Annotated in this window: 107 protein-coding genes and 4 tRNA genes (2 of these 111 cut by a window edge); 37 read left to right on the top strand and 74 right to left on the bottom strand. The window is 68.0% G+C overall.

The annotated features are described in order from the left end of the window. The 3 genes from JOF46_RS14520 to JOF46_RS14530 form a co-directional block, all read right to left on the bottom strand. A protein-coding gene (locus JOF46_RS14520; RefSeq protein ID WP_209908201.1) for a bifunctional hydroxymethylpyrimidine kinase/phosphomethylpyrimidine kinase crosses the window boundary here: on the bottom strand, positions 1–756 show its 5' portion. Its footprint begins 171 nt before the window's first position; only the first 756 of its 927 coding nucleotides appear in the window; the start codon lies at positions 754–756; the stop codon falls past the left edge of the window. A gap of 12 nt (positions 757–768) precedes the next feature. Then, positions 769–1584, bottom strand: a complete 816-nt coding sequence (locus tag JOF46_RS14525; protein WP_209908203.1) for a YggS family pyridoxal phosphate-dependent enzyme — start codon at positions 1582–1584, stop codon at positions 769–771. A 103-nt stretch (positions 1585–1687) separates the two neighbouring features. Further along, positions 1688–2812 (bottom strand): flavin-containing monooxygenase, encoded by a 1125-nt coding sequence (locus tag JOF46_RS14530; protein WP_209908206.1) that lies wholly within the window; start codon positions 2810–2812, stop codon positions 1688–1690. A gap of 82 nt (positions 2813–2894) precedes the next feature. Between JOF46_RS14530 and JOF46_RS14535 the strand changes: the two genes are divergently transcribed. Beyond that, positions 2895–3524 carry a TetR/AcrR family transcriptional regulator gene (locus tag JOF46_RS14535; RefSeq protein ID WP_209908208.1) on the top strand — a complete coding sequence of 210 codons (630 nt, stop codon included), beginning with the start codon at positions 2895–2897 and terminating at the stop codon, positions 3522–3524. Between the two features lie 91 nt (positions 3525–3615). Here JOF46_RS14535 and JOF46_RS14540 read toward each other — a convergent pair whose 3' ends face one another. The 3 genes from JOF46_RS14540 to JOF46_RS14550 form a co-directional block, all read right to left on the bottom strand. Beyond that, positions 3616–3966, bottom strand: a complete 351-nt coding sequence (locus JOF46_RS14540; RefSeq protein WP_209908211.1) for a zinc ribbon domain-containing protein YjdM — start codon at positions 3964–3966, stop codon at positions 3616–3618. A 249-nt stretch (positions 3967–4215) separates the two neighbouring features. Beyond that, the gene (locus tag JOF46_RS14545) at positions 4216–4416 is read right to left on the bottom strand and encodes a hypothetical protein (RefSeq protein ID WP_209908212.1); all 201 of its coding nucleotides are present in this window, start codon (positions 4414–4416) and stop codon (positions 4216–4218) included. Then, complete coding sequence (locus JOF46_RS14550; RefSeq protein ID WP_209908214.1) at positions 4413–4577, bottom strand: hypothetical protein; 165 nt, start codon at positions 4575–4577, stop codon at positions 4413–4415. The genes JOF46_RS14545 and JOF46_RS14550 overlap by 4 nt, the downstream gene beginning before the upstream one ends. A gap of 241 nt (positions 4578–4818) precedes the next feature. Between JOF46_RS14550 and JOF46_RS14555 the strand changes: the two genes are divergently transcribed. Next, on the top strand, positions 4819–6795 hold the full coding sequence (locus tag JOF46_RS14555; protein ID WP_209908216.1) for an ABC1 kinase family protein: 1977 nt from the start codon (positions 4819–4821) through the stop codon (positions 6793–6795). 40 nt (positions 6796–6835) lie between these two features. Here JOF46_RS14555 and JOF46_RS14560 read toward each other — a convergent pair whose 3' ends face one another. Both JOF46_RS14560 and JOF46_RS14565 read right to left on the bottom strand, forming a co-directional pair. Beyond that, positions 6836–7387, bottom strand: a complete 552-nt coding sequence (locus tag JOF46_RS14560; RefSeq protein WP_209908218.1) for a hypothetical protein — start codon at positions 7385–7387, stop codon at positions 6836–6838. Further along, positions 7384–7989 (bottom strand): helix-turn-helix domain-containing protein, encoded by a 606-nt coding sequence (locus JOF46_RS14565; protein ID WP_209908220.1) that lies wholly within the window; start codon positions 7987–7989, stop codon positions 7384–7386. Before JOF46_RS14565 ends, JOF46_RS14560 begins: the two co-directional genes overlap by 4 nt. Before the next feature lie 190 nt (positions 7990–8179). Here JOF46_RS14565 and JOF46_RS14570 point away from each other — a divergent pair, with 190 nt between their 5' ends. The 3 genes from JOF46_RS14570 (at position 8180) to JOF46_RS14580 (ending at position 12408) form a co-directional block, all read left to right on the top strand. After that, positions 8180–8947, top strand: a complete 768-nt coding sequence (locus JOF46_RS14570) for an alpha/beta fold hydrolase (protein WP_209908222.1) — start codon at positions 8180–8182, stop codon at positions 8945–8947. A gap of 367 nt (positions 8948–9314) precedes the next feature. Beyond that, positions 9315–10685 (top strand): FAD-binding oxidoreductase, encoded by a 1371-nt coding sequence (locus JOF46_RS14575; protein ID WP_209908223.1) that lies wholly within the window; start codon positions 9315–9317, stop codon positions 10683–10685. Between the two features lie 235 nt (positions 10686–10920). Next, complete coding sequence (locus tag JOF46_RS14580; protein WP_209908225.1) at positions 10921–12408, top strand: amino acid permease; 1488 nt, start codon at positions 10921–10923, stop codon at positions 12406–12408. A 33-nt stretch (positions 12409–12441) separates the two neighbouring features. Here JOF46_RS14580 and JOF46_RS14585 read toward each other — a convergent pair whose 3' ends face one another. The 12 genes from JOF46_RS14585 to JOF46_RS14640 form a co-directional block, all read right to left on the bottom strand. Then, on the bottom strand, positions 12442–13458 hold the full coding sequence (locus JOF46_RS14585) for an NADP-dependent oxidoreductase (protein WP_209908226.1): 1017 nt from the start codon (positions 13456–13458) through the stop codon (positions 12442–12444). 486 nt (positions 13459–13944) lie between these two features. Then, positions 13945–14017 (bottom strand) — tRNA-Ala (locus JOF46_RS14590). A 73-nt stretch (positions 14018–14090) separates the two neighbouring features. Further along, positions 14091–14504, bottom strand: coding sequence for a ribosome silencing factor (gene rsfS, locus JOF46_RS14595; RefSeq protein WP_209908227.1), 414 nt, complete (start codon positions 14502–14504; stop codon positions 14091–14093). 42 nt (positions 14505–14546) lie between these two features. Further along, entirely contained in the window at positions 14547–16133 is a 1587-nt protein-coding gene (locus JOF46_RS14600) for a superantigen-like protein SSL4 (protein ID WP_209908228.1), read from the bottom strand. Positions 16134–16154: 21 nt separating this feature from the next. Continuing rightward, the gene (gene nadD / locus JOF46_RS14605) at positions 16155–16784 is read right to left on the bottom strand and encodes a nicotinate-nucleotide adenylyltransferase (RefSeq protein WP_281070177.1); all 630 of its coding nucleotides are present in this window, start codon (positions 16782–16784) and stop codon (positions 16155–16157) included. 4 nt (positions 16785–16788) lie between these two features. Further along, entirely contained in the window at positions 16789–17010 is a 222-nt protein-coding gene (locus tag JOF46_RS14610) for a hypothetical protein (RefSeq protein WP_209908229.1), read from the bottom strand. 104 nt (positions 17011–17114) lie between these two features. Continuing rightward, positions 17115–18434 carry a glutamate-5-semialdehyde dehydrogenase gene (locus JOF46_RS14615; RefSeq protein ID WP_209908230.1) on the bottom strand — a complete coding sequence of 440 codons (1320 nt, stop codon included), beginning with the start codon at positions 18432–18434 and terminating at the stop codon, positions 17115–17117. Positions 18435–18514: 80 nt separating this feature from the next. Continuing rightward, complete coding sequence (proB, locus tag JOF46_RS14620) at positions 18515–19654, bottom strand: glutamate 5-kinase (protein ID WP_209908231.1); 1140 nt, start codon at positions 19652–19654, stop codon at positions 18515–18517. Positions 19655–19664: 10 nt separating this feature from the next. After that, positions 19665–21236, bottom strand: coding sequence for a GTPase ObgE (obgE, locus tag JOF46_RS14625; protein WP_209908233.1), 1572 nt, complete (start codon positions 21234–21236; stop codon positions 19665–19667). Between the two features lie 152 nt (positions 21237–21388). Beyond that, positions 21389–21643, bottom strand: a complete 255-nt coding sequence (gene rpmA, locus JOF46_RS14630) for a 50S ribosomal protein L27 (RefSeq protein ID WP_071216447.1) — start codon at positions 21641–21643, stop codon at positions 21389–21391. Between the two features lie 48 nt (positions 21644–21691). After that, positions 21692–22000 carry a 50S ribosomal protein L21 gene (gene rplU, locus JOF46_RS14635; RefSeq protein WP_007272816.1) on the bottom strand — a complete coding sequence of 103 codons (309 nt, stop codon included), beginning with the start codon at positions 21998–22000 and terminating at the stop codon, positions 21692–21694. 194 nt (positions 22001–22194) lie between these two features. Continuing rightward, positions 22195–25581, bottom strand: coding sequence for an Rne/Rng family ribonuclease (locus JOF46_RS14640; protein ID WP_209908235.1), 3387 nt, complete (start codon positions 25579–25581; stop codon positions 22195–22197). 570 nt (positions 25582–26151) lie between these two features. On the opposite strand from JOF46_RS14640, the gene JOF46_RS14645 reads away from it, so the two are divergent. Beyond that, complete coding sequence (locus tag JOF46_RS14645) at positions 26152–26781, top strand: vitamin K epoxide reductase family protein (RefSeq protein ID WP_209908237.1); 630 nt, start codon at positions 26152–26154, stop codon at positions 26779–26781. A gap of 4 nt (positions 26782–26785) precedes the next feature. Further along, positions 26786–27238, top strand: a complete 453-nt coding sequence (locus JOF46_RS22315) for a ribosomal maturation YjgA family protein (RefSeq protein ID WP_209908239.1) — start codon at positions 26786–26788, stop codon at positions 27236–27238. Positions 27239–27525: 287 nt separating this feature from the next. Here the strand turns inward: JOF46_RS22315 and JOF46_RS14655 are convergent, their stop codons facing one another. From JOF46_RS14655 to ileS, 5 genes are all read right to left on the bottom strand, one after another. After that, entirely contained in the window at positions 27526–28107 is a 582-nt protein-coding gene (locus JOF46_RS14655; protein ID WP_209908241.1) for a dihydrofolate reductase family protein, read from the bottom strand. 394 nt (positions 28108–28501) lie between these two features. Next, positions 28502–28918 (bottom strand): nucleoside-diphosphate kinase, encoded by a 417-nt coding sequence (ndk, locus tag JOF46_RS14660; protein ID WP_209908243.1) that lies wholly within the window; start codon positions 28916–28918, stop codon positions 28502–28504. Positions 28919–28968: 50 nt separating this feature from the next. Next, complete coding sequence (locus tag JOF46_RS14665; RefSeq protein ID WP_209908245.1) at positions 28969–29430, bottom strand: DUF4233 domain-containing protein; 462 nt, start codon at positions 29428–29430, stop codon at positions 28969–28971. Between the two features lie 5 nt (positions 29431–29435). Further along, positions 29436–30800: a bifunctional folylpolyglutamate synthase/dihydrofolate synthase gene (locus JOF46_RS14670; protein WP_209908247.1), complete on the bottom strand. Its 1365-nt coding sequence runs from the start codon at positions 30798–30800 to the stop codon at positions 29436–29438. Then, positions 30797–34102 carry an isoleucine--tRNA ligase gene (gene ileS, locus JOF46_RS14675; RefSeq protein WP_209908249.1) on the bottom strand — a complete coding sequence of 1102 codons (3306 nt, stop codon included), beginning with the start codon at positions 34100–34102 and terminating at the stop codon, positions 30797–30799. Before ileS ends, JOF46_RS14670 begins: the two co-directional genes overlap by 4 nt. 407 nt (positions 34103–34509) lie before the next feature. Here ileS and JOF46_RS14680 point away from each other — a divergent pair, with 407 nt between their 5' ends. Next, complete coding sequence (locus JOF46_RS14680) at positions 34510–36204, top strand: HNH endonuclease signature motif containing protein (protein WP_209908251.1); 1695 nt, start codon at positions 34510–34512, stop codon at positions 36202–36204. Positions 36205–36610: 406 nt separating this feature from the next. Here JOF46_RS14680 and JOF46_RS14685 read toward each other — a convergent pair whose 3' ends face one another. From JOF46_RS14685 to JOF46_RS14750, 14 genes are all read right to left on the bottom strand, one after another. Next, the gene (locus tag JOF46_RS14685) at positions 36611–36985 is read right to left on the bottom strand and encodes a DUF898 family protein (RefSeq protein WP_245348141.1); all 375 of its coding nucleotides are present in this window, start codon (positions 36983–36985) and stop codon (positions 36611–36613) included. A 331-nt stretch (positions 36986–37316) separates the two neighbouring features. Beyond that, on the bottom strand, positions 37317–37463 hold the full coding sequence (locus JOF46_RS14690) for an alpha/beta-hydrolase family protein (RefSeq protein WP_342592553.1): 147 nt from the start codon (positions 37461–37463) through the stop codon (positions 37317–37319). 123 nt (positions 37464–37586) lie between these two features. Next, a complete protein-coding gene (locus JOF46_RS14695; RefSeq protein WP_209908255.1) occupies positions 37587–39098 on the bottom strand; it encodes an FAD-dependent oxidoreductase in 1512 nt (503 codons plus the stop codon). An 85-nt stretch (positions 39099–39183) separates the two neighbouring features. Next, on the bottom strand, positions 39184–40437 hold the full coding sequence (cobA, locus tag JOF46_RS14700; RefSeq protein ID WP_209908257.1) for a uroporphyrinogen-III C-methyltransferase: 1254 nt from the start codon (positions 40435–40437) through the stop codon (positions 39184–39186). Between the two features lie 64 nt (positions 40438–40501). Next, on the bottom strand, positions 40502–41440 hold the full coding sequence (locus tag JOF46_RS14705; protein ID WP_209908259.1) for an ABC transporter permease: 939 nt from the start codon (positions 41438–41440) through the stop codon (positions 40502–40504). Then, a complete protein-coding gene (locus tag JOF46_RS14710) occupies positions 41430–42152 on the bottom strand; it encodes an ABC transporter ATP-binding protein (RefSeq protein WP_209908261.1) in 723 nt (240 codons plus the stop codon). Before JOF46_RS14710 ends, JOF46_RS14705 begins: the two co-directional genes overlap by 11 nt. Next, positions 42149–43279 (bottom strand): ABC transporter substrate-binding protein, encoded by a 1131-nt coding sequence (locus JOF46_RS14715; RefSeq protein WP_245348142.1) that lies wholly within the window; start codon positions 43277–43279, stop codon positions 42149–42151. The genes JOF46_RS14710 and JOF46_RS14715 overlap by 4 nt, the downstream gene beginning before the upstream one ends. 43 nt (positions 43280–43322) lie before the next feature. Further along, positions 43323–44720 carry a sulfate adenylyltransferase subunit 1 gene (locus JOF46_RS14720; protein ID WP_209908262.1) on the bottom strand — a complete coding sequence of 466 codons (1398 nt, stop codon included), beginning with the start codon at positions 44718–44720 and terminating at the stop codon, positions 43323–43325. Further along, positions 44720–45679, bottom strand: a complete 960-nt coding sequence (gene cysD / locus JOF46_RS14725) for a sulfate adenylyltransferase subunit CysD (protein WP_209908264.1) — start codon at positions 45677–45679, stop codon at positions 44720–44722. The genes JOF46_RS14720 and cysD overlap by 1 nt, the downstream gene beginning before the upstream one ends. A 61-nt stretch (positions 45680–45740) precedes the next feature. Continuing rightward, complete coding sequence (locus JOF46_RS14730; protein ID WP_209908266.1) at positions 45741–46463, bottom strand: phosphoadenylyl-sulfate reductase; 723 nt, start codon at positions 46461–46463, stop codon at positions 45741–45743. After that, positions 46460–48193, bottom strand: a complete 1734-nt coding sequence (locus JOF46_RS14735) for a nitrite/sulfite reductase (protein ID WP_209908268.1) — start codon at positions 48191–48193, stop codon at positions 46460–46462. The genes JOF46_RS14730 and JOF46_RS14735 overlap by 4 nt, the downstream gene beginning before the upstream one ends. 77 nt (positions 48194–48270) lie before the next feature. Beyond that, positions 48271–49008, bottom strand: coding sequence for a sirohydrochlorin chelatase (locus JOF46_RS14740; protein ID WP_342592461.1), 738 nt, complete (start codon positions 49006–49008; stop codon positions 48271–48273). Continuing rightward, the gene (locus tag JOF46_RS14745) at positions 49005–49775 is read right to left on the bottom strand and encodes an SDR family oxidoreductase (protein WP_209908270.1); all 771 of its coding nucleotides are present in this window, start codon (positions 49773–49775) and stop codon (positions 49005–49007) included. The genes JOF46_RS14740 and JOF46_RS14745 overlap by 4 nt, the downstream gene beginning before the upstream one ends. 90 nt (positions 49776–49865) lie before the next feature. Further along, a complete protein-coding gene (locus tag JOF46_RS14750; protein ID WP_209908272.1) occupies positions 49866–50231 on the bottom strand; it encodes a DUF488 domain-containing protein in 366 nt (121 codons plus the stop codon). A 176-nt stretch (positions 50232–50407) separates the two neighbouring features. Between JOF46_RS14750 and JOF46_RS14755 the strand changes: the two genes are divergently transcribed. After that, entirely contained in the window at positions 50408–52120 is a 1713-nt protein-coding gene (locus tag JOF46_RS14755; RefSeq protein WP_209908274.1) for a glycoside hydrolase family 13 protein, read from the top strand. A 146-nt stretch (positions 52121–52266) separates the two neighbouring features. Continuing rightward, a complete protein-coding gene (gene valS, locus JOF46_RS14760) occupies positions 52267–54894 on the top strand; it encodes a valine--tRNA ligase (protein ID WP_209908276.1) in 2628 nt (875 codons plus the stop codon). A 438-nt stretch (positions 54895–55332) separates the two neighbouring features. On the opposite strand, the gene JOF46_RS14765 is transcribed toward valS, so the two are convergent. The 11 genes from JOF46_RS14765 to JOF46_RS14815 form a co-directional block, all read right to left on the bottom strand. Beyond that, a complete protein-coding gene (locus JOF46_RS14765) occupies positions 55333–55980 on the bottom strand; it encodes a mycothiol-dependent nitroreductase Rv2466c family protein (RefSeq protein WP_209908278.1) in 648 nt (215 codons plus the stop codon). Between the two features lie 87 nt (positions 55981–56067). Further along, complete coding sequence (gene clpX / locus JOF46_RS14770; RefSeq protein ID WP_209908280.1) at positions 56068–57360, bottom strand: ATP-dependent Clp protease ATP-binding subunit ClpX; 1293 nt, start codon at positions 57358–57360, stop codon at positions 56068–56070. A gap of 164 nt (positions 57361–57524) precedes the next feature. Further along, positions 57525–58187 carry an ATP-dependent Clp protease proteolytic subunit gene (locus JOF46_RS14775; protein ID WP_209908281.1) on the bottom strand — a complete coding sequence of 221 codons (663 nt, stop codon included), beginning with the start codon at positions 58185–58187 and terminating at the stop codon, positions 57525–57527. 44 nt (positions 58188–58231) lie between these two features. Next, a complete protein-coding gene (locus JOF46_RS14780) occupies positions 58232–58825 on the bottom strand; it encodes an ATP-dependent Clp protease proteolytic subunit (RefSeq protein ID WP_209908284.1) in 594 nt (197 codons plus the stop codon). Positions 58826–59100: 275 nt separating this feature from the next. Continuing rightward, positions 59101–60483 carry a trigger factor gene (gene tig, locus JOF46_RS14785; RefSeq protein ID WP_209908286.1) on the bottom strand — a complete coding sequence of 461 codons (1383 nt, stop codon included), beginning with the start codon at positions 60481–60483 and terminating at the stop codon, positions 59101–59103. Between the two features lie 83 nt (positions 60484–60566). Continuing rightward, positions 60567–60641 (bottom strand) — tRNA-Pro (locus JOF46_RS14790). 320 nt (positions 60642–60961) lie between these two features. After that, positions 60962–61035, bottom strand: a tRNA-Gly gene (locus tag JOF46_RS14795). Positions 61036–61355: 320 nt separating this feature from the next. Continuing rightward, on the bottom strand, positions 61356–62324 hold the full coding sequence (locus JOF46_RS14800) for an Fpg/Nei family DNA glycosylase (RefSeq protein WP_209908288.1): 969 nt from the start codon (positions 62322–62324) through the stop codon (positions 61356–61358). Between the two features lie 17 nt (positions 62325–62341). Next, positions 62342–62815 (bottom strand): ribose-5-phosphate isomerase, encoded by a 474-nt coding sequence (locus tag JOF46_RS14805; RefSeq protein WP_209908290.1) that lies wholly within the window; start codon positions 62813–62815, stop codon positions 62342–62344. Positions 62816–62884: 69 nt separating this feature from the next. Next, positions 62885–63925, bottom strand: a complete 1041-nt coding sequence (locus tag JOF46_RS14810; protein ID WP_209908292.1) for a DUF1648 domain-containing protein — start codon at positions 63923–63925, stop codon at positions 62885–62887. A 100-nt stretch (positions 63926–64025) separates the two neighbouring features. Continuing rightward, complete coding sequence (locus JOF46_RS14815; RefSeq protein ID WP_209908294.1) at positions 64026–64877, bottom strand: aspartate dehydrogenase domain-containing protein; 852 nt, start codon at positions 64875–64877, stop codon at positions 64026–64028. Between the two features lie 194 nt (positions 64878–65071). Here JOF46_RS14815 and pepN point away from each other — a divergent pair, with 194 nt between their 5' ends. The 4 genes from pepN (at position 65072) to JOF46_RS14835 (ending at position 69570) form a co-directional block, all read left to right on the top strand. Continuing rightward, complete coding sequence (gene pepN / locus JOF46_RS14820; RefSeq protein ID WP_209908296.1) at positions 65072–67630, top strand: aminopeptidase N; 2559 nt, start codon at positions 65072–65074, stop codon at positions 67628–67630. 66 nt (positions 67631–67696) lie between these two features. After that, positions 67697–68170, top strand: a complete 474-nt coding sequence (locus JOF46_RS14825) for an OsmC family protein (RefSeq protein WP_209908298.1) — start codon at positions 67697–67699, stop codon at positions 68168–68170. A gap of 3 nt (positions 68171–68173) precedes the next feature. Continuing rightward, positions 68174–68866: a DNA alkylation repair protein gene (locus JOF46_RS14830; RefSeq protein ID WP_342592463.1), complete on the top strand. Its 693-nt coding sequence runs from the start codon at positions 68174–68176 to the stop codon at positions 68864–68866. Between the two features lie 125 nt (positions 68867–68991). Further along, positions 68992–69570, top strand: a complete 579-nt coding sequence (locus JOF46_RS14835; protein ID WP_425355061.1) for a globin — start codon at positions 68992–68994, stop codon at positions 69568–69570. Between the two features lie 37 nt (positions 69571–69607). On the opposite strand, the gene JOF46_RS14840 is transcribed toward JOF46_RS14835, so the two are convergent. Next, a complete protein-coding gene (locus tag JOF46_RS14840) occupies positions 69608–70267 on the bottom strand; it encodes a DUF8185 domain-containing protein (RefSeq protein WP_209908300.1) in 660 nt (219 codons plus the stop codon). 167 nt (positions 70268–70434) lie between these two features. Here JOF46_RS14840 and JOF46_RS14845 point away from each other — a divergent pair, with 167 nt between their 5' ends. Continuing rightward, positions 70435–71322 carry an acyl-CoA thioesterase gene (locus JOF46_RS14845; RefSeq protein WP_209908302.1) on the top strand — a complete coding sequence of 296 codons (888 nt, stop codon included), beginning with the start codon at positions 70435–70437 and terminating at the stop codon, positions 71320–71322. 129 nt (positions 71323–71451) lie between these two features. Here JOF46_RS14845 and ettA read toward each other — a convergent pair whose 3' ends face one another. The 3 genes from ettA to JOF46_RS14860 form a co-directional block, all read right to left on the bottom strand. Continuing rightward, a complete protein-coding gene (gene ettA / locus JOF46_RS14850) occupies positions 71452–73134 on the bottom strand; it encodes an energy-dependent translational throttle protein EttA (RefSeq protein WP_209908304.1) in 1683 nt (560 codons plus the stop codon). Between the two features lie 150 nt (positions 73135–73284). Then, entirely contained in the window at positions 73285–73779 is a 495-nt protein-coding gene (locus tag JOF46_RS14855; RefSeq protein ID WP_209908306.1) for a single-stranded DNA-binding protein, read from the bottom strand. Positions 73780–73900: 121 nt separating this feature from the next. Then, positions 73901–74836: a CPBP family intramembrane glutamic endopeptidase gene (locus tag JOF46_RS14860; RefSeq protein WP_342592464.1), complete on the bottom strand. Its 936-nt coding sequence runs from the start codon at positions 74834–74836 to the stop codon at positions 73901–73903. 307 nt (positions 74837–75143) lie between these two features. On the opposite strand from JOF46_RS14860, the gene JOF46_RS14865 reads away from it, so the two are divergent. Beyond that, a complete protein-coding gene (locus tag JOF46_RS14865) occupies positions 75144–75371 on the top strand; it encodes a hypothetical protein (protein ID WP_209908310.1) in 228 nt (75 codons plus the stop codon). Positions 75372–75626: 255 nt separating this feature from the next. On the opposite strand, the gene JOF46_RS14870 is transcribed toward JOF46_RS14865, so the two are convergent. Beyond that, positions 75627–75699 (bottom strand) — tRNA-Arg (locus tag JOF46_RS14870). 95 nt (positions 75700–75794) lie between these two features. Further along, positions 75795–76001, bottom strand: coding sequence for a hypothetical protein (locus tag JOF46_RS14875; protein WP_209908312.1), 207 nt, complete (start codon positions 75999–76001; stop codon positions 75795–75797). A 28-nt stretch (positions 76002–76029) separates the two neighbouring features. Here JOF46_RS14875 and JOF46_RS22765 point away from each other — a divergent pair, with 28 nt between their 5' ends. Beyond that, entirely contained in the window at positions 76030–77142 is a 1113-nt protein-coding gene (locus JOF46_RS22765) for an MFS transporter (RefSeq protein ID WP_209908314.1), read from the top strand. Here JOF46_RS22765 and JOF46_RS14885 read toward each other — a convergent pair. Continuing rightward, a complete protein-coding gene (locus JOF46_RS14885) occupies positions 77139–77984 on the bottom strand; it encodes an aldo/keto reductase (protein ID WP_209908316.1) in 846 nt (281 codons plus the stop codon). The genes JOF46_RS22765 and JOF46_RS14885 overlap by 4 nt on opposite strands. 57 nt (positions 77985–78041) lie before the next feature. Next, positions 78042–78488 (bottom strand): Lrp/AsnC family transcriptional regulator, encoded by a 447-nt coding sequence (locus JOF46_RS14890; protein WP_209908318.1) that lies wholly within the window; start codon positions 78486–78488, stop codon positions 78042–78044. Positions 78489–78670: 182 nt separating this feature from the next. On the opposite strand from JOF46_RS14890, the gene JOF46_RS14895 reads away from it, so the two are divergent. Further along, positions 78671–79447, top strand: coding sequence for a LysE family translocator (locus JOF46_RS14895; protein ID WP_209908320.1), 777 nt, complete (start codon positions 78671–78673; stop codon positions 79445–79447). Positions 79448–79535: 88 nt separating this feature from the next. Further along, entirely contained in the window at positions 79536–80984 is a 1449-nt protein-coding gene (locus tag JOF46_RS14900; RefSeq protein WP_209908322.1) for a DUF5129 domain-containing protein, read from the top strand. 111 nt (positions 80985–81095) lie between these two features. On the opposite strand, the gene JOF46_RS14905 is transcribed toward JOF46_RS14900, so the two are convergent. From JOF46_RS14905 to soxR, 3 genes are all read right to left on the bottom strand, one after another. Beyond that, positions 81096–81725 (bottom strand): superoxide dismutase, encoded by a 630-nt coding sequence (locus JOF46_RS14905; protein WP_209908324.1) that lies wholly within the window; start codon positions 81723–81725, stop codon positions 81096–81098. Positions 81726–81783: 58 nt separating this feature from the next. Then, positions 81784–82302, bottom strand: coding sequence for a flavin reductase family protein (locus JOF46_RS14910; protein ID WP_209908325.1), 519 nt, complete (start codon positions 82300–82302; stop codon positions 81784–81786). Between the two features lie 75 nt (positions 82303–82377). Beyond that, the gene (gene soxR, locus JOF46_RS14915) at positions 82378–82857 is read right to left on the bottom strand and encodes a redox-sensitive transcriptional activator SoxR (RefSeq protein WP_209908327.1); all 480 of its coding nucleotides are present in this window, start codon (positions 82855–82857) and stop codon (positions 82378–82380) included. 96 nt (positions 82858–82953) lie between these two features. Between soxR and JOF46_RS14920 the strand changes: the two genes are divergently transcribed. From JOF46_RS14920 to JOF46_RS14940, 5 genes are all read left to right on the top strand, one after another. Continuing rightward, entirely contained in the window at positions 82954–83988 is a 1035-nt protein-coding gene (locus JOF46_RS14920) for an AI-2E family transporter (RefSeq protein ID WP_209908329.1), read from the top strand. Between the two features lie 19 nt (positions 83989–84007). Further along, complete coding sequence (cls, locus tag JOF46_RS14925) at positions 84008–85462, top strand: cardiolipin synthase (protein ID WP_209908331.1); 1455 nt, start codon at positions 84008–84010, stop codon at positions 85460–85462. A 154-nt stretch (positions 85463–85616) separates the two neighbouring features. Continuing rightward, positions 85617–86231 carry a biotin transporter BioY gene (locus JOF46_RS14930; protein ID WP_209908333.1) on the top strand — a complete coding sequence of 205 codons (615 nt, stop codon included), beginning with the start codon at positions 85617–85619 and terminating at the stop codon, positions 86229–86231. Between the two features lie 56 nt (positions 86232–86287). Next, on the top strand, positions 86288–87001 hold the full coding sequence (locus tag JOF46_RS14935; protein ID WP_209908334.1) for an energy-coupling factor ABC transporter ATP-binding protein: 714 nt from the start codon (positions 86288–86290) through the stop codon (positions 86999–87001). Then, positions 86998–87624, top strand: a complete 627-nt coding sequence (locus tag JOF46_RS14940) for a CbiQ family ECF transporter T component (RefSeq protein WP_209908336.1) — start codon at positions 86998–87000, stop codon at positions 87622–87624. The genes JOF46_RS14935 and JOF46_RS14940 overlap by 4 nt, the downstream gene beginning before the upstream one ends. A gap of 5 nt (positions 87625–87629) precedes the next feature. On the opposite strand, the gene JOF46_RS14945 is transcribed toward JOF46_RS14940, so the two are convergent. Continuing rightward, on the bottom strand, positions 87630–88514 hold the full coding sequence (locus JOF46_RS14945) for an SDR family oxidoreductase (protein WP_209908338.1): 885 nt from the start codon (positions 88512–88514) through the stop codon (positions 87630–87632). Then, the gene (locus tag JOF46_RS14950) at positions 88511–89026 is read right to left on the bottom strand and encodes a nuclear transport factor 2 family protein (RefSeq protein ID WP_342592465.1); all 516 of its coding nucleotides are present in this window, start codon (positions 89024–89026) and stop codon (positions 88511–88513) included. The genes JOF46_RS14945 and JOF46_RS14950 overlap by 4 nt, the downstream gene beginning before the upstream one ends. Between JOF46_RS14950 and JOF46_RS14955 the strand changes: the two genes are divergently transcribed. Further along, positions 89019–89675, top strand: coding sequence for a TetR/AcrR family transcriptional regulator (locus JOF46_RS14955; RefSeq protein WP_209908339.1), 657 nt, complete (start codon positions 89019–89021; stop codon positions 89673–89675). The genes JOF46_RS14950 and JOF46_RS14955 overlap by 8 nt on opposite strands. A gap of 82 nt (positions 89676–89757) precedes the next feature. Beyond that, complete coding sequence (ypfJ, locus tag JOF46_RS14960) at positions 89758–90672, top strand: KPN_02809 family neutral zinc metallopeptidase (RefSeq protein WP_209908340.1); 915 nt, start codon at positions 89758–89760, stop codon at positions 90670–90672. Positions 90673–90765: 93 nt separating this feature from the next. Here the strand turns inward: ypfJ and JOF46_RS14965 are convergent, their stop codons facing one another. The 5 genes from JOF46_RS14965 to JOF46_RS14985 form a co-directional block, all read right to left on the bottom strand. Next, positions 90766–91110, bottom strand: coding sequence for a metal-sulfur cluster assembly factor (locus JOF46_RS14965; protein WP_071216770.1), 345 nt, complete (start codon positions 91108–91110; stop codon positions 90766–90768). Between the two features lie 2 nt (positions 91111–91112). Then, positions 91113–91871: a Fe-S cluster assembly ATPase SufC gene (gene sufC, locus JOF46_RS14970; protein ID WP_209908341.1), complete on the bottom strand. Its 759-nt coding sequence runs from the start codon at positions 91869–91871 to the stop codon at positions 91113–91115. Positions 91872–91948: 77 nt separating this feature from the next. Next, positions 91949–93226: a Fe-S cluster assembly protein SufD gene (gene sufD, locus JOF46_RS14975; RefSeq protein ID WP_209908342.1), complete on the bottom strand. Its 1278-nt coding sequence runs from the start codon at positions 93224–93226 to the stop codon at positions 91949–91951. Between the two features lie 2 nt (positions 93227–93228). Next, positions 93229–94689, bottom strand: a complete 1461-nt coding sequence (gene sufB / locus JOF46_RS14980; RefSeq protein ID WP_245348143.1) for a Fe-S cluster assembly protein SufB — start codon at positions 94687–94689, stop codon at positions 93229–93231. After that, entirely contained in the window at positions 94686–95474 is a 789-nt protein-coding gene (locus JOF46_RS14985; RefSeq protein ID WP_342592467.1) for a helix-turn-helix transcriptional regulator, read from the bottom strand. The genes sufB and JOF46_RS14985 overlap by 4 nt, the downstream gene beginning before the upstream one ends. Positions 95475–95663: 189 nt before the next feature. On the opposite strand from JOF46_RS14985, the gene JOF46_RS14990 reads away from it, so the two are divergent. The 3 genes from JOF46_RS14990 to JOF46_RS15000 are packed head-to-tail and all read left to right on the top strand — an operon-like array spanning position 95664 to position 98296. Next, positions 95664–96584, top strand: coding sequence for an ABC transporter ATP-binding protein (locus JOF46_RS14990; RefSeq protein ID WP_425355062.1), 921 nt, complete (start codon positions 95664–95666; stop codon positions 96582–96584). Then, complete coding sequence (locus tag JOF46_RS14995) at positions 96574–97344, top strand: ABC transporter permease (RefSeq protein ID WP_209908344.1); 771 nt, start codon at positions 96574–96576, stop codon at positions 97342–97344. The genes JOF46_RS14990 and JOF46_RS14995 overlap by 11 nt, the downstream gene beginning before the upstream one ends. A gap of 19 nt (positions 97345–97363) precedes the next feature. Continuing rightward, positions 97364–98296: a COX15/CtaA family protein gene (locus tag JOF46_RS15000; protein WP_209908346.1), complete on the top strand. Its 933-nt coding sequence runs from the start codon at positions 97364–97366 to the stop codon at positions 98294–98296. Between the two features lie 42 nt (positions 98297–98338). Here JOF46_RS15000 and JOF46_RS15005 read toward each other — a convergent pair whose 3' ends face one another. Further along, positions 98339–98899: a phosphotransferase family protein gene (locus JOF46_RS15005; RefSeq protein WP_342592554.1), complete on the bottom strand. Its 561-nt coding sequence runs from the start codon at positions 98897–98899 to the stop codon at positions 98339–98341. Here JOF46_RS15005 and JOF46_RS22770 point away from each other — a divergent pair. Both JOF46_RS22770 and JOF46_RS15010 read left to right on the top strand, forming a co-directional pair. Further along, on the top strand, positions 98809–99060 hold the full coding sequence (locus JOF46_RS22770; protein WP_342592568.1) for a hypothetical protein: 252 nt from the start codon (positions 98809–98811) through the stop codon (positions 99058–99060). The genes JOF46_RS15005 and JOF46_RS22770 overlap by 91 nt on opposite strands. 182 nt (positions 99061–99242) lie before the next feature. After that, entirely contained in the window at positions 99243–99731 is a 489-nt protein-coding gene (locus JOF46_RS15010) for a GNAT family N-acetyltransferase (protein ID WP_209908348.1), read from the top strand. Between the two features lie 102 nt (positions 99732–99833). Here JOF46_RS15010 and JOF46_RS15015 read toward each other — a convergent pair whose 3' ends face one another. Beyond that, positions 99834–100817 (bottom strand): heme o synthase, encoded by a 984-nt coding sequence (locus tag JOF46_RS15015; RefSeq protein WP_209908350.1) that lies wholly within the window; start codon positions 100815–100817, stop codon positions 99834–99836. A gap of 316 nt (positions 100818–101133) precedes the next feature. On the opposite strand from JOF46_RS15015, the gene tkt reads away from it, so the two are divergent. The 6 genes from tkt (at position 101134) to pgl (ending at position 109364) form a co-directional block, all read left to right on the top strand. Continuing rightward, positions 101134–103245 carry a transketolase gene (gene tkt / locus JOF46_RS15020; RefSeq protein ID WP_209908352.1) on the top strand — a complete coding sequence of 704 codons (2112 nt, stop codon included), beginning with the start codon at positions 101134–101136 and terminating at the stop codon, positions 103243–103245. Positions 103246–103272: 27 nt separating this feature from the next. Next, the gene (tal, locus tag JOF46_RS15025; RefSeq protein WP_209908355.1) at positions 103273–104385 is read left to right on the top strand and encodes a transaldolase; all 1113 of its coding nucleotides are present in this window, start codon (positions 103273–103275) and stop codon (positions 104383–104385) included. Then, entirely contained in the window at positions 104385–106016 is a 1632-nt protein-coding gene (locus tag JOF46_RS15030; RefSeq protein ID WP_209908357.1) for a glucose-6-phosphate isomerase, read from the top strand. Before tal ends, JOF46_RS15030 begins: the two co-directional genes overlap by 1 nt. 96 nt (positions 106017–106112) lie before the next feature. Beyond that, positions 106113–107672: a glucose-6-phosphate dehydrogenase gene (gene zwf / locus JOF46_RS15035; protein ID WP_209908359.1), complete on the top strand. Its 1560-nt coding sequence runs from the start codon at positions 106113–106115 to the stop codon at positions 107670–107672. Beyond that, positions 107669–108610: a glucose-6-phosphate dehydrogenase assembly protein OpcA gene (locus JOF46_RS15040; RefSeq protein ID WP_209908361.1), complete on the top strand. Its 942-nt coding sequence runs from the start codon at positions 107669–107671 to the stop codon at positions 108608–108610. The genes zwf and JOF46_RS15040 overlap by 4 nt, the downstream gene beginning before the upstream one ends. Continuing rightward, positions 108600–109364 carry a 6-phosphogluconolactonase gene (gene pgl, locus JOF46_RS15045; protein ID WP_425355063.1) on the top strand — a complete coding sequence of 255 codons (765 nt, stop codon included), beginning with the start codon at positions 108600–108602 and terminating at the stop codon, positions 109362–109364. Before JOF46_RS15040 ends, pgl begins: the two co-directional genes overlap by 11 nt. Before the next feature lie 97 nt (positions 109365–109461). On the opposite strand, the gene secG is transcribed toward pgl, so the two are convergent. The 4 genes in view from secG to gap are tightly spaced (at most 28 nt apart) and all read right to left on the bottom strand, a layout consistent with a single transcriptional unit that may run on beyond the window. After that, positions 109462–109713: a preprotein translocase subunit SecG gene (gene secG / locus JOF46_RS15050; protein WP_209908364.1), complete on the bottom strand. Its 252-nt coding sequence runs from the start codon at positions 109711–109713 to the stop codon at positions 109462–109464. Between the two features lie 28 nt (positions 109714–109741). After that, positions 109742–110557, bottom strand: a complete 816-nt coding sequence (tpiA, locus tag JOF46_RS15055) for a triose-phosphate isomerase (protein WP_209908366.1) — start codon at positions 110555–110557, stop codon at positions 109742–109744. Continuing rightward, positions 110554–111786 (bottom strand): phosphoglycerate kinase, encoded by a 1233-nt coding sequence (locus tag JOF46_RS15060; protein ID WP_209908368.1) that lies wholly within the window; start codon positions 111784–111786, stop codon positions 110554–110556. The genes tpiA and JOF46_RS15060 overlap by 4 nt, the downstream gene beginning before the upstream one ends. Before the next feature lie 27 nt (positions 111787–111813). Then, positions 111814–112353: the 3' portion of a type I glyceraldehyde-3-phosphate dehydrogenase gene (gap, locus tag JOF46_RS15065; RefSeq protein WP_209908370.1), read on the bottom strand. Its footprint extends 474 nt past the window's final position; the window shows 540 of its 1014 coding nt (coding positions 475–1014); its start codon lies off the right edge, out of view; its stop codon occupies positions 111814–111816.

Here is a 112353-nt window from a genome sequence, read left to right on the forward strand (position 1 = left end):
TGGTGTCTCAACCAATCTTGTGCCCGCATCCGTGACCAGCAGCGTGTCCACGGTGGCAGCACCGGTGCCGGAGGAGGGTGCGGCGCCGGTGCCGGAGGAGGGTGCGGCGCCGGTGCCGGAGGAGGGTGCGGCGCTGGTGCCGGAGGAGGGTGCGGCGCCGGTGCCGGAGGAGGGTGCGGCGCTGGTGATTGCAACCCATCTGAGCGTTGGGGTCAGCAGCGACCGCGCCCTTTCTTCCGCCGAGTGGCCGTCGTGCCCCTCGGTGAGCAATCCAAGCTCAAAGTTGTTGGGCGTGACCGCGCTGGCCAACGGCATCAAATGCCTGATGTAGCCCTCCACGACCTCGGGGGCCGTGTAAAGGCCCACGTCGTCATCACCCATGGCCGGATCCACTACCAGCTGGATGCCCGGGTTGCTTCCGCGCACCCTGGAAAACCATTCGCCGATGATTCGTGCCTGGCCCGGATGCGCCAGGTACCCGACACAGACGAATCTTGCTTCCCCGAGGACCGCACGCGCCAGAAGGTCATCAAGGATCCCGCCCAGCCAGCCGTCGTCCAGCGCTCCCCCGGCCAGCGAGTGGTAGTGGGGCAGGTTGCTGAACATGACGGTCGGGATGCAGATGACCCGGTGCCCGGCTCGTTCAATCACCCTGCCGATCACATTGTTCCCCACCGAGCCGAAGGCCAGTTGGGAGCTGATGACGACGGCGGCAACCGGGCGTTGGTCCAATTCGTAGGGCAGGTCCGGGCTCATGGGACTGGCGGCCTACTGCGCGGCGGGCTTGGGCGTGGCGGGCTTCTCTCCGGCGAACCCGGGCCAGTAGTGGCTGTCGGGCAATGCCCGTGCACCGAAGATGCCCTGGCCCACGCGGACGACGGTGGCGCCTTCCTGGATGGCGAGTTCGAAATCGCCGCTCATGCCCATGGACAGCTCTTCGATCTCCATGCCTTCCGGTGCGCTCTCGCGCAGCATGTCGCGCAGCTCCCGCAGGCGCACGAAGCATGCCCGCACCGCTTCCTTGTCGTCGCTGAACAGGGCCAGGGTCATCAGGCCCTTGACGTGGAGCCGGTCAAATTGCGGGAGCTGGTCGACGAATTCCTGCACCTCGGCCGGCGGGAGCCCGAACTTGCTTTCCTCGTTGGAGGTATTGACCTGGACGAAAACATCGAGCTGGCGGTCCTCGGCCTCGAGTCGGCGTTGCAGGGCCGCGGCCTGGCGGATGTTGTCCAGCGCCTGGAACTCGTCGGCAAATTTCGCCACGAACTTCGCCTTGTTGGTCTGCAGGTTGCCAATGACCGAGAACTTCAAACCCGGGATGTCGGCAAGGTTCTCGGCCTTGCGCGCGGCCTCCTGGACCTTGTTCTCTCCCAGGAAATCCATTCCCGCCGCAACGGCCAGGCGCAAACGGTCCTCGGGCACGGTCTTGCTGACCGGCAGCAGGCGGATCGAGGCCGGATCGCGTCCCGCGTTGCGCGCGGCGGCATCGATGCGGGCCTTGATGGAGGCGAGGTTGTGCTTGAAATCCTCGATGGAGCTGGCGTGGGCTGCGGCAGGTTCGGGGGTGTTCACGGGCAATGTCATGGCGGGGGCAGAGTCTTTCACGATGAGGAACTTCGGATGCTTCAACGCAGGGCCCAAGCGGGTCGATGCGCCACCGCCAACATAGCACGACGATACTGGGCCCCTAGTCACGATCGGGTGCAAGTTCATTGGCGCCATGCTCGGAAGCGTGCGGCGAGGCAGTTGCCCCATGGTGCGGCATCCGGCGCGCCAGGTGGCGGGCATCGCGTCCCGCGCCACCGATGATCCCGGACGTCAGCCCGTACTGGAACGGGAGGCCCAGGAACCCCAGCCCGGGGACCCGGGTGCTGATCCCCCGGTGGTGGAAGGGATAGCCCGCCTCGTCCACTTCCAGGCCGTGGATCCAGGAGAAGTCGGGCCGGTACCCTGTCGCCCAGATGATCGTGGAGGCCTCGATTACCGCCCCGTCTTGCGCCACCATCACACCGTCGCGCACTTCGGCGATCTTTCCGGCGCGGATGACACCGGCGGAGTCGACGTCGTCCGCCGTCAGCCCGATCAGTGGTGCACCGTGGGCGAGGAATCCCTTGGCGACCTTGCGTCCGGCCGGCGTCCGACGCGTCAGGATGCGGTGGACCAGCAGCCAGTACAGCGCCGGCGCGAAATGGATGAGGGCGTCGGGCACATGGGCGGTGGGCTTCCCGCACAGCGTGACCTGCCTACTGGCGGCCAGCTCGCAGGCGATCTGGGCCCCCGAGGTGCCGAATCCCACCACGGCAACCGGGCCTTCGGGAAGCATCTGCGGGTTCCGGTACCCGCTCGAATGCAGCTGGGTCGTGGCGGCGGAAACCCGGGCGGCAAATGCCGGGATCTTCGGCGCCTGGTGGACGCCCGTGGCCACGACCACGCGGTCCGCGGTGAAGATCCCGTCGGTGGTGTGCACCGTGAATCCCCCGGCTGCGCCGATGTCCATGCCCGTGACCGTGGTCGAGGAATGGATCGGCATGCCAAAGGCCTCGGCGTATGACTCCAGGTAGTCGGCGACGGCGCCCGCGGCCGGAAGCACCGAGCGCCTTGCCGGGAACCGGCGTCCGGGCAGCCCGTCGTGTGCGGCGGGCGTGAAGAGTTGCAGGGAGTCCCAGCGTGATCGCCAGCTGCTGCCCGGTGCCGGCCCGGAATCCAGCACGATAAGGTCCTCGCCTGATTTCCCCAGCTGGTGGGCCATGGACAACCCGCAGTGGCCGGCTCCCACGATGATCGTGCGGTGGTTGTTGGTCTGGCCTTGCATGGTGGACTCCTCGTTCCGCGCGTAGCGACCCCCCCTATTCATTAGAGTACGCTTCCAGTCAGTGGAGCGCTATTCTTTTGTCATGGAATCCACCCCGCGGCCCAAGCCCAACCGCCGGGCGCAGCAGAGCGCCGAGACGAGTAGGTTGATCATTTCGACGGCACGCCGACTCTTCATGGAGCGGGGCTTCGTCCCCACCACCGTCGAGAAGCTGGCACGAGAGTGCGGGGTCGCGGTCCAGACCATCTACAACTCGGTCGGCAACAAGACGCAGATCCTGTCCCGGATCATCGACCAGGCAGCCTCGGGAGAACGCGCGCCGGCGTCCCCGCTTGAGTTCCTCGCCGCCGAGCTGGAGCGCACCACCACGCCCGACGACGTTGCCACGGTCCTCTCGGCGTGGTTTGCCGATGTCAACGGGCGCATGGCCCCGGTCTACAAGGTCCTCAGTGAGGCCGCGGCGGTGGATCCCGCGGCGGCCAGCTTGCAGCGGGCCCGCGATGCCCAGCGCTTTGAGCGCTACCTGGCGACCCCGGGCCTGCTGCGGGATCGGGGCGGACTGCAACGCGGACAGGATGATGAGGATGTCGCGGCACTCATCTGGAATACGGGGCATCCCGAGACCTACCGCTTCCTGGTCGCCGGGCGCGGCTGGTCATCGGAGCGCTACGAACGCTGGTGCCATGCGACACTGGCTGGCGCATTTTCCTGAGGGACCCGCAATCGCCTCGACCGCGGGCACGACAAGGCGCCGCCCTCCCCTTGGGGGAAGGACGGCGCCGGGAGTCTGCATCCGGGTGCTGCTAGACCTTCTTGACGACGGAGGATTTCAGGTGCATCGGCCCGAAGCCGTCGACCTTGCACGAGATGTCGTGGCCGTCGATGGGGTCGACCAGGCGGATGTTGCGCACCTTGGTGCCGACCTTGATGGACTGGGCCTGGCCCTTGACCTTCAGGTCCTTGACCACCGAGACGGTGTCGCCGTCCGCCAGCACGTTGCCGACCGAGTCCTTGATGACTGTTTCCTGCGGCTCCTCGACGGTTTCCGCTTCGGCGGTCCACTCATGGGCACACTCGGGGCACACCAGCAGGGCGCCCATTTCGTAGGTGTAGGGACTTGAACACTGTGGGCACGATGGCAAAACGTCACTCATGGCACCCATTCTAGGCGGCGGGTACAAATCGGTGGTGCCACCGGCCGGAACCACCGTCGAGGCCGGATCGCTATGCCCCATGGAACGCAAGACCGTTGCCGCCCGGACCGACCAACGCTCGCGCACCGCTCCGGGCCCTGGCCGGTCCCCCAATGAAAGGCCACGGTGTCTTCACCAACGGACCACGAGCGGTCCAAGGACGAGGCGTACGGTCGCATGCCAAAGCCCACGGTGCTCGACGGAGACGGCTCACCCGCCGTTCCAGCGGAAGTACCGGATGCCGATGAACGCAAACACGATGGTGTAGCCAACGCAGGCAAGCAGCGCATAGGGAGCCAGCCCATGCAGGATCGAACCTACAACGACCACGATGCCCGACACCACGAGGTGTGCAACGACCTGCACCGGGTTCCGGCTTCCCCCGATCACCGAGGTCGGCGCCGGTGTCACCCGCGGCCGCTGCAGGATTCCCGCTTCGCGGTCCTGGGCCCGAGCAGCCCGAAGATCACGCCACGTTCGATGCTGAATCCGATCCCGTCCACCGCGACGCGTGAACCAGAGGCGACCGTCAAATCCACGACTTCAAGCATCGGTGTCGGTTCCTGGCCCATGCCGCCCCTCCAAACCCATCCCCCACGACCCGTGGAGCCGACCTGCGCGGCGGCGTGCCGCCCCACCCTGAATGCAGGCTTCGGCAATGTCGATGGCCAGGGCGGCGGCTGTGCCCGGGCTGTGGCTTCCCCGCCGGTTCCCGCAGGGCGTTGCGGCACGGGGCACCCGGCGGGCAAGTCGCGTCAACTAGAGTTTGAGACGCAAGGGCAGGTCACCGGCAGGGCAAGGGAGCACACCACCATGGAATTCGCCGAGATCCTGGGCCGCATCTTGATCAGTGCCGTCATCGCCGTGGCATTCATCGTGGTGCTGGCCATGTTTGTGCGCCGGCTGCTGGGCGTGGCCGTGGGCCTGGGCCGGATCATCGTGGCCGGCGTGCTCGGGCTGGGCGCGGAGGTGGCCTTCGAGTCACGCTTCGTGTGGCCCGACCCCAACGCCAGCCTGGCGTTGGTGCCCGTGCAGATCGGCATCGTGCTGATCATTGCCTCGCTCTTCCTGATGCTTGCCGAGCTCGTGGTTCCCACCGGGACGATCCTTCGGCCCGACAAATGGGTGGGCGCTGCCAGGGCCCGGTTTGCCCGGACAAGGCGCTACACCCAGGTCACCCGCATAGCCCTGTCGCACGGGATCCTGCCGGCCAAGCGCCCCGCCGAGGGCCACACGCCCCAGGCCGCGGCCGAACGAACCGCTGCGGGCCGCTCCCTGCGACTGGCGCTCCAGGAATCCGGGGTGACCTTCGTGAAGTTCGGCCAGGTGCTCTCCACCCGCGCGGAGCTGCTTCCCGCCGAATACATCGACGAGCTGGCCAAGCTGCAGCAAGAGGTGGCCCCCGAACCCTGGGAGAACATCCGCACGCTGATCGCCGGCGAACTCGGGCGGGAAGTCGAAGAGGCCTTCGCCGAGTTCGACCCGGTGCCGCTGGCCGCCGCCTCCATCGGGCAGGTGCACCGGGCACGGCTGCACAGCGGGGAAGTGGTCGCGGTCAAGGTCCAGCGCCCGGGTGTCGTTCCGCTGGTTGAACGCGACCTGGACATCGCCCTGCGCATGGCCCGGACCCTGGAACGATCCACCGACTGGGGCAGGTCCCTGGGGATCGCCAAGGTCGCCGACGGCTTTGCCGAGTCCCTGCGCGACGAGCTCGACTACGAGCTGGAGGCCATGAACATCCAGGCGCTGCGCACCACCCAGCTCAAGCACCCGGCCTCCGAACGCGTCGGGATCCCCGAGCACTACCCGCATTTGAGCACCCGGCGGGTGCTGGTCATGGACCTGGTTGCCGGCAGCACGCTCGGTTCCGCGGGCAGCGTCGAGGGCCACCCGCCCGAGGTCCGGGCGGCCCAGGCCGTTGCGCTGTTCAGGTCGCTGATGCACCAGATCATGGACGACGGCGTCTTCCACGCCGACCTGCATCCGGGAAACATCGTGCTGGCTCCCGACGGGACGGCCACGCTGCTGGATTTCGGGTCGGTCGGGCGCCTCGATGCCGAATTGCGCGAGCTGGTCTCCGAGGTGCTGCTGGCCTTCTACCGCGGCGACTCGCGCGCCATCGCCGACGCGCTGCTGGGCATGGTCCCGGTCCCCGAATCGTTCGACGAGACGGCGCTGCGCCGCGAGCTCAGCCACTTCATGTCCCGGCACATGGGTCCCGGCGCGGAACTGAAGGCGGAGGTCTTCACGCTGATGGTGGCGCTGCTGGCCAGGCACCGGCTATCGATCCCCGGCGAGCTCACCCTGGCCTTCCGCGCGGTTGCCGTGCTGGAAGGCACGCTGCGCCGGCTCGATCCCGGTTTCGACCTGCTCGCCGCCGCCAAGGACTACGGCCAGGCGCGGATGCGCTCGGGCCTGCGCCCCTCCTCGGTCGCCGAGGCCCTCAACAACGAGGTGCTCTCGCTGCTGCCGATGCTCAGGCGCCTGCCGCGACGGCTCGACGCGATCACCGGGGACCTGGAAGCCGGACGCCTGGGCATCAACATGCGGCTGCTGGCCCACCCGCAGGACAGGAAGATGCTCCTGTCCCTGGCCCACGAGGCCATCCTCACGTTCCTGGCAGGCGTCACCGGGATCATGGCCACCATCCTGCTGGTCAGCGGCGGCGGCCCCATGGTCACCTCCACGATGAGCCTCTACCAGCTCTTCGGCTACACGCTGGTCGTCGTGGCCTCGGTCTTCATCCTGCGCGTGGTCTTTGACCTCTTCCGGCGGCGAAAGAACGACTAGCGGCGCATCGCGGGCCCCGGAAACCGGCCCGGGTCCGCCGCTAGGAAGAGATAAGCCGGCCAACGCCAACCGCGGCACAGGCCCACAGGACACTGACGAAGGTCCCCAGGATGAATTGCTCGGCGGCGGCATGCTGCTTGAGTTCGGAGAACCTGCCAAGCCCCTTCACCGCCAGGACCACGGCCAGGCCCTCGGGCCAGGAGGCCCAGAGCGTCGCGGCAATCGCCGCGCGTTCCAGCAGTCCGATCCACATGCCCCCGCGCAGCGGGCTGGCATCCGGGTCGCGGTCTTCACCGGCATGGCCCCGTGCCCGCTTGAATGCCGCGAGCCGGAAGACGGTCTCGGTGACGGGCCCGCCGCCTAGTGTTGCCGCGGCCACGCTGGCAACGATGACCAGCTCGGGCGGAACCTGCCAGGCGCCGGGGGCATGGTTTCCAAGTGCGGCGAGGATTCCGGCGAGCGCCAGCGCCGCCACCAGCAGGGCGCTGGTCAGCGACTGCTTCAACGGCCAGCGGAAGCCCGATGCGGCGAAGTACCGCGGGGCGCCCAGGGCAAGTACCGCCAGGAGCAGTACCCAGGCAATCCAGTTCATGTGCGTCGGCTTCCTTCCGTGATCAGGGCATATTCGTGCAGGGCCAAACCCGCCGCGGCGGCCAGCCGGGTGGCTTCGTACCAAAGTCCGGAGGCCAGCCGTGCCGAGACCGCCTGCTGCGAGATGCCCAGCTTGGCCGCGACCTGCTGTTGGGTCAGGCCCCGGGAGACCAATATGCCAGCTTCGGCCGACGATTCGGTGCGGCGCGCGTTGACCATCGCGACCAGTTGCAATTCGGCTTCCAGGCGCTCTGCCCCGTCCCCGGGCCCGGACAGTGCCAGGGACCCGCTGGAACCCTTGGCCCGTTCCACGGCGTCGCGGGCATGTTCGAAGGCGGGGCCGCGGCCGGCGCGCGTCTGCTCGGGCATCGGGGTCTCCACAGCCCCGACGCCGATGCCCACGCTCCACTCCCCCGTGCGCGCCACCTCGAGGGCCAGGTCGACCGCGGCTGCCCCGTCCCGGAGCACGCCCTGGATCTCGTCGCCGGCGGTTCGCTCGAATCCGCGCACGGCCTCGTAGTCGTTGGCCAGCCGATGCAGCAGGGCTTCGACCTTGTCCGGCCCCGATCGGGAGCGGCGCTGGTCTATGGTGATGACGATCATGCCACAAACTTACAGACTTGTACTGATCTTCACAAGCCCTACGGCTTGTATCTCGATCCACAAGGGAACGACGGGTGCGGCAGCGCCGTTGCCTGGTCCCGCCCCGGGGGCATAGCATCCAAGGGATGAGGATAGTTGCGATGGACCGCGGGAGTTGCGCCGGGTTCCCCACCGGCGGCATGGAACATCCATGTCCAGCCACCTGATCGTCCACGGTGCCGGCTCCCGCCTGTCCTGCACCGTCTCACCCGGCACCGGTCCCGAGGTGCTCTTCCTCAACGGTGCATTTTCCACCGGGCACGATTGGAAGCAGGTCCTGCGCGATCTTTCCCCCGACCACCACACCGTGACCTTTGACGCCCGCGGCCGGGGCCACTCACCAAGCCACGCGGACTATTCGTTTTCCGGGGCGCTGGAGGACGTGGCAAGCGTGCTCACCGCCACGAAGCTGCAACACCCCATCCTGGTCGGCTGGTCGCACGGGGCAACCCTGGCCCTGCGCTACGCCGCCACCCATCCGGGCGCGGTCGCCGGGATCGTGCTCATTGACGGTGCCTTCCCCGTGCGGGTCTTCCACGAAAAGGCACAAAGACGCATCCGCAGGCAGTACCGGCTGCTCAAGGCACCGATGGCAGTGCTGGGCTCCCTGGGGATCATGTCCCGACTGGCGCACCACCGGGCCGCCGATCTGGTGGTGGAGCTCGATGAGATCGACGCGGGGCTGCTGCCCGACTACCGCTCCCTTGACTGCCCGGCGTTGATCATCGCCGGCTCGGGGCCGCACCCGGGCTCCCCCGCGGCGGAGATGCGCACCATGCGCGCCGCTGCGGCACTGGCCTGCGAGGCCAATGCGCGGGTGCGGCTGTTCTCCACGGTTCAGGCCAACCACCTGCGGATCCTGCCCAGGCACGCCACCGTCATCATCTCCGCCATCCACGCCCTGGCGCCCCGCACCTAGCCACCGCACCCTTGCCGGAGGACCGCGTGGTCCGGAGGTGCACCCGCCGCCCCTTGACTTGCCGGCATTTGCGGCGACACTTTAGTCAGGAGCACCCCGGAACCACCGCCCGGCATCGAATGGGGACCAGCAACGCCGGGCACACCACCGGCTTCCGGGAAACACTCGCCTGATATGCGCCCCCAGGGGGTGCCTTGGGGCTCACGCCATCGGCCCGATGGTGCCGTTGGGGGCACCCGCCGGGATGGCGAAACGGTGCCGCGAAGCCGCGGCACCTCCCGATCCGGCGCCGTCCTCCCGGATGCCGGCATCGCCGCCACGCACGGGGCCGCCACCCGCACACCCGCTTCCCAAGGAGATCCCACCCATGGCCACCAACGGCATCGCCGCCTCCGCATTGCGCTCCGCGATCGACGGCGAGGTATTCGATTCCACCGACCCCGGGTTCGAAGCCGCCTGCCTCGGATTCAACCTGGCCCACGAGTTCCGGCCGGACATCGCGGTGCTGCCGCGCTCAAGCAGGGACGTCGCCGCCGCGGTGCGCCATGCCGCCGACCACGGGCTGGAGGTCCACGTGCAGGCCACCGGCCACGGGCTGGGCACCCAGGCCCACGGCGGGCTGCTCGTCAACACCGCGGGGCTGCAGGAACTGGACCTGGATCCGGAGGCCCGCAGCGTGCGCGTCGGGGCCGGGGTGCGCTGGAGCAAGGTCATTGCCGCAGCCGCACCGCACGGGCTGGCCCCGCTGAACGGTTCCTCCCCGGAGGTCGGGGTCGTCGGCTACACGATGGGCGGTGGCATCGGGCCGATGGGGCGCACCTTCGGGTTTGCCGCGGACCATGTCACCGCCCTGCGGATGGTCACCGCCTCCGGCGACACGCTCGAGGTCGACGCCGTGCGGGAGCCGGAACTTTTCTGGGCGCTGCGCGGCGGCAAGTGCTCCGTCGGCATCGTCACGCAGCTGCAGTTCGCCCTGCAGCCCGTCGCCGAGGTCTACGGCGGCGGCATCTTCTTTGCCGGGCAGCACGCTCCGGAGCTGTTCCACGCCTTCGGCCCATGGGCGCGCTCCCTGCCCGAGTCCACGACCGCCTCCATCGCCTTGCTGCGGCTGCCCGACGCCCCGGAGTTCCCCGAACCGTTGCGCGGCAAGACAACGGTGCACCTGCGCTATGTCCACGTGGGCGGCGAACAGCAGGGTGCTGCGTTGCTCGCCCCCATGCGCGGCACCGCCGGTGCACTGGTCGACATGGTGGCGATGATGCCGTACTCCCTGATCGGGTCCGTCCACCAGGACCCCACCGACCCGATGCCCGCCTGGGACGCCTCGCTGCTGCTGGGCTCCCTGGACGCCGACGCCATCGACGCCCTGCTGGAAACGGCCGGGCCCCAGCTGCAGGTCCCGCTCATCCTTGCCGAGCTGCGCCACCTGGGCGGCGCCTTTGCCCGCCAGCCCGAGCATCCCAACGCCGTGGGCAGGCGGGATGCCGCCTTCGCGGTGAACGTGGTCGGCCCCTACGCCCCTCCGCTGCAAGAAGCGGTGGCGGCCAGTGGCCAGGCGGTGCTGGACGCCATGGAACCGTGGTCCCACGGAGGACCCTCGATCAATTTTCGCGGCTTCTCCTGGGCCCCGGAGGATGTGCGCAAGGCCTGGGAGCCAGGGCACGTCGAGCGCCTGCGCCGGATCAAGGCCGACCGGGACCCGGATTCGCGATTCCGCTTCGGCTACCTGCTGGACTGAGCACCGGGACCCTCCCCCCTTGGCGCACGGGGGCCAGCTGGCGGCGGCACCAACTCCCGGCCATGCAGGGGTTCGATGCCCACGGCATTCCGAATGCGAAATTTCGGGACCGGCACTTCCACCTTCCCGCAGGCCACGTCCACGGGGGGACTATTTGCCCTATCGGCCACCGATTCCCGGGCGTACGTTGGTGCCCAGCACGGCGGCTCGCGTTCCCACCCCGAGGAGGCACATCATGTCATGGGGAATTTTCCGCACGAAAACCATTGAGCAGACGATGGCCGAAACCGAGGAGCCCGAACACAAGCTCAAGAAAAACCTCGGCGCGCTGGATTTGATCGTCTTCGGCGTCGGGGTGAGCATCGGAGCCGGCATCTTCGTGCTCACCGGCCAGGCCGCGGCGTCCAATGCCGGGCCGGCCATCTCGATCTCCTTCCTCATTGCCGGGCTCGGCTGCGGGCTGGCGGCCCTGTGCTATGCGGAACTGGCCTCCAGCGTCCCGGCCGCCGGCAGCGCCTACACCTACACGTACGCGACCATGGGCGAGCTGCTGGCCTGGATCATCGGCTGGGACCTGATCCTGGAATTCACCGTCGGGTCCGCCGCGCTGGCCACCTCCTTCAGCCAGTACCTGGGCGTGGTCCTGGATGGCACCCCCTTCGCCATCCCCGAGGCCATCGCCACCGCGGAGAACGGCGTATTGAACCTGCCCGCGGGATTGCTGGTCGTGGGCCTGGCCGTCGTGCTGATCTCCGGGGTGAAGCTCTCCAGCCGCATCAACCAGGTCGTCACGGCCATCAAGATCCTTGTCGTGCTCGCGGTGATCTTCGTCGGGGCGTTCTTCATCAACCTCGCCAACTGGTCCCCGTTCATTCCGCCGGCCTCGACCCCTGCGGCGTCCTCGGGAGGGGCGCTGCACCTGCCGCTGGTGCAAACGATCTTCGGGCTCGATCCCAGCGTCTTCGGCATCGGCGGGGTCTTCGCCGCCGCCGCCATGGTGTTCTTCGCCTTCATCGGCTTCGACGTCGTGGCAACCACGGCCGAGGAGACCCGCAACCCGCAACGCAACATGCCCATCGGCATCTTCGGTTCCCTGGCCATCGTCACGGTGCTCTACATGGCGGTGTCCCTGGTGATCACCGGCATGCAAAGCTACAAGGACATCGATCCCGACGACGGGGCGCCGCTGGCCACCGCGTTCGTGAACGCCGGGCTGCCGGTGATGGGCGACCTGATCGCGATCGGCGCCTGCATCGGGCTGGTGGTGGTGTGCATGATCCTGTTCCTGGGCCAGACCCGCGTGGGCTTCGCCATGGCCCGCGACGGCCTGTTCCCGGCCGCGCTGGCCAAGACCCACCCGCGCTTCGGCACCCCCTACCGGTTCACGATCCTTGCCGCCATCCCGATCGCCATCCTGGCCACCTTCGTGCCGCTGTCCACGCTCGCGGAACTGGTCAACATCGGCACCCTGGCCGCGTTCGTGCTCGTGTCCATCGGGGTCATGGTGCTGCGCCGCACCCGCCCCGACCTGCCGCGCGCCTTCAAGGTGCCGTGGGTCCCGGTGCTCCCGATCGCCTCGGTCATCGTCTGCTTCTACCTGATGCTGAACCTGGCCCTGGAGACCTGGATCCGCTTCGTGATCTGGCTGGCCATCGGCTTCATCGTCTACTTCGCCTACTCGCGGAAACACAGCCGGCTAAACCAGCCAACTTCCGTCCCCTGAGCTTCCCCACCGGCGCGCCGGGTCCCCGCCGTCTCAGGAAGGCATCACGATGATGACCTTGCCCTTCGCGCGCCGTGATTCAAGGCGCGCGAAGGCGCTGGCGAAATCATCCAAGGGGTAGGTGCTGTCGATGCCGAGCTTCAGCTTCCCCGCGTCGACCAACCCGCAAAGCAGCGCCAGCCCGCCGGCATCTGGCTCCATGAAGAAGAAGTCGTACGTGGCACCGGCCGCGGCGGCCGCCTTCCTGGCCTTGCGGCTCATGGCTGCGGCGACCGGGCGCACCAGCGCCCGGCGCAGGCCCGAGACCTCCGCCGGGATCCCCTCGGGTGTCAGCGGCCCGCTGATGGACACGACCTTTCCGCCGGCGCGCACGCGGGTGAACACGTCGTGGTCGGTTTCAAGGCCAACCAGGTCCAACACCTTGTCGAACCGCTCCGCGTAATCGGAAACCTTGGACTCGCGGTAGTTGATCACGAAATCCGCACCGGCCTGCTCGACGACCTGGCGTCCCTCCGGGGAGGCGGTTGTGGTCACGTGTGCCCCGGCCAGCTTGGCCAGCTGGATTGCCAGCAGGCCCACGCCTCCGGCTCCTCCTGTCACCAGCAACCGTTCCCCGGATTGCAGGTCCAGGTGGTTGGCGCCCAGCGCCTGCTGAGCGGTAAGGCCCGCCAGGGGCAGCGCCGCGGCATTGACCAGGGCAACGGACTTCGGCGCGGGGGCCACCAGGAATTCGTCGATGGCCAGGTACTGGGCCAGGGCGCCCAGTGCCGTCTTGCCCACGCGTGAGACCACCCTGTCCCCCACCGCAAAGCGGGAGGCCCCGGGACCCAGCGCGGTGATGACCCCGCTGAGTTCGTTCCCGGCGATTTTCGGGAACTTGTAGGGGTGCAGCATCTTCATGGTTCCGGCCCGCTGCATCGCGTCGACCGGGTTCAGGCCCACTGCGGCGACCTTGATGAGAACCTGGTTCTCCGCAGGTCGTTGTTCGGGCAACTCCAGGACCGTCATGACGTCCGGGCCGCCGTACCTGGTGTAGGCAATGGCTTTCATGTTATTCCTCCGTTGCACCAAGGATCACTGCGCTTAACGGTGAACACGTCAAGCGATCATCCGGCGGGATAGGTGCACCTAGAATCTACACGCCCACCACGGGCAAGCCACCGTGAGCCCACTCTCAGTGTCCGGCGACCGCGCGTCCGCCCGGGAACCGGCACGGAAATCCACCACCTCCCGATTCCGGAGTTCGTTCTTCCGTGCAGCGGGCGGCCGAACCGGCTTCCCGCGGTTGCAACGCACGGTGGCGGTTGGCGAGACTGAACGCCGCCACGCCCGCTCCGGCGGCCACGGGATCGACGGCAACACCGAAATGCGGTTCGGCAGGTGGCGCGGCCACCCACCACCAAGCAGCACAATGGATCGCCAGCGGGGTTGCAGGCCGCCTCTGCTGCGCTGGAGCCCCGGCTCGGTCCGGTCGCATCGGGGCACAAAAAAGGCCTCCGACCTGAGTCGGAGACCTTTCCTGTTCACTTATTTCTGTGGAGGTAAGGGGATTCGAACCCCTGACCTTCTGCATGCCATGCAGACGCGCTACCAACTGCGCCATACCCCCAGATGAGAGCCGCCCTTGCGGGCAACTCAACCATCATAGGCCACACAAAACGCGTGGCGCAAATCGGGTGTTCCTAGAGCGAGTCCGGGAGCGTTTCGATGTGCGACATGTCCGTGGCGGGCTCGCCGGTGGTAGGCAGCTCGATGAGCGGGCAGTCGCCCCAGAGGCGCTCCAGGGCGTAGAAGACGCGGTCTTCGTTGTGCTGGACGTGGATGACCACATCCGCGTAGTCGAGCAGGACCCAGCGGCCGGCGCCGCGGCCTTCACGGCGGACCGGACGGATGTCGAACTGCTCGGCCAGCTTGTCTTCGATCTCGTCAACGATCGAGTTGACCTGGCGTTCGGAAGCTGCCGAGGCGATCAGGAAGGCGTCGGTGACACCGAGGCGTTCGGAAACGTCCAGGGCGATCAGGTTTTCGGCCTGCTTCTCGGCGGCGGCCAGGGCTGCGACCTTGACCAGGTTGATGGAATGTTCGTGGGCGCTCATAGGGGGTTCTCCTTGAGGGAATTGTGGCGTCGCAAAAGCGCGCTAGTTGGAGTTCAGGAACATGATGAGGCCGGCCACCAGGGCCGCGCCTCCAACGGACAAGGCCGCGATGACCATCAAGTACATGTTGTTGGCACGGCGCATTCCGGCGGTCTGCACGTCCAACGGTTCGAGTCCCTGGGCGCGCACGGCACGCACGGGAGGACGAGCCGTCGAGGGCCCAACATCTTCGGCGCGGGCATCCCTGGATTCGGGTGCAACCACCGCCTTGCCGGCGGCCGGGGCCACGGGGGCCTTGGCCGGTGCTGCTGCGGCAGCTTGTTTCGCGGCCGGTGGCTTGGAGCCACCAGCCGATGCCTGGGCCGGAGTAGCAGCCTTTGGCTTGTGCGCAGGTGTGACCGCCGGGGCTTTCGCTGCCGGGGTCGTCGGCTGGGGCGCCCGGGGCGCCGAAGCCGGAGTCTTGGTGGCCGGGGCCGCATCGGTTTGCGGTTCCTCGACGATGGTGCCCTGGTCGGTCATGGCAATGCTGTAGCCACGTGTCAGCGGACCGGAGATGCCGGTGTTGACCAGCTTCTTCTCAATGTCCTCTTCGACCAGGTGGTTCATGGCGCCGGTGAAGGGGTCCGAGCGGCGGGCACCGGCACGCTGGGTGTTTTCCTCCTGCATGCGCAGGCGTTCGGCGGCGCGGCGGGAAATGATCGCGGCACGCGCGGCAAGCTCGCGCTGCTGGGCCAGGACCTCCAGGTCCACGTCGGCCAGGTCTTCCTCGGGCGCGATGAGCAGCGGCTCGCTCGGGGCGGCGCCGCCGGAGCGCCGGCGCAATGCCAGGGCTTCCTCGACGCTCATCTGCGGCGAGGGGGCTTCCGAATCGGATTCCGGCTGGGCCGCGGCAGGCTTGGCCGATGCCGGCTTGGCCGGTGCCGGCTTGGCCGGTGCCGCCTTGGCCGGTGCCGCCTTGTCCTTGGTGGCGAGCGGGGACGGCGCGGCGGCCGGGACCTGCGCGGCTCCTGCGTCCTTCGCGGCACCCAGTGCCTGCAGGCGCATCTGCTTGCGCGTCAGCGGTGCCGGGTCCTCGGCGGGGGCCGGGTCCTTGGGTGAAAGTTCGGAAACTTCCTGTTCCAGGCGGCGGCGGGTGCGCAGGGCCTCGCGGTCGCGGGCACGCTGCAGAGAGGTGCGCTCGGTGCGCTCCGGCACCGCGTCTACCTCACCGGTGGTGGCGCGACGGCTGCGCGCAGGTTCCGCCGGAGCCGGCACGGTCTGGGCCGCCGGCTTGGCGGCCACGGGATTCTGGACGGGAGTGGCGGCCGGCTTTGCCGCAGCCGGCTTCTCAACCGGCTTGGCGACAGCCGGCTTTTCCACCGGCTGGGCAGCGGGCTTGGCGACCGGTTTGGCGACGGGCTTGGGAGCGGGTTGCGCCGCCGGCGCGGCGGCCTTGGGCGCAACAACCTCGGCCGCGGGCTTGGCGACCGCGGGCTTGGCTGCGGCAGGCTTGGCCGCCTCGGGCTTCGGCGCGGGGGGCACGGGCTTTTGGCCCGCCGCCGCCTCGCGGTCAAGCTGGGCTTCGGCCTCGGCACGTCGCGCCTCCCGCAGGGCACGCCTGCTGAGCGCGGGCCCGGTCTCGTCGCTCATCTTGTCCATTCCCGGCCGTCTCTATTCCTGGCCGTTGCTTACTGCGTTATTCTTGTCGTTGTACAGCTTGTACTTGGCGATGTACTGCACCACGCCGTCGGGCACCAGGTACCAGACCGGGTGTGCGGTCCGCACGCGTTCGCGGCAATCCGTGGAGGAAATCGCCATCGCCGGGACCTCCATCAACGACACGTCGTTGCGGTCCAGCACCGGCAGCTCGTGGCCGGGCCTGGTGACCCCCACGAAATGCGCGAGCTGCCACAGCTCCTCGGCGTTCTTCCACCCCATGATCTGCGCCATGGCGTCCGCACCGGTGATGAAGAACAGCTCCGCCTCCGGACGCTGTGCGCGCAGGTCCCGCAGCGTGTCGATGGTGTAGGTGGGGCCAGGGCGGTCGATGTCCACCCGGCTCACCGTGAAGCGCGGGTTTGCCGCCGTGGCGATCACCGTCATCAGGTAGCGGTGCTCGGCCGGGGCCACGTCGCGGTCCGACTTCTGCCAGGGTTCCCCGGTGGGCACGAACACTACTTCGTCAAGGTCGAAGACCGAGGCGACTTCGCTGGCTGCCACGAGGTGCCCGTGGTGGATCGGATCGAAGGTGCCGCCCATGACGCCTAGGCGAAACGGGCGGTCCGTACGTTCGGCCGTCAGACGACTACTGATGGCCGTGCTTGTTGGTGTGCGTACGGTGGGTGTCCTCGGGTTCCGGCTTGACCTGGTGGCGGTTGCCCACGTTGGAGTAGGACATGGTGATCAGCAGCATCAGCATGAACAGCAGGAAGATTCCGCCGCCGACGAGCAGCGCCTGCGTGCCGGTGGACATTCCGCCGGTCGACTCGGAAGCCAGGATAGCCGCGTTCAGGGACTGGGTAAACATGTTTCTCCAGGTTGTTATGTGTGCCGGGCCCGCGCAGGCGTGCCCGGCACGAAATTGTAACTATTTTTCTCGTTAGCCTCTATCGTACCCACCTTGGCACGCGGCTACGAACGAACATGCCCATCGCCTTGCACAATCCACTTGGTCGTGGTCAGCTCGCGCAGGCCCATGGGACCGCGGGCGTGCATCTTCTGCGTCGAAATGCCGACCTCGGCGCCAAGGCCCAACTGCCCGCCGTCGGTGAAGCGGGTGGAGGCGTTGACGATCACCGCGGCCGAGTCGACCTCGGCGATGAAGCGTTCGGCATGGGCAAGGTTGTTGGTCAGGATCGCCTCGGTGTGCCCGGTGCTGTGCGCACGGATGTGCTTGATCGCACCATCCAGGTCATCGACAACGGCCACGGCCAGGTCCAGGTCCATGTACTCGGTGTCCCAGTCCGCCTCGACGGCGTCGATGGTCGGGATGCCCCCGGCCAGCGCCTTGGCGCGGGCATCGACGTGCAGGCGCACCCCGGCCTTGGCCAGCGCGGCAAGCACCTCGGGGGCCGCGGCGGCCTTCGCGTTGAGAAGCAGGGTCTCGACGGTGTTGCACACCGAGGGGCGCTGGGTCTTGGCGTTGAGCAGGATCGGGACGGCCATCGCCGTGTCGGCGGACTCGTCGAGGTAGATGTGCACGTTGCCCTCGCCGGTCTCGATGACCGGGACGCTGGCGGTGGTGACCACGCGCTGGATCAGCTCGCGCCCTCCGCGCGGGATCAGCACGTCGATCTTGCCGCGTGCCCCCATCATCGCGTCGGCACCGTCACGTCCCCAGGGATCGACCGAGGCCACGGCGTCGGCGGGCAGCCCCACGGATTCCAGGGCGTCGCGGATCAGTTCCAGCAGCGCCACGTTGGAGTGCGCCGCGGCGCTTCCGCCGCGCAGCAGCACGGCGTTGCCGCTCTTCAGCGCCAGCCCGGCGATGTCGACGGTGACGTTGGGGCGGGCCTCGTAGATGGCGCCGATGACGCCCATGGGCACGTGGACCTGGCGCAGCCGCAGGCCGTTGGGCAGGGTCTGGCCGCGCAGCACGGTGCCCACCGGGTCCGGCAGCCCGGCCAGTTCCTCCAGGGCCGCAATCAGCGCGTCGACGCGTGCGTCGTTCAGGCGCAGCCGGTCAAGCAGCGCCTCGGTGGTGCCGTTGGCACGCCCGGCCTCGATGTCCTTGGCGTTGGCCTTGATCACTGCCTTGCGGTTGGCATCCAGCGAGGCTGCAATGGCCAGCAGCGCCCGGTCCTTCCAGTTGCGGTCCGCCCGGGCCAGCACGCGCGAGGCGGCGCGGGCGCGGTCGGCCAGCCTGGCCACCGCGAGGGTGGCGCCCTCGGGTCCGCCGGCGTCCTGGGCGGCATCGGTCAGGGTCAGGGCTGCATCAATGTTCTGGCTCATAATCCCTTATTCTACGGTGGATGCGCCGAAGCCCGCCCCCATGTTAAGCACGGGGGCGGGCTTCGGTCGCGGCTGCGGTGCTAGACCACGACCAGGTCGTCGACGTGCACCACGGCACGTTCGTAGGAGCTGCCCAGGTCCTCGCCGAGCTCGTGCGTGGAGCGCCCGAGCATCTGCGGCAGTTCCGCCGAGGAGAAGTTGACCAGGCCGCGGGCAATGACCAACCCGGAGCCGTCGGTGATCTCCACCGCGTCCCCGGCCTCGAAGGAGCCGTTGATCCCGGTGATCCCGGCCGGCAGCAGCGAGGCGACCCCGGAGGCCACGGCGCGCACGGCACCGGGATCCAGCAGCAGCCGGCCCTGGGTGGTGGCCAGGTGCGCGAGCCACAGCATCCGGGTGGACCGCCGCCCGCCGCGGGCGGAGAACCACGTTCCCACGTCCTCCCCGGCCAGCGCCGCGGCGGCGTTGGCAGTGGAGGTGACCAATGTGGGGATGCCCGATTCGGCGCTCATGGTGGCGGCCTCGACCTTGGTGGCCATGCCCCCGGTGCCCAGGCCCGCGGATCCGGTGGACCCGATGCGCAACGCCTCGAGGTCCTCCGCGCGCTCGATCGACGGCACGCGCACTCCCCCGGCATTCGGCGGGGCGTCGTAGACCGCGTCGATGTCCGAGAGCAGCAGCAGCGCGTCGGCCTTGACCAGGTGCGCCACCAGGGCCGCGAGCCGGTCGTTGTCCCCGAAGCGGATCTCGTGGGTGGCCACGGTGTCGTTTTCGTTCACGATCGGCACCACGCCCAGGGCCAGCAACCGGTTCAGCGCGCGGAACGCGTTGGCGTATTGCTGGCGGCGGATCAGGTCGTCGGCGGTCAGCAGGACCTGGCCGACGGTGATCCCGTGGGCGGAAAACGCCTGGGTGTACTTGGCCATCAGCAGCCCCTGTCCCACCGAGGCCGCAGCCTGCTGGGTGGCCAGGTCGCGCGGCCGGCGCCCCAGGTCAAGGGGCGCCAGGCCGGCGGCGATGGCGCCGGAGGAGACCAGGATCAGCTCGGTCCCGGCGGTGTTGACCGCCGCGAGGCGGTCCACCAGGGAACTGAGGGCCTCCTCGGAGATGCCCCCGGCCAGCGTGGTCAGGGACGATGAACCGACCTTGACCACGATGCGCGATGCGCGGGGCAGGTCTTGGCGTTGCGTGATGCCCGAGGGCTGGTGTGTGGCGCGCACGGTTCCTCGGTTACTCCCCGGACTTGGGTAGCTGGTGCTTGTAGTTGACCGACTCCGTCCAGATTCCGGCCTTGCGCTCGGCTTCCAGGTCTTCGCGGGCAGCGGCCTTGGCGCCCTTGCGCGCCTCGTGCAGCGCCTTCTTCTCGTCGCGCGAGGGGCGTGCACCGTATTCGGCCAGGCGCTCGTCCTGTCCGCGGCGCGAGCCCAGAAGCTCGGCGCCTGCGGCCATGGTCGGCTCCCAGTCGAAGACCACGGCGTCGACCTCGGAGCCGATGACCACCGCGTCCCCGGGCTTGGCACCGAGCTTGTACAGCTGGTTTTCGACGCCCAGCTTGGCCAGGCGGTCGGCCAGGTAGCCCACGGCCTCGTCGTTGCGGAAGTCGGTCTGCATGATCCAGCGCTCGGGCTTTTCGCCGATGACGCGGTAGAGCGGCTCGAGGTTGCGCTCCTCCTTGCGGATGATGAACCCTGCCCGGCTGGCCTTGGTGGCGCGCGGACGCAACACCTCGACGGGAACGGGCAGCGGGGCGGCCTCGATCTTGGCGCGTGCCTCGGTGACCAGTTCGGCCATCGCGAAGGACAGCTCGCGCAATCCCTCGCGGGTCATTGCGGAGACCTCGAAGACGCGGTAGCCGCGCTTCTCCAGTTCCGGGCGCACGAATCCGGCCATGTCGCGCCCGTCGGGCATGTCGACCTTGTTCAGGGCGATCAGGCGCGGGCGCTCGTTCAGCGGGATGATCTGTCCGTCGGCGCCGGCGAACGAGGAGTCGACCTCGTAGGCGTCGAGTTCGGCCTGGATGATGTCCAGGTCGGAGACCGGGTCGCGGTCCGCCTCCAAGGCGCCGCAGTCAAGCACGTGCACCAGGGCGGCACAGCGCTCGACGTGGCGCAGGAACTCCAGGCCCAGGCCGCGGCCCTCGGAGGCGCCGGGGATCAGGCCCGGGACGTCGGCCACGGTGTAGCGGACCTCTCCGGCCTGCACGACGCCGAGGTTCGGGACCAGGGTGGTGAAGGGGTAGTCCGCGATCTTGGGGCGCGCGGCGGACAGCGAGGCGATCAGCGAGGACTTGCCGGCCGAGGGGTAACCCACCAGGGCGACGTCGGCGACGGACTTGAGTTCGAGGATGACCTCGGCGGACGCGCCGGGGGTGCCCAGCAGCGCGAATCCGGGGGCCTTTCGGCGCTGGCTGGACAGGCCTGCGTTGCCCAGGCCGCCCAAACCGCCGGCGGCAATGATGTATTCGGTTCCGTCACCGATCAGGTCGGCAAGGATCTCGCCGTCACGGGTCTTGACCACGGTGCCCTCGGGCACCGGAAGGGTGAGGGTCTCGCCGTTCTTGCCCGGGCGCAGGTCTCCCTTGCCGCCCTCTCCGTTGCCGGCGTGGCGGTGCGGCGAGTGGTGGTAGGACAGCAGCGTGGTCGTCTGGGCGTCGACGCGCAGGATCACGTCTCCGCCGTTGCCGCCGCTTCCGCCGTCAGGACCGCCCAGGGGCTTGAACTTTTCGCGTTTGATGGAGACACAGCCGTGCCCACCGGTACCACCGGAGACATGGAGGACCACTCGGTCGATGAAGGCTGCCACGGTTGAAAGCTCCTAGCAAAAAAGGGTGGCGTTCCGCGCGCTGCTCCCGGGGGCGGGAGGCGGCAAAACACAGGGGGGTTTTGGAAAAACACATAGAGGGTGAGCCGTGCGGCCCACCCTCTACAGTGTAATGAATGCGGTTACGCGCTTAGTTAGCCAGCGGTAACGATGTTCACGACTTTACGGCCGCGGCGAGTGCCGAATTCGACAGCTCCGGCTTCCAGTGCGAACAGGGTGTCGTCCTTGCCGATTCCCACGCCGGCGCCCGGGTGGAAGCGGGTGCCGCGCTGGCGAACGATGATTTCACCGGCGGAAACAACCTGACCACCGAAGCGCTTGACGCCCAGGTACTGGGGGTTGGAGTCGCGACCGTTGCGAGTGGAACTCGCGCCCTTCTTACTTGCCATTGAATATGCCTACCTTCAGGTAATGAGAATTCTTGGAAACAACCGCAATTAAGCGATCGAGGTGACCTTGACCTTGGTCAACGAAGCGCGGAAACCCTGGCGCTTCTTGTAACCGGTCTTGTTCTTGTACTTCTGAATGACAATCTTCTGGCCGCGAAGGTTCTCAACGACCTCAGCGGTCACCGTAACCTTGGCCAGCTCGTCGGCAGCCGAAGTTACCTTCTCGCCGTCAACCAGCAACAGGGCCGGCAATTCAATGGAGGCGCCTGGGGCAGCCTTCAGACGGTCAAGGGTAACGAGGTCTCCAACAGAAACCTTTTCCTGGCGGCCGCCAGCGCGGACAATTGCGTACACCACGTGGGTACTCACTTCTACTCGACGTTCAATATGTCTTGCTGCGCATCACTACCCCAAAACGAGCCTGGGGATTGCGCTGTGCTGGCACGCCGAGCGGAAGAATCCGATAGCTGGCGTTCGCACCGAGGATCTAGACTACGCTAAAAAGCGCTGCGGGGGCAAATACAACCTGACCCCGCGAGTCGTCAAGACCCCTACTCTTTCAACTCGTTGACCGGTACCCCGACACCCAGCATAATCGGCGCATTCGCGGCGTTTAGCGGCTTTTCGGCCTTGGTTTGGTCAGCGAGCGAAGCAACATGGGATGTACCCGATGCCGCAAGCGTGTCCGATGCCACAGAAACTGCGGCGTCGGATCCACCCTGCGGGCTCGTGGCACGGCGGCTGCGCTTGACGCGCGCCACCGGCTCGAGGCCCGAAGTCTTTTTGGTTGCCGTGGCCGCAGGCTCCGCCACGGGGGCGTCGTCCGAGGCCTGGCCGGCAACACCGGAGATGACCGGTGCGGCGGCTGGGGCAGGTGCCTCGGCGGTCGGCTCGGCGGTTGCCGGCTCGGTTGCCTTGGCGCGGGCCTTGCGGCGGGTCCGGGTGCGGGCCGGACGTGCATTGCCCGACTCGTCCTCGTCCCCTGCCGCGGAGGCCTCGGCCGGCTCGGCGACCGGGGAGTGGTCCGGAAGCGCGGCTTCCAGGTTCTCCAGGGTCAGCGAGGGGGCTGCGGCGGCGGAGCCGGCACGGCGGTTGCGCCGTGCGGCGGGAACCGACACGGACTCCCCCGCCACGGTCAGCGTGGCGCCCTCGTCCGACGACTCGGCGTCCTCGTGCTCGTGCGCTGCGTGTGCCGCGGCGGCGATGTTGGCAAAGGCAGTGCGTGCGGCGTCGGCCTTGGCGGCGTCCTCCGGCTCCCTGGCCTCGACCGGGGTCGCGGCGGGTGCCTGCTCGGTGTGGGGCTCGTCCGAACCGCGGTTGCGGCGTCGGCGTTCGGCACGCGAAGGCTTCTCGGCGGCGCGGTTGCCCGAGCCGTGCGGCTCGCCGGCCGAGTTGAAGGAACGGCGGTGCTCAACGGGCTCGTCGTGGGTGATCACGCCGCGGCCGTTGCAGGCCTCGCAGTTTTCGCCGAAGACTTCCAGCAAACCGGTTCCCATGCGCTTGCGCGTCATCTGCACCAGCCCGAGGCTGGTGACCTCGGCAACCTGGTGCTTGGTGCGGTCCCGGCCCAGGCACTCGACCAGGCGGCGGAGCACCAGGTCGCGGTTTGACTCGAGGACCATGTCGATGAAGTCGATGACGATGATGCCGCCGATGTCACGCAGGCGCAGCTGGCGCACGACCTCTTCGGCCGCCTCCAGGTTGTTCTTGGTGACGGTTTCCTCGAGGTTTCCGCCCGAGCCGGTGTACTTGCCGGTGTTCACGTCGACCACGGTCATGGCCTCGGTGCGGTCGATGACCAGCGAGCCGCCCGAAGGCAGGAAGACCTTGCGGTCCAGGGCCTTGTGGATCTGCTCGTCCATGCGGAAGTGGCCGAAGATGTCCTCGTCGGACTCCCACTTCTCCAGGCGCGAGACCAGATCCGGTGCCACGTAGGTCACGTAGGCCTCGATGGTGTCCCAGGCTTCGTCGCCGGAGACGATCAGCTTCGTGAAGTCCTCGTTGAAGACGTCGCGCACGACCTTGATGGTCAAATCCGGTTCGCCGTAGAGCAGTTCCGGGGCCAGGGTCTTGGTGGAGGTCGAGGCGGCCTCGATGCCTTCCCACTGGGCGCGCAGGCGGTTGATGTCGTTCATCAACTCTTCCTCGGAGGCGCCCTCGGCGGCGGTGCGGACGATGACGCCCGCGTTTTCCGGCAGGTGGTCCTTGAGGATCTTCTTCAGGCGGTTGCGCTCCACGTCGGGGAGCTTGCGCGAGATGCCGGTCATCGAGCCACCGGGCACGTAGACCAGGTAGCGTCCCGGCAGGGAGATCTGGGAGGTCAGGCGGGCGCCCTTGTGTCCGATGGGGTCCTTGGTGACCTGCACCAGCACGGTGTCCCCGGACTTCAGGGCGTGCTCGATGCGGCGCGGCTGGCCGTCCAGGCCCGCTACGTCCCAATTGACCTCGCCGGCGTAGAGCACGGCGTTGCGTCCGCGTCCGATGTCGACGAAGGCGGCTTCCATCGACGGGAGCACGTTCTGCACCTTGCCGACGTAGACGTTGCCGATCAGGGAGTCCTGCTGGGTCTTGGAGACGAAGTGCTCGGCCAGGATGCCGTCCTCGAGGACGCCGATCTGGATGCGGTCCTCGCGCTGGCGCACGACCATCTGGCGGTCGACGGATTCGCGGCGGGCCAGGAACTCGGCCTCGGTGATGACCTGGCGGCGGCGGCCGGATTCACGTGAGTCGCGGCGGCGCTGGCGCTTGGCTTCCAGGCGGGTGGAACCGCGCACGGCGGTGACCTTGTTGGAAACGACCGGTTCCAGGGTGGCGCGCGGGGCACGGACCCGGGTGATGGTGTTCGGCGGGTCGGTCTCCGACCCTCCGGTCAGCTCGAGGTCGGCCTCGCCGCGGCGGCGGCGGCGACGTCGGCGGGAGACGACGCCCGTCTCGTCCCCGTGCTCGTCGTCGGAATCGTGGCGGGAGTGGCGGCCGTTGTCGGCGTGGCCCTCGTCTTCGTCCTCGTCGCCATCCTCGGCAGCGACCGGGAGGGTCGGCGCCTGGAAGATCAGCGAGAGTGCGGATTCGGGGATGGCGAACGGGTCGGTGATGGCGACCGGCTCGAGTTCGGCGGCTGCTTCCCCGGCCACGTCGGCTTCGCTGTCCGCGGCTTCGGCCGCGGGCCGGGCCGGGGCATCCTGGGCTTCGGTGTCCTGGGTGGCGCGGGTGCCGCGTCCGCCGCGGGTCGGGCGGCGGCGAGCGGTCTTGGCCGGCTCGGCATCCTGCGCCGGTTCCTCGGCGGCTTCGGTCGCGGGCTCGACGGAGGCAGGTGCCTCGACGGACGCGGCGGGAGCCGCCTCTTCCGGGCTGGCGGCAGGGGAGGTGGCCTTGCGGCTGCGGCCGCGGGCCGGGCGCTTGGCGGCGGCCTTGGTCGCTGCGGCTTCCGCGGCGGGGGCCTCGGCCTTTTCGAGAATGGGTTCGGTCTTGGCCTCGGCGGCGGCATGCGCTGCGGGGGCCTCGATAACGGCATCCGGCTCAACGGCCCTGGCGCCCGGGGAGGTGACCCCGGAGGTGGCGCGGCGCGGGCCCCGGCGGGCCGGTGCCTTCACGGCTTCGGCGGCAGGTGCCTGGGCCGATGCCTTGGCGGGTGATTGGGCCGATGCCTGGCCGGTGGCTGCAGCCACGACCGATTCAACTGTCGCGTCGCTGCCCTGGCGGGCCGGGGCGTTGCGGGGGGCCGAACCACGGCGGGCGGTGGCGGCGCGCGGGGAAACGTTGGCGCGCACCTTCCTGGTAGGTGCGGCTGCCGCGTCGTTGAGCTCTGCCAGGGTCATGGCCCGGCGCGGTGGCGGCGGTGAGGGTTCGTTGAAGTTGCCGCGCGGTGGGCGGGTGGTGCGGGTGCGGCCCTTGGGGCCCTGGCCCATCGCTGCCTTTGATTCGTCGCGATTCAGTGCCATGTTAAAAGAGTGCTCCTCGGCGGGTCGAACGCTCCCACAGATAGCTGCTCGCCCCTGGTTGGTTCGCTGGACCGGGCCTTGTGGCCGCGTGTCCCAGCGGAAGTCCTTTGATATGCCCGGCCCGGGTGCGCCTACCCAACTATGGGGGGCGCGGCATCCGTGCAAGACCAACGGCGCTTTTCCAAGCAAGCCGCTTTACGTTGCGGCGACCATATTGCGGTATTCGCTGAAGACCTTCGTATAGGCGGTCTCTTGGCAGCAGATGCATCGCAATCGGGCTTGAAAGCCTGTCGTTGGGTTGAAAGCAGACTGTGGATCCACGAACAACCACTGCAATTGTCTCATACCGACACGCCGAAGGATGCCGCCGACCCGAACACCGGCGACACACGGCGCCCGGCGGCATTGCCCCGCCGGTTGTCCCACGCGCGGCGCGGGGCATGGGCGCGGGCGGCGGCGGCCACTAGACTTCAAACGGGGCCAGCAACAAATCCCGGCCCGGCGTGGCACGTGTGCCGGATGCCGGTGGCCGCGCCGGGGGAAGAACCACCAGCCACGAGGGAGCACACGATGAGCAAGTCCGACACCGCAGCGCCGCCAAGCGACGAGCAACAGCTGCCCCGCCTGGCCCGGGCACGGGGCTTCGGCCTGTTCCTGGTGCTCACCGGCGCGGTGGCATGGATCGCCTCGGGCATCCTGGTGCTCGAGCGCATCGCGCTGTACAAGAACCCCGACTACGTCACCTCCTGCGACTTCAATCCCTGGGTCTCCTGCGGCACCGTGATGAAATCCTCCCAGGCCGCGCTGCTGGGCTTCCCCAACCCGTTCCTGGGCATCGTGGGCTTCGGCATCGTGATCACCATCGGCATGGCGCTGCTGGCCGGGGCGCGTTTTGCCCGCTGGTACTGGGTCGGCGTGCAGGTCGGGGTGTCCCTGGCGATGTTGTTCATTATCTGGCTCTGGTCCCAGGCGCTGTATGAGATCAACGCGCTGTGCCTGTACTGCATGGTCGTGTGGGCGATGATGATCCCGATGTTCCTCTACACCACCGCACGCAACATCGCCCACGGGGTGATCCCGGCGTCGGTTCCGGTGCGCAAGGCCGTCGCCGAGTGGACCTGGGTCGCGGTCATCGTGCTGCTGGTGCTTACCGCGGCCAGCGTCGTGCTGCGATTCCCCGGCGCCTTCTTCGGGGCCTGACCCGGTGCCCGAAACCCCCGCACCGGTGGCGGCGCGCTGCTCCCCCGCGACCCGCGCCCGCACCCGCCGGCTGGCCGCCGCCGGCTGCGTGCTGCCGGTCGTGGCGCTGGGCCTTGGCGCCAGGTTCCTGGGTGCCGGCCTGCCCGCCGATATCGCCGGAGGAGCGATCTACGCGGTGCTCATCTACGTGCTGGCGACCTTCCTGCGCCCGGGTGCCGCCCGGACCGGCAATGCGCTGGCCGCCTTGGTCTTCTGCGTGCTCATCGAGCTGCTGCAGCTCACCGACCTTCCGGCGAGCCTTGGGCAGGTGTTCCCGCCGGTGCGGCTGGTGCTGGGCTCCACCTTCGTCCCGCTGGACCTGCTGGCCTACCTGGTGGGAACCGTGCTGGCGTTGGGCGCGGATGCCGGGTTCGCGCGTCTCGCTCGTGCCCGCCGCGGCTCCGCGCCCCGCCCCTAGCGCCCCGCCCCTAGCGCCACGGTCCGCGTGCCGGGGCCTACCGGAGCGCGGCGCTCCAACCCGTCCCCGCGGAGTCCCGGCTGAACCCGATCTGACGGGTCGAAGCGATCCCGCCCGCTGCGGCACCGGCGGAACAGAAGTCCAGCTCCGCCCGATCCAGCGGAACGATCCCATCGACGGCATCGCCGCGGGCCAGCAGCAACGCCGCGGCTCCCTCGCTGCCCAGCGGCAGGGCCGGCCCGGCGTGCCATTCGCAGCGGACTTCGTTGGCTACCCGCTCGGAATGCTCAACGGCGCACCGGAAAGCGCAGGTGAAGCACCCGGTTGCCCTGGATCACCGCGTCGGGATCCTCCAACAGCTGCTGCGCGTGGACCGATCCGAAGAATCGCTTGCCGGAGCCGAACACGACGGGGGCGACGTCCATGCGCACCTCGTCGACCAGGCCCGCGGCAAGCACCTGGCCACCGACGTCGCCGGCGGCGACCTCGACAATGCGCCCACCGGCAAGCTCCTGCGCCTTGGCCACGGCCGCCTCGATGCCCTCGACGAAGTGGAACGGCGCCTCGGGGTCCCAGCCCTCGGGCGGCGGCCGGTGCGTCACCACAACCACGTTCTCGACCCCAGCCGGCGGCTTCCCGTCCCAGCCGTCCGTCAGGTCGAAAACGCGACGGCCGGCGATGGTCACCCCGATCTGGTCCCAGTACGTCCGGGTGTAGGCGTAGGACACCTGCGACACCTTCAGCACGCCGCTATCGTCCAACGGAACGTCCCCGCCGACCAGCCAGTCGAACAGCTCTCCGGGGTCGTCTTTCTCGTCCGCGATGAAGCCGTCCACCGACACCGTCGCGTACATGACCACCTTGCCCACGGGGCCCTCCTTTGCCTTGGGGGGCCCACATTAGCATTGCTTCACCGGGTTGGGGACGTAGCGGGCGCATGGATTCCTCCACGGCGGCAGTCGTCGCGTCGGTGGCCGGGTGGGGGCCGCTGCATCCCGGAAACGGCTGGTCCGCACCAGGCCATGATGAGGACCTCGAGTCGCCGGACGCCACCCCAGGGCGGGCCTTGCTCCGAGCGCGTTCTTCCGAATTGGCGGGCCCAGCGGGTCCGCGGGAGGCGGGGCCGTCAACGCGCATGCGAGGGTTCGCCGCCTACCGCAACCCGGATCATGACGAGCCGAAAAAGGCCCGGCCGGTGTCCCGCCCCCGAGGGGAGGGACACCGGCCGGGCCCGTGCTTCACGCGCCGGTGCGGCGCAGCGGCCTAGGCGAACCAGATGCCGATTTCGCGGGTGGCCGATTCGACCGAGTCCGAACCGTGGACCAGGTTCTGCTGGACCTTCAGGCCCCAGTCGCGGCCCAGGTCGCCGCGGATGGTGCCAGGGGCGGCGGTGGTCGGGTCGGTGGTGCCGGCCAGCGAGCGGAAGCCGGGGATCACGTTCTGGCCCTCGGCGATGATGGCCACGACCGGGCCGGAGAGCATGAACTCGACCAGCGGCTCGTAGAACGGCTTGCCCACGTGCTCCTCGTAGTGTGCCTCAAGCAGTTCGCGGGTCGCGGAGACCTGCTTGAGTTCGGAGATCACGTAGCCCTTGGCTTCGATGCGGGAAAGGATCTGCCCGGTCAGCTGGCGCTTGACGCCGTCGGGCTTGATCAGGATCAGGGTGCGTTCAATGGCCATGGAGGCGGCTCCTTCGTTCTGTGTGCTGCAAATTGTCGTTGGTCTTGATTCTACGGTTGGGCACTCGGGGCGCCGGGACCTTCCGGCGGGTGCGCCGCGTCCCAGGCTTCCTGCTCGCGCGCCCGGCGTGCCGTTTCCAGGTCCAGGGCCCGGCCCTTGGTGACCGCGTACCACCAGGTCGCGGCGAAGGCCGCGCCGATGAAGAACATCGAGGTCATCAGGAACCCGGAAAGGATCAGCAGCAGCTGCAGGCCCCATCCAATCGCGTATCCCAGCGGTTTTTTCAGCAGCGCACAGGTGAAGATGCACGCCAAAGCGACCACCGCGCCGATGCCGAAAACCAGCACAGGGGAGAGCGTGTCGCGGTTCAGCCCGTGGAACGCCAGCGCCACGAAGACCACCAGGAAGGCCTCGAGCGTGAGCACCGTGGAGGCGAACATCACACGCGTCGAGCGGGGTTTCTTGGGCATTCCGGGGCGCCATTCGCGTTGCGTCTTGGTCATTTTCGCCATGGTTCCTACTTTCCTCCCAGCAGCATGCGGGCCTCGCCGACCAGCGTGATGGACCCGGTGACAAGCACCCCGCCGCCGAAGTCCTCGGAGGCCTCGGCGCGCCCGACGGCCCATTCCAGGGCGTCGTCAAGGCGTTCGGTCACGAAGATGTCCTCCTCGTTGAACCCGGCTTCCAGCGCCATGGTGGCCAGTTCCCCGGCGGGGATGGCGCGCGGGGAATTGGACTGGGTGATGCAGATGTCCTCGGTGAGGTCCAGGTAGTCTTCGCGCAGCTGCGCCAGCATCGCCGGGGCGTCCTTTTCGGCCAGGATCCCGATGACCAGCACCAGCTTGGAGAACCCGAAGGACTCCTTCACCGCCTTCGCGGAGGCGCGGATGCCGTCGGGGTTGTGCCCGGCGTCGAGCAGCACCGTCGGGGCCTTGCGGATGACTTCCAGGCGCCCGGGGCTGGTGGCGGCGCCGAAGCCCTCCATGACCAAATCGTGGTTCAGCGCGGTTTCCCCGCCGCCGATGAATGCCTCCACCGCGGCCAGGGCGACTGCGGCGTTCTGCGCCTGGTGCTCGCCGTGCAGCGGCAGCAGGATGCCCGGGTATCGCCCGGCCAGGCCCTGGAGGTCCAGCTGCTGGCCGCCGACGGCGACGGTGCGGTTCTCGACGCCGAATTCGACGCCCTCGAAGCGGTAGGGCACCTCGAGTTCGAGGGCCTTCTCCAGCAGCACCTGGGCTGCATCGGCCGGCTGCGCGGAGGAGACCAGGAATCCGCCGGGCTTCAGGATCCCCGCCTTCTCCTGCGCGATCAGCTCGGTGGTGTCGCCCAGCAGGTCGGTGTGGTCAAGGGAGATCGGGGTGAACACCGAGACCTGCCCGTCGCCCACGTTGGTGGCGTCGGTGATCCCGCCCAGCCCGACCTCGATGATCGCCACGTCCACCGGGGTGTCGGCGAAGATCGCGAACCCCAGGATGGTCACGGCCTCGAAGTAGGTCAGCCGGTTCTCGCCCTTGGCGGTGAGCTCGTCGTCGACGATCTGCAGGTAGGGGCGGATCTCGTCCCAGATCCGCACGAACGTCTCATCGTCCACCGACTCGCCGTCGATCGCGATGCGTTCGGTGACCGAGACCAGGTGCGGGGAGGAGTAGCGCCCGGTGCGCAGGTCGTGGGCGCGCAGCAGGGACTCGATCATCCGTGCGGTGCTGGTCTTGCCGTTGGTGCCGGTGACGTGGATGATCGGGAAGGCCTTGTTCGGCTCCCCCAGGATCGCCATGGCCCGGCGCATCGGTTCCATGCGCGGCTCGATCTTGTTCTCCGGGGCGCGCGCCAACAGCTCGGCGTACACGCTCTGGACCGAGAACCTGTCAAAGGTGTTGCTCATGTGGTGGGTCCCATTTCCTTGTCGGCGGCTTCGGCCTCGGCCACGGTTTCGACGCTGACGGCGGGCGCCATCCCGTCGTCCCCGGTGACCAGGACCAGCCCGGTGCTGAGCGTTTCGCCCTTGATCAGCTCGGCGTTGGCGTGCAGCGCGGCGACGGTTGCGGCGTCGGCGGTGATTTCGGTGCGGATGCGGTCGCTGACCTGCAGGTCCGCGTCCTTGCGGGCGGACTGGATGGCGCGGATCATGTCCCGGGCCGTGCCCTCGGCGGCAAGTTCCGGCGTGACCTGCGTGTCAAGCACCAGGAAGCCCCCGCCGGGCAGCACCGCCGCGGCGATAGCGTCCTCGCCCTCGGTGGCTTGAACGACGGTTTCGAGCGTGTATTCGTGTTCCTCCAGCCCCAGGCCGCCGGCGGTGACGGTTCCGGCGTCGTCCACCGACCAGTCCCCGGACTTGGCGCCCTTGATCGCCACCTGCACGTTCTTGCCCAGGCGCGGGCCGGCGGCCCGGGCGTTGACGACCAGGCGCTGGCTGATGCCGTACTCGGAGGCGTCGGCGTCGGCCGCGTCGAGGAGCGTGAGCGAGCGCAGGTTCAACTCGTCGGCGATGATGCTTGCGAAGGTGCCCTCCAGGGCCGCGGCGTTCGGCACCGCTACGGTCATCCCGGCCAGCGGCAGACGCACGCGCAGGTTCGCGGCCTTGCGCAGCGAGGAGCCGACCGAGGCGATCTTGCGGGTGGTTTCCATCGCGGCAATCAGCTCGTCGTTGTGGCCGAAGAGGTTGGCGTCGGGCCATTCGGCCAGGTGCACCGAGCGTCCGCCGGTGAGCCCGCGCCAGATTTCCTCGCTGGCCAGCGGCAGCAGCGAGGCGCTCACGCGGGTCAGGGTCTCCAGGGCGGTGTACAGGGTGTCGAACGCGCTGGTGTCCTCGTCGAAGAAGCGCTGGCGGGATCGGCGCACGTACCAGTTGGTCAGCGTGTCCATGTATTGGCGGATGGTTTCGGCGGCGTCGGAGATGTCGTAGGCATCCAGCTTCGCCGTGACCTCGCGGACCAGGTCCCCGGTGGCCGCGAGCATGTACGCATCCAGCGGGTCCTCGGCGGAATAGGTCAGCTTCGCCTGGTATCCGGCGCCGTGGTTCGCGGCGTTGGTGTACAGGCAGAAGAAGTGCCAGACGTTCCACATGGGCAGCAGCACCTGGCGCACGCCCTCGCGGATGCCCTGCTCGGTGACGACCAGGTTGCCGCCGCGCAGGATCGGGGAGGCCATCAGGAACCAGCGCATCGCATCGGAGCCGTCGCGGTCAAGGACCTCGTTGACATCCGGGTAGTTCTTCAGCGACTTGGACATCTTCTGCCCGTCGGAGCCCAGGACGATGCCGTGGCTGATCACGTTCTTGTACGCGGGGCGGTCGAAGAGCGCGGTGGAGAGCACGTGCATGGTGTAGAACCAGCCGCGGGTCTGCCCGATGTACTCGACGATGAAGTCCGCCGGGTGGTGGGTGTCGAACCACTCCTTGTTCTCGAACGGGTAGTGCGCCTGGGCGTAGGGCATCGACCCGGAGTCGAACCACACATCCAGCACGTCCTCGACGCGGCGCAGCGTGCCGTTTTCGGCGCAACCCCCATGCTCCTTGGTGAGGTCGTCGATGAACGGGCGGTGCAAATCCGGCTGGCCCTCGTGGTTCAGCGGCAGGCGCCCGAAGGCGGCCTTGATCTCTTCCAGCGAGCCGTAGACCTCGCGGTGGGTGCATTCGGCGCCGTCGCATTCCCACACCGGGATCGGGGAGCCCCAGTAGCGGTTGCGGGAAATCGACCAGTCCCGCGCGTTGGCCAGCCACTTGCCGAACTGGCCGTCCTTCACGTTCTCCGGGATCCAGTTGATCTGCTGGTTCAGTTCCAGCATGCGGTCCTTGACCTTGGTGACCTCGACGTACCAGGAGGAGATCGCGCGGTAGATCAGCGGGGTGCGGCAGCGCCAGCAGTGCGGGTAGGAGTGCTCGAAGGAGGCCTGCTTGATGAGCCGGGCGTCGTCCTTCAGGATGTTGGTGATGGCCTTGTTGGCCTCGAACACCTGCACGCCGACGATTTCGGCCAGCTCGCCGCCCTTGAACACCGGCAGGAACTTCGCGCCCTCGTCGATCGAGAGGATCACCGGGATGCCGGCGGCCTCGCAGATCTTCTGGTCCTCCTCGCCGTAGGCCGGGGCTTGGTGGACGATGCCGGTGCCGTCGGTGGTGGTGACGTAGTCGGCGACCAGCAGCTGCCAGGCTTGCGCGGTGTTCCAGTTCTCCACATCGGTGAAGGTGTCCCACAGCGGGGTGTACCTGATGCCCGCCAGGTCCTTGCCGGTGAAGCGCTTGGTGACCGCTTCCTTGGCGGCGGCGGCATCGGCGTAGCCCAGGTCCTTGGCGTAGGCACCCAGAAGATCCTCGGCGAGCATGAAGTCGCCGGTGGCGTTCGATGCCTTCACGCCGTTTTCGCCGGCCGGCAGCACCGCATAGACGACGTCCGGGCCGACGGCCAGGGCCAGGTTGGTCGGCAGCGTCCACGGCGTGGTGGTCCAGGCCAGCGCCTGCACGCCGGCGAGCTCCTTGGAGATCTCGGACTCGCCGGCAAGCAGCGGGAAGGAGACGGTGACGGTCTGGTCCTGGCGGTCCTTGTAGACGTCGTCGTCCATGCGCAGCTCGTGGTTGGACAGCGGGGTTTCGTCCTTCCAGCAGTACGGCAGCACGCGGAAGCCCTTGTAGGTCAGGCCCTTGTCGTGCAGTTGCTTGAAGGCCCAGATGACCGATTCCATGTACTCGACGTTCAGCGTCTTGTAGTCGTTCTCGAAGTCGACCCAGCGTGCCTGGCGGGTGACGTAGTCCTGCCACTCGTCGGCGTACTTCATCACCGAGGTGCGGCAGGCGTCGTTGAACTTGTCGATGCCCATGGCCTCGATCTGCGCCTTGTCGCTCATGCCCAGCTGTTTCATGGCCTCGAGCTCCGCCGGCAGCCCGTGGGTGTCCCAGCCGAAGCGGCGCTCCACGCGCGACCCGCGCTGGGTCTGGTAGCGGGCGACCAGGTCCTTGACGTAGCCGGTGAGCAGGTGGCCGTAGTGCGGCAGGCCGTTGGCGAAGGGGGGGCCGTCGTAGAAGACGAACTCGTTGGCCCCGTCGACGCCGGCATCGCGGGCATCGATGGAGGCCTGGAAGGTTCCGTCGTTCTTCCAGTAGGAAAGGACCCGTTCCTCGATCTCCGGGAAACGGGGAGAGGATGGCGTCGTGCCATGGGGGTCGGTCGAGGCCTTGGGGTAGCTGGTCATCTGCGGCAGTCCTGGTGATCGAAGGCGCGTGTTCGCGCTTAGGCGTTCTCCAACACAGGGACGATGGTCAAGTATGCGGATACTTCACCTCGCGGTACCACCCCGCTTGCCTTCTCCGCCCGGGATGCCCCGGGGCCGGATCCGGCCGCTCGTTGACTGCTGTGACGGGCTTACCCGCTTGGTTCTACTTGGCTGCGCGCACGAGGGCGAAGCTGCCGTTCTTCCAAGGACTCGCCGGTGATTGCCGGGTCGACGTCGTGATGCCTCCCAGTCTAGCGCCCCTGCTCCCCCATTGGGGAATCCGCAGGGGCGTTCGTCCGGGCACCGATTCGGCACCGGCCAAAATACTTATCCACAGATCTTCGACGTTGCCCCCACGGCCGGGCAGTGCGGGGCATGCTTGAACCATGTCCAGCACCCCAGCCCTCGCCACCGAGGCGCTCACGATCCTCTCCGGACTCGTGAAGCACACCTCGGGAACCCCGGAAGACCCGGTCACCGCGACCGGGTCCCGGGGCGGCTCGCTGCGCACGCTGGCACTTCTGATCCCCGTGCTCAGGTTGGCGATCGACGAGGCAGCGGCCGATGTCGGTTCATCCCCGTTGCGGGCAGCGGCCTTCCTGTCCTTGGCTGAAGCCGCTTACCGGGAGGCGGGATACGGACAGCTGCTGGCGGCATCCCGTGCCGGCGACGCGCAGGTGCACACCATCTCCGAGGAACCGCTCGCTGCTCTCAATGCCTGGCTTCGGGATCCCGAAGCGGCTGCCACCAGCCCGCTGCCTGCCGATGTCCCGACTCCGGCGGGCTGCAAGCCGCTCTTCCGCGAGGATGCCGATTTCCTCGAGGCGCAGCTGAACCTCACGCACTTCCAGGCGCAGCACCGGGTGCTCAGCGCCGAGAACCTGCTCCCGCACACCGGGTTCAACGGCCGAACGGTCCCGGCGAAGTTCCCGCTGTTTGGCCAGGTACTCTCCGACGGCGCGGCGGATCCCAAGTCGCTGGCCACGCTGGCCAAGAAGTTCGAGGGGCTGGGGCCGGAGGCGGGCGCCGCCATGGAAGCCGAGCTGGCCGAGGCCGCCCGCACCCGCAACACCAAGGGCACCGGCAAGCTGCTCAAGGACCAGGCCAAGCGGCTCGACGGCTCGGCCGCAGCAACGGCGCGCGAGGCCGTGGAAGACCTCTTTGTCGGCGCCTACTACCTGGGCCACACGCGCAAGGGCTACGAGTACAAGGTCATCACCACGGCCGAGGGCCACGAACTGCTGGCCACCGCCGCGGACATCCTCAACAGCCCCAGGACCAAGGCGGGCACACCGGCCGAACCGACGTCCCAGGCCGGCCCGCCGATCCCCGACTGGGCAGTGGATCCCGGCACGCCGCCGGAAGAACGCCCCGCCGCCGGATTCACCGACCTCGGCGTTGCCCCGGAGCTGGACCCCATGATGGAAATGCACCCGGGGGAAACCATCGAACAGGCACTGACGCGGCAGCGGGCACGCCGCCTGCACCAGCTCATCATCGATTCGGTGCGCATCGTCACCAGCCCGGCGGAATCCGGTTCCGGCGACGACCGCGTCGGGGACCGGCAGATGCCGCTGGCGCCGAACGTGACCCTGAATGTCACCATCGACCTGCAGACCTTCCTGGGGCAGCTCGAAGCGGCCGGGGTCACCGACCGCGGCGAAGACATCTCCGCGGCCAGCTGCCGGCGAATCGCCTGCAACGCCGGGATCATCCCGATCGTGCTTAACGGTGCGAGGGTGCCGCTGGAACTTGGCCGCAGCCGAAGATACTTCAACCGGGCCCAGCGCCGGGCGATCGCGGTCCGCGACAAGGGCTGCATCAACCCGGGTTGCACCATGACCATCGGCCGGTGCGAGGCGCACCACCTGGATCCGTGGAATTGCGGAGGCCGCACCGACGTGTCGCGCGGGTGCCTTTTGTGTCCGTCATGCCACCAGGCGTACCACGCGGGCAGGTTCAGGATCGAGATGATCGGCGGGCACCCGCACGTGATCCTGCCCAGGTCCCGGGACCCGCTGCAGATCCCGCGGCGGAACTGGATCTTCCATCCCGCGGCCGCACCGGCCGAGGCCGCCTGAGCCTTCCACGCATCGGGAACCTGCGCTTGCCGGGCGCGCCTTGGCCCATGCTCGTGGCATGGAGATTCCCCGGTGGATCGGGTTGGTGCCCAGCGCGGCGGTCCCGCTGTTGCTGCTCTTTTGGGCGGTGGTCCGCTTCCGGCAGCGCAGGAAGAACCCATCGATGAACGCCGCGGGGCTCGACGGAGGCATGTACCAGCCCAACGCCGTGGCGGCGTCAATCGCCTGGCAGCAGCACGCGAGCCGCGTGGCGGATGTGCCGATCACCCTTGACCTCGATGCCGAGGGCGGCACCCCGCCCCGGGGCGGCACCGGGCAGCCCGCGGACCAGGAGCCGGAGCCGGACACCGGGAGCTGGTTTCCGGGGCACCGGCGCCCCGATGCGGCCGTCGGACCCGGCCAGCGGCTAGGCGAGCACCGTGTGCTCGACCTTCCAGGCCGTCAGCCGCGGGTACACCCAGAAGCTGTAGATGCCCAGGGTGATGATGCACAGCAGGAACCACTTGATCCACAACCCGAAGATGCCCCACCCGGTTCCGGTGAATTGCAGCGGCCGCCCGAGCAGGAACGTGTTGCCGGCGCGCCAGCGTTCCACCAGCACCACGGCGAACGGGTAGCAGATCCCCAACGTCAGCACCGTGATGAGCACCCCGAGCAGCTGGGTGCCGAACCAGGTCGCAGCTCCGCCGCGGAAGACGAAGATCGGGGTGCCCGGCGGGATGTTCCCCAATGCCGCGAGACCCGGCCCCGGTTGGTTGTTTCCACTGACGTACATGCTCATGATGAGTCTCCCCCTGGATGGTGCACGGCTGCCGGCCGGATGCCGGAAGTGCCGTGGCGGTCCTTGGAGCCTATCCGGGCACACCCACGTTTTGCGGCCCGGCCGCCCGGGGCCGGGCCCGTGGCGGGACGGGGCGGCTACTCCCCGAGGTGGTTGGGTGTCGATCGATTCGATGATGAACGTCTGGATGGCGGCCAGCCGGGCGTCGCCGCGTTCGTAGCCGGGCAGGAACGAGACGCCCGGGGATCCGGCGCAGCGCATCGCCCACTTCGCTCCCCCGCCCTCCCGCGTCGGCGGGACCGGCCAGCGAATCGGGCCACTGGAGGATCACCTACGGGTCCAGCCAGGTGATCGGGTCGGTGGCATGCTGCAAGTGGCCGATGCGCGGCTTCTCCCAGGTCAAGCCCGGTGCCGCGAAGTCCCCCGGGCTGGATTGCCAGCGCACCGCGATCCCCCCATGGTGGGACGGCCGCCGGATCGGAGGGCGCCGCGCTGGCGTCGGTGGACAGCGACTGTTCGAAGAGGAACGAGACCCAGCCGGGCTGGAAAGAGCACTGCATCGAGGCGGTGGCGGTGTCCCCGGCGCCCGGTCCGCACTGCCTCAGGCGCGGGCGCCGGCGGTCTGGTCCACCGTGCGCGAGACGGCGACCATCTCCTCGCGGTCCACGACCTTGACGCGCTCGCGCACCACGGGACCTGCCGGGGTGGGTGCCGGGGCGGCGGCCGCACCGAGGGCCTGCTCGTGCGCATCCAGCGCGAGCCAGCCGTCCCAGCTGGTGTAGGCGACGTCCTTGGCGGCCAGCAGGGCCGGCACGGCCTCGGGCGCGGGGTTCGCGGCCACCGGCAGCCCGTGCAGGTCCGCCAGCAGGTGGGCGATGGTTTCGGCGGCGTCGGACTTGGTGTGGCCGATCAGGCCGACCGGTCCGCGCTTGATCCAGCCGGTGGCGTAGAGCCCGGGAACCTGGGTGCCGGCGGCGTCCAGCACCTTGCCCTCGAGGTTCGGCACGGTGCCGGTGCGCCCGTCGTACTCGATCTCCGGCAGTGCCGAGCCGAAGTAGCCGATGGCGCGGTAGACGGCCTGCACGGGGTAGTCGACGAGCTCGCCGGTGCCGCGCGCGTTGCCGGTGCCGTCCAGCTCCTGGCGCTCGAACCTGATGCCGGCGACCTTGCCGTCGGTGCCGGTGACCTCCACCGGGGAGTGCAGGAAGTGCAGGTGCAGGCGGCGGCGCGGGCGCCCGGACCCGGTGGCGGCCGCAGCCTCCCCGCGCTCCTCGCGCTCTTCCTGCTCGATGAGCCAGTTGGTCAGCGTGCCGACCATGGTCTTGACCTGGTTGTTGGTCTTGATCGCGGTATCGGAGGCAGCGTCGAACTCGAAGTCCTCCGGGTAGAGCACGATGTCCACGTCCTGGCTGTGGCTCAGCTCGCGCAGCTCCAGCGGGGTGAACTTGACCTGGGCCGGGCCGCGGCGGCCGAAGACGTGCACGTCGGTGACCGGGGATGCGGCCAGGCCGCGATACACGTTCTCCGGGATCTCGGTGACCAAAAGGTCCTCGGCGTGCTTGGAGAGCACGCGGGCCACGTCCAGGGCCACGTTGCCGTTGCCCAGCACCGCGACCTGCGTGGCTTCGAGCGGCCAGGTGCGCGGCACGTCCGGCTGGCCGTCGTACCAGGAGACGAAGTCCGCGCCGCCGTATGAGCCGTCCAGCTCGATGCCCGGGATGTTCAGGTCCGCGTCGTTGATGGCGCCGGTGGCGAAAATGACGGCGTCGTAGTGCTCGCGCAGCTCCGCGATCGACAGGTCGGTGCCGTAGTCGACGTTGCCGAAGAAGCGGATGTCGCCGCGGTCCAGCACCTTGTGCAGCGCCTTGACGATGCCCTTGATGCGCGGGTGGTCCGGGGCGACGCCGTAGCGGATCAGCCCGTACGGTGCCGGGTAGCGGTCGAAGAGGTCGATCGCGAGCTCGAAGTCGCGATCGGCCTTGGTGAGGATGTCCGCGGCGTAGACGCCGGCCGGGCCCGCGCCGATGATGGCCACGCGCAGCGGGCGCGAAGTGAAGGCGGCGGGGGTCGGGACGGGCGTCGCGACGGGGGCCGGCGTGTTTTTTTCGGTCATGGGGGTCCTCCTGGGCGTGTATCTGGGCGTCTAGCTGGGGGTGTAGCTGGATGAAAGGTGTTCGGGGGTGTTCTCGGCCGGCTAATCAGCCGACGTTCAGCAGCTGCCGGGTGCGGGCGCCCGGAGCCAGGGCCGCTGCGGCATGTGGGCTGATGCGCACCACGTCTCCGATGACGATCACCGCCGGGTTCTGAACGCCGATCCGCGCCGCGGTGGCGGCGATGGAGTCCAGCCGGTCGATGGTGATGCGCTGGTCCGGGCACCAGCCGCGCTCGATGATCGCGACGGGGGTGTGGGCTGGCAGCCCGCGGCCCAGCAGCGTGGCGGTGTTGCGTGCCAGCCGGGCCACGCCCATCAGCAGGACCAGGGTGTGATCGGGCCGGGCAGGAAGCTCGGAGAGTTCCTCGTGGCCGGTGGCCATCGAGAAGCCGGTGGCCACCCCGCGGTGGGTGACGGGGATGCCGGCGGCGGCCGGGACGGAGATGGCGCTGGTGACCCCCGGGACGACGGAAACCTCGACGCCGTGCTCGCGGCAGTAGGCCGCTTCCTCGCCGCCGCGGCCCAGCACGAACGGGTCCCCGCCCTTGAGCCGCACCACGCGGTTGCCCGCCTGTGCCTCGGCGACCAGCACCGCGTTGATCTGATCCTGCGTGGCCAGGTGGTCACCGGGGGCCTTTCCGACCTCGATGACGCGCACGGACGGGTCGAGCTCGGCCAGCAGCTCGCGCGGGCCCAGCCGGTCGGCGACCACCACGTCGGCGGCGGCCAGCAGCCGGCGCCCGGTGACGGTGATCAGCCCGGGGTCTCCCGGGCCTCCGCCGACCAGGGCCACGGATCCGGCGCCCGAGCGGCGCCGGCGCAGCGGCAGCAGCCCGGTGTCTGCGGCCAAGGCGATGGCGTTGCGCAGCCCTGCGGCGCGGCGCGGGTCACCGCCGGCGGTGACAGCCACGGTGGTTCCCTCCCCGGTCCGCGCGACGGCGGGGGTCCAGGCGCTGGAGGCTGTTTGGTCCGAGGCGTTGACGCACCAGGTCTGCCGCGCGTCGGCGTCGGCCGAAACCCGCGCGTCGATCTCCTTGTTGCCGGTGGCGGTGTGGGCCAGCCACATGCCGTCCAGGTCCCCGGGCTCGTAGCCGCGGCGCAGCCAGAGAAGCCGGCCCGCGGCCGCTGCCTCGGCGACCGGTGCGACGGCATCCGGCGCGATCACTGTGATCTTCGCCCCGGCCTCGAGCAGCTGCGCCACCCGGCGTGCGGCCACCTTGCCGGCGCCGACGCAGAGCACGTCCTTGCCGGCCAGGCGCAGGGCCAGCGGGTGGATGGGTGCCTCGTGGGATGTGGTCATGGCCTGCTCCTTCGGGTGGATGTGGTGCTGGGTGCGGTGGTGCGGGTGGCGGAATTCGGGTGGCTCATCGCCCGGCCCCCGGGGCCAGGCCGCGGCGGCGCAGCAACCGGCGTTCGGCCGGGGCGAAGACCAGCAGCTCGATCACGATGCCGACCACCAGGATGGCCAGGATCGCGCAGGAGACCACCGCCATCGAGGACAGGTCCCGGCCCTGCTGGAGCAGCGAACCCAGGCCGAAGCCGATGGACCCGCCGACCGCGATGATCTCCGCGGCCATCAGCGAGCGCCAGGAGAACGCCCAGCCCTGCTTGAGCCCTGCAAGGTAGCCGGGCAGTGCGGCCGGCAGCACGATGCGCAGCAGGCCCTGGGCGCGGGAGGCCCCGAGCACCGTGCCGAGCCGCCGGTACTGCGGCGGGACGGTGTCGACGCCGGAGAGCAGCCCGTTGATGATCGAGGGGGTGGCACCCATGACCACCACGAAGTAGACCGTGGCGTCGGTCAGGCCGAACCAGATGATGGCCGCCGGCACCCAGGCGACACTGGGCAGCACCTGCAGGCCGGAGACCAGCGGGCCCACGCCGCGGCGCAGCAGCGGGGAAGCGGCAAGCAGCAGACCCAGCGGGGTGCCGATGCCCAGGGCCAGCAGGAAACCGAACACGCCGCGCTGCAGCGAGGTCGCCACCGCCTCGGCCAGCCGGCCGTCGGCGGCCAGCGCCGCGGCGGTGCCGAACACCTCGATCGGGCCGGGCACCAGGTCCACCCGCGGGGAGGCGAACCAGGCGAAAAGCTGCCACAGGCTCAGCAGGGCCGCGAGCGTGCCCAGCGGCAGCAGCGCCCGGGTGGCGACGGGCCGCCGCGCGGGGGCGGTGTCCTCCTGCAGGTGGTCCAGTCCGGCCTCGAGTTCCTTCAGGTTGTCGAGCCGGTTGTCGATCGGGGTGTCGGTCGGGGCGTCGGTCGGGGTGTCGACGGCGGCAGAGGCGGTGGCGCTCTGGCTAGTGGGCATGGTGGCGGATCTCCTCGCGCAGACGTGCGGTGATGTCTTGGGTGAGCTTCGCGGCCGCGGCCGGGTCGCTGCGCACCGATTCGTCGATCTCCCATTGGGCGGCGATGCGGCCGGGGCGCGAGGAGAGCAGCAGCACGCGCTGGCCCAGGCGCACGGCCTCGCGGACGTTGTGGGTCACGAACACCACGGTGCGCCGGTGGGCGCGCCAGAGCCGTTCGAGCTCGTCGTGCAACAGGTCGCGGGTGATCGCATCCAGTGCGGCAAACGGTTCGTCCATCAGCAGCACCTCCTTGTCCTGCCCGAGTGCGCGGGCCAGCGAGGCGCGCTGGCGCATGCCGCCGGAGAGCTCGTGCGGGCGCTTGGCCCCGGCGTCGCCCAGGTGGACCAGCTCCAGCAGCCCGTCGGCCCGTTGGCGGCGTTCGGCGCGCGGGATCCCGCGCAGTTCCAGGGCGAGTTCGATGTTGGCGCGGGCGGTGAGCCAGGGCAGCAGCGCGGCGTCCTGGAACATGAACGCGGCACCTCCCGCCGGGACTGACACGGATCCGGCCGTGGGCGGCTCGAGCCCGGCGATCACGTTCAGCAGCGTGGACTTGCCGCAGCCCGAGGCCCCGAGCACTGCCACGAACTCGCCCGTGGCGATCACGGTGCTGATGCCGGAGAGCACCGGGGCCGCGCCGTAGTCCTTGGAGAGGTTCTCGATGACGATGCTCATGCCCCGGCCCCCGTTCCGGAAGCGGTGCGTGCGGCCCGGGCCTTCTCCAGGAACGAGGTGTCCACGAGCCCGTCGAGGCTCGCCGGTTCGGCCAGGGACGCGGCGGCGGCGTTGGCCAGCAGCCGCGGGTAGGCGCCGGACAGCGGGTCGGGCGTGAAGGAAAGCTTGCCCAGCGCGCGCTCGAGCACGGCCGGGGAAAGCGCGGCCCCGGCGAGCTGTTCCAGCGCGGTGTTCAGGGTGTCCAGCACCGAGTCCCGCTTGGCGGTGTTGATCCAGTCGAGCGCGGCCAGGTGCCCGCGCAGCAGGTCGTCGATGGTTTGGCGGTGGCGTTCGGCGAAGTCCGGGGACACCGCCAGCACCGTGGTGGGGAACTTGCCCGGCGCACCGGTGTCGGTGCCCTCCCACAGGTCCGCCTCGTCCACCAGCACGCGCGCACCGGCCTCCAGCACCAGCCGGGAGGCCCACGGCTCGGGCAGCCAGGCCCCGTCGATGGTCCCGGAGCGGAAGAGCTCCAGGGTCTGCGCGTTGGCCGTCGGGGTGATGGAAACCGCCCCTCCGCGCAGGTCGGTTTCCATCCCCTGGGCGGCCAGCCAGGTGCGCAGGGCGACGTCCTGGGTGCCGCCGAGCTGCGGGGTTGCCAGCGTCGTGCCGCGCAACGCGGCGGCGTCGGTGATCCCGGGGCGGACCACCAGCTGGGCGCCGCCCGCGGCGGCCCCCGCCACCACGCGAAGCCCGCGCCCGCCGCTGGAGGTGAAGGCCGCGATCGCCGGGTTCGGCCCCAGGTAGGCCGCGTCGATGGCCCCGGCATTCAGCGCCTCGACGGCGGCCGGTCCGGCCCCGAAGATGCTGGTTTCAAGCGTCGTGCCGGAAGCGGCAAGCTCGCGGGCGAACAGCCCGTTGGCGGTGCCGACCAGCGCCGGTGCGTGGGTGAGGTTGGCGAAGAAGCCCAGCCGCAGGGTGCCCGCGGGCCCGGTGGCCGAAGTGCCGGCCGTCCCGGGGCGCGGCACCGTGGTGGTGGCGGCGGCGCCGAGCATCAGCAGGCCCAGCAGCCCGGTGCCGCCGGCGAGCAGCGCCCGCCTCCCGGGGCCGCGGTGCGGCCCGTCGGCGGTGTACCGGATGGTGTCCATGAAGAAGGTGTCCTTGTCTGTGGGTGTGGTGCGGGCGGCGCGGCTAGGCTGCGGAGGTGCGCTCGCCGACCAGTCCGGCGGCAAGCGTGTTGCCCGATTGCGGGTCGATGACCAGGAACGCGCCGGTGCGGTGGTGGCGCGCATACGGCTCGGTGGGAAGCTCGCCGGCCAGGCGGAGCACCACGGTGCCGATGTCGTTCAGTTCCAGGCTGGCCGCGGGCAGCAGCCCGAAGTCCTCCAGGTCCAGTACCCCGGCGATGGAGCCGACCTTCGCCCGCAACGTGGCGGTGCCGTGCTTGACGAGCACCGTGGCCCCGGGGAGCAGCGGGGCCGGGGAGAGCCAGCACAGCTGGGCGTGGAGGTCCGCCGAGGATTCGGGCAGCGTGCCGGTGGCTGCGATGGTGTCCCCGCGGGCGATGTCCAGCTCGGCGGCAAGCCGCAGCGCCACCGAGGCGGGTGCCGTGGCGGTGTCGAGACTGACCCCGGCGGCGTCGATCCCGATGACCGTCGTCTCCCGGCGCGGGGCGCCCGGCGAGGCGACGGTGACCGGATCCCCCACGGAGACGGAGCCCGCGGCGATGGACCCGGCATAGGCGCGGTAGTCGCGGAACGCCTCCGGATCCAGGCACGGCGCCAGCGCGCCCTGGGGGCGCAGCACCAGCTGGACCGGGAAGCGGAAGTCCTCGGCCGCGGTGTCCGCCTCGTCGCGGGTCGGCAGGGATTCGAGCAGCCCCAGCAGCGTGGCCCCGGTGTACCAGCCGGTGTGCGCGGAGCGTTCCACCACGTTGTCGCCGACCAGCGCGGAGACCGGCAGGACGTGCGGTGCCGGCAGGCCCAGTCCTGCGGCGACGCGCGCCACGTCGGCGGCGATGTCCGCGAAGCGTGCCTCGTCGTAGTCGACCAGATCGATCTTGTTCACCGCGACGATGACGTTTGGCACGCGCAGCAGGCCGATGACGCCCAGGTGCCGGCGGGTCTGCTCGAGCACGCCCTTGCGGGCGTCGATGAGCACGATCGCGGCGTCCGCGGTGGAGGCCCCGGTGACGGTGTTGCGCGTGTACTGCACGTGTCCGGGGCAGTCGGCGAGCACGAAGGAGCGCTCACCGGTGGAAAAGTAGCGGTAGGCCACGTCGATGGTGATGCCCTGCTCGCGTTCGGCGCGCAGCCCGTCGGTGAGCAGCGCCAGGTCCAGGGTGCCGTCCCCGCCGCCGAAGCCGGTCGCCGCGGAGGTGCGGGCCAGCGACTCGAGGGTGTCGGCGAGCACGACCTTCGCGTCGTGCAGCAGCCGGCCGACGAGCGTGGACTTGCCGTCGTCGACGGAACCGGCGGTGGCGAAGCGGAAGAGCCCGCGCGTTCCCAGCGCCCGTGCGGCGTGGCCGAGTGCGGCCCCGTCAAGTACGGTGGTGTCCGCCGCGGCGGTGTCCAGGTTCGTGGTGCTCATTAGAAATACCCGTCCTTCTTGCGGTCTTCCATGGCCGCCTCGGAGATGCGGTCATCGGCGCGGGTGGCCCCGCGTTCGGTGATGGTGGTGGTGGCGACCTCGGCGATGACCTTCGCGGTCGTGTCGGCCTCGGAAAGCACCGCCCCGGTGCAGGACATGTCCCCCACGGTGCGGTAGCGCACGGTGCGTGCCTGGACGGGAACGCCGGGCCCTGGCTGGCTGAACTCCCCGACGGCCCGCCACATGCCGGAGTGCTCGAAGACCTCGCGCTGGTGGGCGTAGTAGAGCGGGGGCAGCGCGATGTTTTCGCGTTCGATGTAGCGCCAGATGTCCAGTTCGGTCCAGTTGCTGATCGGGAAGGCCCGCACGTGCTGGCCCTGGGTGTGGCGCCCGTTGTAGAGGTTCCACAGCTCGGGGCGCTGGTTGCGCGGGTCCCACTGGCCGAACTCGTCGCGCAGGGAGAGGATGCGTTCCTTGGCCCGGGCCTTGTCCTCGTCGCGGCGTCCGCCGCCGAAGAGCACGTCAAAGCGGTTCTCGCCGATGGCATCGAGCAGCGGGGTGGTCTGCAGCGGGTTGCGGGTGCCGTCGGCGCGCTCGGTGAGCCGGCCGTCGTCGATGTAGTCCTGCACGCCGGCGACCACCAGGCGCAGGCCCAGCTTTTCGACGGTCTCGTCGCGGAAGGCGATGACCTCTTCGAAGTTGTGACCGGTGTCCACGTGCAGCAGCGGGAAGGGCACGGTGCCGGGCCAGAACGCCTTGGTGGCCAGGTGCAGCATCACCACGGAGTCCTTGCCTCCGGAAAAGAGCATCGCGGGGCGCTCGAACTCGGCGACGACCTCGCGCAGGATGTGGATGGATTCGGCCTCCAGCGCGTCGAGCACGTCGATCTGGTGCGCGCTGCCGGGTGTGCCGGGTGCGGCGGGGACCGGACGCGCGGGGGCGGGTGCGGTGGTGCTCATCTCTGGCTCCTTCGTGGGTGTGTTGTGTCGGGAATGCGGCTCGGTGCCGCCGGGCCGGGGCTCATCGGTGGATGCCGCATTCGGTCTTGGCGACCCCGGCCCAGCGGCCGGCGCGCGGGTCCTGCCCCTCGGCCACCGGAGAAGTGCACGGGGCGCAGCCGATCGACGGGTAGCCGTTGGACAGCAGCAGGTTCACCGGGACGCTGTGCGTGGTGGCGTGGGAAATCAGCTCGTCGAAGCTCCATCCGGCCAGCGGGTTGACCTTGACCAACCCGTGCGCCGCATCCCAGGTGACCAGCGGGGTGTTGGTGCGGGTGGGGGCCTCCTCGCGGCGGACCCCGGTGAACCAGAGCCGGTAGCCGGACAGCGCCTTGGCCAACGGCTCCATCTTGCGCAGCCGGCAGCACGTACCCGGGTCGCGCTCGTGCAGCTTCGGCCCGAACTCGGCGTCCTGCTCTTCGACGGTGCGCTCCGGGAGCACGTCGACGATCCGCACGTCCAGGGAGGAAGCGACCTCGTTGCGCGTCGCACGGGTCTCGGGGAAGTGGTAGCCGGTCTCCAGGAAGAGCACGTCGACCCCGGGCAGCTGCTCCGCGACGACCGCCGGAAGCACGGCGTCGGCCATCGAGCAGGCGACGGCGACCTCGGCGACCAGGAAGTTGCGTGCCACCCAGGCGATGACGTCGGTGGCGCTTGCGTCGAAGCCCAGCTCCGCGGCACCCGCCTCGGCCAGCGCGCGGTCCGCGGCGATCCGGTCCTGGGTGGCCAAGTCCGCGGCGCTCACAGCACGTCCTCATCCGCGGCGCGGTGCGACCACTGCGCGAAGGACTCGCCCTCGACACTGCCGGCCGAGTAGCTTTCCAGCACCCGTTCGACGTAGTCGGGCAGCTCCTCGGCGGTGACCTTCAGGCCACGCACGGTGCGGCCCAGGCCTGCCTCGCCGCGTTCGGTGGAGGCCAGTCCCCCGCCCAGGTGGACCTGGAAACCGGGGGTCTGCCCGCCGTTGCCATCGGGCAGCAGCTGGCCCTTGAGCCCGATGTCCGCGGTCTGGATGCGGGCGCAGGAGTTCGGGCAGCCGTTGACGTGCAGGCTCAAGCTCGGCGGCAGCCGCACCGCCGACTTCTGCGCGAAGCGGGTCTCGAGCTCGGCGACCGCGGCGATGGTCGTGTCCTTGGTGTCCACGATCGCCAGCTTGCAGAACTCGATGCCGGTGCAGGCGATCGCGGAGCGGCGGAAGATGCTCGGCGCGGTGGCCAGGCCCAGCGCGTCGAGTTCCGCCGCGGCAGCCTTCACCGAGGCGGCCGGGATGTCCAGGGCCAGCAGCTTCTGGTGCGGGGTGGTGCGCAGCCGCTTGGAGCCGTGGCGCTCGAGCAGGTCGGCCAGTTCAAGCAGCAGCGTGCCGGAGAGCCTCCCGGCGTTGGGGGACGCGCCGATGTAGTAGCGTCCGTCCTTCTGCTCGTGGATGCCCACGTGGTCCCCGGGGCTGGTGGGCTTTTCGGGTGCGGGCCCGTCGGGCAGCGCATAGCCCAGGTACTCGGTTTCCAGCACCTCGCGGAAGCGCGCCGGGCCCCAGTCGTTCATCAGGTACTTCAGCCGCGCCTTGTTGCGCAGGCGGCGGTAGCCGTAGTCGCGGAAGATCGAAACCACGCCCAGCCACACCTCGGCGGTGCGCTCCTCGGACACGAACGCGCCCAGGCGCTCGGCCAGCCGCGCGCTGGTGGACAGGCCGCCGCCGACCCACAGGTCGTAGCCGGGCCCGTGCTCGGGGTGGATGACCCCGACGAGGGAAATGTCGTTGATCTCGTGCACCACGTCCTGGGACGGGTGCCCGGTGATCGCGGTCTTGAACTTGCGCGGCAGGTTCGCCAGCTCCGGGTCGCCGATGAAGCGCTCGCGGATTTCCTGGATGGCGGGCGTCGGGTCCAGGATCTCGTCCTTGGCGATCCCCGCGACCGGAGAGCCGAGGATCACCCGGGGCACGTCCCCGCAGGCCTCGGTGGTGTCCAGGCCCACGGCCTCGAGCCGGCGCCAGATCTCCGGCACGTCCACGATGTCGACCCAGTGCAGTTGGATGTTCTGCCGGTCGGTCACGTCCGCGGTGTCGCGGGCGAAGTCGCGGGAAATCTCCCCGATGGTGCGCAGCTGCTCGGTGGAAAGGGTGCCGCCGTCGATGCGCACGCGCATCATGAAGTAGCGGTCCTCGAGCTCGTGCGGCTCCAGGGTGGCGGTGCGCCCTCCGTCGATGCCGGGCTTGCGCTGGGTGTAGAGGCCCCACCAGCGGAAGCGCCCGTGCAGGTCGGTGGGGTCGATGGAGTCGAAGCCGCCCTGGGCGTAGATGGTTTCGATGCGTTCGCGCACGTTCAGCCCGTTGTCGTCCGCCTTGACCGCCTCGTTGGCGTTAAGCGGGGCGGGCCCGTCGATCTTCCACTGTCCGTGCGGCTTGGCCGCCGGGCGGGCCGGGCGGGCTGGCCGGGCGGTGCCGGTGCTTGCCGGGGTGTCGGTTGCCTGTGTCATGGCTACGACATTAGGGCGGGTCGGAGGCGGCCCGCCAGCCGCCGCCGACCCGAAACGTCATGCCGTAACGCGGCGACCTATTCGGTGTCGGAGGGCCCCTTTGCACGGGCCTCGGCGAGTCTTCCGGCGACACATTTCGCAATTGTGACGCCCGGCAGCAGCGCCGCCGTCACATGGTCGGCGCCGGCTCCGGCCAGCCTGTCGTGGAAGAATCCGGGTGCCAGCAGGAAGGCGGCAACGCCCACGCGCTTGGCGCCGGCGGCGCGTGCCGCGGCCACCGCGTCGGGCACCGACGGGGCGGCGGCGGAGCAATAGGCCACCGTGACATCCTGGCCCAGTTCCCCGGCGAGGGCCGCGGCCATCCGGGCCGCCTGCCGCTGTCCGGCCTCGATGCGTGTTCCGGCCGCGGCCAGCACCACCGCGTCCCCGGGCCGGTGTCCGGCCTCGGCCAGCCGCACGGCAAGCACAGCGGCCAGGCGCGGGTCCGGTCCAATGGGTGCGCACACGCCGGTGTTCGGCCGGAGTGCCGCCGCCTCGGCAATGTCCACCGAGGTGTGGAAGCCCTCGGAGAGCAGCAGGGGGGCGACGATGGCTTCCACGCCGGGCGGCAGTGCGGCGAGCACCGAGTCCAGCCGGGGTTCCTGCACATCGACGTAGGCCTCGTGGATGACCGCGTCGATGCCGTCGGCCGCGAGCTGTGCGGCCAGGTCCTCGCGCAACCCGTTCACGAGCAGGCGGCCTTCGGGGTTGTCGGTGCCGTGGGCGCAGGCCACCACGTGCAGCGGCCGTGCCCCGTCTCCGGCGGCCGGGCTCACGCCTGGCCGCGGATCAGCTTGTGGGCAGCGGCCTGCGCGACGGGGCGGACGACGATCTCGTCGAGGTTCACGTGGTGCGGGACGTTGACGGCGTAGGAGATGATGTCTGCAACATCCCCGGCGGTCAGCGGCTTGGCCACCCCGGCGTAGGCCTTTTGGGCCAACTCGCGGTCCCCGCCCATCCGGCGCAGGGCGAATTCCTCGGTGTGCACCAGGCCGGGCAGCACCTCGATGACCCGGATGTTGTGCTCGACTTCCTCCAGGCGCAGGGCCTGGGTGAGCGCGCGCTGGGCGGCCTTCGCGGCGTTGTAGCCGGAACCGCCCTCGTAGCTGACCAGCCCGGCGGTCGAGGTCAGGTTCAGCACCGTGCCTTCGCCGTGGGCGCGGAGCATCGGCAGGAAGGCGCGGGTGATCTTCATGGTGCCCATGACGTTGGCCTGGAGCATGAATTCCCAGTCCTCGTTCTTGGCCTCGGCCAGGTAATCGGCGCCGCGGGCACCGCCGGCGATGTTGATCAGGGTGTCGATGCCGCCGGCGGCCCCAACGGCTGCCAGCAGCGCCGCGACCTGGGCGTCGTCGGTCACGTCGGCGGCGACGGGGATCGCGCCGGTTTCATGGGCGAGCTTCGCCAACCGATCGGCGCGCCGGGCCACGGCGAAGACCTTCCATCCGGCCGCGGCCAGGGTGCGCGCGGTGGCCTCCCCTATTCCGCTGGAGGCTCCGGTGACGACTGCTGCATGCTGGGGGTGTGAATTCGTTGGCGACATGGATAAATCCTATCCAGCGGGGGCACCGGGCCCCAACCACGATGTCGTTTCATGGCTCCGGGGTCTCCCGGGGCGCCCCGGACCGCGGCCTCATGATTCCTGCTGCGCCCCGGCCAGGAAATCGATGAGCACCACCGCGTGGTTGTGCACGGTATCGCGGGCGCCGTAGACCAGTACGACGTCGACTTCCTCGCGGGCGATCTCCAACAGCCGCTCGGCACCCTCCGCGGCGGAACCCACCTCCAGCTCCTGGCGGTAGTGGTCGCTGAACTCGGTGAACCGCTCGGCCTTGTGGCTGAAGGCCACGCGCAGCTGGGGCGAGGGGGCCACATCCTTGGCCCAGTCGTCGATCGCCGCACGTTCCTTGCTCAGTCCCCGCGGCCAAAGCCGGTCCACCAGGATCCTGTAGCCACCGTCGGCAGGTTCGTACGCACGCAATAATCGAAAACTTCCCATGCTTCAATTTTAGGCTTGTTTAGGCACTTCTTCCAGAGGAACGGCGCAGCGACGGTGTCCCCCGCACCCCGGGCGCCGCCCCGCCGGGACCGGGGGCGAAATGCGGGTGATCCACGCCACGCCACGGCATACTTGAAGCACCGCAGCACCCGATGCCCCGAGAGGATTCCCCGCCCATGGACAGCCAGTTCAGCCCGCCCCGTCCGGCCGATGACCCCGGGGCCCGGCCGCGGGCCGATTGGTGGCGCCAGGCGGCCGTCTACCAGATCTACCCGCGCAGTTTCGCCGACGCCACCGGCGACGGCCTGGGCGACTTGCCCGGGGTGACATCACGCATGGGCTACCTCTCCGAGCTGGGCATCGACGCCATCTGGCTCTCGCCGTTCTACCCCTCGGCCCTGGCCGATGGCGGGTACGACGTGGACGACTACCGCAACGTGGACCCTCGTCTGGGAACCCTGGAGGACTTCGATGCCATGGTCGCGGCCGCCCATGCGGCGAACATCAAGGTCATCGCCGACGTGGTGCCCAACCACTCCTCCAACCGCCATGAATGGTTCACCGCCGCCCTTGCCGCAGCCCCCGGCTCCCCCGAACGGGCCCGCTACCATTTCCTCGACGGACTGGGCGAGAACGGCGAACTGCCGCCCTCGGACTGGCCCTCGCACTTTGGCGGGCCGGCCTGGACCCGCATCACCGAATCCACCGGCGAAAACGCCGGGGCGCCGGGCCAGTGGTACCTGCACCTTTTCGCCTCCGAACAGCCGGACTTGAACTGGGACAACCCCGAGGTGCGCGAAGACTTCCACACCACGTTGCGCTTCTGGGCCGACCGCGGCGTGGATGGTTTCCGCGTCGACGTTGCCCATGCGCTGGTCAAGGACATGTCCCTGCCGCTGCGCTCCAAGCCATCGCTGGAGATCACGGTCGACGACGGCACCGACGCGCTCTTTGACCGCGACGAGGTCCACGAGATCTTCGCCGGCTGGCGCAGCGTGCTCAACGAATACGACCCGCCGCGCATCGCCGTGGCCGAGGCCTGGGTGCCGTTTACCCACCGGCGCCTGCTCTACGCCCGTCCCACCGGGCTCGGGCAGGCCTTCAACTTCGACCTTTTGCAGGCGCCCTTCGCGGCCGGGGAGTTCCGCAACATCGTGGCCCGGTGCCTTTCCGAGGCGGAAACCTCGGGGGCATCGTCCACCTGGGTGTTCTCCAACCACGACGTGGTCCGCCACGCCTCGCGCTATTCCCTGCCCGACGGCACCGACGCCGCGGCCCAGGACGCGTGGCTGCTCTCCGGTGGCCGGGAACCTGCCGGCGATCCGGAACGCGGGCTGCGCCGGGCCCGGGCGGCAACGCTGTTCATGCTGGGGCTGCCCGGCTCCGCCTACCTCTACCAGGGCGAGGAACTTGGCCTGTTCGAGGCCGCGGACCTGCCCCTGGAATCGCTGCAGGACCCCACGTGGTTCCGCACCGGAAGGAAGGCCAAGGGCCGCGACGGCTGCCGCGTGCCGCTGCCGTGGAACTCCACCGAGGAGCACCTCGGGTTCGGCGGCTCGCCGTGGCTGCCCCAGCCCGGGTGGTTTGCCACCCACGCCGTCGACACCCAGGACGGCGTGGCGGGTTCCACCCTGGAGTTCTACCGCAGCGCCCTGGCCTGGCGGCGCAAGCTGCAAACCACCGAGGCCCTGCAGTGGGTTTCGGCGCCCGATGCCACGCTCGCGCACTACCGCCGCCCCAACGGCTGGGAGGTGCTGACCAACTTCGGCACTACGCCGGCGGACCTGCCCGCCGGCCTCGATGCGGCACGGATCGTCGTTGCAAGCGGCGGGATCACGCGGGACCCGGCGCACATTCCGGGGGAAACCACCCTCTGGATCGCCCCATAGCGCAAAGCGGCAGGCTCCAGCCGGTTCCCGGACCGCCGCAGTGGGGTGCACGCGGCATCGAACCGTGTGCGCCCCCGCGCCGCCTGTGGCGGGCATCAACGTGGCACGACTGGGGGTAATGCCGCCGGCATGGAAGAATGGAGACCATGGCAGAAGACACCTTGGGCACAGACACGCCCGTCATCGTTTCCGTTCCGGACAAGCCCGTTCTCGAGGGCCTGGAGGAACGCCTTGGCGCCCGCTGGCGCGAACAAGGCACCTACAAATTCAACGCAGAGACCACGCGCGAGCAGGTCTACTCGATCGACACTCCCCCGCCGACGGCCTCGGGCTCGCTGCACGTGGGACACATGTTCTCCTACACGCAGACCGACGTGCTGGCCCGCTACCAGCGCATGCGCGGCAAGAACGTGTTCTACCCGATGGGCTGGGACGACAACGGCCTGCCCACCGAGCGCCGCGTGCAGAACTACTACGGCGTGCGCTGCGACCCGACCCACTCCTACATCGAGGGCTACCGTCCCCCGGCGACCCCGGCGAAGAACCAGCGCGACTGGGACGTCGTGAGCCGCAAGAACTTCATCGAGCTCTGCGAGGAACTCGCGGTCGAGGACGAGAAGGTCTTCGAGCACCTCTTTAGCACCCTGGGCCTGTCCGTCGACTGGGATTTGACCTACCGCACCATCGACGACGTGTCCCGTGCCGTTTCGCAGCGCGGCTTCCTGGCCAACCTGAACGCCGGCGATGCGTACATGGCCGAGGCGCCCACGCTGTGGGACGTCACCTTCCGCACCGCGGTGGCCCAGGCCGAGCTCGAGGACCGGGAAATGCCCGGCGCCTACTACCGCTACCCGTTCACCGCCGAGGACGGCACCGAGGTCTTCATCGAGACCACCCGCCCCGAGCTGCTGGCCGCCTGCGCCGGATTGGTCGCGAACCCCGAGGACGAGCGCTACAAGCCGCTCTTCGGCAAGACCGTCACCTCCCCGCTCTTCGACGTGCCCGTCACCGTCTACCCGCACGCGCTGGCCAAGATCGACAAGGGCTCGGGCATCGCGATGGTGTGCACCTTCGGCGACCTGAACGACGTGACCTGGTGGCGCGAGCTGCAGCTGCCCACCCGCACCATCATCGGCCGCGACGGCCGCGTCATCGCCGAGACCCCGGAGTGGATCACCACCGAGGCGGGGGTCGAGGCCTACGCCGCGATCGCCGGCAAGACGGTGTTCTCCGCCAAGGAGGGCGTCGTTGAGCTGCTGGCGGCCGAAAACCTGCTTGACGGGGAGCCGAAGAAGATCTCCCACCCGGTGAACTTCTTCGAAAAGGGCGACAAGCCCCTGGAGATCATCTCCTCCCGCCAGTGGTACATCCGCAACGGCGGGCGCGACGAGGCACGCCGGACACGCCTGATCGAGCGCGGCAAGCAGATCGAGTTCCACCCCGCGTTCATGCGCTCGCGCTACGAGAACTGGATCTCGGGGCTGAACGGCGACTGGCTGGTTTCCCGCCAGCGCTTCTTCGGCGTCCCGGTTCCCGTCTGGTACCCGCTGGATGCATCCGGCGAGCCCGACTACGAGCACCCGATCCTGCCCTCCGATGCGATGCTGCCTGTCGATCCGGCCGCGGACACCGCCCCGGGCTATGAGGAATCGGCGCGCAACACCCCCGGCGGCTTCATCGGGGATGCAGACGTGCTCGATACCTGGGCCACCAGCTCGATGACCCCGCAGATCGTGGGCCGCTGGAGCCGGGACGAGGACTTCTTCGCCAAGGTCTTCCCGTTCGACCTGCGCCCGCAGGGCCACGACATCATCCGCACCTGGCTCTTCTCCTCCGCCGTGCGCGCCGATGCGCTGCACGAGGTGGCCCCGTGGAAGCACGCTGCGATCTCCGGATGGATCCTTGATCCGGACCGCAAGAAGATGTCCAAGTCCAAGGGCAACGTGGTGGTTCCCACCGACGTGCTCAACGACTACGGCTCCGATGCCGTGCGCTACTGGGCGGCCAGCGCCAAGCTGGGTTCCGACACCGCGTACGAGATCAACCAGATGAAGATCGGCCGCCGCCTGGCGATCAAGATCCTCAACGCCTCGAAGTTCGTGCTGAACCTTGGCGCGACCGAAGCCAACGTCATCTCCGGCGACGCCTCGGTGGTCACCAACGGTCTGGACAAGTCCGTGCTGGCCCGCCTGTCCCAGGTCATCGACGACGCCACCCGCGCCTTCGATGCCTATGACTACGCCCGTGCGCTGGACATCACCGAGTCGTTCTTCTGGTCGTTCACCGACGACTACGTCGAGCTGATCAAGGACCGCGCCTACGGTGCCCGCGGCGAGGCCGAGCAGGCCTCGGTGCTGACCACCCTGGCCACCACGCTGGATGCGGTGCTGCGCCTGTTCGCTCCGTTCCTGCCGTTCGCCACCGAAGAGGTCTGGGGCTGGTGGCGTGCCGGTTCGGTGCACACCGCGCAGTGGCCCGGGTCTTCCCACCTGGCCGGTGCCATCGAGGGCGCCAACACCGCGGTGCTCCCGGTCGTCGGCGAGGCGCTTTCGGGCATCCGCAAGGCCAAGTCCGAGGCCAAGGTCAAGCAGCGCACCGAGGTGCTATCCGGGGTGGTCTCCGCTCCGGAAGCCACCTTGGAGCTGCTGCGTGCCGGGCTGGGCGACCTGCTGGCCGCCGGCAACGCGCACGACGTGACGCTGGTGGCCGCCGAAGGCGACCTGGTCGTCAGCGACGTGGTGCTTGCCCCGGCCGAGGACGCCGTCCAGGCCTAGCAAGCGTCCGTTGCCCCCGAGGCAACACACAACGAGGGCGCCGTTCCCTTCCCCGCGGGGAGTGGATCAGCGCCCTCGTCGTATCATCCGTCGAAGCAATCCTTCCCCTGCGTTCGGTCACGCCACCTGGTGGCGGACAGAGGGGAAGCCCCTTCGGCTGACAAAACTACTGTCGGAGGGGCTTCGACTCGGTGTTGGTTCTCGTACAGCGTTGACTTTGAGAACCGGACAAAATCCTCGTTGCGCGGGTCTTGCTGCATCGCTGCTACAGCCGGGCTAGAAGAGATTCCAATAGTCCGTCACCACGAATTCGGTTTTTGTTCGGCATCATTCCGGTAGTGATGCGTATCTCATTTATACGCGTCGGCCCTCAAACGGGCAAGGGGCCCGGGAAAACTCTGTGGTTTTCCCGGGCCCCCGGTGTGGAATGTTGGCGCTTTAGGCCATTGACACGTTTTTGCCGCCGGCAGCTTCGAGATCAAACTGCGGGCTCTCGGTCCTGGACCGCTTGATCTCGAAGAAGTACGGGAACGAGGCCAGGGTGACCGCTGCGTCAAAGAGCTTGCCGGCCTCTTCGCCCATGGGGATCCGGGTGATGACCGGCCCGAAGAACGCAGTGCCGTTCAGTGCGATGACGGGGGTGCCGACGTCTTGGCCGACGCGGGAAATCCCGTCGTTGTGGCTGGCCTTCAATGCCTCGTCGAAGTCGGTGCCGGTGGCGGCTTCGGCAAGCTCGGGCTCAAGGCCCACGGCTGCCAGGGCCTTGGCGACGACGTCGGGAAGGTTCTTGTTCTGCTCGAGGTGCAGCTGCTCGCCCATTGCGGTGTACAGGTCTGCAAGCACTCCTTCGCCGTGCTTCGCGGCCGCGGCAATCAGCACGCGGACCGGACCCCAGTTCAGGGCGTTCTTCGCGCGCTGTTCCTCGCTCTGTCCTTCGCGGCCGTGGTTCAGCACCCCGAGGGACATGACATGCCATGCGACCTCGATGTCCCGGACCTTTTCCACCTCGAGCACCCAGCGGGAAGTGACCCAGGCAAACGGGCAGATCGGATCGAACCAAAAATCAACGTGTGTCTTCTCTGACAATTTACTGCTCCTTCAATCGATTTCCATCGCCCCGGCGAACGGGCGGCAACGCAGGGAAGCGTTGCCGCCTGCGCGACGGGACAGTTCTCAGGCGGACTTCTTGCCGCGCTTGTCGGCGACCTGCGCGGAGATCAAGGTGGGTTCGGCCCCGTTGAGCACCACGTCGGACGTGATGACGACCTCGGCGACATCGTCGCGGCTCGGCATCTCGAACATGGTGGAACTGAGGGTCTCCTCCAGGATGGCGCGCAGTCCGCGGGCACCGGTGCCCCGGGCCAGGGCCTTGTCGGCGATGGCTTCAAGCGCACCTTGCTCGAAGGACAATTCCACAGAATCCATGCGGAACATCTTCTGGTACTGCTTGATCAGCGCGTTCTTTGGCTCGGACAGGATCTTGATCAGCGCCTCGCGGTCAAGCTTTTCCACGGTGCTGATCACCGGCAAGCGGCCGATGAACTCGGGGATCAACCCGAACTTCAGCAGGTCCTCCGGACGCACATCCGAGTAGGAGGCCTCCTCGGACTTCAGTGCCGAGAGCGGGGCGCCGAATCCGATGCCCTTTCGTCCGGCGCGGGAGGAAATGATCTCCTCGAGACCGGCGAAGGCGCCGGCAACAATGAACAGCACATTGGTGGTGTCCAGCTGTATGAATTCCTGGTGCGGGTGCTTGCGTCCGCCCTGCGGCGGCACCGCGGCGACCGTGCCCTCAAGGATCTTCAGCAGGGCCTGCTGCACGCCCTCACCCGAGACGTCCCGGGTGATCGAGGGGTTTTCGCTCTTGCGGGAGATCTTGTCGATCTCGTCGATGTAGATGATGCCCTGCTCGGCCTTCTTGACGTCGTAGTCGGCGGCTTGGATGAGCTTGAGCAGGATGTTCTCGACATCTTCGCCCACGTAGCCGGCCTCGGTGAGCGCGGTGGCATCTGCGACGGCGAAGGGGACGTTCAGGCGGCGGGCCAGCGTCTGGGCCAGGTAGGTCTTGCCGCAGCCGGTGGGGCCGATCAGCAGGATGTTGGACTTGGCGACCTCGACCTCGTCGAGGGAGTTCGCGTCGGAAAGCGTCGAGACGGACTTTGCCGCGGCTCCGCCCTGGATGCGCTTGTAGTGGTTGTAGACCGCCACCGCGAGCGAGCGCTTGGCGCCCTCCTGCCCGATGACGTATTCCTGCAGCGAGTCGAAGATTTCCTTCGGCTTGGGCAGTTCGAAGGCAACGCCCTCTTCGACCTCGGCAAGCTCTTCCTCGATGATCTCGTTGCAGAGCTCGATGCATTCGGTGCAGATGTAGACGCCGTGTCCGGCAATCAGTTTGCGAACCTGCTTCTGGCTCTTGCCGCAGAAGGAACACTTGAGCAGATCAGACCCTTCACCCATGCGTGCCATCGTGTTGGTCCCCTATCTGGTACCGGTAAGACCGGCCCGAGAGACCGGAAGTGCTTAACTGTCTTAACTCTATGACAGAGCGCCGTCAGAATGGGCAAACGGGCGGCCCGTGGTGCGCATATTTCGCGCCGCGACGCGGGCCGCCCGTTCGTCATGTCCCGTATTTAGCGGGTGATGGTGCTCTGCGGCTTGATCTTGCGCGGGGACAGGACCTCGTCGATCAGGCCGTATTCCTTGGCCTCGGCCGCGGTCATGTACAGGTCGCGCTCGATGTCGTTGCCGACCTCTTCAGCGGTTTTGTTGCTGTGCCCGGCCAGGGTGTTTTCCAGCCAGGCGCGCATGCGCATGACCTCTTCGGCCTGGATCTGCAGGTCCGAGGCGGTGCCGCGTTCGCCGCCGCCCATGGCCGGCTGGTGGATCAGCACGCGGGCGTTGGGAAGCGCCAGGCGCTTGCCCGGGGTGCCCCCGGCCAACAGCACCGCAGCGGCGCTGGCCGCCTGGCCCAGGCACACGGTCTGGACTTCGGGGCGAATGAACTGCATGGTGTCGTAGATCGCGGTCATCGCGGTGAAGGAGCCACCGGGCGAGTTGATGTACAAGGTAATGTCGCGTTCCGGGTCCATCGACTCGAGGACCAGCAGCTGCGCCATGACATCGTCGGCCGATGCGTCGTCCACCTGTGTGCCAAGGAAGATGATGCGGTCTTCGAAGAGCTTCGCGTACGGGTCCTGGCGCTTGAACCCGTACGGGGTGCGCTCTTCGAACTGCGGAAGGATGTAGCGTGCCGAGGGCGTTTCGCCGGAGGTGGCATGCGGGGTGAAATTCATCGTTTCTCCTGGGAAATCAGTTAGGTCTGCCGGGTTCCGTCGCGTTACTTTGCGACCCCGCCGCCACCGGAGACGATGCCGGAGGACTGGGCGATGTGGTCAAAGAAGCCGTACTCGAGGCCTTCAGCGGCGGTGAACCACTTGTCGCGCTCGTTGTCCTTGAGGATGGTTTCAACGGTCTGGCCGGTCTGCTGCGCGGTCAGCTCGCTCATGACCTTCTTCATGTGAAGGATCAGTTCGGCCTGGATGCGGATGTCCGAGGCGGTGCCGCCGATGCCGCCGGAAGGCTGGTGCATCAGGATGCGGGCGTTCGGGGTTGCATAGCGCTTGCCCGGGGTGCCGGAGGACAGCAGGAACTGGCCCATGGAAGCGGCCAGGCCGGTGGCGACAGTGACGACATCGTTGGGGATGTACTTCATGGTGTCGTAGATGGCCATGCCGGCGGTGATCGATCCACCCGGGGAGTTGATGTACAGCCAGATGTCCTTGTCCGAGTCCTCGGCCGAGAGCAGGAGCAGCTGGGAGCAGATGGCGTTTGCATTCGCATCGCTCACCTCGGTGCCCAGCCAAATGATGCGCTCCTTGAGGAGCCGGTTGTAGATGTAGTCCTCACGCTGGGCCGGATCTACCGAAGCCATTGTGGGAGTGCGGGAGTCACTGGACATGTTCTGATACCTCTCCGTGATGCCGTGGCCCGATGTTCTGTCCGTCGGGCCGCTGGCTCTTTACTTCCTTGAACATTACTGCCTTGGCCAGCGACTTTGGCAGTGCAGGGGCAACTGTTCGCTGTCGGCGCATGGTCGCCGACGCGGGCATCGCCGTAGGCTTAAAAGAGGGGTTAAAACACGCGTGGAGCCACCCTTTACGGGTGGCTCCACGCGTGGAAGTCAATGCCGCACGAAGCGGCGCCGGACTACTTGGCCGATGCTGCCGAAGCCGACGAGGCCGAGGAAGCGGACGATGCGGAGGAGGCCGACGATGCGGACTCGCCCTCTTCTTCACCCTCGGCACTGACGAACGAGGACAGGTCCACGACGTTGCCGTTGGTGTCGGTGACGACAGCAAGCTCCAGGACCTTGGCAAGTGCCTTGCGGCGGCGGACTTCGCCAACCAGCATCGGGACCTGGCCGGCACCGTCGAGCATCTGCGCGAACTGGTTCGGGTCCATGCCGTACTGGCCGGCGGTCTGGACGATGTAGTCGATCAGTTCGGACTGGGCAACGCCAATCTTCTCTGCCTCGGCCACGGCGTCGAGCACGATCTCGTTCTTGAAGGCCTTGGCGGTGTTCTCGCTGACCTCTGCGCGGTGCTCTTCGGTGTCGTGCTCTTCACCTTCGGTGTGCGAGCCCTGCTCGAAGTGCTGCTCAACCTGCTCGGCGATGACCGATTCCGGAACCGGAACCTCGACGAGCTCCATGAGCTTGTCCAGGACCAGGTCGCGGGCGGCAACGCCCTGCTCCATGACCTTGGACTCGGCTGCGTCCTTCGCGAGGGATTCGCGCAGCTCGTCCATGGTGTCGAATTCGGAGGCCAGCTGGGCAAAGTCGTCGTTGGCCTCGGGAAGCTCGCGCTCCTTGACGGCGGTGACGGTGACCTTGACCTGTGCGGCGGCACCTGCGTGCTCGCCGCCGGCCAGCTTGGTCTCGAAGGTGGCGTCTTCGCCTGCGGACAAGCCGGTGACTGCCTCGTCCATGCCCTCGAGCATGGTGCCGGTGCCAACCTGGTAGGACAGGCCGGTGGCCGAGTCAACCTCTTCACCGTCGACCGAAGCGGTCAGGTCAAGGGTGATGAAGTCCTGGTCGGCTGCCGGGCGCTCGATGGCCTTGAGCGTGCCGAAGCGGCCGCGCAGGTCATCCAATGCCTTCTCGATGTCGGCTTCGCCGGCTTCGGTGGCGTCTACGGTGACTTCGAGTCCCTTGTACTCCGGCAGTTCGATGCTGGGGCGGATGTCGATCTCGACCTGGAAGGCCAGCTGGCCTTCGCCCTGGGTCTCGGCCGACGGGGTCTCGGTGATTTCCACCTCGGGGCGCGAGAGCGGAACGATGTCGTTCTCGGTCACGGCGGCCTGGTAGTAGGTGTTCATGCCTTCGTTGATGGCAGTCTCCAGGACGTAGCCACGGCCGACGCGCTGATCAATCAAGCGGGACGGGACCTTTCCGGCACGGAAGCCGGGAACCTGGATCTGCTTGGCGATGGTCTTGTAGGCCTCAGCAATACGCGGCTTCAATTCCTCATAGGGAACTTCAACAGTGAGCTTGACCCGGGTGGGGGTGAGGGTTTCGACGGCGCTCTTCACAGCGGTGTACTCCTGGTGTGTTGTTTGGTCTGACTGGACTTCAACCCCGCAACGGTATCCGTTGCGGGGTTGAAGGTACAGAGTCGGGGTGACAGGATTCGAACCTGCGACCTCACGCTCCCAAAGCGCGCGCTCTAGCCAAGCTGAGCTACACCCCGATTAGTGCAGAAACAGTCTATGCAGAATAAACAGGTTTCTACTAATCGGCCGTCAACCAGAAGTTTGGAATTCGTCGACGGCGCGGATCAACCATACAAGCATTCCCGGGAAAACAAAATTCAGTCCCTCGTCAGAGCAAAACCCGCGGATTCCTGCGGTATTTTGGTGGTTTGGACACACCCGAAGAGCGCCGGCCGCGACTTTTCCCCGCCCCGCGACCCCAAAAGGGAGGCACGTCACATGCGGCGGGCAAGGCGGACTCGAGCGGGGAGACGAAAAGAGCGATTTGATTCCGGCGGGAATCAAATCGCTCTCAATATGGAGGGGATGACGGGAATCGAACCCGCGTAATCAGTTTGGAAGACTGAGGCTTTACCATTAAGCTACATCCCCGCATTTGCTTCACCTTGTCGGTGGCAACGGATAAAACCTTAGCACCACAAATCAGCACCGCGCAAATCCATGCCTCCAAACGACTCGATCCTTGTCATCACGGAAGTTCCAGTGGCCCGCGCGCTTGTGGATCATGCCAAGGCAGGTGCCGCTTCCGGCAGCGCCGCAGCGCTTCCACCGCACATCCCCGCGGGGTTTGGCCTGTTGCCTGGCGTCGCGGAGCAATGCGGCACTGTGCCTGCGGGAGGCTATGCCATCGGGATCCGGAGCATTGCAGCCCCGTTTGGGTCGGACGGTCCGGGAGCGGCGGACGGGAGCAGCTACGTTCCGCCAGGGCGGGCGCCGGCACGCCGCTGGCAGCCGGGGCACCAGTAGAGCTTGCGTCCGGCCACCTCGCTCAGGGATATCGCGGAGGTGCACAAACGGCAGGTGCGGCCCTGGCGCTGGTAGGTGTAGTAGGCGTTCTCCGGCCAGAGGGGGCCCGGCCCGCGGTGCTCGGGGCGGGTGGTGATGATCTTCCCGTCGCGCACCCCGTCGGACATGATGGAGACGATGTCGTCCCACAGCAACCCGGCCTTGCGCGCCGAAATGTCGCAGCCGGGCGTGAACGGGTCAAGGCGCGTGCGAAAGAGCGTTTCCGCGCGGTAGATGTTGCCAACCCCTGCCAAGACCGCTTGGTCCATCAGCGCGGTGCCGACCGGCGTCTTCTTGCCGGCCAGGCGCGAGACGAATTCCTTGCGCGCAGCGCGTGCGGCCCGCAGGTGCTCGACGGCGGTGCCTCGCCCCTTGGCCAGTTCGAACTCCCCGGCTGCGGCCGTCAGCGGGTCCGGTCCGAGCTTGGCGCGCACGCTGCTGGCCTCCCGGGGAGTGAGCACCTCGCAGGCGCTGGGCCCGCGCAGGTCCGCCCACCCGTGGGCGGAGACCAGCCGGGCGCGGACCTGGCCAACGGGTTCGGGAGGGCCCTGGTAGGGGCCGGATTCCGCGTCGGGGCCCTGCTCGGTCTCCCCCACCTTGCGCGGGGCGCCGATGGAGGAGGCCCCGGTGAAGTGCTCGTCTCCCCCGAAGCGCCAGGCCCCGTAGAGACCCAGGTGCACGCGCAGCACCAGGTCGTTCTCGAATCCCAGGAACAGCTGCTTGCCGTGGGCGTGCGAGGTGGCCAGCCTGGCCCCGTCGATCAGCCTGGCTGCGGGCGCGAAGCGGCCCTGCGGGGAGGAAACGGCCAGGACCTGCCCGCCAAAGACGTCGTCGAATTGGCGGGCAAGGCGGTGTACGGAGTGGCCTTCGGGCATGGTGCTGGCGGCCCCGGCTAGGCCACGACCTCCCCGGTGGTCTCGTAGGTGGCGATCTTGCCGATGCGGCGGATGTGGCGTTCGACGTTGGAGAACGGCTCGGCCAGGAACGCCTCGATGATTTCGGTGGCTTCTTCCAGCGAATGCTGGCGGCCGCCCACGGCCACGACGTTGGCGTCGTTGTGCTCGCGGGCCAGGCGTGCGGTGTCCAGGTTCCAGGCCAGCGCGGCGCGGATGCCGGCAACCTTGTTCGCGGCGATCTGCTCGCCGTTGCCCGATCCGCCCAGCACGATGCCCAGCGAGTCCAGTCCGGCGGCGCGGTCGGCGACCACGGCCAGGGCTGCGTTGATGCAGAACGAGGGGTAGTCGTCCTCGGCGTCGTAGGCGGTGGGCCCGTGGTCAACCATCTCGAAGCCCTTGGCGGTGAGGTGGGTGATCAGGTGGGCGCTGAGCTCGAGGCCTGCGTGGTCGGTGGCAATGTGAACGCGCATGTGATGTGTCCTTAGGCGGTGGTGAAGGCGGGATGCAGGAACCAGCCTAGCGGCGGGCCCGCCCGGGAACTAAGTTGATGACCCGGCCTGGCGCCGCCCGGCGGCCAGCGAGTTGAGCAGCCCGGCCATGGCCTCGGCGTCGGCCATGGTGGCCACCGAGTAGATGCGTGCTCCCCCGCGCGGGCGCTGAACGATCACGCCCGGGCCGGCTCCCATGATGAATGCGACGCCCGCGCCGCTGACCCGCAGGCCCCAGCCGCCGAATTCGGCCGGGGTGATCTCACGTGCCTCGGCCTGTTCGATGTCGGCGGGCTTGACGTGCAGCATCTTGAGGAATCCGCCGCCGTGGACGCGGATGCCGGCGTCGTCGGCCACGACCTTTCCGGCCAGGCAGGTTGCGCCGGCCCCCAGCACGATGGCGATGCCGGGCACCATGGACCAGAAGGCGACCGGACTCTCCCTTCCGGCGGTGAATCCAAGCACTGCCATGCCCACGGCCAGGACCGGCATGAGTGCCAGCATCCACGCCGGTCCGCGCACCGTGGAAGCGATCACGGTGCCGGGGGCAAACGCGTGTACGGCGGACGCCGGGCCTGGCGACGCGTCGCCCTCCGCAGGGGCCCTGGGCGGCAATGCGGCACGGACCAGCAGTGCGGAGCCGATTCCCCACAGCACGCCAAGCACGATGCCGGCAACCAGCACCGTGCTCTCCATCCGGGTGCCCAGTGCCGCGGGCTTGTCCAGCTGGCCAACCAGGCCGGAGAGGAACATCCCTCCGATGCCGACCACCAGGCAATTGCCCAGGCCCGCCATCAGCGGGACCCCGCTGCGGCCCGCGGGACCCGCGAGGCTGCGTGCCGCCGCCGGCATGAGGATGCCCAGCAGCACGAGGGTGAAGGCGCCAACCAGCACGTGGGTGGTGAGGCCGCCGGTTCCGTCGGCCACCCCGGTTGCGCCCCAGTGGGTTGCCACCGGATCGGGCAGCCGCCCGCGCCAGAGCAGTGAGCTGCCCAGGTGGGCCGCCAGCACGATGCCCAGGGTGGACAGCGAGAGCCACCAGAGCCGGGGCGTGCGAGCCGTGGCCGGCGGCGGGTTCGGTGATGCGGTCATGGGTTCGGTTTCCCCCTTCGGTGGTGCGGGCATGGGACTGCCTCGAGCATATCCAGTTCACCGCACGGGTTTCATCCCTGCCACGCGGGCGCCGGGCGTGCTAGATGAAGTGGGGCCCGCACCCGGCCAGGCGCAGCACGCCCGAGACCATCGAGCGGGCGGTCAGCGCGCTGGTTGCCGGATTGGCGGGATCCGGGAAGTTCTCGATCCCGAAGCGGTAGTTCCCGCCTTCCCCGCGCACGGTGATCTCGTGGCGGGTCATGGCGGCGGCCGGGTCGGCGATGATGTCCACCGCCACCAGGTCCAGGTCCCCTGCGGCCAGGCCCAGGGCGGCGGCCACGTTGATGTTGGAGGGGAAGTCCCGAATGGCATCGGCCACCGAGCCGGAGAAGACGGGCGCCGCGGTTCCGGATTCGGCCGTCCGGGTGATCGCCGAGCGCAGGGCCCCGGGCAGCCCGGGATGCAGCAGCGCCGCCGGCAGCTTGCGGGTGCGCAGCTCGATGGCGTTGATGGTGCCGGCCGAAGCGCGGATGAGGTCCAGTCCCCCGATGGCACCGGTGGAGTAGTGGCAGCGCCCGGGGCCGGCCTCAAGCACGGCGCGCAGCCGGCCATCGGCCAACGCCCCCAGCGAGGCCACCAGCAGGTCGGTTCCCGCGCTGGTGATCGCCGGCCCGTGGGCACGCACCGCGGCCGGGGAGGCGCACTCGATGACCAGGTCGGCCCGTTCGATGGCCGTGGCCAGGTCGAGCACCGGCACCCGCGGCCCGGAGCCGGGCCCGGCGGGGCCGGTCGGGCCGGTGGTTCGTGCCGTGAGTGCCGCCGGATCGGGGTCGGCCAGGGACGCGCGGTCCAGCACCCCGAGCACCCGCACCTCTCCATCGTGCGCGCCAAGCATCCGGTGGACCGCCTGCCCGATCGCGCCGTATCCCAGCAGCACCACATCAATTCCCATGCCATCCATCCAACCAGCATCCGCGTGCACTTGCGGGAGGACGGGGTGATGGTGAGAGAATGGACACACTGTTCAAGGCTTGTTTCACACTCTGAAGGTGTTGTGGCACGCCGTGCCGCATCGCCACGCGCAGTTTCGGGCCCGGTGCAGCCCACAGATTTCAGCTCGGCAACCATCGAAAGGCACGTCAGACCATGCCAGGAATGAACCTCACCCGCGAAGAAGCCCGCATCCGCGCGGAACTGATCCACGTGCACTCCTACGACGTCGAGCTTGACCTCACCGGCTCCGACACCGTCTTCTCCTCGCGCACCACGGTGCGCTTTTCCGCCTCCGCGGGTTCCGCCACCTTCATCGACGCTGTCACCTCGGCCGTGCGCTCGGTGAACCTCAACGGCACCGAGCTGGACCCCGCTGCGGTGTCCGATGGCGTGCGCATCGCGCTGGAGGACCTGGCGGAAGAAAACACCCTGGTCATCGACGCCGAGGCGCTGTACATGAACACCGGCGAGGGACTGCACCGCTTCGTGGACCCGGTGGATGACGAGGTCTACCTTTACTCGCAGTTCGAGGTGCCCGATTCCCGGCGCATGTTCGCGGTCTTCGAGCAGCCCGACCTGAAGGCGACGTTCGCCTTCACGATCACCGCCCCGGAGCACTGGGACGTCATCTCCAACGCCCCCACCCCTGAGCCGGTGCCCGCCCACCAGGGTGCCAAGAGGTGGGCCTTCGCGCCGACCGCGCGCATCTCCTCCTACATCACCGCGCTCGTCGCCGGTCCCTACAAATCCGTGCGCTCGGAGTTGACCAGCAGCGACGGACGCACCATCCCGCTGGGCGTCTTCGCCCGCGCCTCGCTCATGGAGCACCTGGACGCGGAAAACATCTTCACCCTCACCCGCCAGGGCTTCGAGTTCTTCGAGGAGCAGTTCGGCACCCCATACCCGTTCGAGAAGTACGACCAGCTCTTCGTGCCCGAGTTCAATGCCGGGGCCATGGAGAACGCCGGGGCGGTGACGTTCCTGGAGTCCTACGTCTTCCGCTCGCGGCCCACCGACGCGATGGTCGAGCGCCGCGCCATCACGATCCTGCACGAGCTGGCCCACATGTGGTTCGGGGACCTGGTCACCATGCGCTGGTGGAACGACCTGTGGCTCAACGAGTCCTTCGCCGAGTTCATGTCCACGCTGGCCGCCGCGCAGAACACCGAATTCACCTCCTCGTGGACAACCTTCAACATCCTGGAGAAGAACTGGGCCTACCGCCAGGACCAGCTGCCCTCCACGCACCCGATCGTCGCCGAGATCAACGACCTCGAGGACGTGCTGGTGAACTTCGACGGCATCACCTACGCCAAGGGCGCCTCCGTGCTGCGCCAGCTGGTCGCCTGGGTCGGCCAGGAGCAGTTCATGGCCGGGGTGCGCGAGTACTTCGCCAAGCACGCCTGGAAAAACACCGAGCTGCCGGACTTGATGCGCGAGCTGGAGGCCGCTTCCGGCCGCGACCTGGGGCAGTGGTCCAGGCTCTGGCTGGAAACCGCCGGGGTCAACACCTTGCGCGCGCACATCGACACCGACGGCGCCGGGACCATCACCGCCTTCGACATCGCGCAAACCGCGGTGGCCGAGCACCCGGTGATCCGCCCGCACCGCCTGGCCGTGGGCTTCTACGACCTGGACGAATCCGGCGCCCTGGTGCGGGTGCACCGCGAGGAACTCGACGTCGCAGGCCCCTCCACCCCGGTGCCGGCACTGGTGGGGCGCAAGCGCCCCGCGCTGGTGCTGGTCAACGACGACGACCTGGCCTACACGAAGATCCGCCTGGATCCGGCCTCGCTGGCCACCGCGACCGAGCACCTGAAGGACTTCACCGACTCGCTGCCGCGCACCCTGGTCTGGTCGGCGGCCTGGGATGCGGTGCGCGACGCCGAGACCGGCGCCCGCAGCTACATCGAGCTGGTGCTCAAGAACATCGGGCACGAATCCGACTCCACCGTGATCATGGTGCTGCTGCGCCAGCTGAACACTGCCCTGGATTTCTACGTGGCCCGCGAACACGCCCCGGCCGCCCGGCTGGCGGCCGCGGAAAAGCTCTGGGAGCTGGCCCGGGAGGCTGATGCCGGATCGGATGCGCAATTGCAGTTCACCGGCGCCTTCGCCAACCTGGCGCACACCGAGTCCCAGCTCGACGCCGTCGCCGACCTGCTCGAGGGCCGCGGCACTCTTGAGGGGCTGGCGGTGGACGCGGACCTGCGCTGGGACCTGGTGGTCTCGCTGGCCGCCGGGGGCCGCGCCGATGTGCCGGCCATCGAGGCCGAGCTGGCACGCGACGCCACCTCCACCGGGCAGCTGGCCGCCCACACGGCGCGTGCCGCGATTCCCACGCCCGGCGCCAAGCGGGCCGCCTGGGATGCCGTCATCGCCGGGAAGCTGTCCAACCTGGAACAGCGCGCGGCCATCGCAGGCTTCAACCGCGTGCACGACGCGTCGCTGATTTCCCCCTACACGGGCGAGTACTTCGACGCCGCCAGGGTTGTGTGGGAGTCCAAGAGCTACGAGATCGCCCAGCAGATCGTCACCGGGTTCTACCCGGCGGCGCAGACCAGCCAGGCCACGCTGGCTTCAACCGATGCGTTCCTGGCCGAGTTGGGCGGGGATTCCCCGGCACTGCACCGGCTGGTCATCGAGTCCCGCGAGTCAGTGGTCCGCGCCCTGGCCGCGCAGTCTGCCGACGCACACGGAGCCGGCGCCTAGCCGGTCCGCCCGCGAACCGGTGGTGCCGGAGTGCGCCGGCACCACCGGTTGGGCGAGAATGGGAGCATGAACCTGGCACTGCACGAATATCGCGTTGACATCTCCTGGACCGGCAACCGCGGCGAAGGAACCTCCGCCTACCGCAGCTACGGACGCGACCACGTGATCCGCGCCGCCGGACTGCCCGATCTTCCCGGCACCGCCGACCCGACGTTCCACGGGGACAAGGACCGCTGGAACCCCGAGCAGCTGCTGCTGGCCGCGCTGTCCCAGTGCCACATGCTCTCCTACCTGCACGTGGCGGTGCAGCACGGCCTGGTCGTCACCGGCTACACCGATGCGGCCTCCGGGGTGCTGCGGCTGAACCGCGACGGCAGCGGGGAATTCCTCGAGGCGAATCTGGCCCCGCGCGTGGCATTGCGCGACGAGTCCCAGCGGGCGCTGGCCGATTCCCTGCACGCGGCGGCAAACGCCGTGTGCTTCATCGCCCGCAGCGTGAACTTCCCGGTGCACCACGCCCCGGTGGCCCCGGGCGCCTGAGCAGTGGACACCGGCACCCCGGCGGTTGAACTGCTGACCGCGATGCTGCTGCCGCTTGCCGATGCCGGCCGGGCAGGGAGCGCACAGGCCTACATGAAAACCACGCAGCCGTTCCTGGGCGTGCCGGTCCCCGTGCTGCGGCGCACCACCCGCGAGCTGGTCCGCAGGCTCGGCGCCACGAGCGCGCCGGAGCGGCTCGAGCTGGCCACCGGGATCTGGTCCCAGGCCACGCATCGCGAGCACTGGTACGCCGCCCAGGAGATCTGTGCGGCCGCCGCCTGCCGCGGGGAGATGGCATTCCTGCCGCTGTATGAGCGCATGATCGTTGAGGGCGCCTGGTGGGACATCGTCGATGGATGCTCCCGGCCCCTGGGGCCGCTGCTGCTCGCCCACCCGGAACCCCTCGCCGCAACGATGCGCCGCTGGAGCACGGATGCGAACATGTGGAAGCGGCGCCAGTCGATGATCTGCCAGCTGCACCTGCGTGCGGACACCGACACCGCGCTGCTCGACGAGGCGCTGTGCGCCAACCTGGGCGATTCGGAGTTCTTCATCCGCAAGGCCATGGGCTGGGCGCTGCGGCAATACGCCAAGACCGACCCCGGGTGGGTGCGTGCCTGGGTGTCGGCGCACCGGGAGCACATGAGCCCGCTGGCGGTGCGCGAGGCGCTCAAGCACCTGGGCCAGCCGGCGTAGGTCCCGTGGGCCCGGGGCCGGCATCTCACGCCCTGCGCGAAAGCCGTCCGGCCGCCGCGGGGCGCGCGGGATAATGGGCACAAAGGGTCCCGGGCCGCAGCCGGGAACTGAAAGGACACCGAACCGTGAACGAGAACCACCCCGCCCCCGAACCCGCCCCCGAGCCGGCACTGCTGCCGGTGCCCACCCGCTTCGGCGAGGGCATCGGGCAATTGCGCCCCTTCGGGCAGGAACCGGGCCAATTGCGCCCGGTCGGCGCCTCGCTGAGCAACGCGCTGCCCGAGGGCAAGCTCTCCCCCAACGACGACCACGACCCGGCCGCCTACGAGGGCACCTTCTACGCGCAGGTCGGCGGGCGGGAGACCTTCGCCAAGCTGGCCGAGGCCTTCTACGACTCGGTGGGCCAGGACCTGGAGTTCCGTGCCATGTACCCGGAGACGGACCTGCGCCCGGCCACCATGCGCCTGCAGCTGTTCCTGGAACAGTACTGGGGCGGGCCCAAGACCTACTCCGAGCGCCGCGGGCACCCGCGCCTGCGCATGCGCCACGTCCCGTACACGATCAATTCGCACAACCGCGACGTTTGGCTCAAGCACATGCGCATTGCCGTGGACTCGCTGGAACTGCCGCCGCTGCAGGAGGCAACGCTCTGGGACTACTTCGACCGGGCCGCCCACTCGCTGGTGAACGCGCCCGACCAGTAACCTCTCCGGGGAAAGAACCCCCTCGGGATCCGGGCTGCTAGCCCAGGATGCCGCCTTGGCGTGCCACCACGTGCCCTCCGGTGCTGCCCAACCGCAGCCAGGCGCCGGAGGAAAACAGCGTGGAGCTCTCCCCCTCGCGCAGGAACCCCAGTGCGTGGGCACCGAAGGCCATGGCCAGCGGCATCGCCGCTTCGACCCCTTCGACGGGCGAGGACCAGATCCTGGCACGCACGGTCTTGAGCACCGGGCGCCCGGCGTTTTCGGGCAGGGCCTGGGCCACCACGCCCATGCCGCGCACCGCCTCGGCAACCAGCATGTCGTCGGACAGCGTCGCCACCGCGTTCCAGCCGCCGCGCGGGACCTGCTGGCCCGCCCACGACGCGTTGACCTCCGCCGGGGGAACCGAAAGCTCCAGGGACGTGGTCCCCATCCGGGCCAGCCGTTCGGTCAGCGCGGAGATCGCATAGACGCCCTGCGCCTTGGCCGGGACCGAGAGCCGTACGGCGCGCATCCCCAGCACCGTGGGAACCGAATCGCCCAGGAACTCCGGGTAGAGCACCGGGACATACAGGGCCAGGGCATTGCCGGCCGCCTGCATAATCACCGCGCCGTCCTCGATCGAACGCGCGCGGGAAAGGAACGTGCCCAGGTCCGCAACGGTTTCCTGGTCCTCGAGTACTACGAATTCACTTGCCATGCCTTCATACTTCCATGTCCGGGGCGGGCCGGCCCATTGCAGCGGTCCTCCGGAGACACACAAGACACTGCGGCGCGGGGCGGCGTCGGGTGCGAATACGGCGAACGGCCCACCGGGGCGATAGTGTCTTACCAGATCCATTTTTCTCCCCTCCAAGGAGCAGACACGTGAGTACCCAAGACACCACGACCCCGAAGCTGATCGAGCTGCTGGACCTCTCCGGCGATCCCGAGGCCCGCACCGACGAGGACATCTTCGTCGGCCACACCCCGCCCCAGGCCCGGAACCGCGTCTTTGGCGGCCAGGTGCTCGGCCAGGCGGTGATGGCCGCCTCCAAGACCATCGAGGAGGCGCGCCCGATCCATTCGATGCACGGATACTTCCTGCGCGCCGGGGACGCGAGCCTGCCGATCACCTTCGGGGTGCAGCGGCTGCGCGACGGGCGCTCGTTTTCCGCCCGGCGGGTCCACGCCTACCAGAACGGTGTGCCGATCCTCTCGATGATCGCTTCCTTCCAGGCGTACGCCGAGGGCCTCGACCACCAGGATGCCATGCCCGAGGGCGTCCCGGATCCCGAGTCGCTGCCCACCACCGCCGAGCTGATCGGCGGCCTGGACCACCCGGTGGCCAAGGAGTACGCGTTCGACAGGCCCTTCGACATCCGATACATCAGCGAGCCGCTCTTCCTCAAGGGCCCCGCGGACCGTCCGGCAACCAACGCGGTGTGGATGAAGACCAACTCCGCCATGCCCGATGACGACGCCATGCACCGTGCCGCACTGGCCTATGCCAGCGACTACACGCTGCTGGAGCCGGTGCTGCGCCGCCACGGTCTGACCTGGATCACCCCCGGCATGTCCGTGGCCAGCCTTGACCACGCGATGTGGTGGCACCGTCCGTTCCGTGTCGATGAGTGGCTGCTGTACGTCCAGGAATCCCCCAGCGCCTCCGGTGCCCGGGGGCTCGCCACCGGGCGGATCTTCAACCGCGCCGGGGAACTGGTGGCCATTGTCGCCCAGGAAGGCATGATCCGCCTGCCCCAGGACGAAGACTAGTCCCAGCGGCCGCCGCCGCCCACCCGCGGCCAAAAACAACAAAGGCCCGGATCCCGCCGGAATTTCTTCCAGCGGGATCCGGGCCTTTGTCGTGGACCGAACCGAGGCGCCCGAAAGGCGCGTCGGCTGCTAGTCGCGGGTCAGGCGGCGGTGGGTGACGCGGTGAGGCTTGGCAGCCTCCGGGCCCATGCGCTCGACCTTGTTGGCCTCGTAGGAATCGAAGTTGCCCTCGAACCAGTACCAGCTCGACGGATCCTCATCGGTGCCCTCGTAGGCCAGGATGTGGGTGGCAACCCGGTCCAGGAACCAGCGGTCGTGCGATACCACCACGGCGCAACCCGGGAATTCGAGCAGCGCGTTTTCCAGCGACGAGAGGGTTTCGACGTCGAGGTCGTTGGTCGGCTCATCAAGGAGCAGCAGGTTGCCACCCTGCTTGAGGGTCAGAGCCAGGTTCAAGCGGTTGCGCTCACCACCGGAGAGCACGCCTGCCTTCTTCTGCTGGTCCGGACCCTTGAAACCGAATGCCGAAACGTAGGCGCGCGTGGGAACCTCGACCTGGCCGACGTACATGTAGTCGTTCCCCTCGGAAACAACTTCCCACAGCGACTTTTCCGGGTCGATGCCGCCACGGTTCTGGTCGACGTAGGAGATCTTGACCGAGTCGCCGATCTTCAGCTCGCCGCCGTCGATCGGCTCCATGCCGACGATGGTCTTGAACAAGGTGGACTTGCCCACGCCGTTCGGGCCGATGACGCCGACGATGCCGTTTCGCGGCAGCGTGAAGGACAGGTTGTCGATCAACACCCGATCGCCGTAGCCCTTCTTCAGGTCCTTGGCCTCGATGACCAGGGAGCCAAGTCGCGGCCCTGCCGGGATCTGGATTTCCTCGAAGTCCAGCTTGCGGGTGCGCTCTGCTTCGGACGCCATTTCCTCGTAGCGTGCCAAACGGGCCTTGGACTTGGTCTGGCGGCCCTTGGCGTTGGAGCGAACCCATTCGAGTTCTTCGGTCAGGCGCTTGGCAAGCTTCTGGTCCTTCTTGCCCTGGACCTCGAGGCGCTCGCGCTTCTTGTCCAGGTACGTGGAGTAGTTTCCCTCGTACGGGATCAGGCGCCCACGGTCGACCTCGGCAATCCACTGGGCCACGTGGTCCAGGAAGTACCTATCGTGGGTCACTGCAAGGACGGCACCGTGGTAGGCCTGCAGGTGCTGTTCGAGCCACGACACGGACTCGGCGTCCAAGTGGTTGGTGGGCTCATCGAGCAGCAGCAGGTCGGGCTTCTGCAGGAGCAGCTTGCACAACGCCACGCGGCGGCGCTCGCCACCGGAGAGATGTGAAACCGGTGAGTCGCCCGGTGGGCACTGCAGGGCATCCATGGCCTGTTCGAGCTGGGAGTCGATGTCCCACGCGTCGGCCGTGTCGATGGCTTCCTGCAGGTGTCCCATTTCCTCGAGCAGCACGTCGAAATCTGCGCCGTCTTGGGCCATCTCTTCGGAGATCTCGTTGAATCGGGTGATCTTTTCATAGATCTCCCCGACGCCTTCCTGGACGTTGCCCAGAACGGTCTTTTCTTCGTTCAGCGGCGGTTCCTGCAACAGGATTCCAACGCTGTATCCCGGGCTGAGGCGTGCCTCGCCGTTGGAGGGTATGTCCAACCCCGCCATGATCTTCAGGATCGTGGACTTGCCGGCACCGTTCGGTCCAACCACGCCAATTTTTGCGCCTGGATAGAACGACATGCTGACATCGTCGAGAATGACTTTGTCGCCAACGGCCTTGCGAGCCTTGGTCATCGTGTAAATGAATTCCGCCATGCCCTCAAGGCTAGTGCCTAGGGCTGGCTTCCTCACAATTCCCGCGGCCGGTTTTCCCCAAGCGGGCATGTTCCTGCACACATTGGGAGGCCACGGCATCCGATGCCGTGGCCGCCCACACATTCCTGGCCCGTTTGCCGCCCGGGGCCCTCAGGCCGCCTCGGTGTCGGTCGCGGGTTCGGCGTCCGGCCAGCCGGTCACCGGGAACCCGTCGTTGGATTCCTCGCGCCCGTGGACCGATTCGCCGGCATGGGTGCGCCGCGGCCCATTGTCCTCGCCCCCGGCTCCCCGGACCCGCTCGAAGCGGCTGACCCCGAAACGGACGTCGTGGCCCAGCGCCATGGCCTCGATGTCCACGCTGAAGCCGCGGGCCCCGTCCTTCCGGTCGTACTCTCGGACCTGCATCTTTCCGTAGACCACCACGTGGTCGCCCATGTGGATGCTGGCAAGGAGGTTGGTGGCCATGGCCCTGAAACAGGAGACGGTGTACCAGTTGCTGTGGACGTCCGCCCACTGCCCGGTGTCGGGGTCCTGGCGCCGCTCGTTGCTGACCAGGCGGAATTTTGCGATGAGCGTGCCGCTGCCTTCACCGCTCTGGCGGGGTTCGGTTCCCACCACACCGCGCAACGTAATGTGGTCCGTCATGGTGCACTCCAATGTTCGGATGTCGGCAGGCATTTCCCGCCTCGTCCACCCAGTGTGGTGCTGCGGGAGAGGTGAGATGCCCGCCCGGTTCCCGGCTGTGGAGAAGCCCCTACACCGAAAACTATCCTGCCGCCGGTGGATGTGTGGGGAACTGGCCGGCCAGCTTCCCGCTTGCGGGCGCCTCGCGGAACTGCCTGGTGGCGACCAGCACGATGGCCAGCAGCAGCGGGACGATCCACCCGGACCAGCCAAGGATCGTCGCGTTGACGGTGTTGATCGGGGCGCCAGCCGCGGCGAAGACCATGGAGAAGCCTGCCGCGGCGTTGAATGTGCCATGGGCCAAGGCGGCGGGCCACACCGAAGTGGAACGAAGGCGCAACCACCCGAAGGCCGCCCCCACGAGGATGCACATGCCGATCATCATGAACACCCCCAGCCATCCCGGCGCCAAGGGGTAGTTGTGGCCCAGCAGGATAAGTGGCGCATGCCAGGCACCCCAGATGATGCCCGACACGACGATGGCCCGCACCGGGCCGTAGGGCATGAGCTTGGGCAACAGCCAGCCGCGCCAACCCAGTTCCTCGCCCAGGGCCGGAAGCAGGTTGATGAACGCACCGATCAGCACGTTGACGAACTGCATTGCCACCAGCGTTTCGATGGGCAGGGGCAACTCGCCCTGGCCGGCAGTTGCCAGGATCGCCTTGAAGGCGGAGAAACCGGTGAAATCCGCCGGGTAGACCCCCAGCGCGTCTCCGACGGGCAGCGCCACCAGGATCAGTGCCACCGGGACGATGAGAGCCAGGGCCAAGTACATCAGCAGGCGGCCTGCGGGTTTCAACGGCCACAGCCCCAGCGAGCGAAATTTGGCAGCGGGTCGTTCGACGATGAAGACCATGGCCAGGGCCGCGACCGCCGGAGTGAACATCATCGCCAGGGCAACCACGCCGAACCTGGTGTCGAACAATCCGTCACCCTGCCAGAGCGGCCAAGCCACCAGCCACGCCAGCCCGCAGGAGATCGCCGTGAAGTACAGGATTGATCGCAGGTTACGGTCCACGTCCGATGACGCCTTCCCTCGTAGGCGGAATGGGCTCCCAATGGCCCGATGACCCATGCGGGCATCCTTCAACCCTGCCACCCCAACCCGGACCCCGGCATCATTCCTTGTGCGGATCTTCCCGCTGGCCAGACAGCGACTTCCGCGATTCGGGCCGCGCCCCTGTCACGCCTGAAGGCTATTGCGAAATTGGCCCGGCTGCGTGAAGCTGAGGAAACCACGGCAAGTGCTTGCGACAGTGGTCAACGGCGATCAAGGATGGAACCATGGAAACCCGAGAACTGCCAACGGACGCCGGAGCCCGATCATGAACTCGGTTCGGGTTGTGCTGCGTGGTGGCCCTTTTGACGGCCGCGAGATGACGGTTTCGGATTGGCCGGAAGACCTGGTGGTTGAATCGATGCCGGAGGACTTGCATCTGGAAGCCAGGGTTCGCGCGCGCTATCTGGCCAAGGCTCCGGATGCTGTGGCCGGGAGGCCCCGCGAAATGGTGTGGGACGGCGCCCACCGGGTCGGTGGGATCCACCACGCCTGACGAATCCACATCCCTGAGGTAAGCGCTGTTGCCATAGCGCTTGGGCGTCGACGCCCGAACGGCATCGAACGTGGTGGCGTTTGATTCGTTACGGCGGCGCCAAGGAAAAACCAGCGAACCGACTGCCGGAAATTCCGACTGGCTGGGAGGGTCGGAAGTAAAAAGCCGGCATTAGACTACCCCCGAAAGGCAAGACTCGGGGAAAGAGTAAAAGCAGGTCTGACTAGAAAACTAGTCAGACCTGCTTTTATTGGGTGCCCCCGGCGCGATTCGAACGCGCGACCGACAGATTAGAAGGCTGTTGCTCTATCCACTGAGCTACGGAGGCAAGTGCACAAGAATCATAGCCCAAACCAGTAGTGGTCTCACATTTCACCCGGGGCGATACCGGGCAACCGGGGCGCGTTGGGCGATGAAAAACAATTACTCCGGACGTATGATGAAAGTGTCAACCAGCGCATGTTTGAAGCGGTCGACACCCACCGCCACGATCCACCGCTTTAGCGTCGAAAGGCTGCCGTTGCCCAGCAAATCCGAAGCACCCGTCGAAGCGGGGCGACTGCCGAAGAACACGGCGTGGCGCAACTCCATCTTTGGCATCTTCTTTTTGTGCGGCTTCGCGTTTGCCACATGGGTTGCCCGGCTTCCGGCCGTTCGGGTGCAGCTCGAACTTTCCACCTCCGATGTCGGCATCCTGCTTTTCTCCCTGGCCATAGGTTCCATCGGAGGCTTGGCGTTCGCTCCCGGCATCCTGGCCAGGCTCGGCGTCCGTCGCGGGATCACGCTCGGCCTGCTCAGCATGGGCGCCGCGCTGGCGATCCTGGGCGGCATGACCGAGGTGCTAGGGAGCACCGTGGGCGCCATGGCGATCCTGGTCTTCTACGGTTTTGTCTTCAGCGCGACCGACGTGATGATGAATGTCGACGGCGCCGCGGTCGAACGTTCCCTGGGCAAGACCGTCTTGCCGATGATGCACGCCTTTTTCAGTTTCGGGACCATCATCGGCGCAGTCCTGGGCGCGGGAGCATCCCGCCTCGACATCGACGTGATGTGGAACTTCGCGGTCGTCGGTGTCCTGGTCATGGGCCTTGGCCTCTACTTCGTCCGCAACGTCTCGGGCCTTGAACCGCCGCCGGACCAAGGCTCCGCCACGGGTCCTTCCGCCGACACCTGGTGGCAACGCCTCGGTTCCTTGTTCCGCGACGGACACCTGATGCTGATCGGCCTGATGGTCGCCGGGTTGGCGTTTGCCGAGGGCACGGCCAACGACTGGTTGACCATTGCCTCGGTGGATGACCACGGATTCTCCGAAGCCACCGGAGCCCTGGTCTTCGGCGCATTCGTCGCGGCCATGACGGCGGGACGCATATTCGGCGGACCGCTCATTGACCGGCTCGGGCACAAGCGGGTCCTGGTGTCGATGGGGCTCCTTGGCCTGGCCGGCATCGTGCTGTTTATCCTGGCCCCGGCGCCCTGGGCGGTCTTCACCGGGGCCCTGCTGTGGGGCCTGGGCGGATCGCTCGGGTTCCCCGTGGGCATGAGCGTTGCGGCGGCGCACCCCACCGACGGACCCCGACGCGTGGGCATCGTGGCCGTGTTCGGCTATTCCTCGATGCTGATCGGGCCTCCGGTCCTGGGGTTCCTTGGCGAACATTTCGGGGTGCTCAGGGCATTCATCCTGGTCGCCGTCATTCTGCTGCTGACGCTGCTGATCACACCGAAGGCCACGAACGTTCCGGGACCGCATCCGGCCCCGGATCGGATCGACTAGTGCCCGAAGCGCATGGGGTCCACGCGTTCTCCCGCCGCGCCGTTCAACTCGTCGATGGCCAGCACCTCCGCGGCTGCGAGGTTGAACGCAAAGACGTCGAGGTTCTCGGCCATCCGGTCGGGGTTTGTCGTCTTGGGAATGGGGACGGCTCCGCGTTCAATCTGCCAGCGAAGCACCGCCTGGGCCGGGGTGACCCTGTGTGCGGCGGCGGCGGCCAGCACCGGGGCGGCGTCCAGCAGGTCGTTTTCCCCGCGGCCCAGCGGCGCCCAGGCTTCGGTGACTATCCCGTGTTCGGCGTGGAATGCCAGCCGGTCGTCGTCGAGCCAAAACGGGGAGTGCTGGATCTGGTTGACGTCCGGGACCACGCCGGTGGCGTCGATCAGCTCCTGCAATTGCGGAACCGTGAAGTTCGAGGTGCCGATGGCCCGCACGCGCCCGCGCTTGAGCAGCTTCACCAGGCCCTCCCAGGCCTGCACGTAGTTGCCTTCGTTCGGGTTCGGCCAGTGGATCAGGAACATGTCGAGGTATTCCAGCCCCAGGCGCTTGCAGCTGTTCTCCCAGGCATCCATGACTCCCTGGACCGAATGCCATTGCACATTGAACTTTGAGGTGATGAACAGTTCGTCGCGCGGAACCGACGTCGAGCCGAGGCCTTCCCCGATTCCTTCCTCATTGCCGTAGTTCTCCGCGGTGTCGATGAGCCGGTATCCGGCCTCCAGCGCGTGGGCTACTGCTGCTCCGGCCTGGATGTCGTCCAGCGGCCACGTTCCAAGGCCAATGGATGGCATGAAGGCGCCATTGTTGAGTTCACGTAACGGGACCGATGCGTAGTTGTCTGACATTTGGCCATGCTATGGCACAGGGACGATTACCGATAGGGGCCGGAGGGGCGGCGCCGCCTAGATCGGCAGCCGGCCGCCGGATTTGAGGTTCTTCATGACGATGGTGCTGGTGAGTTTTTCCACGCCGGGCAGAACCACGAGCACGTCGTCGTAAAAGCGCTGGTAGGCGGGCAGGTCCGCTGCCATCACCCGCAGCAAGAAGTCCGGTTCGCCAAAGAGCCGCTGGGCATCGATGATCTGCCCGATCCTGCCGACATCCTGCTCGAAGTCCTTCATCGTCGAGCGGTCCCTGAGCGTCACAAACACCAGGGCCTCGAATCCGAGGCCGACCTTCGCCGGGTCCACGTCGACCCGGTAGCCGCGAATGACGCCGCTGTTTTCCAGTTCGCGCAGCCTCCGGTGGCAGGGGGCAACGGTGAGTCCGACATCCTCCGCCAGTGCGGTGGCGGTCATGCGCCCGTCGTCCTGCAATCGGCGCAGGATCGCTCGGTCGATTCCGTCCATGTGGCGGCCCCATTCGTGTTGTTTCAACAAGTCGTAAGTGGCACGCAATATTTTTGCGTCCAGACCACCATATCAATCACATTCTCGCCCTAAGTTGCGAGATGACGTGAAAAAACGCAAGCACATTTCCCCGTTTTCTTCCTAAACTTGCCGGTACATCCACAGCAGGAAAGAGATCGATCATGGACATCCAAACCATTCTTGGCTTCCTCGGAGTGTCTTTCGCCCTGGCCATGACACCCGGCGCCGACTGGGCCTACGCGATTTCCGCTGGCCTCGGCCGCCACAAGGTCTCTTCGGCGGTAGCCGGGCTGTGCAGCGGCTACCTCTTCCACACCATCTTGTTAGTCGCCGGGATGGCGGCACTGGTGGCCAGCAATCCGCGGCTGTTGTCCTGGATCACGCTGGCCGGTGCGGCCTACCTGCTCTGGCTGGGCGTCAGCACGGCGAGGTCATGGCGCGGGGCCGGGTTCAATGCAGGGGCCGGCATGCCCCAGGGGGCAGCGGGCGCCGCCGTGGCCGAATCGGCCTTGGCCGGCTCAAGCGGCGGGTCGGACACACTGGTTCGCACGTCCGTCGAAACCGCAGCATCCTCCTCGCCCCGTGAGCGCTTCTTCGGGCCTGCATTCTTCCGCGGCCTTGGCACCAGCGGTTCCAACCCCAAGGCGTTGCTGCTCTACCTGGCGCTGATCCCCCAGTTCATCCATGCGGAGGCCGCCTTCTCGGTTCCGGCGCAGACCGCGTTGCTGGGGCTGAGCCACATGGTTCTCTCGATCTTCATATACTCGGGCGTGGCACTGGGTGCCCGGGCATTGTTGCGCCAGCGTCCGACCGCCGCCCGCTTCATCACGCTGTTCAGCGGGTTGGTCATGATCGTCCTGGGGTTGCTGCTGGTCGCCGAACAAGCCCCCATGCTGCTCTCTTCCATCCAGATGCTGATGGCCCTCTTCGGCAGCTGACACACCCGGCGATGCACGCAGGATCGATCGATTGGTGAAACCCGGTTAGGGTTCAAGGGAAGACCGCAACCGACGAACGGCAACACGCATGCGAAAGCTACTGTCCATCCTGGCCCTGGGTGTCATGCTGCTGGCCGGCGGTGCCCCGGCGGCATTTGCCGCACAGGCAACGGACATCGTCATCGAGGACACCGCCGGAACGCTGGACCTGAACACGCTGGTCCCGGCCATCAAAAAGATCTCGTTCAATGAGCCGACCAAGGTCGCCATCTACACGCGGGACGGCGAGTACAACGACAACCTCAATGAGGAAGTGCTGCGCTTCGCACGCCAGAAGCATCCGGAGTGGTTGAGCGCGGATGGGCAGAAGTGGGCAGATTCGTTGTTCGTCTTTGCGCTGGATCCCACAGGCAGGCAGGTGGGCACGTATTTCGGCGAGGACCGGAAGGTCTCCCCCGCCCAGCGCGATGACATCCAGAACGCCACCAAGGACCTCTACGGGGAGGCCCAGTGGACCGACGGGACCATCGCCGGGGTCGAGCGTGCCGCGCAGTTGATGAACCGCCCCTGGTACAAGTCCCCCAAGCTCTATGCCTGGAGCGGTGGCATCCTGGTGGTCGGCGGCATCAGCGTCGGCAGCACCCTGTACGTGCGCAGGACCTACCGGAACCGTTCCCTGAAGGCCCTGGATATCGGCAACGCCAGCTACTCAAACGTCAGCCTGGACCTCGAGGCGACCGAGTTGAACGCCAAGACGATCAACGACGGCTCGCGCTACGGCAGCCTGGTGCTGGAAAAATACCGCGGATTCATGGCCGCCTACAACAACCTCGCCGCGCAGGGCAACAAGGCCAACGACATGGACCCGAAGTCGCACGCACGCAAGGAAACCGCGCTGTTCATGGAGAAGTACGCGGCCAAGGCGACCGACCTGGACCGCCTGGACGACGTGATCGCCGATACGAACATGCTCCTGAACATGGGCTCGGGCTGGGCCGCTGCGTGGGAACGCCAGCTCGCCCCGTTGCGTGAGGACCTGGCCGAAATCGATTCGCTGGTCATCGGCAAGCATGCCGCACCCGAGGCACCGTCCGCCACGAACTTGAGCCGCTTCAAGACCATGACGGCCGGTGAAATGGAAAAGTGGGGTGCTGCCCTGCAGTCCGGGCAAATCGGCCCCGAGGAAGCACTGGACAAGATCGCCGAAGCCCGCGAGCAGCTCACCGGGATGCTCAAGGAGTACTCCGAGGCGGTGATCGCGAAGTTTGCGAAGGACAAGGAAGAAGAGAAGCTGATGCGTGCGGCCATGCGGACTCCCGAGGCCCGCGGTTCCAGCTATTCCTCGAATCACAGCATCCTGGGCACCGTGTACCCGGCCAACAGGTTCTGGTCGGTCGTGGGGTTCAGCGCCGGCTACCACTCCGGGATTTCCCGCGTGCAGGAAAGCCGCAGCGCCAGCTCGTCCTCGGGCGGCAGCACCGGTTACGGTTCCAGCGGCGGCAGTTTCTCCGGTTCCGGTTCCTCGTCGCGTTTCTGATCCGGCGTGTTTCCCATCCGTGGTGCGCCCCGGCGACGGCACGGAAAGGGGCGGGTATCGACCCGGTTCCAGACCGAGGCGATACCCGCCCATCGTGTTTTTCGGGTTTTGTTACTTGCCCGGGACGATCAGCGCCGCGGCACCCTTGCGGGCCGCCTCGAAACGCGCCGAGACATCGGCCCAGTTCACGATGTTCCAGAACGCCTTCACGTAGTCGGCCTTCACATTCACGTAATCCAGGTAGAACGCGTGCTCCCACATGTCCAGCATCAGCAGCGGGGTCGTCGCCACCGGCACGTTGCCCTGCTGGTCGTACAGCTGCTCGATGACCAGCTGCGAGCCCAGGCCCTCAAAGCCCAGCAACGCCCAGCCGGACCCCTGCAGGCTCATCGCCGCGGCCGTGAAGTGCGCACGGAACGCGTCGAAGGACCCGAACGCGTCGTCGATCGCCGCGGCCAGCTCCCCCTCGGGCTTGTCCCCGCCCTCCGGGGACAGGTTGTTCCAGAAGATCGAGTGGTTGGTGTGCCCGCCCAGGTGGAACGCCAGGTCCTTGGACAGCTTCGGCACGTTCCCGAACTCGCCCTTCGCCCGCGCCTCGGCCAGCTGCTCCAGGGCGGTGTTCGCCCCGGCCACATAGGCCGCATGGTGCTTGGAGTGGTGCAGCTCCATGATCCGCGCCGAGATGTTCGGCTCCAGGGCCGCGTAATCGTACTGCAGCTCGGGCAAGGTATAAATAGCCAAAATGACTCCTCATTCTCGTGTTTCAGGGCGATCCGGTGCCCGGTTTTCCGGGGGCCGGTCAAGCGGTGAGGCGTGAGTGCTCACCAATGCTGTGGTACCCGCGCCGGTGGTAGACCAGCGGCGCCGCCATGGATTGCGCGCCGATGACCCCGAGGACCGACGCCACGACCACGGTTGCGGGGCCGGCGGGGACCCGTGATTCAATCTCACAGCGCATGGCCACTCCGAGGCCGTGGATCAGTGGTTCGCCGGTGGGCAGGTATTCCCACCGCTCCAGCTTCGCGAAACGTTCCTCCCCGGACCCGGCGAACAGCGCAGCGACATCGGCGTTGCGGTCGGTGAGAAGGTGCACCACGATGGTGCCGGATTCCAGGATGGCCTCGGCGGCACCGGATCGGCGGGCGATGTTGAAGGCCAGGTAGGCGGGATCGGCCGAAACGGAGATCAGCGATGATGCGGTGATGCCGACCGGTCCACGGGATCCGGTCGCAGTCACGACGGCAACGCCGGCGGGATGGTTGCCGAAGGCGAGGCGAAATTGCTCCGCGACGGTGGCGGCCGGAAATTGGGTCTGCACGGCGGGTGGAGGTTCCTCTCATCACGGGGCCCGCGGTGGTGCCGCGGGCTGCCCTCTGCTCCCCACGCTAGAACCTCAACCTTGGTTGAGGTCAAATTTCGTGTCGTCCCGGAACAACAGGGCCCCGCCGCGGTCGTCGGCCAGCTTGTCATTGGGGTTCACGAATCCGCACTCGGCCAGCGACAGGCAGCCGCAGCCGATGCAGCCGCCCAGCCCGTCGCGCAACGACTGCAGCTGGTGGATCCGCTCCTGCAGGTCCTCGCGCCAGGCCGCGGAAACCGCCTGCCAGTCCTCCTTGCGCGGGGTTGCGTCTGCCGGCAGCCCGGCAAAGAGTTCGGCGATGGAGCGCAGTGGGATGCCGGCACGCTGCGCTGCGCGGATCACGGCCACGCGCCGCAGCACGCCGCGGTCGAACCTGCGCTGGTTCCCGGTGGTGCGCCAGGATGAGATCAATCCCTCCCGCTCGTAGTAGTGCAATGCCGAGACCGCGACTCCGGAGCGGGCCGCCACCTGGCCCACGCTGAGGTCCTGCTCCGTGTTCTCACCCGTGTCCATGTTTCCATTCTGCCTTCTTCGCGTCCTTGGCATGTCACGGAGCCCTGGATGGCATGATCGTTGACAGGCGGCAGTCAATGAAAGGGCGTGTGCTCCATGAGACCCACCTTCCGGTCGGGGTTTGTCGTAACCCTGGGAGTACTTGCCGCGCTCGGGGTGGGTGCTGCACTGATCTCCCTGACATACGTCCTGACGCTGGTGTTTGTGGCGTTGTTTGTGGCCCTGGGCCTGGACCCGGTGGTCAGAAAGCTTGAGAAAATGGGCCTGAGCCGCGTCAAGGCGCTGCTGTGCGTGGTCGCCGTCTTACTGGTCTTTGCCGTCCTGGTGCTGGCCCTGGTGATCCCCCTGTTGGTCACCGAGGGCCGAAAGCTGCTGGTCTCCTTGCCCTCGAGTCTGGAAGGCGTCGAATCCCAGGGATGGTTCATCGAGCTCAACGGATCCCTCGGCGGGGCGCTGGTTCCCGGCGTTGACTGGCTGCAGCGCACCGTGGCCGACCCGGCAGTGTGGCTGGCGGTGGGCAACGGCGCCCTGAAGGCCGGCTTCGGGGTCGCCAACGGCGTCTTCGGGGTGCTCTTCGTGACCATGCTGACGATGTACTTCGTCATCGGCCTCGAGGCACTCAAGAACGGCCTTTACGACCTGGTACCGGCGTCCCGGCGCGAACGGGTGCGGGAGCTTGGCGAGGAGATCGCGGGCTCCGTCGGAAGCTACCTGAGCGGAATGGCGATCCTGGCGGCCTTCAACGCGACGTTCACCTTCGTGCTGCTGACCGTGCTGAAGGTCCCCTTTGCCGCGGTGCTCGGCGTGCTGGCCCTGCCGATCACGATGATCCCGCTGGTGGGCTCGGTCATCAGCACCGCCATCGTCACGGTGGTCACGCTTTTCCACTCCCCTGGCACCGCGCTGGCGGTGCTGGTCGTGATGCTCGCCTACATGCAGGTCGAGGCCTACGTGTTGACCCCGCGCGTGGTGGGCAAGGCCATCCGCATCCCCGCTTCCATGGTGCTGATCGGTGCGATGGCAGGCGGGACCCTGGCGGGGCTGCTGGGCGCGCTTGTCGCCTGCCCGGCCTCCGCCGCGATCCTGTTGATCCTCAAGAAGGTCGTCGTCCCGGCCCAGGCCGAGCGATGATCCGCCGGGAGGTGCGCTTATGAGCGAGCTTGACATCTGGGCTCTGGCCCTGGGAACCGGGCACGTTGCGCTGGGCCTGCTGGCGGCGATCCTGGTCTCGCGCAACCGCAAGCCCGCCGAGGCCATCGCCTGGGTCATGGCGATCGTGTTCGTCCCCTTCGTGGGCGCGGCCGCATTCCTGCTCATCGGCTTCGGCCGCCTGCCGGCACACCGCCGGGCCAAGCAACGCGAGGTCAACGAGCTGATCCTCGAACGCACGCGCGGACCCTGGCTGACCAGCCACGAACCGGACTGGCCCGCCTGGCTGGCCCCGGCCACCGAGCTGAACAAGGCCCTGGGCGCGCTGCCGATGGTGGGCGGGAACGAGATCACGCTCAACGACGACTATGCCGGCACGATCGCGCAGATGGCGCTGGCCATCGATGCGGCCCGGCACCGGGTGCACGTGCAGTTCTACATCGGGGTGCACGACGAGGCGACGGCGCCCTTCTTCGAGGCCCTGGCCCGGGCGCGCGGGCGCGGGGTCGAGGTCAGGGTGCTGCTGGACCACGTGGCCTCGCTGATGTACCCGCGGCGGAAGGAAACCGCCGCGTTCCTGGAATCCATCGGCGCGCAGGTCCACCACATGCTGCCGCTGCGTCCCTGGCGCGGACAGTGGCAGCGACCGGATTTGCGCAACCACCGCAAGCTGTTGGCCATCGATTCCTCCATTGGCTTCACCGGTTCGATGAACCTGATCGAGCCGCGATACCACAAGGCCAAGAACATCCGGCGCGGCCTGTCCTGGCACGAACTGATGATGCGCATCGAGGGCCCGGCGGTGCGCGAGCTCGACGCGGTGTTCATCACCGACTGGTACTCCGAGACCGGGCAGCTGCTGGAACTGGACACCACCGCCATCGAGCTGGAGGACGCCACCGAGCTCATCGACGCGCAGGTGCTGCCCAGCGGGCCGAGCTTCGAGAACGACAACAGCCTCAAGCTCTTCACCATGATGATCCACCAGGCCACCAAGCGGGTCTCCATCACCAGTCCCTATTTCGTGCCGGATGAGTCGATCCTGTTGGCGATCCTCACCACCGCCGCGCGCGGGGTGCCGGTGGAGCTGTTCGTCTCGGAGATCGGCGACCAGGCGATGGTCTATCACGCGCAGCGTTCCTACTACGAGGCGCTGCTGCGGGCGGGGGTGCGGATCTACCTGTACCGCGCACCCAAGGTGCTGCACGCCAAGCACTTCTCCATCGACGACGAGGTCGCTGTCATCGGGTCCTCGAACATGGACATGCGTTCGTTCTCGTTGAACATGGAGATCTCGGTGCTGCTGCACGGCCCCGAGCTGCTGGCGGACCTGCTTGCGGTGGAGGACAGGTACCGCGAAAATTCGCGGGAGCTTGAGCTCGGGCCGTGGCTTGCCCGGCCGTTGCGCGAGCGCGCGCTGGACAACCTGGCGCGGCTGACCTCGATGCTGCAGTGACCTCTTGCGACGCACCCCTCGACCCGCGATCAGGACCTTTGTGCACGGTGATCAGGACTTTTGAACGGTGTTCAAGTATCGTCGTGGGTAGCGCATCCGCGTCACCAGCCCACCGCACCGCCAACTTCGCGAACCGACAGGAACACCCCCCGACATGAGCACCGCCAACCCGCGCCTCGAGGCGCAGACCCCCGCCCGGATCGGCGCCCGCGACCTCGCCCTGGTCTCCGTCTTCGCCGCACTCATCGCGGTACTCACCCTGGTTCCGGCCGTGCCGGTGGGCGCCCTGGGCGTCCCGATCACCCTGCAGACCATGGGCGTGGCGCTCACCGCCATGATCCTGGGTTCGAAGCGCGGCGGATCGGCCGTCGGCCTCTACCTGGTGGTGGGCCTGGCCGGGGTGCCGATCTTCGCCAAGTTCTCCGGCGGCCTGGGCTCGCTGGCGGCCCCGAGCGCCGGCTACCTGCTCTCCTTCCCGATCGCCGCCCTGGTGACCGGCGCACTGGCCACGCTCGTGCTGCGCAAGGTCCACCGCAAGCGCCGCTTCGCCTGGCTGTTCCTGTCCGGGCTGGCCGGCTCGATCCTCATCGTGCACCCGCTGGGCATCCTGGGCATGAGCCTGAACGCCCAGATCCCGCTGGGCCAGGCCTTCATCCTGGACATGGCCTACTGGCCGGGGGACGTGGTGAAGAACCTGCTGGCCGCGGCCATCGCCGTGAGCGTCTTCAAGGCCTTCCCGGGCTTCGCCCGACGCCGCTTCCAGGCCTAGCTCCACCGGCCGCAGCCGGATTCGATCCACACCACCAGCAGGGAATACCGTTAAGCGTGATCCGATTCAACAATGCCGGGCTGATCCTGCCCGCCGACGACCCTACGCAACAGGGGCGCACCGTCCTGGAACCGTGCACCCTGGAACTCGCCGAGCGGCGCATCGCCGTGATCGGTGCCAACGGGTCGGGAAAATCCACGCTGCTGCGCATGCTCAACGGGCTGGTGTCCCCCTCGACCGGTTCGGTTGCCGTCCACGGCTTCGACACCGTGCGCCAGGCCAAGTCCGTGCGGCAGCGCGTGGGCTTCCTGTTCACCGACCCGCTCTCGCAGCTGGTGATGCCCATCGTCTCCGAGGACGTCGAACTTTCGCTCAAGGCCAGCCACAAGGACCGCGGCGCCAGGGCCGCCGCCGCCCTTCATGCACTGGCAGCGCTGGGACTGGAGCACCTGGCCCAGCGCAGCATCTACGACCTCTCCGGGGGCGAGCGGCAACTGGTGGCCCTGTGCAGCGTGCTGGCCGCCGGACAGGACATCCTGGTTGCCGATGAACCGACCACCCTGCTGGATCTGGCCAACAACGAACTGCTCCAGGCGACGCTGGGCTCCCTGGACCAGCAGGTCATCTACGCGACCCACGACCTGGACTTCGCAGCGGCCGCCGACCGCGCGCTGGTGGTCGCCGGAGGGAAGATTGCCTTCGACGGCCCGGCCCACGAGGCCGTGGCCGCCTACCGCTGGCTGGTCCGGCACGGAAGCCTGGCCTCGTGAGCGCCTCGCACCAGATGCTGCTGGGCCACTACCTGCCCGGACGCAGCATCGTGCACCGGGCGCCGCTGGCCGCCAAGTACCTGGTGGTGCTGGCAATGGGGACCGCGGTGCTGCTCTGGCGCATCCCCGCCGTGGGCCTCGGCACCCTGGCGCTGGGCGTGGGCCTCTTCGCCCTGGCCGGACCCCGGGTGCTGCGCGCCTGGGCCGCCCCGCTGCGCCAATTGTGGTGGATCTTCGCGATCCTGGGCATCCACCAGTCGATCATCAACTCCCCGGTCTTCGCCCTGACCCTCGTGTCCGGGATGCTCGCGGTGATCCAGTGCGGGCGCCTGGTGCTGCTGACCACCACCCAGGCGACCCTGCTCGACGGGTTGGAGCGCGCGGCCTCCCCGGTGCGGTTGCTCGGCGGGAACCCCGCCACCATCGCCCTGGCCGTGGCCCTGATGCTGCGCAGCATCCCGGCGATCGCCACCTCGGTGCAAGACCTTTCCGATGCGGCCAAGGCCCGCGGGATCGGGCGCAACCCCGCGACCCTGGCCGCCCCGGTGGTCATCAACACCGTCGCCTACGCCCAGCGCACCGCCGACGCCCTGGCCGCCCGCGGCATCATGGAGCGCAACTAGCCGGTTCACCGGACGCCGTGCCCACGCGCCGCCTCGACGGCGCCGCGCACGAATCCGTCCAGGGTCGTTGGAACCACCCCATGGCTGCGCGCCAACGCACGTGTATCCAGCGCGGAATCGTAGGTCTCCAGCAACGCCAGCAATCCGGAAACCATCTCGGGCTGCCCCGGAAGCGGTTGCCCCGGAGCAACAAAGCGCACCGGCACTTCCCGGCCCAGGTGCCGCTCGAACGAGTCAAGGACATCGCGCCACGACACCGCCTCGGGACCGCCGAGCCGCAGTACCCGGCCGATGGACTCGGGTCGGGCGAAGGCCGCAACGGCGTACCCGGCGACGTCTTTCATTGCGATGATCGAGTGCCGCCGCCGGCCTTCTCCCACCAGCGTGACGGTTCCGCCGGACAGTGCCGGGGCGCCGATCACTGCCATCGGCAGCATGTCCATGTAGAAGTCCGGTTGCAGGACGGTCCAGTCCAGGGTGCCTTGCCGAAGGCGCTGCTCGGTTTCCCCCTTGGCCTGCAGCAGCGGCATCGGATGGTGCGGATCGGCGCCGAGTGCGGAGATGAACACGAAGCGACCCACGCCCGCTCCGGTCGCGGCGTCGATGAGGTTCGCGTTGCCGTGTTGATCGACCGAGTCGATGGTGTCCGGGAGGCCGCGGGACATCGAGTTCGCGGTCGTGATGATCCCCTGGACCGATTCGCAGGCTGCCCGCAGGGATGCGGGGTCCGTCAGGTCCCCGGGAACGAGGCGGGCGCCGGCCTCGACCAGTGCGCGGGCCGCGGGCGCTGACGGGTCGCGCACCAGCACCCGCACCTCTTCGCCGCGGAGCAAAAGGCGCCGCGCAATGAGCCCGCCAAGCTGGCCGGTGCCCCCGATGAGAAGAATCATGGCATGCCTATTTCCGGCGCCGGCCGTGCGGCGCCCGTTGTTTCCCCGATAGCTGCATCGACGTCGCCGCCGCCTTCCTCCACCGGCTCCAGATAGAATCGCACGCCGGCAAATTGCCCATCGCAGACGGTGAATATCATCACCCCGCGCATCAGCGCCCGGGTGCCGTCGAGGCGGGTGCCACCGATCTCCCACTCGGTCCAGGCACTTTCGCCGTCGATGGATTGGTCGAGAACCCGGGCCTTCAGGTCCGGGATCCCGGCGAACAACCGGTGCCAATTGCTCCGGACCTGACCGGCCCCGGTGAAACCGCGCGCTGGATGCACGGGAGTGTCGTTGCGGTAGCCGGGCGCGAAGCAGGCCACGAGGGCGTCAAGATCGTGGGCGTTGACGGCGCCAACCAGACGGGCCAGCAACGCCGCAGGGGAAGGGACCGGAGGGTCGACCATCGGAACTCCAATTTGATACAGTATGGTGTAACCAATACGAAGTATGGAACCAAAAATGCCCACAGTCAAGAGCTCCCGCGACTACGATTCCTCCTCCCGGCGCGCGGCCGCGCAAAAGACCCGGGAAGCGATCCTCGATGCTGCGCAGAAGCTGCTTCTGGCCCGCGGATACCCGGGCACCACCATCGCCCGGATCGCCGCCGACGCACGGGTTTCGGTCGAGACCATCTACAAGTCCTTCGGGGGCAAGTCCGGGCTGGTTCGGGCCATCTACGAACGCGGGCTGCGAGGCAGCGGCCCCGTGGCCGCCTTCGACCGCTCCGATGACATGCGCACGAACGCCACCGACGCTCAGTCCCTGATGCGCGCCTGGGGAGAGCTCACCGCAGAGGTCGCCGAATCCCTGACCCCGATCCTGCTGCTGGTGCGCTCCGCCGCGGCCACCGATGCCAACATGGCGGAGCTCCAGGAGCAATCCAACGCCGAGCGCCTTCAACGGATGGAGCACAATGCCCGCTTCCTGCAGGAACGCGGGTATCTCCGCGGGGAAGTGGGCCTCGAAGAGGCCGTCGATGTCATGTGGCTGCACAGCTCCCCGGAGCTCTACGAATTGTTGGTGCTCCACCGCGGCTGGAGCACCGCGCGCTTCGCCCGCTATGTGGCGCAGTCCATGGCGAGCGCACTCGTGCGTCCGGCTCCGGGCGGAGACTGAGCGCTCCGGCAATCCGGACGGGACGCGTGCCCGGCGTGCGACACGCCGCCAAAACCCCTCCGGCGCACGTATTGTATGAACCATGAGCTTCAACGACGACGCGAAACTTGACTCCGGACGCATCAGGGACTCGCGCGGCCGCGGCCGCGGAGGGAAGATCGCAGCCGGCGGCGGCGGGATCATCGTGGTGCTGATCGCAGCAATCCTCGGCATCAACCCGGACATGCTCGCCCAGCTTGGCATCGGCGCCGGCCCGGGCACCGAACAGGGAACCACGCAGAACGGGCCCGCGGCCATCGAGGGCTGCAAGACCGGGGCCGACGCCAACGCGCGCACCGACTGCCGAATTCTGGCCACCACCCAGTCGCTGGACAGCTTCTGGCTCGACTACCTCCCGCAATACAACGTGGCGGTGGAACGGCCGGGTGTGCAGCTCTTTGACGGGCAGGTGGACACCGCTTGCGGCACCGCCAGCAGCGCCGTGGGACCGTTCTACTGCCCCGGGGACCGCGTTGCATACTTCGACACCGGGTTCTTCGCCGAGCTGAGCACCAACTACGGTGCCGACGGCGGACCGCTGGCCGAGGAGTACGTGGTCGCCCACGAGTACGGGCACCACATCCAGAACACCATCGGCACCCTGGCCGCCTCCCGGCAGGGCGGCACCGGGGCCACCTCCGGATCGGTGCGCGTGGAACTGCAGGCCGACTGCTTCGCCGGAATGTGGGCGGCCCACGCCGCCACCACGAAGGATGCCGAGGGCAACACCTTCATGCAGCCGATCCGCAAGGCCGACCTGCAGTCCGCGCTGTCCGCCGCCTCGGCGGTGGGCGACGACCGCATCCAGGAAGCCGCCTCCGGGCGCGTGAACCCCCAGGTCTGGACCCATGGTTCCTCGGCCCAGCGCCAGGTCTGGTTCCTGCAGGGCTACGCCACCGGGGACATCAACAAGTGCGACACCCTCTCGGCACGCAACCTGGACAAGCCCGGCGCGTAGGCACCCCCGCGGGGGCATGTCCCCAAAAGCACGCGAGGTGCGTTTCCCCCGAAAAAGGGGAAACGCACCTCGCGTGTTGTTCGTCCGTGTGGACTAGATGTTGAACCCGAGGGCCCGCATCTGGTCGCGGCCGTCGTCGGTGATCCGTTCGGGACCCCATGGCGGCATCCAGACCCAGTTCAGGCGGTAGGAATCGACAACCGACTCCAGTGCCTGTCCGACCTGTTCCTCGATGACGTCGGTCAACGGGCAGGCAGCGGTGGTCAGGGTCATGTCGATGAGCAGTGCGCCGTCATCGGCGTACTTCAGCCCGTAGAGCAGGCCCAAATCGACGATGTTGACACCGAGCTCGGGGTCGATCACGTCCTTGAGCGCCTCTTCGACGTCCTCCAGTGCGGTCTCGGCGGACCCGCTGGTCGTCTCGTTGGATACGCTCATGACTAGGCCGGAACGTTCAGGAAGCGGTCGTAGCCCTCTTCCTCGAGGCGGTCCGCCAGCTCTGCGCCACCCTGCTCGGCGATCTTGCCGTCAACGAAGACGTGCACGAAGTCGGGCTTGATGTAGCGCAGGATGCGGGTGTAGTGCGTGATGAGCAGCGTGCCCATCTCGTTCTGCTCCTGTGCGCGGTTGACGCCCTCGGAGACGACCTTCAGGGCGTCGACGTCCAGGCCGGAGTCGGTTTCGTCCAGGATGGCGAACTTCGGCTTGAAGAGCTCGAGCTGGAGGATCTCCACGCGCTTCTTCTCGCCGCCCGAGAAGCCCTCGTTGACGTTGCGCGAGGCGAACTCGGCATCGATCTTCAGTGCTTCCATGGCCGTCTTGACTTCCTTGGTCCAGGTCCGCAGCTTCGGGGCAACCCCGTCGATGGCGGTCTTGGCGGTGCGCAGGAAGTTGGTCATCGAAACGCCAGGAACCTCCACCGGGTACTGCATGGCCAGGAACATGCCGGCGCGTGCACGCTCGTCAACGCTCATCTCCAGGACGTCGGCACCGTCAAGGGTGATCGATCCGGAGGTGACGGTGTAGCGCGGGTGCCCGGCAATGGTCGAGGCCAGCGTCGACTTGCCCGAACCGTTGGGGCCCATGATGGCGTGGGTTTCGCCGGTCTTGATGACCAGGGAAACGCCCTTGAGGATTTCCTTGTTGCCCTGCTCGGTCTCGATGGAGACGTGCAGGTCCTTGATTTCCAGAGTAGACATGCCTTGAGTCCGTTCTCTTTCCGTGAAGTCGATGTGAATCGACGAAGATTTTGGTGTTGTTGGGGGAAAAGCCTGGACTAGTTGTCCGTGGCGGCGAGCTCGCGCTCGATCGTCTCGGCCAGGCGTTCCTCGATCTCCGGAACCCGGATCTGCTGCACGATTTCGTTCAGGAAGCCACGCACCACCAGGCGGCGTGCGGTCTTCTCGTCGATTCCGCGGCTCATCAGGTAGAAGAGGTGCTCGTCGTCGAAGCGTCCGGTGGTCGAGGCGTGTCCGGCACCGTCAATCAGGCCGGTCTCGATTTCCAGGTTCGGCACCGAGTCGGCGCGTGCGCCTTCGGTGAGCACCAGGTTGCGGTTCGCCTCGTAGGAGTTGGTCCCCTTGGCTTCCTTGCGGATCAGCACGTCGCCGACCCACACGGTGTGCGCGTCCTTGCCCTGCAGGGCACCCTTGTACAACACGTTGGACTTGCAGTTCTCGGTCGCGTGGTCCACGAACAGGCGGTGTTCCAGGTGCTGTCCGGCATCCGCGAAGTAGAGTCCGAAGAGCTCAACCTCTCCGCCTTCGCCATCGAAGTGCGCCGACGGGGTCATGCGCACCAGGTTGCCGCCGTAGGTGACTGCGACGTGCTTCAGGTGCGCGTCCTTGCCGACCTTGGCCAGGTGGGAGGATGCGTGGATGGCGTCCTCGGCCCAGGCCTGCAGCGAGATCACGGTCAGCTTGGCACCTTGGCGGACATCAAATTCGATGTTCTGGGCCAGCACCGCGGACCCGACGTGGTCAATGACCACCACGGACTCGGAGTTGGCTTCGGCGATGACCACCATGTGGCTGGCCGCGGCCTCGAGCGAGGTGCCGGTGTAGGTCAAGGTGACCTGTTCGCCGGTGGAGTTCGCCGGGATCGTGACGATCTTGGCCTCGGCTGCATGCTTCCAGGCGTTGGCCGAGATGCGGTCCTCCGGGATGCCGGCCGAACCGACGCGTGCGTCGGTCATGGCAACGGTTTCCAGCGTGGAGACGTTGGCGCCTTCGACGGTCAACGCGGGGGCAACCCCGGTCAGCTCATTCTTGTGCAGGCCGCCCATTCGCTTGAGCGGGGTGAAGCGGAAGTCCTCTTCACGACCGGTCAGCACCGGGAAGTCCTCGACGTTGTAGCTGGTCTTGCGACCTGCACGCGAGGAATCCGGGATGCCTGCTCCGCCGCCGTGGCTGTGCGCCTTGGAGGCGTCGCCGCCGATCGGGGATGCTGCTGCGTTCAACGGCGAAAGGTTTTCGCCCTCTTCGGTGAACCCGGCGATGCTCGGGGCACCGATGCGGGCCTTTTCGCCCGTTAAGTGAGTTGCGGTATCAGTCATGATTAACCGACGGATCCTTCCATCTGCAGTTCAATGAGGCGGTTCAGTTCCATGGCGTATTCCATCGGAAGCTCGCGGGCGATCGGCTCGACGAAGCCGCGCACGATCATGCCCATGGCTTCCTCTTCGGTCATGCCGCGGCTCATCAGGTAGAAGAGCTGCTCCTCGGAAACGCGCGAAACGGTTGCTTCGTGGCCCATGGTCACGTCGTCCTCGCGGACGTCGATGTACGGGTAGGTGTCAGATCGCGAGATCTGGTCAACCAGCAGCGCGTCGCACTCGACCGAGTTGCGTGCACCCTTGGCGCCTTCGCGGACCTGGACCAGGCCGCGGTAGGCGGCGCGGCCGCCGTTGCGGGCCACCGACTTCGAGACGATCTTCGAGGAGGTGTTCGGGGCGATGTGGACCATCTTGGACCCGGTGTCCTGGTGCTGTCCGGCACCGGCGAAGGCGATCGACAGGGTCTCGCCCTTGGCGTGCTCGCCGACCAGGTAGACGGCCGGGTACTTCATGGTGACCTTGGAGCCGATGTTGCCATCGACCCACTCCATGGTTGCGCCCTCTTCACAGACGGCGCGCTTGGTCACCAGGTTGTACACGTTGTTCGACCAGTTCTGGATCGTGGTGTAGCGGACGCGGGCGCCCTTCTTCACGATGATTTCCACAACCGCCGAGTGCAGCGAGTCCGAGGTGTAGATCGGGGCGGTGCAACCCTCGATGTAGTGCACGTAGGAATCCTCATCGGCAATGATGAGGGTGCGCTCGAACTGGCCCATGTTTTCCGTGTTGATGCGGAAGTAGGCCTGCAGGGGGATGTCCACGTGGACGCCCTTGGGGACGTAGACGAAGGAACCACCGGACCAGGTCGCGGTGTTCAGCGAGGCGAACTTGTTGTCGCCCACCGGGATGATGGTGCCGAAGTACTCCTTGAAGATGTCTTCGTGTTCCTTCAACGCGGTGTCCGTGTCGAGGAAGATGACACCCTGCTTTTCCAGGTCCTCGCGGAGCTGGTGGTACACAACCTCGGACTCGTACTGGGCGGCGACACCGGAAACCAGGCGCTGCTTTTCGGCCTCGGGGATGCCAAGCTTGTCGTACGTGTTCTTGATGTCGTCCGGCAGGTCCTCCCAGCTGGTGGCCTGCTTCTCGGTGGAACGCACGAAGTACTTGATGTTGTCGAAGTCGATGCCCGAGAGGTCTGCGCCCCAGGTAGGCATGGGCTTGCGATCGAAGTACTTCAGGCCCTTCAGGCGCATGTCCAGCATCCACTGGGGCTCGCTCTTGAGCTCCGAGATGTTGCGGACAACGTCTTCGTTGATGCCTCGGCGCGCATTGGCGCCGGCGTCGTTCTTGTCGCTCCAGCCGTATTCGTAATTACCGATTCCTTGGAGTTCGGGGTTCTTCTCCAGGATCTCGGTAATCACGCCGGCGTCAGGGGACTCCTGTGCAATCTGATCCGTCATCGCGGCCTCTCCTGCTTCGTGATCTTGATTCGAGTTCTCTTCTCAGCTCGCTGAGGAGTTTGGTTCCGACCCACGGGGACGTGGGTCGTACACACATGCCCGCCGCTGGCAAGTGTCGAGAGCCTTCGCACATCGACACCCAGCAGGCGGGAAAAGGTCTGGGTTTCCATCTCGCAAAAGACGGGGAATTCCCTGGCCAATTCTTGGATGGGGCAGTGCCCCTGGCACAGCTGGACGCTGAGCATTGTCGCGGTCGGCGAGTCTGCGCCGACCTTGCGGGTGGAGGCAACGAAGCCGTCCGCGCTGAGCGCTTCGCTCAACGCCTCCGCGCGCTCCTCGAGTCCTTCGATGCCGGCCATGACGGGGCGGTAGCGCCGTTCCATCTCGCCGAAGCGGCGGGCGGCAAAGGCCTTGACCGCATCGGGGCCGGCGGCACGACCGAGCTCGGTCAGCGCATCGGTGGCGATATCAAGGTAGTCGTTGCCCATCTTGGTTTGGCCGCGGTGCGAGAGCACATAGCGGCGGGAGGGCCGACCTGCGCCGGTGCGCTGGTTGGCCACGAGCTTGACCTCGACGAGCCCTTGCTTGGAGAGCGCATCAAGGTGGCGACGAACGGCTGCAGGGGTAAAGCCCAAGCGCTCGCCCAATTCGGCGGCGCTGACCGGGCCATCTTCCAATACGGAATACAGGACTCGGTCGCGGGTGCGTTCTTCGGCTTCCCCTGTCGCGGGAACGATGCGTGCCGGGGCGTCGCCGGCCGGCACGTCGATTTTCGATGAATACACAACACAAGCATGCTCTAATCCGGTGCGTCCGTCTAGTAAGGCACTACTTACTTCGCCGCAGGTGGAACCCGACAGGCGGAAAGATGGTGGGGAACAAGGAGACCGGGGCCACATCGCGGACCCAGCGTCTTCTACCTGACATAGAATAACCGGGTGTCCAATGTGTCTACAAGTCTCGTGATCGAGGACTTGCTTAAAGATTTCGGTCCCGTCCCCTCCCTGGATGGCCGCATGATGCGGGTGCTCCACGGCATCAGCCTCAAGGCCGACGCGGGCAGCGTGACAACCATCCTGGGATCCAACGGCGCGGGGAAGTCAACGACCCTGGCCTGCGCCCAGGGCCTGCTGCGCCCCAACGGCGGCAGCGTCCGCCTGCTCGGCGAGGATCCGTACGGTGCCAGCCCCGCACTGCGCTCGCGCGTGGGGGTCATGCTGCAGGACGGCGGGTTGCCGCCCTCGCTGCGCCCGATCCCGCTGCTGCGCCACGTCGCCTCGTTCTACCGGCGGCCGGCCGACCTCGATGCCCTCATCGAGCGCCTGGGCATCAACGAGTTCGCCACGACCTCCATCCGCCGGCTCTCCGGCGGCCAGAAGCAGCGCGTGGCACTGGCCTCCGCCCTGGCGGGAAACCCGGAAGTGGTCTTCCTCGACGAGCCCAGCGCCGGATTGGATCCGCAATCGCGCCAGGTCGTCTTCGAGTTGATCGGCGAGCTGCGCGCCGCCGGCATGTGCATCGTGCTGACCACGCACCTCATGGAGGACGCGCAGAAGCTTTCCGACTACGTCTACATCATCGACGAGGGGCGCAACGTGGCCCAGGGAACGGTCTCGGAGCTCACGGCCCACGCCGCACACGAGACCCCGGCCCAGGCCGTGACCTTCACCGCCCAGGCCGCCATGATGCTGCCCGCGCTGCCGGAGCACCTCACCCTCGCCGAGGCCTCCCCCGGGCACTACCGCCTCGACGGGGTCCGCTCCCCCGGGGACCTGGCCGAACTGACCACGTGGTGGACCCGCGAGGGCGTCCTGCCCCACGCGCTGACCATGCAACCGCGCACGCTTGAAGACGTGTTCCTGGAAATTGCCGACAAGGGAAACAATGCCAACTAGTACGCAGGCCGCCCCAGCGGCCAACGCACAGGGAACGCTGCGGCGCATCCTGCTGCAGGGCCGCTACGAAACCCTGGGCATGATCAGCAACGGCGAACAGCTCGTCGTTGCCGTGGTGCTGCCGCTCATGGCCCTCCTCGGCCTGGTCTTCACCGACCTGCTCAAGGATGTCGCCGCAAACCCCATCGACGCCGCGGCCCCCGGCGTGCTGGCCCTGTGCGTGGTGTCCACCGCGTTCACCGGGCAGGGCATCGCCACCGGCTTCGACCGCCGCTACGGGGTGCTGCGCTTCCTGTCAACGACCCCGCTGGGCCGTGCCGGATTGATCTACGGCAAGGTCATGGCCGTGCTGGTCGTACTGTTCCTGCAGGTCGTGGTCATCGGCGGCACAGCGCTGCTGCTGGGGTGGCGTCCGGCACCCGCTGGCATCGGCTGGGCCATTGCACTGCTGGTTCTCGGCGCGGCGGCATTCACTGCCCTCGGCCTGCTGGTCGCCGGCACCGTGCGCCCCGAGGCCACGCTGGCCATCACCAACCTGGCCTGGGTCCTGTTGGCCGCGGTCGGGGGCATTTTGTTCCCCAGCACCCGTGCACCTGCATACCTGCAGCCGATCGTCGACCTGCTGCCCTCCGCCGCCCTGGGCGATTCGCTGAGGGCGGCCCTGATCACCGGAACCGGCTCGGTCTCCGGAATCCTCATACTGCTGGCATGGACAATCATTGCCGGTTTTGCCGCAACCCGCTGGTTCAAGTGGAACTAGAATCCTGGAGCACAACACCATGAGCACCACCTCCCCCGCCGCCAACAGCTGGACGGACAAGTTGCCCACCACCGTGAACAACACCGTGCACCGCCTGGCCATCGCCTCCCTGGCGTCCCAGATCGGCATCATCGTCACCGGCGGCGCCGTCCGCCTGACCAAGTCGGGGCTGGGCTGCTCGCAGTGGCCCAACTGCGTGCCGGGGTCCATGACCCCGGTCCCGGAACAGGGGATCCACGGGCTGATCGAGTTCGGCAACCGCACCCTGACGTTCATCCTTGCGGCCATCGCGGTGGCGATGATCGTGTCGATCTGGCGCATGCGTTCGGAGCACAAGACCATCTACCGCCTGTCCATCGCGCTGCTGGCGGTCATTCCCGCCCAGGCGCTCATCGGCGGCATCACCGTCTGGACCCGGTTGAACCCGTGGGTGGTCTCGCTGCATTTCCTGGTCTCCGCGGCCCTGGTCATGGCCGCGGCGCTCCTGGTGAACCGCACCGGGGCGCTGCGCCGCGGGCAAACCTCGCTGGGCGAACCGGCCGGCGCCACCCAGCGCTTCCTGGGCTGGACCATCTTCACCGCCTCGGTCCTGGCCCTGGTGCTGGGCACCATCGTCACCGGCACCGGTCCGCACGCCGGGGACGCCGACGCCCCCCGCCACATGTTCGACCCGTACATCGTCACCCGCATCCACGTGGTCCCGGTCTACCTGCTGGTGATCGCCACCGCTGCCGCCCTGGTGCTGGCGCTGCGCCACGCCACGGATGCGAAGCTGCGCACCCCGCTGTGGCTGATGGCCGGCGTGGTGGTGGTGCAGGGCGTCATCGGCTACGTCCAGCACTTCACCGGCCTGCCGATCCTCCTGGTGCTGCTGCACATGCTCGGCGCCTCGCTGCTGGCCGCCGCGGCCGTCAACGTCTGGGACCGCACCACCGCGAAGTTCCCCTTCTGACCCCGCCCGAACACCTGCAGTCCCGAAAGAGGCCCTGGCGCGCTAGAAGCGTGCCAGGGCCTCTTTCAGCATCCGGTGGCCCTGGGTCTCGAATGGCGCATCGCCCACCGCGTGAGCCCACGCCGCGGTGCCGATGGCCTCGCGCAGCAACTCGACGGCCCAGCAGCCCGCAACCCGGGGGTCGACCCCGTAGCCTTCCAGGAACGAGGCCTCCAGCTCGGGGTGCGTGTCCCACTGCTGCACGGCCAGCCGGCACATGTCCGTGGCGGCGGGGCGGAAACCGAAGCGGCCGAAGTCGATGACGCGCAGCTTGCCGTTCTCGCTGAGCCAGTTCCGCGGCTGCCAGTCCCCGTGCGTGGGCACCACCGTGACAGGATGCGCGCCATGCTCGGCAAGCCGGCGCCGCGCTTCCCGCTCGATGGCCGCATCGATCCGGTGCGGCGCATCGAGCCAGCGCAGCGCCCGCGCCGTGGCACCGGCCTCGTGGTCGGCGTCCCCGCGCCCCCGGCGCCGTGCAGCAGCCGAAGCGCAGCACCGGCCTGCTCGTGGATGTCCGCGCAGTACTCGCCCGCGGTGCCCTCGACCAACGCCCCGGGCTGGTATTCCAGGACCATGACGCTCGCCTCCCGGCACCCATGCAGCAAATCCCCGGCAAGCCCCGCCGCGACCATCCGGCCGGTGTGACCACGGTGGGCCGTGAGCTCGCGTCCGATGTGCTGGTTCGCTCCCCCGGCACCCTTGACGATGACCTCGCGGTTTCCTGACCGCACGTGCAGCACCCTGGTGTCGCGCTGGCCCCACGACAAGTCCGCCAGCAGCACCGGGGCCCCGAGCCACGCCCGGACGAGCCCCGATTGCCGGACCGAAAGCAGCCCGTTGTCCCATGTCCGCATGGTTCCGGAGACTACCAGCGGTGCCGCGGTCCCGGGCCGGTAAAGTTGCTTCGATGACGCCCACCCGCATCCGCTCCCCACGCCCCGAGGACGCCGCAGCGCTGGCCGAACTCCATCTGGAGACCTGGGCCGAAACCTACGCCGGGGTGTTCCCCGAGTCCGCATGGGGCGAGGAGGCACGCACCGGCAGGATCCGGATGTGGAACTCGATCTGCACGGCACCGCGTCCCGGCGACAGCTTTGCGCTGGCCGAGCGGGACGGCAGGCTCGTCGGCCTGGCCGGAGCCGGAGCGAGCCAGGACGCGCCGGCCCCGCAGGAGAGGCAATTGTGGTTCATCTATTTGCTGGCCTCCGAACACGGTTCCGGGACGGGCCAGGGATTGCTCGATGCGGTCCTCGGGAAGGACCCGGCAAGCCTGTGGGTGCTCGAGGCGAACGCGCGCGCCGTGGCCTTCTACGCCCGCAACGGATTCGTTCCCGACGGGACCCGGAAACCCAGCGGGTACGAGGGCGCGGGCGATGAGATCCGCATGGTGCGCTGAGGGTTCCCAGCCTTCGTGCGCTTCCCCGGGTGACCTGCCACCGACGACAAAGCGGCCCCCCGGATGATCCGAGGGGCCGCTTGCGAAGACGACGTGGCGGGGTCAGCCGAAGAGCGGGCCGCCCACGAACGGGTCGATGGCCAGTGCCACGAAGACCAGCGTCAGGTAGGTGATGGAGATGTGGAAGACCTTCATCGCCTTCTTGTTCATGTCCGCCGGCTCGTGGTCGCGCTGCGCCTCGCGGTAGAGCACGTGGCACTCGTAGACGAACCACAGGCCCGAGACACCGGCAATGACGGTGTAGACGATGCCGGCATAGCCCATCGGGACCAGCAGCAGCGAGCACGCCAGCGTGGCCCAGGCGTACAGCACGACCTGCACCGAGACGCGTCGGGCCGTGGAGATGGCACCGAGCATCGGCACGTGGGCGGCGTTGTAGTCGTCCGCGTATTTCATCGACAGCGGCCAGTAGTGCGGCGGGGTCCACAGGAAGATGATCAGGAACAGGATGATCGCGGGCCATTCGACCTTGTTGGTCACCGCGGCCCAGGCAATGAGCACCGGCATGCAGCCGGCGATCCCGCCCCAGACGATGTTCTGCGCGGTGCGGCGCTTGAGGATCAGTGTGTACAGCACCACGTAGAAGAGAATCGCGGCCAGGCCCAGGGCCGTGGTCAGCGGATTGGTGCCGAACCAGAGCACCGCCAGCGAGGCGATGGCCAGGACATAGGAGAAGACCAACGCCTCGCGCGGGGTGACTTCGCCGGTGACCAGCGGGCGCCCCTTGGTGCGCTGCATGATCTTGTCCATGTCGCGGTCGATGTAGCAGTTGAAGGAGCCGGACGCGCCGGCCGCCATGGCGCCGCCGAGCAGCGTGGCCAGCACCAGCGAAATCGAGGGGAAACCGCGTTCGGCGAACATCATGGTCGGCAACGTGGTCACGAGCAGGAGTTCAACCACACGTGGCTTGGTCAGGGCCAGATAGGCCTTGGCTTTTCGCGAGACGAATTCGCCGGCCGATTCGTTCGGCTGGCGAGCTGCGCGGGCCCTCGTTGCGGAGTCAACGGACACGGTCTTCACAGACATTTACTCAGTTCTACGGGGGTAATTAGGACAATCAACCCCCATCATACCCTTTTACGTCGTGTAGAAATGGGTCGGGGTGCAATGCGGGCGGGCCCCGCGTTGGCACACCGGAGCCGTCCAATGTTTTCGCCATGCCTCAACAAGCGGTCTCAAACCAGCACATTCGGGCCCGATGGCGCTAAGCTGGAAGCGTTGCGCCGCCGCCGAAACCGCCCAGTGAACCATTGGATGGGACGGCGGCGTTGTGCTTACAGGGCGGGACGCCGGCGCAACCAACAGACTTTGAAATGCACACCGTACAGGGAGGACCCACAACGTGGCGCCACTAGCAGACAACAGCGAATTCGCTTGGACCGATCTTGACCAGCGAGCCGTCGACACCGCCCGCGTGCTGGCCGCGGACGCGGTCGAGAAGGTAGGGAACGGGCACCCCGGAACGGCGATCTCGCTGGCCCCGGCCGCCTACCTGATCTTCCAGCAGCACCTGCGCCACGACCCGTCGGACCCGTCCTGGATCGGGCGGGACCGCTTCGTGCTCTCCCCCGGCCACACCTCGCTGACCCTCTACACCCAGCTCTTCCTCTCCGGCTACGGCCTGGAGATGGAAGACCTCGAATCCTTGCGCACCTGGGGTGCCAAGACCCCCGGGCACCCGGAATACGGCCACACCGCCGGCGTGGAAATCACCACCGGCCCGCTGGGCCAGGGCCTGGCCTCGGCCGTGGGCTTCGCCTACGCCCAGCGCCGCATGCGCGGCATGTTGGATGCCGATGCACCGGAAGGCACCTCCCCGTTCGACCACACCGTGTGGGTCATCGCCTCCGACGGCGACCTGCAGGAGGGCGTCACCTCCGAGGCCTCTTCGCTGGCCGGCCACCAGGAACTGGGCAACCTCGTGGTGGTCTACGACGAGAACCACATCTCCATCGAGGACGACACCGACGTCGCGTTCACCGAGAACGTGCTCGGCCGTTACGAGGCCTACGGCTGGCACACCCAGCGCGTGGACTGGACCAAGACCGGGAACTACGTCGAGGACCTCGCCGAGCTGGACGCCGCATTGCGCGCCGCCAAGGCCGAGACTTCCCGCCCGTCGATCATTTCCCTGCGCACCGTCATCGGCTGGCCTTCGCCGACCAAGGCCGACACCGGCGGCATCCACGGCTCCAAGCTTGGCGCCGAAGAGGTCGCCGGGCTGAAGAAGGCCCTGGGCTTCGACCCGGCCGAATCCTTCGCCATCGACGAAGCCGTGCTTGGCCACGCCCGCGAGGTCCAGGCCCGCGGCACGGTCAGCCGCGCCACCTGGCAGGAAGGCTTCGACGCCTGGTCCGCCGCCAACCCGGAAAACGCCGCACTGCTGGCACGCCTGGAATCCGGCGAGCTGCCCGCCGGCTGGGACGAGAACCTCCCGGTCTTCGAGCCCGGCAAGGACGTTGCCACCCGCTCGGCCTCCGGCAAGGTCATCAACGCCGTAGCCGGCGTGCTGCCCGAGCTCTGGGGCGGCTCGGCCGACCTGGCCGGCTCGAACAACACCACCATCGAGGGCGCTTCCTCCTTCATCCCGGAATCGCGCTCCACCGACTCCTGGAAGGGCAACCCGTACGGACGGGTGCTGCACTTCGGCATCCGCGAGCACGCGGCCGCCTCGATCGTCAACGGCATCACCCTGGCCTCCCCGACGCGCGCCTACTCGGGCACCTTCCTGATCTTCTCCGACTACCAGCGCCCGGCCATCCGCCTCTCGGCGTTGATGGGCGTCCCGTCGATCTACGTCTGGACCCACGACTCCATCGGCCTGGGCGAGGACGGTCCGACCCACCAGCCGGTCGAGCAGCTCGCTTCCCTGCGCGCCATCCCGAACCTGGACGTGGTCCGCCCGGCGGACGCCAACGAGGTCTCCTTCGCCTGGAAGAAGATCCTGGAAACCACCTCCAACCCGGCCGGCATCATCCTCTCCCGCCAGAACCTGCCGGTCTACGACCGCAGCGCCCTGGGCTTCGGAGCCGCATCCGGCACCGAAAAGGGCGCCTACGTGCTCGCCGATGCCACCGCCAACGGCGAGGTCGTCGCACCGGCGGTGCTGCTGTTGGCCACCGGTTCCGAGGTCTCCCTGGCCATCGAGGCACGGACGGCCCTGCAGGCCCAGGGCGTGCCCGCCCGCGTGGTCTCCATCCCGTGCCTGGAATGGTTCAACAAGCAGGATGCCGCCTACCGCGAATCCGTGCTGCCCACGGCCGTGAAGGCCCGTGTCTCCGTCGAGGCCGGCGTGGCCCAGGGCTGGCGCGAACTGGTCGGGGATGCCGGACGCATCATTTCCCTTGACCACTACGGCGCATCGGCCGACTACAAGCGACTCTTCTCGGAGTTCGGGATCACCGCGGAGGCCATCACCGCCGCCGCCCTCGATTCCATCTCCGCCGCCAAGTAACACCACAACACCCAAAGGATTCCCATCGTGAGCAACGCAAACACCCAGGCACTCTCCGACGCCGGCGTATCGATCTGGCTCGATGACCTTTCCCGCGAACGCCTGACCTCCGGTTCACTGGAAACACTGATCAAGGAAAAGAACGTCGTCGGGGTCACCACCAACCCCTCGATCTTCCACGCCGCCCTGTCCGACGGCGAGTCCTACGCCGCACAGGTCAAGGAGCTGGCAGCCGCCGGCATGGACGCCGAGGAAGCGGTCTTCAAGATCACCAGCGACGACGTCGCAGCGGCCTGCGACCTGTTCGCCCCGGTCTACGCCGCCTCCAACGGCGCCGACGGCCGGGTCTCCATCGAGGTCGACCCGCGCCTGGCCCGCAAGACCGCCGAGACCATCGCCGAGGCCAAGGTCCTGTCCGAGATGGTGGACCGCGAGAACGTGCTGATCAAGATCCCCGCCACCGTCGAGGGACTTGAAGCCATCGCCGAAACGCTGGCCGCCGGCATCTCCGTGAACGTCACGCTGATCTTCTCGCTGGAGCGCTACCGCGCGGTCATCAACGCCTTCCTCACCGGGCTGGAGGCCGCCAAGGCCAACGGGCACGACATTTCCAAGCTGCACTCGGTCGCCTCCTTCTTCGTCTCCCGCGTGGACACCGAGGTCGATGCGCGGCTGAACGCCATCGGCACCGACACCGCCCTGGCCCTGCGCGGCAAGGCCGGCGTCGCCAACGCCCGCCTGGCCTACCAGGTCTACGAGGAGTCGTTCACCTCCGAGCGCTGGAACCTGCTGGCCGCCGCCGGCGCCCACGCGCAGCGCCCGCTGTGGGCCTCCACCGGCGTGAAGGACCCGGCCCTGCCGGACACCCTCTACGTCACCGAGCTGTGCGCACCGAACACCGTGAACACCATGCCGGAAAAGACCCTGGAAGCCACCGCGGACCATGCCCAGATCACCGGCGACGCCGTGTCCGGGACCTACGAGCAGGCAAACGCCGTGCTCGACGAGCTTGCCGCCCTGGGCGTGAGCTACAACGAGGTCGTGGAGAAGCTCGAGATCGAGGGCCTGGACAAGTTCGAGGCCGCCTGGAACGAGCTGCTCACCGATCTGGCCTCCTCGCTGAAGAAGGCAGGCAACTAATGAGCTCCCTGGGTTTCATCGCCACCGGTGCCGCGCAAGCGGCCATCGAGGCGCATGTGCCGGCGCTGGTGGCCGACGAGGTCGCCAGCCGCATCGCCGCCAAGGACACCACGGTGTGGGTCGCCTCGGCCCGCGCCGAGGCCGCGGTCCGCCTGGGCTGGGTCGACGCCGCGGAAAACTCGCGCGCCCTGGTGCCCGGCATCCTGGCGTTGCGCGACGAGCTGCGTGCCGAGGGAGTGAACCGCATCGTGCTTGCGGGCATGGGCGGATCCTCGCTGGCCCCCGAGGTCATCTGCGCGACCAACGACGTCGAGCTGGTCGTGTGCGATTCCACCGACCCGGAAATGGTTGCCGGCATCCTCACCGACCGCCTGGCCACCACCGCCCTGGTGGTGTCCTCCAAGTCCGGCTCCACCGTGGAGACCGACTCGCAGCGCCGCGTCTTCGAGCAGGCGTTCAACGACGCCGGGCTTGACGCCGCCGCCCGGATCATCGTGGTCACCGACCCCGGCTCCCCGATGGATGAGGCCAGCCGCAAGGCCGGCTACCGCGCGGTGTTCAACGCCGATCCGACCGTGGGCGGGCGCTACTCGGCGCTGACCGCCTTCGGGCTGGTCCCCTCCGGCCTGGCCGGGGTGGACATCGAGGCGTTCCTGGACGAGGCGTCCGACGCCGCGGAGTTCCTGGCCGAGGACGACGAGGACAACATCGCCCTGGCCCTGGGCGCCGCGATTGCCGGCACCGTGCCGCTGCGCGACAAGCTGATCTTCGCCGACGAGGGCTCGGGCCTGGTCGGGTTCGCCGACTGGGCCGAGCAGCTCATCGCCGAGTCCACCGGCAAGCTGGGCACCGGCGTGCTGCCGGTGGTCGTGGAGGACGGCGCACCGGAGACCACTTCCGACGCGGCGGACTTCCTGCAGATCCGCCTGGTTGCCGACACCGGGCTGCTCACCGACGAGGACATCGATGCCAACGCGGCCTCGGTCGCCGTCTCCGGCACCCTGGGCGCCCAGATGCTGCTCTGGGAGTACGCCACGGCCATCGCCGGTCGCCTGCTGGAGATCGACCCGTTCGACCAGCCCGATGTGGAGGCCGCCAAGGTCGCCGCCCGCTCGCTGCTGGATTCAACCCCGGAACCGGTCCCCGCGCAGCTCACCGAGGGCGCGATCGAGGTCCGCGGCTCCGCCGGGCTGCTCGCCGATGTCGACTCGGTCGCCGGCGCACTGGCGGCCCTGCTGGCGGCGCTGCCGGACAACGGGTACCTGTCGGTGCAGGCCTACCTTGACCGCCGCGCGGACACCACGCTGGAGGCCATCCGCCCGGCACTGGCCACGGCCACCGGACGACCGGTGACCTTCGGCTGGGGCCCGCGCTTCCTGCACTCCACGGGGCAGTTCCATAAGGGCGGCCCGCGCGTGGGCGCCTACCTGCAGGTCACCGCGGACTCCGCGATGGACCTGTCGATCCCCGAGCGCCCCTTCACCTTCGGGGAGCTGATTGCCGCGCAGGCTTCCGGCGACGCGGCGGTGCTGGCCGACGCGGGACGCCCGGTGTTGCGCCTGCACCTGCGGGACAAGGAAGCCGGACTGGCCCAATTGGATAAACTGGTGCGGGATTTGGCCCAGGCCTGATCCACCACCCGCATCCCACCCCGGTGCACCGGGCGCCGCGCGCGCCCGGTGCACCGTTTCATCGGTTTCCCACCAACAGTTGAAGGCCCGTCTTTGATGCTCGATTCCACCCCGCGCCCCGCGCTGAACCACCCCAATCCGCTGCGTGACCGCCGGGACCGGCGCCTGGAGAAGATTGCCGGGCCCTCGGCGCTGGTGTTCTTCGGCATCACCGGGGACCTGGCCCGCAAGAAGCTCATGCCCGCCGTCTACGACCTGGCCAACCGCGGCCTGCTGCCGCCGAACTTCGCCGTGGTCGGCTTCGGGCGCCGGGACTGGAGCGCCAAGGCGTTCGCGGCCGAGGCCAAGGCCTGGGTCAAGGACCACGCCCGCACCGCCTTCAACGAGACCGTCTGGGAGCAGCTGGCCAGCGGCTTCCGGTTCATTTCCGGCGGGTTCGACGACGATGCCGCGTTCATCAAGCTGCGCGAGACGCTCGACGACTTGGCCGCCCGGCGCGGAACCTCCAAGAACCACGCCTTCTACCTCTCCATCCCGCCGAACTCCTTCGAGACCGTCTGCCAGCAGCTCTCCAAGCACGGCCTGGCCCACGACGACTCCCCCGATGCCGGCTGGTCCCGGGTCGTCATCGAAAAACCCTTCGGCCACGACCTGGCTTCGGCCCGCGAGCTGAACGAGATCGTCGAGTCGGTCTTCCCGCCCGATGCGGTGTTCCGCATCGACCACTACCTGGGCAAGGAGACGGTGCAGAACCTGCTGGCGCTGCGCTTCGCCAACCAGCTCTTCGAACCGCTGTGGAACTCCAAGTACGTGGACCACGTGCAGATCACCATGGCCGAGGACATCGGCATCGGCGGCCGCGCCGGCTACTACGACGGCGTGGGCGCCGCCCGCGACGTCATCCAGAACCACCTGCTGCAGCTGCTGGCCCTGACCGCCATGGAGGAACCCATCTCCTTCGACGCGGACCACCTGCGGGCCGAGAAGGAAAAGGTGCTCACCGCCGTGCGGCTGCCGGCGGACCTGGACTCGGCCAGCGCCCGCGGCCAGTACACCTCCGGCTGGCAGGGCGGGGAAAAGGTCACCGGCTTCCTGGACGAGGAGGGCTTCAACCCGGCCTCCAAGACCGAGACCTACGCGGCGATCAAGCTGGAGATCAACACCCGGCGCTGGGCCGGGGCCCCGTTCTACCTGCGCGCCGGCAAGCGCCTTGGACGGCGGGTCACCGAGATCGCGGTGGTCTTCAAGCGCGCACCCAACCTGCTCTTCCGCGACCACAAGGACGACGAGTTCGGGCAGAACGCCATCGTCATCCGGGTCCAGCCCGACGAGGGAGTGACCATCCGCTTCGGTTCCAAGGTCCCGGGCACGCAGATGGAGGTGCGCGACGTGACCATGGACTTCGGCTACGGGCACGCGTTCACCGAGTCCTCCCCCGAGGCCTACGAGCGATTGATCCTCGACGTGCTGCTGGGCGAGCCCCCGCTGTTCCCCCGCCACGAGGAGGTCGAGCAGTCCTGGCGCATCCTCGATCCGTTCGAGCAGCGCTGGGCCTCGCTGCCCGAGCAGCCCGAACCCTATGCCCCCGGCTCCTGGGGCCCGGCCTCGGCCGATGAATTGATGGCCCGCGACGGAAGGACATGGCGCCGCCCATGATTGCCGAGCTGAAAGACACCACCACCTCGAAGATCTCCAAGGAACTTGTCACCATGCGCCGGGCCGGCGGATCCGCCGCGCTCTCCCGCGTGCTGACGCTGCTGGTGATCACCCGGGCCGGGTACGAGGAGGACGCGATCGCCGCGGCCTCGCTTGCCAGCCGCGAACACCCCTGCCGCATCGTGGTGGTGGTCAAGGGCGCGGCCACCGGGGCGACCCGGCTGGACGCGCAGATCCGCCTGGGCGGTGACGCCGGCGCCGCGGAGGTCATCGTGCTGCACACCTTCGGCCCCGATGCGCACGTCGACGAATCCCTGGTCTCCGGGCTGCTGCTGCCAGACGCCCCGATCGTGGCCTGGTGGCCGCACGGGGTTCCGAAGGACGCGGCAAACACCCCGCTGGGGAAGATCGCGCACCGCCGCATCACCGATTCGGGTGCCGAGGCGAACCCGCGCAAGGCGCTCTTCGCGCTGGCCGATTCCTACCGGGCCGGGGACACCGACCTGGCCTGGACCCGGCTGACGCTGTGGCGCGCCCAGCTGGCCGCGGTGCTGGACCAGCTGGACCCCGCCGAGGTCACCGCGGTGACGGTCACCGGGGCCGTCGATTCCCCCTCCACGGTGCTGCTGGCCGCCTGGCTGCGGCTGTGCCTGAAGATCCCGGTGACGCTGTCCTCCTCCCCCGAGGGCACCGGGGTGCGCTCGGTGCGCTTTGCCCGCGAGGCCGGGGACGTTGAGCTTTCCCGTCCCCCCGGGGACGTGGCCGAGTTGTACCAGCCGGGCCAGAAGGCCCAGCTGATTTCATTGCCGCAGCGCCCCGTGTCCGACTGCCTGGCCGAGGAGATGCGCCGGCTGGATCCGGACGAGGTCTTCGGCGAGGTCGTGCGCGAGGGCCTGAAACGCACCAACCTGAGGAGCATCCGTGCCAGTGAGCGCTAAGCGACACGTTGTCATCCACCCCGACCTGCCCGCCACCGCAGCGGCTGTCGCCGCCCGGCTGGTCACCGCGATCCTTGACGCGCAGGCGGCCCGCGGCGAGGCATCCATCGTGCTCACCGGCGGAACCCTGGGCATCGCCTCGCTCAAGGCCGTCGCCGACTCCCCGGCCTTGGGCTCGGTCGACTGGTCGCGGGTGAACTTCTACTGGGGCGACGAGCGCTTCGTCGAATCCGGTTCCCCGGACCGCAACGCGGTGCAGGCCGAGGTGCTGCTGGGCGTGCTCGATGCCCACGGGCTGGACCGGGGCCGGGTGCACGCCATGGGCGCAGCCGACGACTTCCGGACCCCCGAGGAGGCCGCTGCCGCCTACGCGCACCTGCTGGAACGGGAGGCCTCCGACGAGGGCACCGCAGGTTCCCTGCCGGTCTTCGACGTGCTGATGCTGGGCATGGGCCCGGACTCCCACGTGGCCTCGCTCTTCCCCGACCACGCGGGCGCCGCGGCCGGCGGGGCCACCGTCATCGGGGTGCACGATTCGCCCAAGCCGCCGCCGCTGCGCGTGTCCTTGACGTTCGAGGCCATCAACACCGCCCGTGCGGTGTGGCTCGTGGTCGCCGGTGCCGACAAGGCCCCCGCGGCCGGCGTTGCCCTGGGCCAGGAGCCGGTGGCGCGCGAACGCGTTCCGGCCTCCGGGGTGTCCGGCACACAGGGCACCTGGTGGCTCATGGACGCCGCCGCCGCCGCCCTGGTCTGACCGGCTTTCCCGCACACGCAAAAGCGCGGCCCGCCTCATCCCGTTGAAGGAGAGGCGGGCCGCGCTTTTTACCGACTTGGTGCGGTGCGGCCGAAGGCTAGGACTCGACGCTGAAGCGCATGACCAGGCCCAGGCCGATGATGACCGCTGCCCAGATGATTCCGAGCACGATGGTCACGCGGTTGAGGTTGCGCTCAGCGACGCCGGAGGAACCCAGCGAGGTGGTCATGCCACCGCCGAACATGTCGGACATGCCGCCGCCGCGACCCTTGTGCAGCAGGATGAGCAGCGTGAGCAGCAGGCTCGTGATGCCCAGCAAAATCTGCAATACCAACTTGATGACGTCCACTATTGCCCTTCAATCCGCTCGATGGCGATTAGTCGGTCACCAGGTGGTGCTCGAACCTAACAATGTTAGCAAATTCCGCGGCATCCAACGATGCCCCGCCCACCAACACGCCGTCGACGTCGCGCTGCGCGAGGATTGCCGCGGCATTCGACGCCTTGACCGAGCCACCGTAGAGCACCCGGACCGAGGCCGCGACATCGGCGCCAAAGAGCACCGCGAGCTCGGCGCGGATGGCCGCGCACAGTTCCTGTGCGTCCTCCGGTCCCGCGACCTCGCCGGTGCCGATGGCCCAGACCGGCTCGTAGGCAACCACGAGGGTTGCCGCCTGCTCCGTGGTGACCCCGGCCAGCGAACCACGCAACTGCTCGAGCGTGTACTGGACATGGTTTCCGGCCTGGCGGATCTCCAGGCCCTCGCCCACGCACAGCACAGGGGTTACCCCGTGGCGGTACGCGGCGGCGACCTTGGAGGCCAGCAGCTCGTTGGACTCGTTGTGCAGGGCACGGCGTTCGCTGTGTCCCACCAGCACGTAGCCGCAGCCCAGGCGGGAGAGGAACTGGCCGGAGATTTCCCCGGTGTAGGCCCCGGAGTCGTGGGCGGAGAGGTCCTGGGCGCCGTAGCGCACCGGGAGGTTGTCGCCCATGGTCAGCGTCTGCACGCCGCGCAGGTCGGTGAACGGCGGGAAGACCGCCACCTCGACCCGCTCGAAGTCGTGTTCGGCGTCGGCCAGCGTCCAGGCCAGCTTCTGCAGCAGCGTGATGCCCTGGACGTGGTCCATGTTCATTTTCCAGTTGCCGGCAATCAGCGGCTTCCGGTCGAATTCACCATTGGTCGATGTGGTCACTTACGCGCCTCCAAGGCAGTCAGGCCTGGCAGTTCCTTGCCCTCGAGGTACTCGAGGGAGGCACCGCCGCCGGTGGAAATATGTCCGAAATCGTCATCGTGGAAACCCAGCGTGCGCACCGCGGCAGCGGAATCCCCGCCGCCGACGACGCTGAACGCCTCGGATTCGGCCAGCGCGCCGGCCACCGCACGGGTGCCGCCGGCGAAGGCCGGGATCTCGAAGACGCCCATGGGCCCGTTCCAGAAGACGGTGTTGGCGCTGGTGATGTAGCTGGCGAAGGTTTCCCCGGAAACCGGGCCGATGTCCAGGCCCAGCCCGGTGTCGCCGAAGCGCCCGCCGGTGATGTCCTCGGCGGAGCGCACCTCGTGCTCGGCGTCGGCCCCGAACTTCGAGGCAACGACCACGTCGGTGGGCAGCACGATGTCGCAGCCCAGTTCCTTGGCGCGCGAGAGGTAGCCGCGGCAGGTTTCCAGCTGGTCCTCCTCAAGCAGCGAGCCGCCAACCTCGTGGCCCAGGGCCTTGAGGAAGGTGAAGGCCATGCCGCCGCCGATCAGCAGGTGGTCGGCGCGGCCCAGCAGGTTGTCGATGACCGCAAGCTTGTCCGAAACCTTGGAACCGCCCAGCACGACCACGTAGGGACGCTTGGGCGCCTCGGTGAGGGTCTTCAGGACCCGCACCTCGGTGGCCACCAGGTCGCCCTGGTAGGCGGGAAGCAGCGCGGCGATGTCGTACACCGAGGCGTGCTTGCGGTGCACCGCACCGAAGGCGTCGTTCACGTAGGCGCCGTCTTCGCCGGCCAGTGCGGCCAGTTCGGCGGCGAATTGGGCGCGTTCGCCCTGGTCCTTGGAGGTTTCGCGCGCGTCGAAGCGCACGTTTTCCAGCACCAGCACGGCACCGTCGGTCAGTTCGCCGGCAAATTTCTGCGCGGAGGGTCCCGTGACGTCGGTTGCGGTGCGCACGTCGAGCCCGGAGAGCTCGGCCAGGCGCGTGGACGCCGGGGCGATGGAGTAGGTGGGGTCCGGCTCGCCCTTGGGGCGGCCCAGGTGTGCCATGACAATGACGCGGGCGCCGGCCTCGGCCAGCTTCTGCACCACGGGAATGGAGGCGCGTACACGCCCATCGTCGGTGACGGTGAAGCCATCGAGCGGCACGTTCAGGTCGCTGCGGACCAGAACGCGCCGCCCAAGGACACCATCGGCGATCAGTTCGTCGAGAGTGTGGGAAGTCATGTGACTAGGTTATCCGAGTCTCGGGGACTAACCGAGCCGGGCGCCGACGTATTCGGTCAGGTCAACCAGGCGGGTGGAGTAGGCCCACTCGTTGTCGTACCAGGCGACGACCTTCGCGGTGGTGCCGATGACGGTGGTGAGACCGGCGTCGAAGACCGCGGAGTGCGCATCGTGGACGATGTCGGTGGAGACCAGCGGATCCTCTGAGTACTTCAGGAAGCCCTTGAGCGGGCCCTCTTCGGCGGCCTTCTTGAACGCGGCGTTGATTTCCTCGACGGATGCCTCGCGGGCCAGGTTCACGGTCAGGTCGGTGGCCGACCCGGTCGGGACCGGCACGCGCATGGCGTAGCCGTTGAGCTTGCCCTTGAGCTCCGGGAGGACCAGGCCGATGGCCTTGGCCGCACCGGTGGAGGTCGGGATCATGTTCAGGGCGGCGGCGCGGGCGCGGCGCGGATCCTTCTTGTGCGGGGAATCCTGCAGGTGCTGGTCCGCGGTGTAAGCGTGGATGGTGGTCATCAATCCGTCGACGATGCCGAACTGGTCGTTGAGCACCTTGGCGATCGGGCC

This window comes from Paeniglutamicibacter psychrophenolicus (assembly GCF_017876575.1).
GTDB lineage: Bacteria > Actinomycetota > Actinomycetes > Actinomycetales > Micrococcaceae > Paeniglutamicibacter > Paeniglutamicibacter psychrophenolicus.

What these genes read in the sequence shown, in the direction of transcription:
- JOF46_RS14755 (WP_209908274.1), top strand. Translation starts at nt 50,408, where the DNA reads ATGGACAGCCAGTTCAGCCCGCCCCGTCCGGCCGATGACCCCGGGGCC.
- rpmA (WP_071216447.1), bottom strand. Translation starts at nt 21,643, where the DNA reads ATGGCAAGTAAGAAGGGCGCGAGTTCCACTCGCAACGGTCGCGACTCC.
- JOF46_RS14900 (WP_209908322.1), top strand. Translation starts at nt 79,536, where the DNA reads ATGCGAAAGCTACTGTCCATCCTGGCCCTGGGTGTCATGCTGCTGGCC.
- JOF46_RS14525 (WP_209908203.1), bottom strand. Translation starts at nt 1,584, where the DNA reads ATGACATTGCCCGTGAACACCCCCGAACCTGCCGCAGCCCACGCCAGC.
- JOF46_RS14945 (WP_209908338.1), bottom strand. Translation starts at nt 88,514, where the DNA reads ATGATTCTTCTCATCGGGGGCACCGGCCAGCTTGGCGGGCTCATTGCG.
- JOF46_RS14535 (WP_209908208.1), top strand. Translation starts at nt 2,895, where the DNA reads ATGGAATCCACCCCGCGGCCCAAGCCCAACCGCCGGGCGCAGCAGAGC.
- JOF46_RS14965 (WP_071216770.1), bottom strand. Translation starts at nt 91,110, where the DNA reads ATGAGCGTATCCAACGAGACGACCAGCGGGTCCGCCGAGACCGCACTG.
- JOF46_RS15030 (WP_209908357.1), top strand. Translation starts at nt 104,385, where the DNA reads ATGAGCTCCCTGGGTTTCATCGCCACCGGTGCCGCGCAAGCGGCCATC.
- JOF46_RS14555 (WP_209908216.1), top strand. Translation starts at nt 4,819, where the DNA reads ATGGAATTCGCCGAGATCCTGGGCCGCATCTTGATCAGTGCCGTCATC.
- JOF46_RS14750 (WP_209908272.1), bottom strand. Translation starts at nt 50,231, where the DNA reads ATGGGAAGTTTTCGATTATTGCGTGCGTACGAACCTGCCGACGGTGGC.
- JOF46_RS14995 (WP_209908344.1), top strand. Translation starts at nt 96,574, where the DNA reads ATGCCAACTAGTACGCAGGCCGCCCCAGCGGCCAACGCACAGGGAACG.
- JOF46_RS14600 (WP_209908228.1), bottom strand. Translation starts at nt 16,133, where the DNA reads ATGAGCGACGAGACCGGGCCCGCGCTCAGCAGGCGTGCCCTGCGGGAG.
- JOF46_RS14800 (WP_209908288.1), bottom strand. Translation starts at nt 62,324, where the DNA reads ATGCCCGAAGGCCACTCCGTACACCGCCTTGCCCGCCAATTCGACGAC.
- JOF46_RS14670 (WP_209908247.1), bottom strand. Translation starts at nt 30,800, where the DNA reads ATGAGCAACACCTTTGACAGGTTCTCGGTCCAGAGCGTGTACGCCGAG.
- JOF46_RS14805 (WP_209908290.1), bottom strand. Translation starts at nt 62,815, where the DNA reads ATGCGCGTTCACATTGCCACCGACCACGCAGGCCTCGAGCTCAGCGCC.
- JOF46_RS14885 (WP_209908316.1), bottom strand. Translation starts at nt 77,984, where the DNA reads ATGTCAGACAACTACGCATCGGTCCCGTTACGTGAACTCAACAATGGC.
- ettA (WP_209908304.1), bottom strand. Translation starts at nt 73,134, where the DNA reads ATGGCGGAATTCATTTACACGATGACCAAGGCTCGCAAGGCCGTTGGC.
- clpX (WP_209908280.1), bottom strand. Translation starts at nt 57,360, where the DNA reads ATGGCACGCATGGGTGAAGGGTCTGATCTGCTCAAGTGTTCCTTCTGC.
- JOF46_RS14540 (WP_209908211.1), bottom strand. Translation starts at nt 3,966, where the DNA reads ATGAGTGACGTTTTGCCATCGTGCCCACAGTGTTCAAGTCCCTACACC.
- JOF46_RS14720 (WP_209908262.1), bottom strand. Translation starts at nt 44,720, where the DNA reads ATGAGCACCACGAACCTGGACACCGCCGCGGCGGACACCACCGTACTT.
- pepN (WP_209908296.1), top strand. Translation starts at nt 65,072, where the DNA reads ATGCCAGGAATGAACCTCACCCGCGAAGAAGCCCGCATCCGCGCGGAA.
- JOF46_RS15010 (WP_209908348.1), top strand. Translation starts at nt 99,243, where the DNA reads ATGACGCCCACCCGCATCCGCTCCCCACGCCCCGAGGACGCCGCAGCG.
- JOF46_RS14580 (WP_209908225.1), top strand. Translation starts at nt 10,921, where the DNA reads ATGTCATGGGGAATTTTCCGCACGAAAACCATTGAGCAGACGATGGCC.
- cobA (WP_209908257.1), bottom strand. Translation starts at nt 40,437, where the DNA reads ATGACCACATCCCACGAGGCACCCATCCACCCGCTGGCCCTGCGCCTG.
- ypfJ (WP_209908340.1), top strand. Translation starts at nt 89,758, where the DNA reads ATGAGCTTCAACGACGACGCGAAACTTGACTCCGGACGCATCAGGGAC.
- JOF46_RS14890 (WP_209908318.1), bottom strand. Translation starts at nt 78,488, where the DNA reads ATGGACGGAATCGACCGAGCGATCCTGCGCCGATTGCAGGACGACGGG.
- JOF46_RS14865 (WP_209908310.1), top strand. Translation starts at nt 75,144, where the DNA reads ATGAACTCGGTTCGGGTTGTGCTGCGTGGTGGCCCTTTTGACGGCCGC.
- JOF46_RS14825 (WP_209908298.1), top strand. Translation starts at nt 67,697, where the DNA reads ATGAACCTGGCACTGCACGAATATCGCGTTGACATCTCCTGGACCGGC.
- JOF46_RS14775 (WP_209908281.1), bottom strand. Translation starts at nt 58,187, where the DNA reads ATGAATTTCACCCCGCATGCCACCTCCGGCGAAACGCCCTCGGCACGC.
- ndk (WP_209908243.1), bottom strand. Translation starts at nt 28,918, where the DNA reads ATGGCCATTGAACGCACCCTGATCCTGATCAAGCCCGACGGCGTCAAG.
- JOF46_RS14710 (WP_209908261.1), bottom strand. Translation starts at nt 42,152, where the DNA reads ATGAGCATCGTCATCGAGAACCTCTCCAAGGACTACGGCGCGGCCCCG.
- JOF46_RS14955 (WP_209908339.1), top strand. Translation starts at nt 89,019, where the DNA reads ATGCCCACAGTCAAGAGCTCCCGCGACTACGATTCCTCCTCCCGGCGC.
- JOF46_RS14645 (WP_209908237.1), top strand. Translation starts at nt 26,152, where the DNA reads ATGAGCAAGTCCGACACCGCAGCGCCGCCAAGCGACGAGCAACAGCTG.
- JOF46_RS14530 (WP_209908206.1), bottom strand. Translation starts at nt 2,812, where the DNA reads ATGCAAGGCCAGACCAACAACCACCGCACGATCATCGTGGGAGCCGGC.
- JOF46_RS14560 (WP_209908218.1), bottom strand. Translation starts at nt 7,387, where the DNA reads ATGAACTGGATTGCCTGGGTACTGCTCCTGGCGGTACTTGCCCTGGGC.
- cysD (WP_209908264.1), bottom strand. Translation starts at nt 45,679, where the DNA reads ATGAGCACCACCGCACCCGCCCCCGCGCGTCCGGTCCCCGCCGCACCC.
- JOF46_RS14615 (WP_209908230.1), bottom strand. Translation starts at nt 18,434, where the DNA reads ATGAGCCAGAACATTGATGCAGCCCTGACCCTGACCGATGCCGCCCAG.
- cls (WP_209908331.1), top strand. Translation starts at nt 84,008, where the DNA reads ATGAGCGAGCTTGACATCTGGGCTCTGGCCCTGGGAACCGGGCACGTT.
- JOF46_RS14685 (WP_245348141.1), bottom strand. Translation starts at nt 36,985, where the DNA reads ATGAGCATGTACGTCAGTGGAAACAACCAACCGGGGCCGGGTCTCGCG.
- JOF46_RS14565 (WP_209908220.1), bottom strand. Translation starts at nt 7,989, where the DNA reads ATGATCGTCATCACCATAGACCAGCGCCGCTCCCGATCGGGGCCGGAC.
- JOF46_RS14855 (WP_209908306.1), bottom strand. Translation starts at nt 73,779, where the DNA reads ATGACGGACCACATTACGTTGCGCGGTGTGGTGGGAACCGAACCCCGC.
- JOF46_RS14715 (WP_245348142.1), bottom strand. Translation starts at nt 43,279, where the DNA reads ATGGACACCATCCGGTACACCGCCGACGGGCCGCACCGCGGCCCCGGG.
- JOF46_RS14735 (WP_209908268.1), bottom strand. Translation starts at nt 48,193, where the DNA reads ATGACACAGGCAACCGACACCCCGGCAAGCACCGGCACCGCCCGGCCA.
- JOF46_RS14665 (WP_209908245.1), bottom strand. Translation starts at nt 29,430, where the DNA reads ATGGCGAAAATGACCAAGACGCAACGCGAATGGCGCCCCGGAATGCCC.
- JOF46_RS14575 (WP_209908223.1), top strand. Translation starts at nt 9,315, where the DNA reads ATGGCCACCAACGGCATCGCCGCCTCCGCATTGCGCTCCGCGATCGAC.
- valS (WP_209908276.1), top strand. Translation starts at nt 52,267, where the DNA reads ATGGCAGAAGACACCTTGGGCACAGACACGCCCGTCATCGTTTCCGTT.
- JOF46_RS15060 (WP_209908368.1), bottom strand. Translation starts at nt 111,786, where the DNA reads ATGACTTCCCACACTCTCGACGAACTGATCGCCGATGGTGTCCTTGGG.
- rsfS (WP_209908227.1), bottom strand. Translation starts at nt 14,504, where the DNA reads ATGAGCGCCCACGAACATTCCATCAACCTGGTCAAGGTCGCAGCCCTG.
- JOF46_RS14680 (WP_209908251.1), top strand. Translation starts at nt 34,510, where the DNA reads ATGTCCAGCACCCCAGCCCTCGCCACCGAGGCGCTCACGATCCTCTCC.
- JOF46_RS14815 (WP_209908294.1), bottom strand. Translation starts at nt 64,877, where the DNA reads ATGGGAATTGATGTGGTGCTGCTGGGATACGGCGCGATCGGGCAGGCG.
- zwf (WP_209908359.1), top strand. Translation starts at nt 106,113, where the DNA reads ATGCTCGATTCCACCCCGCGCCCCGCGCTGAACCACCCCAATCCGCTG.
- JOF46_RS14840 (WP_209908300.1), bottom strand. Translation starts at nt 70,267, where the DNA reads ATGGCAAGTGAATTCGTAGTACTCGAGGACCAGGAAACCGTTGCGGAC.
- soxR (WP_209908327.1), bottom strand. Translation starts at nt 82,857, where the DNA reads ATGGACACGGGTGAGAACACGGAGCAGGACCTCAGCGTGGGCCAGGTG.
- JOF46_RS14705 (WP_209908259.1), bottom strand. Translation starts at nt 41,440, where the DNA reads ATGCCCACTAGCCAGAGCGCCACCGCCTCTGCCGCCGTCGACACCCCG.
- JOF46_RS14895 (WP_209908320.1), top strand. Translation starts at nt 78,671, where the DNA reads ATGGACATCCAAACCATTCTTGGCTTCCTCGGAGTGTCTTTCGCCCTG.
- JOF46_RS14930 (WP_209908333.1), top strand. Translation starts at nt 85,617, where the DNA reads ATGAGCACCGCCAACCCGCGCCTCGAGGCGCAGACCCCCGCCCGGATC.
- JOF46_RS14745 (WP_209908270.1), bottom strand. Translation starts at nt 49,775, where the DNA reads ATGTCGCCAACGAATTCACACCCCCAGCATGCAGCAGTCGTCACCGGA.
- JOF46_RS14810 (WP_209908292.1), bottom strand. Translation starts at nt 63,925, where the DNA reads ATGACCGCATCACCGAACCCGCCGCCGGCCACGGCTCGCACGCCCCGG.
- JOF46_RS14920 (WP_209908329.1), top strand. Translation starts at nt 82,954, where the DNA reads ATGAGACCCACCTTCCGGTCGGGGTTTGTCGTAACCCTGGGAGTACTT.
- JOF46_RS15040 (WP_209908361.1), top strand. Translation starts at nt 107,669, where the DNA reads ATGATTGCCGAGCTGAAAGACACCACCACCTCGAAGATCTCCAAGGAA.
- JOF46_RS14585 (WP_209908226.1), bottom strand. Translation starts at nt 13,458, where the DNA reads ATGAAAGCCATTGCCTACACCAGGTACGGCGGCCCGGACGTCATGACG.
- JOF46_RS14780 (WP_209908284.1), bottom strand. Translation starts at nt 58,825, where the DNA reads ATGGCTTCGGTAGATCCGGCCCAGCGTGAGGACTACATCTACAACCGG.
- JOF46_RS14640 (WP_209908235.1), bottom strand. Translation starts at nt 25,581, where the DNA reads ATGGCACTGAATCGCGACGAATCAAAGGCAGCGATGGGCCAGGGCCCC.
- JOF46_RS14550 (WP_209908214.1), bottom strand. Translation starts at nt 4,577, where the DNA reads ATGGGCCAGGAACCGACACCGATGCTTGAAGTCGTGGATTTGACGGTC.
- sufC (WP_209908341.1), bottom strand. Translation starts at nt 91,871, where the DNA reads ATGTCTACTCTGGAAATCAAGGACCTGCACGTCTCCATCGAGACCGAG.
- JOF46_RS15015 (WP_209908350.1), bottom strand. Translation starts at nt 100,817, where the DNA reads ATGTCTGTGAAGACCGTGTCCGTTGACTCCGCAACGAGGGCCCGCGCA.
- JOF46_RS14695 (WP_209908255.1), bottom strand. Translation starts at nt 39,098, where the DNA reads ATGACCGAAAAAAACACGCCGGCCCCCGTCGCGACGCCCGTCCCGACC.
- ileS (WP_209908249.1), bottom strand. Translation starts at nt 34,102, where the DNA reads ATGACCAGCTACCCCAAGGCCTCGACCGACCCCCATGGCACGACGCCA.
- JOF46_RS14610 (WP_209908229.1), bottom strand. Translation starts at nt 17,010, where the DNA reads ATGTTTACCCAGTCCCTGAACGCGGCTATCCTGGCTTCCGAGTCGACC.
- JOF46_RS15000 (WP_209908346.1), top strand. Translation starts at nt 97,364, where the DNA reads ATGAGCACCACCTCCCCCGCCGCCAACAGCTGGACGGACAAGTTGCCC.
- sufB (WP_245348143.1), bottom strand. Translation starts at nt 94,689, where the DNA reads ATGACGGATCAGATTGCACAGGAGTCCCCTGACGCCGGCGTGATTACC.
- sufD (WP_209908342.1), bottom strand. Translation starts at nt 93,226, where the DNA reads ATGACTGATACCGCAACTCACTTAACGGGCGAAAAGGCCCGCATCGGT.
- JOF46_RS14570 (WP_209908222.1), top strand. Translation starts at nt 8,180, where the DNA reads ATGTCCAGCCACCTGATCGTCCACGGTGCCGGCTCCCGCCTGTCCTGC.